The sequence below is a fragment of the Thalassococcus profundi genome, from assembly GCF_003344785.1.
GTDB classification, from domain to species: Bacteria; Pseudomonadota; Alphaproteobacteria; order Rhodobacterales; family Rhodobacteraceae; genus Puniceibacterium; species Puniceibacterium profundi.
Map to the genome: position 1 here is coordinate 1 of NZ_QPMK01000006.1, position 109,101 is coordinate 109,101.

Sequence of the window (109,101 nt, forward strand, 5' to 3'; positions counted from 1 at the left end):
GAGGCCTACATCCTCACCAAGGAAGAGGGTGGCCGTCACACGCCGTTCTTCGCCAACTACCGCCCGCAGTTCTACTTCCGCACGACGGACGTGACCGGCACGGTGAACCTGCCCGAGGGCACGGAGATGGTGATGCCGGGCGACAACCTGAAGTTCGAGGTCGAGCTGATCGCCCCGATCGCGATGGAAGAGAAGCTCCGCTTCGCCATCCGCGAAGGCGGCCGCACCGTCGGCTCCGGCGTCGTCGCCAAGATCATCGAGTAAGGCGCCCCAAGGGCACTTGCTCACCGGGTGCGCAGCGATGCGCGCCCTAAGAATACGGGTTCGACGAGGAGGCAGGGCAGTCCTGCCTCTTCCTCTCAACTCTCACGCCGCGAAAGGCCAAGACTATGCAAAGCCAGAACATTCGCATTCGGCTCAAGGCTTTCGATTACCGCGTCCTGGATGCCAGCACGCAGGAAATCGTCAACACCGCCAAGCGGACCGGTGCCGCCGTGCGCGGGCCGATCCCGCTGCCGAACAAGATCGAGAAATTCACTGTTCTGCGTGGTCCCCACGTGAACAAGAAATCCCGCGACCAGTTCGAAATCCGGACGCACAAGCGTCTTTTGGACATCGTCGATCCGACCCCCCAGACCGTGGACGCGCTGATGAAGCTCGACCTCGCCGCTGGTGTGGATGTCGAGATCAAGATTTAAGGGGGGCTTGGGAACATGCGCTCTGGAATCATCGCAAAGAAAGTCGGCATGACCCGGCTGTTCATGGAAGACGGCAAGCAGGTGCCTGTGACCGTTCTGCACGTGGACAACCTGCAGGTCGTCGCACAACGCACCTCGGAGCAGCACGGCTATTCGGCCGTTCAGCTGGGCACCGGGTCGGTCAAGGCCAAGAACGTCTCGAAGGCGATGCGCGGCCACTTCGCCGTCGCCAAGGTGGAACCCAAGCGCAAGGTCGCCGAGTTCCGCGTTGCCGAGGAAAACCTGATCGCCGTCGGTGAGGAAATCACCGCCGACCATTACTTCGAAGGCCAGTACGTCGATGTGTCCGGCACCTCGATCGGTAAGGGTTTCGCCGGTGCCATGAAGCGGCACAACTTCGGCGGCCTGCGCGCCTCGCACGGCGTGTCGATCAGCCACCGCTCGCACGGCTCCACTGGCCAGTGCCAGGATCCGGGCAAGGTCTTCAAAGGCAAGAAGATGGCCGGCCACATGGGTGCCGCCAAGGTCACGACGCAGAACCTGCAAGTGGTCAAGACCGATGCCGAGCGTGGCATCATCATGATCAAGGGTGCCGTGCCGGGCTCCAAGGGCGGCTGGGTGACGATCAAGGATGCGGTCAAGAAACCGACGCCCGAGAACATCATCCTGCCGGCCGCCCTGCGCTCTGCCGCTGCCGAAGCCAAGCGCCTGGCCGAAGAGGCCGCCGCCGAAGCAGCCGCTGCCGAGGAAGCCGAAGCCAAGCGTCTGGCCGAAGAGCAGGCCGCCGCAGAGGCCGAAGCACTGAAAGAGGCCGAGGCCGACATTCAGTCCGAGAAGAAGGAAGGCGACGAATGAAAATCGACGTGATCAAACTGGACGGCGGCAAGGCCGGGTCGGTCGATCTCGGCGACGAGGTCTTCGGCCTCGAGCCGCGCGCCGATATCCTGCACCGCGTGGTCCGCTGGCAGCGCAACAAGGCGCAGGCCGGCACCCATTCGACGCTGGGCCGGTCCGAGGTGAGCTACTCGACCAAGAAGATCTATCGCCAGAAGGGCACCGGCGGCGCACGTCACGGCTCCCGCAAGGCGCCGATCTTCCGCTCGGGTGGCATCTACAAGGGCCCCGTGCCCCGCAGCCACGCCCATGACCTGCCCAAGAAGGTCCGCGCGCTGGGTCTCAAGCACGCGCTGTCTGCGAAAGCCAAGGCTGGCGAGCTGGTGATCATCGAGACCGCGGAGTCCGATGGCAAGACCGGCGCACTGGCCAAGCAGATCAAGGATCTGGGCTGGAAGCGCACGCTGATCATCGACGGTGCATCCGTGAACGAGGGCTTTGCCCGCGCCGCGGCCAACATCGCCGGTCTCGACGTGCTGCCGACCATGGGCGCAAACGTCTATGACATCCTCCGCCGTGACACCCTGGTGCTCACCAAGGCGGCTGTCGAAGCACTGGAGGCTCGTCTGAAATGAGCGCGAAAGCAGAACATTACGATGTGATCCGCAAGCCGGTGATCACCGAGAAGACCACAATGGCGTCCGAGAACGGCGCGGTGGTCTTCGAGGTCGACATCGCCGCCAACAAGCCGCAGATCAAGGAGGCCGTCGAGACGCTCTTTGGTGTGAAGGTGAAGGCGGTGAACACCACGATCACCAAGGGCAAGGTCAAGCGCTTCCGCGGCCAGCTCGGCCGTCGTCGCGACGTGAAGAAGGCCTATGTCACGCTGGTCGAAGGCAACACGATCGACGTGACCACCGGTCTTTGAGGTGTCGTGGGTTGAAAACCCACCCGACGCGAAATTCGACCCCGGCTGCGAAAGCGGCCGGGGTTTTTCTTCATAGAAGGCGATGTCCTTTCTGAGCCCTTCGCGGAACTTGCCAGCGCGGAATCAAGGCCGAAAGCCGCCGCGCATCGCCGGGCCGCCCCCGGCGCGGCGATATGTCTGCCACAAGCGCAACGATCTGAACTCTTTCGGATTTGCGGGCATAAAGCTCTGCCTCTCACACGTTGCATCGCCGCACCGCGGCCCGTCGATGCGCGGCTTGTGCAAGGTTCGCTCCGTTCGCAACTTTGCCACACCGACGACACCCACTTGACCCTCCCCCCATCCTCCCCTAAACGACCCCATCGGCTGAGCCCCGGATTCGTCCGGGGCTTGCCTTTTGGCCGCATGGCCACTGCGAACCGGGGACCTTCGGGGCCCTATACCAACGGCGGGATCTCACAGCCCCGCCAGACATAGGCCGAGGTCGCCCGACAGGGCGGAGGAGGCCGTAAGCAAACGGAAGACAGAAAGCATGGCACTCAAGTCGTACAAGCCGACGACGCCGGGCCAGCGCGGGCTGGTGCTGATCGACCGTTCGGAACTGTGGAAAGGACGCCCCGTCAAATCCCTCACCGAGGGTCTGACGAAGTCGGGCGGCCGGAACAACACCGGACGTATCACATCACGCCGCCGCGGTGGTGGGGCGAAACGCCTCTACCGGATCGTCGATTTCAAACGCTCCAAGTTCGATGTCAGCGCGACCGTCGCGCGGATCGAATATGACCCCAACCGCACCGCCTTCATCGCGCTGATCCAGTACGACGACGGCGAGCAGTCCTACATCCTGGCCCCGCAGCGTCTCGCCATCGGCGACCGCGTCGTCGCGTCGGCCAAGGCCGATATCAAGCCGGGCAACGCGATGCCGTTCTCGGGCATGCCGATCGGTACCATCGTCCACAACATCGAGCTGAAGCCCGGCAAGGGCGGCCAGATCGCGCGCGCCGCGGGCACCTATGCCCAGTTCGTCGGCCGGGACGGCGGCTACGCCCAGATCCGCCTCAGCTCGGGCGAACTGCGCCTCGTGCGGCAGGAATGCATGGCCACCGTTGGTGCCGTGTCGAACCCCGACAACTCCAACCAGAACTTCGGCAAGGCCGGCCGGATGCGCCACTACGGCAAGCGTCCCTCGGTCCGCGGTGTCGTGATGAACCCGATCGACCACCCGCACGGCGGTGGTGAAGGCCGGACCTCTGGTGGTCGTCACCCGGTGACCCCGTGGGGCAAGCCGACCAAGGGTGCCAAGACCCGGAACAAGAACAAAGCGTCCCAAAAGCTGATCATCCGCTCGCGGCACGCCAAGAAGAAAGGGCGGTAATCCATGACGCGCTCTGTTTGGAAAGGTCCCTTCGTTGACGCCTATGTGCTCAAGAAGGCCGAAGCGGCCCGCGAAAGCGGTCGCAACGAAGTCATCAAGATCTGGTCGCGCCGCTCGACGATCCTGCCCCAGTTCGTGGGCCTGACGTTCGGCGTCTACAACGGCCACAAGCACGTTCCCGTCAACGTCTCCGAAGACATGATCGGCCAGAAGTTCGGTGAATATTCGCCGACTCGGACCTATTACGGTCACGCGGCCGACAAGAAAGCCAAGAGGAAGTAAGCCATGGGCAAGGATAAGAATCCCCGCCGCGTGGCGGACAACGAAGCGATGGCCAAACTGCGCATGCTGCGCACCTCGCCGCAGAAGCTGAACCTCGTGGCGCAGCTCATCCGCGGCAAGAAGGTGGAAAAGGCTCTGTCCGATCTCACCTTCTCGAAGAAGCGGATCGCCGAAGACGTGAAGAAGTGCCTTCAGTCCGCCATCGCGAATGCCGAGAACAACCACAACCTCGACGTCGACGAGCTCGTCGTCGCAGAGGCCTATGTGGGCAAGAACCTGGTGATGAAGCGCGGCCGTCCGCGTGCCCGTGGCCGGTTCGGCGCTCTGCGCAAGCCGTTCTCGGAGATCACCATCAAGGTGCGTCAGATCGAGGAGCAAGCCTAATGGGTAACAAGACAAATCCGATCGGCATGCGTCTTCAGGTCAACCGCACCTGGGACAGCCGCTGGTACGCAGACACCAAGGACTACGGCAACCTGCTGCTGGAAGACCTGGCCATCCGAGCCTTCATCCATGAAGAGTGCAAGCAGGCCGGCGTCGCGCGCGTCATCATCGAGCGCCCGCACAAGAAGTGCCGCGTCACGGTCCACACCGCCCGTCCGGGCGTCATCATCGGCAAGAAAGGCGCGGACATCGAAACGCTCCGCAAGAAGCTTGCCCGGATGACCAAGTCGGAACTGCACCTCAACATCGTCGAGGTCCGCAAGCCCGAACTGGACGCGCAGCTCGTGGGCGAGTCGATCGCACAGCAGCTGGAGCGTCGTGTCTCCTTCCGCCGCGCGATGAAGCGTGCCGTGCAGAACGCCATGCGCATGGGCGCCCTGGGCATCCGCGTCAACGTCGCGGGCCGCCTCGGCGGTGCCGAGATCGCCCGGACCGAATGGTACCGCGAGGGCCGCGTGCCCCTGCACACCCTGCGGGCCGACATCGATCACGCCTCGGTCGAGGCGGAAACGGCGTACGGCATCATCGGGATCAAGGTCTGGATCTTCAAAGGCGAGATCATGGAGCACGACCCGCAAGCGCGTGACCGCAAGGCACAGGAACTCCAGGACGGCCCGGCACCTCGCGGTGCAGGCGGGCGTCGCTAAGGGGGAATGACAGATGCTTCAACCGAAACGCACGAAATTTCGCAAGCAGTTCAAGGGCCGCATCAGCGGTGAAGCCAAGGGCGGCAGCGATCTCAACTTCGGCACCTACGGCCTCAAGGCCATCCAGCCCGAGCGTGTGACCGCGCGTCAGATCGAGGCGGCCCGCCGCGCGATGACCCGCCACATGAAACGTCAGGGCCGGGTCTGGATCCGGATCTTCCCGGACACGCCGGTGACCTCCAAGCCCACCGAAGTCCGGATGGGCAAGGGCAAGGGCTCCGTCGACTTCTGGGCCTGCAAGGTCAAGCCCGGTCGCGTGATGTTCGAGATCGACGGCGTCGGCGAAGACATTGCCCGCGAGGCCCTGCGCCTGGCGGCGATGAAACTGCCGATCAAGACCCGCGTGGTTGTCCGCGAAGACTGGTAACCGGCGCGCTACGCGCGCAGGGTGCGGTATAGCGGGATTTCCACCGGAAAACCTGCGGGCTGCACACCGTGAGAATAAAGAGCCCCCGCGTGAGGTACGCGGGGGCTTTTTGATTTTCTGCGCGTTCCTGCCACCGGATTTCTGAGTGCGCGTCTGTAGGGCGGGAGGCGAGCGGCAATAATTCGGTGCCCAGGCTGGCAACCCTGTGCGGCCCGAGGTTTTCGGTGAAAACCCGCTATACCGCACTCGTCTGATAGCGCGTTCCGCGCTATCAGACGGGCATGGCCCGGATCGATTCTCTCTTTGTGACCCGTCTCTACCGCGCGCATCTGTCCGAGCAGGGCCGTGCGCCCGATGCCGATGAGCTTGCGGCGTCCTGCTATTCCATCGCCGAGGATGACGAGGCGGGTCAGGCCTGGTGCGAGGAGAACGGCTATCCCGGCTATACGTCCTATGCCTCGCTGACCGACCTCGGCTGGCGCTTTCCGATCTTTGCCGATCTCATCAAGTTGCTGGACAAGCACGTCGTGGCCTTTGCCGAGGACCTGCAATTCGATCTCGACGGCAAAAAGCTGACCCTCGAGGATATCTGGATCAACATCCTGCCCGAGGGCGGCACCCACGGGTCGCACATCCACCCGCATTCGGTGATTTCCGGCACGACCTATGTCGCGATGCCCGATGGCGCCTCGGCGCTGAAACTCGAAGACCCGCGACTGCCGATGATGATGGCCGCACCAGTGCGCCGCAAGGACGCGCGGCCCGAGATGCGCCAGTTCGCCTATGTGACACCCGAGGTGGGCGAGGTGCTGCTGTGGGAATCCTGGCTGCGCCACGAGGTGCCGATGAACATGTCCGAGGACGAGCGGATTTCGGTGAGCTTCAACTACGTCTGGGGCTGAACCGGGCGTCAGGCGCTCTCGGCCAGGATGACGATATCGTCCAGGGTCACGGGCAAGGACCCCAGCCTGATGCTGGTCTGCGTTTCCGCCAGCGTGTCGGTGGCGGCGAAGGTCAGCACCAGCAGGTTGTTCCCGCGCGAATCCTGTTCCAACTCGGTCGACAGCAGATCGCGTCCGGCGCTTTCCGCATCCTGCTCGATGCGCACGGTCAGCAGATCTTCGTCCGGATTGAAATCGCCGATAACCACGCCGCTTTGGGATATGATCGGATCCTGCTCCGGCGCGTAAAGCTCGTCGTCCGTTGTCATGTTCAACGTCACGTCGAACGTGTCCTGACCCGCGCCGCCGTTCAGGTTTACGGATGACCAATCTGGCGGGTTATCGCCAATCTCGGTCACGATCGAGATCGAGTCGGTCCCTTCACCGCCCTGAACATCGGTGACTGCGTCGAACACCGGACCGGTCAGGTCGTAGGAAATCTGGTCGTCCCCGCTGCCGGCATCGACGAAAGCTGCAGAGGCCGCGATCACGTCGTCCCCCGAACCGCCGATCAACGTGGAATCCTGACCGGTTGAGGCAATCGTGTCGTCGCCCTCACCGCCGTCGATCAGGATGCCGACATCGTCGACCTCAGCCAGATCGTCGCCGCCGAGCAACCGGACTTCCGATGTCTGTTCCGGTTCGTCCGTGTCCTGATCGTAGGCCAGGGTGTCGTCGCCTTCGGTGCCCTCGATCAGAGGGCTTTCGTTCAGCATCAGGGCGATGCCCAGCACGTCCTCGGGCGCATCATCGCCTTCTCCGCCTGTCGCCTCGTCGCCTTCGCCGTCCGGCGGCGGGGTGCCGGGGTCTTCGGTTTCTGCTTCGCTCTGGGAATCGGAACCATCATCGTCGGAAAAAATCTCGACCGCAGCGGCGACAAAGCCGATCCCCATCAATGCAAGAAAGATTGCCGCCATGACCCGGAACACCTTATAAAATTATACTGTCGGTCCAGAGTGAAAGGGCGCAGGATGCGAGTCAACCCTTGCGGGTGATCCAGCCCGGCGCGCCTGGTGGCGAACCTCTCGGAAACGCACTTGCCAACTGGGGCGATCCCCCCTATACGGCGCGTTCATCCACCTCCACCGGGAATCAGGGTGACCCACATCAACGATGGGGCCCTCCGGTGATTGTTGACATAAGGAAGGGCGACATGAACGCCAATGAACTGCACGACAAGACGCCGGACCAGCTCCGCGACCAGCTTGTCCAGCTGAAGAAAGAGGCCTTCAACCTCCGCTTTCAGCAGGCCACCGGCCAGATGGAAAACACCGCACGCATGAAGACCGTGCGCCGCGACGTGGCGCGCGTGAAGACCGTGCTCAACCAGAAAGCCGCGCAAGCGGCCGCAGAATAAGGAGCGCACGAGATGCCCAAACGTATCCTGCAAGGCACCGTGACCTCCACGGCCAACGCCCAGACCGTCACCGTGTCGGTCGAGCGCCGCTTCAAGCACCCGGTTCTGCAAAAGACGATCCGTAAGTCCAAGAAGTACCGGGCTCACGACGAAGCTGAGAAGTTCAGCGTCGGCGACACCGTGCGCATCATCGAATGCGCGCCCAAGTCGAAAACCAAACGCTGGGAGGTGGTGGCCGAATAAGCCCCCGCCATCCGGTTTGAACGAAACCATGGGGACAAGGCAATAACGCCCCCCAAAGGTCAGGAGAAACCACATGATCCAGATGCAGACCAATCTGGATGTTGCTGACAACTCCGGCGCGCGCCGGGTTCAGTGCATCAAGGTCCTGGGTGGTTCCAAGCGTCGTTACGCCTCCGTCGGCGACATCATTGTCGTCTCGGTGAAGGAAGCCATCCCGCGCGGTCGCGTGAAGAAGGGCGATGTCCGCAAGGCCGTCGTCGTGCGTACCGCCAAGGAAGTCCGTCGCGACGACGGCACCGCCATCCGCTTCGACCGCAACGCCGCCGTCATCCTGAACAACGCGGGCGAGCCGGTCGGCACCCGTATCTTCGGGCCGGTGGTGCGCGAGTTGCGCGCGAAGAACTTCATGAAGATCATCTCGCTCGCCCCGGAGGTGCTGTAATGGCTGCCAAACTCCGCAAAGGTGACAAGGTCATCGTTCTCGCCGGCAAGGACAAGGGCAAGCAGGGGACCATCACCTCTGTCGATCCCAAGTCGGGCAAGGCCGTCGTCGACGGCGTGAACATGGCGATCCGTCACACCCGCCAGAGCCAGACCTCCCAGGGCGGCCGCATCCCCAAGGCGATGCCGATCGACCTGAGCAACCTGGCCATCGTAGATGCAAACGGCAAACCCACCCGCGTCGGCTTCAAGATCGAAGGCGACAAGAAGGTGCGTGTGGCCAAGACCACGGGGGATGTGATCGATGCTTGATACCGCGACCTACACCCCGCGCCTGCGCCAGCAGTTCCGCGACACGATCAAGGCCAAGCTCAAGGAAGAGTTCGGCTATACCAACGACATGCAGATCCCGCGTCTGGACAAGATCGTCCTGAACATCGGCTGCGGTGCCGAGGCCGTGCGCGACTCCAAGAAGGCGAAGTCGGCCCAGGACGACCTGACCCGCATCGCCGGCCAGAAGGCCGTCGTGACCAAGGCGAAGAAGTCGATCGCCGGGTTCCGCGTCCGCGAAGAAATGCCGCTGGGCGCCAAGGTGACCCTGCGCGGCGACCGGATGTACGAATTCCTCGACCGTCTGATCACCGTCGCGATGCCCCGCATCCGTGACTTCCGCGGTGTGAAGCCGTCCTTCGACGGCCGTGGCAACTTTGCCATGGGCCTGAAGGAACACATCGTCTTCCCCGAGATCGAATTCGACAAGGTCGACGAGGTCTGGGGCATGGACATCAACATCACCACCACCGCTGCGACCGACGCGGAAGCCAAAGCGCTGTTGAAGCATTTCAACATGCCGTTCACCAGCTGAGGGGATCCGACACATGGCTAAGAAATCCATGATCGAACGCGAGAAGAAGCGCCAGCGCCTGGTGGCCAAGTATGCCGCCAAGCGCGCGGAGCTGAAATCCCTCGCGAACGACGAAACCAAGCCGTTCGAGGAGCGTTTCAAGGCGCGCCTCAAGCTGGCCGAACTGCCGCGCAACAGCTCGGCAACCCGTCTTCACAACCGCTGCCAGCTTACGGGGCGTCCGCACGCCTACTACCGCAAGCTGAAAATCAGCCGGATCATGCTGCGCGACCTCGGCTCCAAGGGCCAGTTGCCCGGCGTCGTCAAGTCGAGCTGGTAAGGAGGGCATGATATGAACGATCCTATCGGCGATATGCTCACCCGGATCCGCAACGCTCAGATGCGCGGCAAATCCACGGTGATCACACCCGCGTCCAAGCTGCGTGCCTGGGTGCTCGACGTTCTCGCGGACGAAGGCTATATCCGCGGCTACGAAAAAACCACCGGCATCGACGGCCACCCGGCCCTCGAAATCAGCCTCAAGTACTTCGATGGCACTCCCGTCATTCGCGAGCTCAAGCGGGTTTCGACCCCCGGCCGCCGCGTCTACATGGGTGTCAAGGACATCCCCGTGGTCCGTCAGGGCCTGGGCGTGTCGATTGTCAGCACCGCCAAGGGCGTGATGTCGGATGCAAGCGCGCGCAGCCAGAATGTCGGCGGCGAAGTGCTCTGCACCGTATTCTAAGGGGGAACGGCAATGTCTCGTATTGGGAAAAAACCGATCTCGCTGCCGTCGGGCGTGAGCGTCACGCAGTCCGGTCAGACGGTCGAAGTGAAGGGGCCCAAGGGCACCCAGAGCTTCACCGCCACCGACGACGTGACCATCACGGTCGAGGACAACGAAGTGAAGGTGACGCCCCGTGGCAAATCCAAGCGCGCGCGCCAGCAGTGGGGCATGTCCCGCACGGTGATCGCGAACATGGTGCACGGCGTGTCGAACACCTTCAAGAAAGAGCTTGAGATCCGCGGCGTGGGTTACCGGGCGCAGGTGCAGGGCAATGTCCTGAAACTGAACCTCGGCTACAGCCACGACGTGAACTTTGACATCCCCGCTGGAGTGACGGTGACCGCCGCCAAGCCGACCGAGATCACCGTCGAAGGCGGTGATCTGCAGCAGGTCGGACAGGTCGCCGCCAATATTCGTGACTGGCGCCGGCCCGAGCCCTACAAGGGCAAGGGCATCCGCTACAAGGACGAGTATATCTTCCAGAAGGAAGGCAAGAAGAAGTAAGGACGCACAGCCATGGCTAACAGTAAACGAGATCTGTTCCAGAAGCGCCGTCTGCGCGTCCGGAACAAGCTGCGCAAGGTCAATGCAGGGCGCGTGCGCCTGAGCGTGCACCGCAGCAACAAGAACATCAGCGTGCAGCTGATCGACGATGTGAACGGCGTGACCCTCGCTGCGGCCTCCTCGATGGAGAAGGACCTCGGCGTGACCGGCAAGAATAACGTGGAGGCCGCCGCCAAGGTGGGCACCGCGATTGCCGAGCGTGCCAAGAAGGCCGGTGTGGAAGAAGCGTATTTCGACCGCGGCGGATTCCTGTTTCACGGCAAGGTGAAGGCTCTGGCCGACGCCGCGCGCGAAGCGGGCCTGAAGATCTGATCGGTTTGGGCGGGGTCTGACCCCGCCCCGCCGTCATCCGTAGGGTGGGTTTGCAACCCACCCGCCAAGACACCAAGCGCAGGCGGCCCGCCGCCTCGATGATCCGGGCACCGGCCCATCGCCGGGCACTTGGATTGAGCTATGACAGGCGCCGCGAGCGCCGCACCGAAAGGACGCCAGATGGCAAGAGACGACAACCGTGGGGGCCGCCGCAACCAGCGCGACGAGACCCCGGAATTTGCAGATCGCCTGGTCGCGATCAACCGTGTTTCCAAGACCGTCAAGGGCGGCAAGCGCTTCGGCTTCGCGGCACTCGTGGTCGTGGGCGACCAGAAGGGCCGCGTCGGCTTTGGCAAGGGCAAGGCCAAGGAGGTCCCCGAGGCCATCCGCAAGGCCACCGAGCAGGCCAAGCGCAACATGATGCGCGTGCCGCTGCGCGAAGGCCGCACGCTGCACCACGACATCGAAGGTCGTCACGGCGCCGGCAAGGTGGTCATGCGCACCGCCCCGCAGGGTACCGGGATCATCGCCGGCGGTCCGATGCGCGCCGTGTTCGAGATGCTGGGCATCCAGGACGTGGTCGCCAAGTCGACCGGGTCGCAGAACCCCTACAACATGATCCGCGCCACGCTGGACGGCCTGTCGAAAGAGCAGTCGCCGCGCAACGTCGCGCAGCGTCGTGGCAAGAAGGTCGCCGATATCCTTGGCAACAAGGACGAAACCCCGGCAGCCGAGCCGGCTGACGCGTAAGGAGACGTAAGACATGGCAAAAACCATCGTTGTCCAGCAGATCGGCTCGCCGATCCGCCGCCCCGCCATCCAGCGCCAGACCCTCATCGGTCTCGGGCTGAACAAGATGCACCGGACCCGGGAACTGGAAGACACGCCCGCCGTGCGCGGCATGATCGCCAAGATCCCGCACATGGTGAAGATCATCGAAGAGCGCGGCTGACACCGCGCGCCGGTTTCCTCGAGAAATCCGATTGCACCAGGACCAAACGCCTCCGCCCAAGGGTGGGGGCGTTTCGCGTTTCGGAGGTGTCGCCCGGCAGGTCGCAGTGACGCGCGCCGGCGGACATCCGAAAGTGTGTGTCGCTTTTTGCCGGCAATGGGCGTTCAATTCCCGAGCGCGGCCAGAGAGTCGCGCCAACGGAGGAGGAGAGACCATGACCACCTACAAGGGCGGCTGCGATCACGTGCATGTCCATGCCGAGGGCGAGCCCATCGACAACCACGAGTGCCACTGCAACGTCTGCAAGAACGTGACAGGCCAGCACACCACCCACGTGGCCTTCTACAAATATGGCGACGTGACCGTCGATCATCCCGAGCTGGTGGCGCGCCAGCCGTTCAACGCCGACAATCCCGGCGGCCCGCTGGAGCTGTGCACCTGCACGGAATGCGGCTCTCCGCTGATGCTCGACGACAAGGAAAAACGCATCCGCGTCGCCGTACCGAATGTCATGGGCTATGACGATGCGGCCTTTCCGAATGCCGATTACCATGCCTTCTACGACGACAGCAAAGGCTACGAGAAGCCCAGCGACGGACGCCCGGTCTACGAGGGCCTGCGTCCCGATTTCACCTGGCCGGCCCCGGCCTGAGATCGCGAAAGCTTTTGTGCGAGGGGCGCTGCCCCTCGCGCTCCCCGGAGTTTATCGGCAAGATGAAGCCGCGGACCGCCGCGACCTGCCCTCTTGATCCCGGGGCTGGGGCCGTCTATACGCCCGCAGTGGTCCCGAGGGATCCGATTCACATGAACGCACGCCGCGTGGACCCCATCCGTCGCTGGGGGGTCTTTCCGGCACAGGAGAAGCGACAATGAAACTGAATGAACTGCGCGACAACGACGGCGCAACCAAGCGCAAGAAGCGCATCGGCCGCGGCCCGGGTTCGGGCATGGGCAAGACCGGTGGCCGCGGGATCAAGGGTCAGAAGTCCCGGTCCGGCGTGGCGATCAACGGCTACGAAGGCGGCCAGATGCCGCTGTATCAGCGTCTGCCGAAGCGCGGCTTCACCAAGCCGAACCGCAAGAGCTATTCCGTCGTAAACCTCGGCCTGATCCAGAAATTCGTCGAAGCCGGTAAACTCGATGCTTCGTCGACGATCACCGAAGAGGCGCTGGTCGCCTCCGGTCTCGTGCGCCGCAAGCTCGATGGCGTGCGGGTTCTGGCCAAGGGCGACATCACCAGCAAGATCGACCTGCAGGTCAGCGGCGCGTCGAAATCCGCCGTGGCCGCGGTGGAAAAGGCGGGCGGCTCGCTGAGCCTCACGGCGGCTGACGCTTCCGAATAAGCGGTTGTGAGCGGCGTCCCCGCCGCTTACATAAGCTCCAGGTTTTATCCGACGCCGCCCGAGCCGTGAAACCGCTCCGGGCGGCGTTTGTCTGACATAGAGAGAGTCCGTATGGCATCCGCTGTAGAACAAATGGCCGCGAACACGAGCTGGTCAGCTCTGGGCAAGGCGACCGATCTGCGCAACCGCATCCTGTTCACGCTCGGCCTTCTGATCGTCTACCGCCTTGGCACCTTCATCCCGGTGCCCGGCATCGACGGTCTGGCGCTGCAGCAGTTCATGGAGCAGGCGGGACAGGGCATCGGCGGCATGGTCAGCATGTTCACCGGCGGCGCGCTGGGACGGATGGGCATCTTTGCACTGGGCATCATGCCCTACATCTCGGCCTCGATCATCGTGCAGCTGATGACCTCCATGGTGCCGGCGCTCGAACAGCTCAAGAAAGAGGGCGAGCAGGGGCGCAAGAAGATCAACCAATACACGCGCTACGGCACGGTGTTGCTGGCGCTGTTCCAGGCCTACGGCCTTGCGGTGAGCCTCGAGGCGGGCGACCTCGCCCATGATCCGGGGCTCTATTTCCGCGCGTCCTGCGTCATCACGCTGGTTGGCGGTACGATGTTCCTGATGTGGCTGGGCGAACAGATCACCGCCCGCGGCATCGGCAACGGCATCTCGCTCATCATCTTCGTCGGCATCATCGCCGAGGTGCCTGCGGCTCTGGCGCAGTTCTTCGCCTCGGGTCGTTCGGGCGCCATCAGCCCCGCCGTGATCATCGGCGTGATCGTCATGGTGATCGCGGTCATCATGTTCGTGGTGTTCATGGAGCGCGCCCTGCGCAAGATCACCATTCAGTATCCGCGCCGCCAGGTCGGGATGAAGATGACCGAGGCGCAAAACAGCCACCTGCCGGTCAAGGTCAACCCGGCGGGCGTCATCCCGGCGATCTTTGCCTCTTCGCTGCTGCTGCTGCCGACGACCATCGCGACCTTCAGCCAAGCCGGCCAGACCGGTCCGATCATGTCGACGATCATGGCCTATTTCGGACCCGGCCAGCCGCTCTACCTCGCGTTCTTCGCGCTGATGATCGTGTTCTTTGCCTATTTCTACACGTTCAACGTCAGCTTCAAACCCGATGACGTGGCCGACAATCTGAAGAACCAGAACGGCTTCGTCCCCGGCATCCGCCCGGGCAAGAAGACCGCCGAATATCTCGAATACGTGGTCAACCGCGTGCTGGTTCTGGGGTCCGGCTACCTTGCCGCGGTGTGCCTGCTGCCCGAGATCCTGCGCGGCCAGTTCGCCATTCCCTTCTATTTCGGCGGCACCTCGGTGCTCATCGTGGTGAGCGTGACCATGGACACGATCCAGCAGGTGCAAAGCCACCTTCTGGCGCATCAATACGAAGGTCTTATCCAGAAATCGCAACTGCGTGGTAAGGGTAAGGCACGCAAAAACAGGGGGCCTGCTCGCCGATGAACATCATTCTTCTTGGACCGCCCGGCGCGGGCAAAGGCACCCAGGCACGGTTTCTGGTGGACGAGCGCGACATGATCCAGCTGTCGACCGGTGACATGCTGCGCGAAGCCAAGGACAGCGGCACGGACATGGGCAAGGTCGTGGCCGAGGTGATGGCCAAGGGCGACCTGGTGACCGACGAGATCGTCATCGGCCTGATCCGCGAGAAACTGCAGGGCGACAAGAAGGGCGGCTTCATCTTCGACGGCTTCCCGCGCACCCTGGCGCAGGCCGATGCGCTGGCCGAGCTTCTGAGCGACTGTGGAGAGACGCTGGATGCGGTGATCGAGATGCAAGTGGACGACGCGGCGCTGGTGGATCGCATCACGGCGCGGTCGACCTGTTCCGAATGCGGCGAGGTCTACAACGACAACACCAAGCCGATCCCCGCGGACGGCGTCTGCACCAACTGCGGCAAGAAGGCCGAGTTCAAGCGACGCTCCGACGACAATGCCGACAGCCTGAAGCAGCGCCTGATGGAATACTACAAGAAGACATCGCCGCTTCTGGGGTATTACTATGCCAAGGGTCAGCTTCGCTCGGTCGACGGACTTGGTGAGATGGCCGAGGTCAAGGCGGCGATCGCGGGCGTTCTGGACGCCTGATTGCCGGCTGGTGCCGCGCTGCTGCGGGGGCTGCAAGCGGCGTTTGGCCATGCTGGCGATTTCGCGCTTGACGCTCTGGTCAAATGACCATACCCACCCCTATCTCTGCTAGAGAATCGCCTTTTGCGGGTGTTTTGCAAGACCCCCGCAAGATCACCTGATCAGCCAAGCCCGCAGGCCTCTGCCTCGGGCTTGATGTTGTGAAAAAAGGGTCTGGAGCTACGGACCCGCAACGATGAAGGAACATGACACGTGGCACGTATCGCCGGCGTTAACATCCCGACCCACAAGCGGGTCCCGATCGCCCTCACCTACATCACCGGAATCGGCCAGTCCTCGGCCAAGGCCATCTGCGAAGCGGTGAACATCGACCTGTCCCGCCGCGTCAACGAGCTTTCGGATGCGGAAGTTCTGGCCGTGCGCGAGCATATCGACGCCAACTACACCGTCGAAGGCGACCTGCGCCGCGAGACGCAGATGAACGTCAAGCGCCTGATGGACCTCGGCTGCTACCGTGGCCTGCGTCACCGCCGCAACCTGCCGGTGCGCGGTCAGCGGACCCACACCAACGCACGCACCCGCAAAGGCCCCGCAAAGGCCATTGCCGGCAAGAAGAAATAAGGGAGGGCTTACGACATGGCACGCGATACCCGCCGTACCACGAAAAAGAAGGTCTCCAAGAACATCGCCGCCGGCGTGGCGCATGTGAATTCTTCTTTCAACAACACCAAGATCCTGATCTCGGACGTGCAGGGCAATGCGATCTCCTGGTCGTCCGCCGGCACCATGGGCTTCAAGGGCTCGCGGAAATCCACGCCCTATGCCGCCCAGCTGGCCGCAGAGGATGCGGGCAAGAAGGCACAGGAACACGGCGTCAAGACGCTCGAAGTCGAAGTGCAGGGCCCCGGTTCGGGGCGCGAGTCGGCGCTGCGCGCGCTGGCGGCCGTCGGATTCAACATCACCTCGATCCGTGACGTGACCCCGATGGCCCACAACGGCTGCCGTCCGCCCAAGCGCCGCCGGGTCTGATCTTTGCGATTTTCCATCGGGGCCGCGCCGTCGCGCATGGCCTCGATTCGTCATTTTAACCTCGGGCGCGTCTGCCTTTCGGACATGGGGCAGGTGCAAGAATGGAGGGACGTATGATCCACAAAAATTGGGCAGAACTGATCAAGCCGACCCAGCTTGAAGTCAAGCCGGGCAATGATCCGACCCGCGTGGCCACGGTCATCGCGGAACCGCTCGAGCGCGGCTTCGGTCTGACCCTCGGCAACGCGCTGCGGCGCGTGCTTCTGTCGTCGCTTCAGGGCGCCGCCATCACCTCCGTGCAGATCGACAACGTGCTGCACGAGTTTTCGTCCGTCGCCGGTGTTCGGGAAGACGTGACAGACATCGTGCTGAACCTCAAGGGCGTTTCCCTGCGCATGGAAGTCGAAGGGCCCAAGCGCCTGTCGATCTCGGCCAAGGGGCCGGGCGTCGTCACCGCCGGCGACATCTCGGAATCCAACGGCATCGACGTGCTGAACAAGGATCACGTGATCTGCCACCTCGACGACGGCGCGGACCTGTTCATGGAACTGACCGTCAACACCGGCAAGGGCTATGTCTCGGCAGACAAGAACAAGCCCGAGGATGCGCCGATTGGCATGATCCCGATCGACGCGATCTATTCGCCGGTCAACAAGGTCAGCTACGACGTGCAGCCGACCCGTGAAGGCCAGGTGCTGGACTATGACAAGCTGACCCTGAAGGTCGAAACCGACGGCTCGATCTCGCCCGAGGACGCCGTGGCCTATGCCGCGCGCATCGTGCAGGATCAGCTGTCGATCTTCGTCAACTTCGACGAGCCGGAATCGGCCACCCGTCAGGACGACGACGACGGTCTGGAGTTCAACCCGCTGCTGCTCAAGAAGGTCGACGAGCTGGAGCTGTCGGTGCGGTCCGCGAACTGCCTGAAGAACGACAACATCGTCTACATCGGCGACCTGATCCAGAAGACCGAAGCCGAGATGCTGCGTACCCCGAACTTCGGCCGCAAGTCGCTGAACGAGATCAAGGAAGTGCTGTCGGGCATGGGCCTGCACCTTGGCATGGATGTCGAGGACTGGCCGCCGGACAACATCGAGGACCTGGCCAAGAAGCTCGAAGACTCGTTCTAAGCCATCGAGATCGGTGCGGCGGGCGATCGCCGCACCTCTTTCGTTTCCTCCGGGAAACACTCGGGCATCCCGCCCCAATGACGGGCAAGACACGCATCTTGCCCCGGACAAAGCATCAGGCCAACCAAGGCCACCAAAGGAGTACAGAAAATGCGTCACGCACGAGGCTACCGCCGCCTGAACCGCACCCACGAGCACCGCAAGGCACTCTGGGCGAACATGGCCGGCTCTCTCATCGAACACGAACAGATCAAGACCACGCTGCCCAAGGCCAAGGAGCTCAAGCGCGTGATCGAAAAGCTGGTCACCCTGGGCAAGCGCGGCGATCTTCATGCCCGCCGCCAGGCCGCGAGCCAGCTCAAGCAGGACATCCACGTCGCCAAGCTCTTCGAGGTGCTGGGCCCGCGCTATGCCGAGCGTCAGGGCGGTTACGTCCGTGTCCTCAAGGCCGGCTTCCGCTACGGTGACATGGCGCCGATGGCGATCATCGAATTCGTCGACCGCGACCGCGACGCGAAGGGCGCTGCCGACAAGGCGCGCATCGCCGCCGAAGAGGCCTCTGCCGACGCGGAATGATCTTCGCGATCAGCTGACATCAAGGGGTCCGGGCCAATGCGGCGCGGACCCTTTTTCTTTGACGGCCTCGATCCCTGGCCGGGCTTGCATCGGCAGGGTTGCGAGCGCATATCTGCGACGGCTGGAACGGAGGGGCAACGTGCGTGGTTTGGTGATCCTTCTTCTGCTCTGGGCGGTGCCGGGGCTGTCGCAGGAGCGTGTGCCGCAATCGCCCGCCGAGATTTCGCTGACCTTCGCGCCGCTGGTGCGAGAGGCCGCGCCAGCGGTGGTCAACATCTACGCCAGCCGGGTCGTGCAGACCCGCAGCCCGTTCCAGGACGATCCGATCTTCGGCAATTTCTTCCGCGATTTCGGCCAGTCGCGGCCCCGCGTGCAGAATTCGCTGGGCTCGGGCGTGATCCTTTCGGCCGATGGCATCGTGGTCTCGAATTACCATGTGGTCGGGCAGGCGACGGAAATCCGCGTCGTGCTCAACGACCGGCGCGAGTATCAGGCCGAGGTTCTGCTGGGCGACGAGGAATCCGACCTCGCGATCCTGCGGCTCGAGGATGCACGGGACATGCCGCATCTGGAGCTGCGCGACAGCGACACGGTCGAGGTCGGCGAGCTGGTGCTGGCCATCGGCAACCCCTTCGGCGTCGGCCAGACCGTGAGCAGCGGCATCGTCTCTGGCCTGGCCCGGTCGGGCACGGCCACGGGCAACGCGCGGGGTTACTTCATCCAGACAGATGCGCCGATCAACCCGGGCAACTCGGGCGGCGCGCTGATCGACGTCAACGGCCAGCTCATCGGCGTGAACACCTCGATCCTGACCCGCTCGGGCGGGTCGAACGGCATCGGTTTCGCCATCCCCTCGGCGCTGGTGGCGCAGTTCGTCGCGCAGGCGCGGGCGGGCAACACGGTGTTCGAACGCCCCTGGGCCGGGGTCAGCGGCCAGCCGGTTGACGCGGGCCTGTCGGAAAGTCTCGGGCTCAGCCTGCCGGGCGGCGTGGTCCTGTCGCAACTGCATCCGCTCAGCCCGCTTGCCGCCGCAGGGCTCGAGGTCGGCGACGTGATCACCGCCGTGGATGGCCAGCCGGTCAACACCCCGCCCGAGATGATCTACCGCATGTCCGTCCGCGGCATCGGCGCCGACGCGGAGCTGACCCGCCTGCGCCGCGGTGTTGAGGAAACCGTGACCGTCGCGATGATCGCACCGCCCGAAGACCCGCCGCGGGCCGAGGTGACGCTGGGCACGCGGTCGGTGCTTCCGGGCCTGACCGTGGCGACCGTCAACCCGGCGTTGCAAAGCGAGTTCGACCTGCCGATGAGCGCCGAAGGCGTCGTGGTTCTCGACCCCGGCCCCTACGGCGCGCGCGCCGGCCTGCGCCCGGGCGACATCCTGCGCGCCATCAACGGCGTCCCGGTCGAGGCGACCGGAGATATCGACCCCGTTCTGCGCCGCGCCGCACCGCGCATCCAGATCGAGGCGCAGCGCGGATCGCGCAATGTCTTCCTGCGATTCCGGGTCTGACCGCTTGGCCGATCTCTTCGAAACCGGTGCCGATACGGCAAAGGCGGCAACGGGGCCACGGCCGCTGGCGGACCGCCTGCGGCCCAAGACGCTGTCCGAGGTGATCGGGCAGGAGCAGGTTCTTGGCCCCGACGCGCCGCTGGGCACGATGCTGGCGGCGGGCACGCTGGGGTCGCTGATCTTCTGGGGGCCGCCGGGCGTCGGCAAGACCACCATCGCGCGGCTGTTGGCGGATGAGACCGACCTGCATTTCGTGCAGATCAGCGCGATCTTCACCGGCGTGCCGGACCTGCGCAAGGTCTTCGACGCGGCCAAGCACCGGCGCGCGAACGGCCAGGGCACGCTGCTTTTCGTCGACGAGATCCACCGCTTCAACAAGGCGCAGCAGGACGGGTTCCTGCCGCATATGGAGGACGGCACGATCCTTCTTGTGGGTGCGACGACCGAAAACCCCAGCTTCGAGCTCAACGCCGCCGTGCTCAGCCGGTCGCAGGTGCTGGTGCTGGAACGGCTGGACCTCGCCGATCTCGAACGGCTGGCGCAGCGGGCCGAGAAAGAGCTGGACCGCGCCCTGCCGCTCACCGGTCCGGCCCGCGAGGCGCTGCTCGAGATGGCCGATGGCGACGGGCGGGCGCTGCTCAACCTCGTGGAACAGGTCATGTCCTGGAGCGCGCCGGACAAGCTCGACATCGACGCGTTGCGCACCCGGCTGATGAAGCGGGCGGCGAATTACGACAAGTCCGGCGACGGGCATTACAACCTCATCTCGGCGCTGCACAAATCGGTGCGCGGGTCGGATCCGGACGCGGCGCTCTACTGGTTCGCGCGGATGCTGGAGGGCGGCGAGGACCCGCGGTTCCTCGGGCGCCGCCTCACGCGCATGGCGGTCGAGGACATCGGACTGGCCGATCCGCAGGCGCAGGCGGTCTGCCTTCAAAGCTGGGAAACCTACGAGCGGCTGGGCAGCCCCGAGGGCGAACTGGCGCTGGCGCAGGCGGTGATCTACCTCGCCCTCGCGCCCAAGTCGAACGCGGCCTACGTCGCCTACAAGGCCGCGCGCAAATCGGCCAAGGCCACCGGATCGGTGCCGCCGCCCAAGCATATCCTCAACGCGCCGACATCGATGATGAAGGAGCAGGGCTACGGCAAGGGCTATGCCTACGATCACGACGCGGAGGACGGGTTTTCGGGCCAGGACTACTTTCCCGAAACGCTGGAGCGCACGGCCTTCTATGCGCCGGTCGAGCGGGGCTTCGAGAGGGATCTGAAGAAGCGGGTGGAGTATTTCGCCAAGCTGCGGAGCAAGCGGTAAGGGCGGGGTAAGGCGCGGCGGCGGCCAAAGGCCGCCTAGATCCCGCGCCGGGCGCTGCTCTTACGTCACCCGCACGAACGTCCCCATCCCTGCCGCGTGATGCGACAGCATGTGGCAATGCAGCAGCCAGTCGCCGGGGTTGTGCGCGGTAAAGGCGATCTCGCGCGTTTCTCCGGGCGCCATCAGCAGCGTGTCGCGCAGGGGGCCAAGGCTGCCGTCGGCGCGGACTTCGCTGAAATGCATCCCGTGCAGGTGCATCGCGTGGGCAAAGGCCGTGTCGTTGGCCATGCCGATGCGCACCGTTTCTCCCAAGGCGGCCTCGATCAGCGGCGTCACGGTGCGGCCCACGACACCGTTCAGCGCCCAGAACATGCCCGCCTCGGCCAGGCTGCGGCCGTCGCGCCGCTCGCCGTTGAACATGGCACCCGACAGGCCGCGCATGGCCCCGCCCTCCATCAGGAGCGTGGCGGTGCGTGCGCCCGCGAGCGTGATCGGAAAATCCGGATTCGGGGGCAGGGCGCTGACCGGAGCACGTGCCGCGGCGGTGCCCGCAGAGACCGGAAAGGTCGCCTGCGCATAGCCGCCGTCGCGGTCATAATGGATCACGAAGGCATCTTCGCCGTTCCCGGCGATCACATCGGCGATGAGGTCGATGCGCTGCGCGGGTGCCAGCACCAGACGCTCCGCCGCGGGCTCGGGCGCCGCCAGAGGCATGCCATCGAGCGCCACGACCATGGCGTCGAGGCCCTGCAGACCCAGTTCGAAGATCCGGGCATTGGCAGCATTGATCAACCGCAGGCGCAGCCGGTCGCCCTGTCTCACCTCCCGCGAAAATGCGGTCTGGCCATTGGTCAGAACCACGTTGCCGATCCGCCCGGCGTGGGAGCGGTCGAAGCCGGAGTCGAACGGCTCCGCGACTTCACCGCCCTGATCGAGGCGGATGTCGTCGAGCAGCAGCACGATATCCGCATCCACCTCGGGTGCGTCGGGTTCCTCGACGATCAGCGGGCCGTACAGACCGCGCTCCACCTGTTCCACCGACTGTGCATGGCTGTGGTACCAGTAGGTGCCGGCGTCGGGCAGGGCGAAGTCGTAAGCAAAGGTTTCGCCCGGCGCGATCGGCGGCTGGGTCAGTCCGGGCACCCCGTCCATGGCGTTGTCGATGCGGATGCCGTGCCAATGCACCGAGGTCGGCTGGGGAATGTCGTTCACCACATCCAACCGAAGCCTGTCGCCCTGCATGAACCGCAGCTCAGGCCCGGGCAAGGATCCGTCGAAGGTCCAGAGCGCGGTTTCCGGATAGCCCGGCGGCGCGATCTGCGCCCGCGACGCGGCGGCCCGCAGGACACGCGGCGCGTCATCCTGCGCCAAGCCGGCGCGCGGTGCCAGAACCGCGGCGGAGGCGGCGGTGGCGCGGGTCAGGAAACGGCGTCTGGTCAGCATCGCGGCGCTCTCCTCGGGGCTGGCGCAATGATAGCCCGACGCAACGGCGCTGCAATGGAGGCGTGCAGGCTTGCTTGACATCGCACCGGAGCCGCGCGACAGACCGGGCATGATCGGCCATCTTCCATACGTCGCCCTGGGCGGCGCCATCGGCGCAAGCCTGCGGTTCCTCGTGGGCCATGCCGTGCTGAAACTCGCAGGCCCCGGCTTTCCGCTGGCGACGCTGGGGGTGAACATCCTCGGGTCGTTCCTGATGGGGGTCTTCGTCGCGGTCGCGGCGCAAAAGGGCGGGACGGCCCTGTCGCCTTTTCTGCTGACAGGGGTTCTGGGCGGTTTCACGACCTTTTCGGCGTTTTCGCTCGAGGCGGTGATGCTCTTCGAACGCGGCGCCAGCGGGCAGGCGGCCGCCTATGTGGCGGCCTCGGTACTGGGCGCCATCGCGGCGCTGGTGGCGGGGCTCTGGCTGGCGCGGGGGATCTTTGCATGAGTGGCGTTCAGACCCTGACGGTGGCCGAGGGTGATGGCGACCAGCGGCTGGACCGCTGGCTGAAACGGCAGTTTCCGCACTTGGCGCAGGGCCGGATCGAAAAGATGTGCCGCAAGGGCGAGCTGCGCGTCGACGGCGGACGGGTCAAGGCCAACACCCGGCTCGAGGTCGGGCAAAGCGTGCGCATCCCGCCGCTGCCCGCGCCCGGAGAGGTCACCTCCGGCCCCAAGACCGAGGTGACCGCCGCGGATGCCCGGATGATCCGCGACTGTGTGATTTACAAGGACGACCACATCATCGCGCTCAACAAGCCGCCGGGCCTGCCGACCCAGGGCGGCAGCAAGCAGACCCGGCACGTGGACGGGCTGGCCGAGGCGCTGAAATTCGACCTCGACGAAAAGCCGCGGCTGGTGCACCGGCTCGACAAGGACACCTCGGGCGTCCTGCTGCTGGCGCGCACGCGCCAGGCGGCGAGCGCGCTCACCGCGTCGATGCGTCACAAGGAGACGCGCAAGATCTACTGGGCGCTGGTGGCCGGCGTGCCAACGCCCTACCTGGGCGAAATCAAGTACGCGCTGGTCAAGGCGCCGGGTCACGGCAAGGGCGGCGAAGGCGAAAAGATGATCGCCCTGCACCCGCGCGAGGTCGACACGGTGCCCGGCGCCAAGCGCGCTCATACGCTTTACGCCACGCTCTACCGCATCGCCGGGCGCGCGTCCTGGGTGGCGATGGAGCCGCTGACCGGCCGCACCCACCAGCTGCGCGCGCATATGGCCGAGATCGGGCATCCGATCATCGGCGACGGAAAATACGGCGGGTCGGGGCAGGAGAACCTCGGCGACGGCTGGGGCGCGCAGCTGGGCGGCATCATCTCGAAAAAGCTGCACCTGCACGCGCGGATGCTGCGGTTCGAACATCCCGAGACAAAGCGCGACGTGACAATCACCGCCGAGATGCCCGAGCACATGAAACACAGTTGGGACACTTTCGGCTGGACCGAGGATCTGGCCGCCGAAGACCCGTTCGAGGCGCTGTGATGGCGGGTGACCTGCGGCTGGTGGTTTTCGACGTCGATGGCACGCTCGTGGACAGCCAGGGCGACATCCTCGCCGCAATGCAGGCCGCGTTCGACGGCGCGGGGCGTCCCGTGCCGCCCCGCGAAGAGGTTCTGGGGATCGTCGGACTGTCGCTGCCCGAAGCCATGAGCCAACTGGTGCCGGGGATCACGACCGACGCCCGCCGCGCCATGGTCGCCGCCTACAAGGCAGCTTACATGAAGCTTCGCGCGCAAGGCGGGGTCGAGCTGTCCTCGCCGCTCTACCCGCATGTGCGCGGGGTGCTCGAGGATTTGCACGCGGTGCCGGAAACGATCCTGGGCGTCGCCACCGGCAAGTCGCGCCGGGGGCTGGACAAGCTGCTGGACGGGCACGGGCTGCGCCGCCTGTTCGACACGCAGCACTGCGCCGACGACCATCCGTCGAAGCCGCATCCGGCGATGCTGCGCGCGGCGCTGGCGGACACCGGCGTGGCGCCGCACCGCGCCGTCATGGTGGGCGACACCAGCTACGACATGGAAATGGCGCAGGCGGCGGGGATGCTGGCGATCGGCGTCACCTGGGGCTATCACACCGCCGACCGGCTGGGGGCTGCGCATATCGTGATCGACGACATCCGTCTGCTGCCCGGCCTTCTGGACCAGATATGGGAGCAAAGCGCATGAGCGAATGGGCACCGAAACGGTTCTGGACCAAGGCCGAGGTCACCGAGGTTCCCGGCGGGCACAGCGTAGAACTGGATGGCCGCCCGGTGCGCACGCCGGCCAAGGCCGCGCTGGTCCTGCCGAGCCGCGACATGGCCGCGGCGGTGGCCGAGGAATGGCAGGCGCAGGGTGACAAGATCGACCCGATGACCATGCCGGTCACCCGTTCGGCCAATGCCGCCATCGACAAGGTGGCGCATCAGCATGCCGAGGTGGCGGACATGCTGGCGGATTACGGCGACAGCGACCTGCTGTGCTACCGCGCCGAAAGCCCGCAGGAGCTGGTCGAACGCGAGGCCGCGGCCTGGGATCCCTATCTCGACTGGGCGGCCGAGACCCTTGGTGCACGGCTGGAGCCGCGGCAGGGGCTGATGCACCAGCCGCAGGACGCCGAGGCGATGGCGCGGCTGCGCGCGCCGGTGCATGCGATGAGCGATTTCGAACTGGCAGCCTTTCACGATCTGGTATCTCTGACTGGATCCCTGGTGCTGGGCTTTGCCGCCACGCATCGCGCCCGTGATCCCGAAGAGATCTGGCAGGCTTCGCGGGTCGACGAGCTTTGGCAAGAGGAACTCTGGGGCGAGGACGAAGAGGCCACGGCTCTCGCCAAACGAAAGCGGGACGCCTTTCTACATGCTTGCCGGTTCCATTCTTTGGCGAGAAGCTGAGACATCCCACCGCGTCGGCGCTCAACTCTGCGCCAAGTGCGTTGAAACCGGGCAGATAACCGGCCAATCGGCTTGACCTTTGAAACTGAATCCGCCCAAACTTCGGGGCACAAAGGGGGTCCACTCCCTACTTTGGTATATACGGCCCAATGTGGCCATCTGAACCGTCTTCGTAAGGGGATGGGCAAACAGGAAGAGGTTAACATGAAAAAAACCGCAATCTTTGGCGCACTGACCGTGGCTGGACTTGCCGCCGGGGCTGCTGGCGCTGCAACGCTTGACGATGTCAAGGCGCGCGGCGTGCTCAACTGCGGCGTGACCACCGGTCTGGTCGGCTTTGCGGCTCCGGATGCGAACGGCGAATGGAACGGGTTCGACGTCGGCGTCTGCCGCGCCGTGGCCGCCGCCGTGCTCGGGGATCCGACCGCCGTGGAATTCGTTCCCACCACCGGCAAGACGCGCTTCACCGCGCTGTCGTCGGGCGAGATCGACCTGCTGGCACGCAACACCACCTGGACCTTCAGCCGTGACGTCGACCTCAAGTTCGAATTCGTCGGCGTGAACTACTACGATGGTCAGGGCTTCATGGTGCCCAAGGCGCTGGGCGTGAGCTCGGCCAAGGAACTGTCGGGCGCCACCGTCTGCATCCAGACCGGCACCACGACCGAGCTGAACCTGGCGGACTACTTCCGCAAGAACAACATGGATTATCAGCCGGTTCCGATCGAAACCAACGCCGAGGCGCAGCAGCAGTACCTGGCCGGTGCCTGCGACGTCTACACCACCGACGCGTCCGGCCTCGCCGCGACCCGCGCGGCATTCGAGAACCCGGGCGATCACGTCGTCCTGCCCGAGATCATCTCGAAAGAGCCGCTGGGCCCGCTCGTGCGCCACGGCGACAACGACTGGGGTGACATCGCGCGCTGGACGCTGAACGCGCTGATCGCGGCCGAAGAATACGGCATCACCTCGGCCAATGCCGAAGAGATGGCGCAAGGCACCGACAGCCCGGAAATCAACCGGATCCTCGGCACCGAGGGCAACCTGGGCGAGATGCTGGGCCTCGACGCAGACTGGGCCAAGCGCGCGATCCTCGCGGGCGGCAACTACGGCGAACTGTTCGAAAAGAACATCGGTGAGAACACGCCGATCGGCCTGTCGCGCGGCCTGAACGCGCAGTGGACCGATGGCGGCCTGCTCTACAGCCCGCCGTTCCGCTAAAAAAATCCGGGGGCGCAGGACCATCCTGCGCCCCTTTCCCCGACCGGGGACACCAAGACATCCGGGCCAGTCAGAACGGGAGCAACCCGTCGGCTCAATCGCCCGGAGTGCAACAGGGATAACACCATGACAACACTCAGCGACCCGCCGCGCGAGTCGTTTCGGCTGTCGATGCTGATCAACGACACCCGTTACCGCGCTTACACCTTCCAATTCATCGCTCTGATGCTGGTCCTGGCCCTGTTCGCCTATCTCGGCTCGAACCTCGTGGCCAACCTGCGGGCCGCCGGTCTGAACATCAGCTACGAATTCCTGGGAGAGTCGTCGAACTACGACATCAACCAGACCCTCATCGACTACACCAGCCAGTCCAGCCATCTGCGCGCCTCCATCGTGGGCGTGCTGAATACGCTTCTGGTGGCATTCCTGGCCTGCGTGACCGCAACGATCATCGGCGTCATCGCGGGTGTGGCGCGGCTGTCGCCGAACTGGCTCGTGCGCAAGCTCATGGCCGGTTACGTGGAGGCCTTTCGCAACGTGCCGGTGCTGATCTGGATCATCATCATCTTCACGATCATGACCGCCGTGCTGCCCGCGCCGAGCGCGTTCCGCGGCGAAGACCCGGACGCCAGCATGCTCTTCGGCGCCGTGGCCTTCACCAACCGCGGTCTTTATCTGCCCGCGCCGATCTGGGGACCGGGATCGTTGGTGGTGGTCCTGGTCTTCATCGCCTCGATCGTCGGCGTTTTCGCCTACCGCCGCTACGCGACCAAGCTGCTCTATGACACTGGCAAACTGCTGCCCATGGGCTGGCCGTCGCTGGCGATCTTTATCCTGCCGACGCTGCTGGTTTACTTCCTGCTGGGCCGTCCGATCACGCTGGAGTATCCCGAACTCGCCGGCTTCAACTTCCAGGGCGGCACGCAGATCCTGGGGTCGCTGATCGCGCTCTGGTGGGCGCTGGCGATCTACACCGGCGCCTTCATCGCCGAGAACGTCCGCGCCGGCATCCAGGCCGTGAGCAAGGGTCAGACCGAAGCCGCGGCATCGCTGGGCCTGCGGCCAAAACGGATCATGAACCTCGTGGTTCTGCCGCAGGCGCTGCGGGTGATCATCCCGCCGCTGATCTCGAACTACCTCAACATCACCAAGAACTCGTCGCTCGCCATTGCCGTGGGCTACATGGACGTGACCGGCACGCTGGGCGGTATCACGCTGAACCAGACCGGCCGGGCGATCGAGGCCATCCTGCTGCTGATGCTGTTCTACCTGCTCATCAGCCTTGCGATCTCCGCGCTGATGAACGTCTACAACAACGCCATGCGGCTGAAGGAGCGGTAAGATGTCGGACACGCATCAGCAATCCATCGGCTATGTCCGCGACAGCATGCTGCCGCAGGCAACCCCACCCGCATCCGAAACCGGGGCGGTCAAATGGGTGCGTCAGAACCTGTTCCTGAACATCCCCAACTCCATCCTGACGCTGGTCGCGATCTTCGTGCTCTACAAGCTTCTGGCGGGCTTTCTGCCGTGGTTCCTGAACGGCGTCTGGGATGCGCCGAGCATCCGTGCCTGCCGTGAAGTCCTCGATGGCGATGCCGGCGGCTGTTTCGCCGTGCTCACCGAACGCTGGAACCAGCTGCTCTTTGGCTTCAAGTATCCCTCCGAGCTTTACTGGCGTCCGACGCTGGCCTTCGTGCTGCTGTTCGTGGCCATCGCGCCGGTGCTGTTCCGCAAGGTGTTCCCGGCGCAGATGCTGATCTTTACCGCGCTCTACCCATTCATCGCGTATTTCCTGATCTGGGGCGGGTCGATCCTGATCCCGATCTTCGCGCTGTTGGGTTTCGTCGCCGGATACCTGGTTTATTCCCGCTTCGTTACGCAAAGCTTTGCCATGGGCTTTTTCGGCGGCATCGTCGCGGCCTTCGTCTTCTGGTGGATCACGGGCCTGCTCCCGATCGAAGGTATCCTGGCGCTTGAACCCGTGGCCAGCCGCGACATGGGCGGCTTCATGCTGAACCTGATCCTCGGCACGGTCTGCGTGTCGCTGTCGATCCCCTTCGGCATCGCGCTGGCGCTGGGGCGGCAGTCCGACATGCCGATCATCAAGTGGATCTGCGTGGTCTTCATCGAGTTCATCCGCGGCGTTCCGCTGATCACGCTGCTCTTTGTCGCCAACGTGGTGCTGGCCTACTTCCTGCCGCCGGGCACCAACTTCGACCTGATCCTGCGGGTGATCATCATGATCACCATGTTCGCCTCGGCCTATATCGCCGAGGTGATCCGGGGCGGTCTCGCCGCCCTTCCGCGGGGCCAGTACGAGGGCGCCGAAAGCCTTGGCCTCGACTACGCGCAGTCGATGCGGCTGATCATCCTGCCGCAGGCGCTCAAGATCTCGATCCCCGGCATCGTCAACGTGGCGGTTGGCCTTTTCAAGGACACGACGCTGGTGTCGGTTATCTCGATGTTCGACCTCGTCGGCATGATCCGCGGGCCGATCCTGGCCTCGACCGAATGGAACGGCGTCTACTGGGAGCTTCTGGGCTTTGCCGCATTGCTGTTCTTCGTCGTCTGCTACGGCATTTCGCAATATTCGCAGTGGCTGGAGCGTCAGCTTCAGACCGATCACAGGTAAGGAGCTGACAAGATGGCTGAAGCTGCACAAATGCAGGTCTCGGACGAGGTTGCCGTCCAGATCGAGAACATGAACAAGTGGTACGGCACCTTCCACGTGCTGCGCGACATCGACCTGACCGTGTACCGCGGCGAGAGGATCGTCATCGCGGGGCCGTCGGGATCGGGCAAATCCACGCTCATCCGCTGCATCAACGCGCTGGAAGAGCATCAGAAGGGGCGGATCACCGTCGACGGCACGCTGCTGTCCTCGGACCTCAAGAACATCGACAAGATCCGCTCTGAGGTTGGAATGGTGTTCCAGCACTTCAACCTGTTCCCGCATCTGACGATTCTCGAGAACTGCACGCTGGCGCCGATCTGGGTGCGCAAGACACCCAAGCGCGAGGCCGAGGAAACCGCGATGCATTTCCTCGAGAAGGTGAAGATCCCCGAACAGGCGGACAAGTACCCCGGCCAGCTTTCGGGCGGACAGCAGCAGCGCGTCGCCATCGCCCGGTCGCTCTGCATGCGGCCCCGGATCATGCTGTTCGACGAACCGACCTCGGCGCTCGATCCCGAAATGATCAAGGAAGTGCTCGACACCATGGTCGAGTTGGCCGAGGAGGGCATGACGATGCTCTGCGTCACGCATGAAATGGGCTTTGCCCAGGCGGTGGCGAACCGCGTGATCTTCATGGATGCGGGGCAGATCGTCGAACAGAACGAGCCCAAAGAATTCTTCAACAATCCAAAGCACGAGCGTACCAAGCTGTTCCTGAGCCAGATCCTGGGGCACTGACACCGCCATTCGCGGGCCAGTCTTGCACACAGACGAAACGCCCGTCCGGCATCCCGGTCGGGCGTTGTTTCTTGCAAACTCATGGGGTGGTGCCGATCAGGCCTCGAGCAATTCACGCGGAACGAGGAAGTCCTGCACCTCACCGGTGCCGAAATTCACCTCGTCCCAGCTGTCGGCTTCGAAATCCGCGATCAGGGTCGCGCAGGTAGGGTAGGCGTCGAACCGCGCGTGCCGCGGCGCCGTGCGCACCAGCCGACCGGCAAGGTCGGCGATGCCGGGGTTGTGCCCGATCAACAGCACGCAGGGTTCCGTGGCGCTGCGCAGCACCGACATCATCCGGTCGGACGAGGCATGGTAGAGTTCCCGGGCAAAGCGTGTCGGCACGTCGAAGCCAACCAGCATCGCGGTTTCGCGGGTGCGCGCGGAATTCGAGCTCAGCACCTCGTCTGGCACGTAGCCCTTGGACCGTAGCCAGTCTCCCAAGGCCTTGGCGCTGTCCCGACCGCGGCCATTGAGGACACGGTCGAAATCGTCGCCCAGGATGCTCCAGTCGGATTTTGCGTGGCGCATCAGGATCAGACGCATGTCGCCTCCTTTCGGATTGCCGTGTCAGTCTTTCACGAAGGCGGCCATGTGAAAAGCCGACTGTTCCCGCAAACGCCCGAATTTCTGCGATACCGGACAGGCGCGGCGTACGAGGCATCCGCCGTGCAGGCACTCCGCCCCTTCGGCGCTGCGGATATGGGTCTGGCAGGCGGCAACGTCGTAGTCGGCACCGGGCCGCAGGGCCGCCACCGGGCAGGCGGATTCGCAGGGTCGATCGGCGCAGGTTGGGCAGGGCGATGCGGACGAGGGCGGCAGGTCGAGTGCCTTCGGCAGGGCCAGAGCGCCGCGAAAGCTGATGAAAAGCCCGGCCTCTCCATGCACCAGCAGGCCAACCGGCGACGGATGGCTCCCCGCTGCCCGCGCCCAGGCGAGGAATGGCGCGTAGGGCGGGCCGTCGTAGGGAAAGACCGCCGTGGCGGCCCATTCGGTCGCCAGCGCGCCGATTACCCGCTTCGACCAGCGGTCGAGCGCATCAGGCGCGCCATCGCGGTATTCGGGCGAGGCGGTGAACAGCGGCCAGAACCGCGGCTCGTCCGGGCCCAGCAGAACCAGCGTGCCGCAATCCTCCGGGGCTCCGTCCTCCGGACCGGGATGAAAGCCGCCGCGCAGGGCCAGGCCGGCGTCGTGGGCCGCGTCGCCAAGCGCCTGCCAGCTCACTCCGTAACGCGCGGCGGCAGGTCGGCGGACTTGATCAGCGAGCCCGCGCCGTGCTCGGTGAAAATCTCGAGCAGGCAGGCATTTGGCACGCGCCCGTCGAGGATGACCACGCCGCGCACGCCCTCGTCCAGCGCCTTGAGCGCAGTTTCAGTCTTGGGGATCATGCCGCCCGCGATCGTGCCGTCGTGGGTCATGGCGCGGACCTCGTCGGGGGTGAGCTGGGTCACCACCTCGCCGGCCTTGTTCTTGACGCCAGCCACATCCGTCAGCAGCAGCAGCCGGTCGGCCTTGAGCGCGCCGGCGATGGCGCCCGCGGCGGTGTCACCGTTGACGTTGAAGGTCTCGACCGGGTCCATGCCGGTGGCGACCGGCGCCACGACCGGGATGATCCCCGCCGACATGAGGTCGCGCAGCACCTGCACGTTCATTTCGACCGGGCGGCCGACCCAGCCCAGTTCCGGGTCCTCCATTTCGCAGACCATCAGGTCGTCGTCCTTGCCCGAGAGGCCCACCGCACGGCCGCCTTCGTCCATGATCGCCTGCACGATGCGCTTGTTGACCAGCCCGGTCAGCACCATCTCGACCACCTCGACCGTGGCCTGGTCGGTGACGCGCTTGCCGCGCACGAATTCCGACTGGATGCCAAGCTTTTTCAGCAGGTCGTTGATCATCGGCCCGCCGCCATGCACCACCACCGGGTTGATGCCCACTTGCCGCATCAGCACGATGTCGCGGGCAAATTCGGCCATGGCATCCGCATCGCCCATGGCGTTGCCGCCGAATTTCACCACCACGATCGCGCCCGAATAGCGCTGCATGTAGGGCAGGGCTTCGGAGAGCGTGCGGGCGGTGGTGATAAAGTCGGGGTTCATGGCGCGTTTCTTCATCCTCGGATCCCTTGGGGCATGGTGCCCGATTTATCGGGCCTTGCCGGGCGCGGTGCAAGGGGGCTCAGACCAGCCCGGCGATGATCGACCGCAAGAGCGGAATGCCCCAGCCTTTCTCGGAACTGGTCAGCACCAGTTCGGGGTAGGCGGCGGGATGCGCGGAGAGCTTTTCGCGGACCTGCGCCAGGGTGCGGTCGCGTTCGCGGTCCTTGATCTTGTCGACCTTGGTCATCACCACCTGGAAGGTCACGGCGCTGCGGTCGAGCAGGCACATGATCTCTTCGTCCACCGGCTTGATCCCGTGGCGCATGTCCACCAGCACGAAGGCGCGGCGCAGGCTGGCGCGGCCCGACAGGTACTGTTTCAGCAGCCGTTGCCATTTCTCGACCACGGCGACGGGCGCGTTGGCATAGCCATAGCCCGGCAGGTCGACGAGGTAGTGATCGTCGGCGAGGGTGAAAAAGTTGATCTCCTGCGTGCGGCCCGGCGTGTTCGACGCCCGTGCCAGCCCCTTGCGCCCCGTGAGCGCGTTGATCAGGCTCGACTTGCCGACGTTGGAGCGGCCGGCGAAACAGACCTCGATCCGGTCGTCCGGGGGCAGGCCATCCATGGCGACGACGCCCTTGAGGAAGTCGGTCTCTCCGGCAAAGAGCTTGCGCGCCGCCTCGATCGTGGCCTCGTCCGCGTCTTCGGCAATTGGAAAGGGAAGCTGCATCTAGATCTGCCTCACCGTGTCGCCAAGCGCCACGTCGCCAGCGCGCACCACTTCGGCACGGACCGAAAAATCCCGGTGGCCCCAGCTGTCGAGCGTGCCCAGCGTGTCGGCGTCGCGTTGCCCGGTGCTGGGGTTCGCAGCGGTGGCGAGGCATCGGTCCGTGCGCTCGCGGACCTTGAAGACGGCGCCGCCGATCTGCACCTCGCGGCCGATCCAGTCGAATTCCTCCCACGGGGCGAGGCCGTCCATCCAGATGTTGCCGCGCCAGCGGTGGATCGACAGCGGCCGCCCCAGCTTCTGTTCGACGGCGCGGTGCGAGGACATGTTGCACAGCGTCACGCTGGCGAATTCGCTGTCGGTCATGCCGTGCTGGCGCGCCCGGACCAGACGCGCCGATTGCGCGCGGTTCTCGGGCATCAGCGGCTTCACCCAGTCGAGAAACGCGGCGCCGTCGCGGTCGGGCGCGATGCTGAGCGGGGCGAGGTCCGGATGGTGCAGCGTCAGCGTCTCGGTCTCTTCGTCAAGCTCGGCGGTGATCTGCATCAGCGCCGGTACCTTGGCGACGCGGGTGAAGTTCTGGCACGACACCCAGGTGCTGCCGTCGGCATCGGATTGGTCATGCGCAACCGCCCAGGCCCGGTCCCAGGGCAGGGTGTCGCCTGCGCTTAGCCGGACCCGTTCCAGCGCTTCCCGACCGTGGCTCTTGATCGGGTGGCGCCAGATTTCGGTGACGCGGGCGGTCATTTCTTGCCCGAGCCGCCCGAGGGTTTGTTGGCCTTGCCGGACTTGCCCTCGGGCTTGTCGGACGTGCCCTTGTCCTTCTTGAAGCCCGAGCGGATGTTCCCGAAGACGTCGGGCTTGTACCCTTGGCTTCGCATGATCGCGTATTGCTGGGTGAAGGTGATCGTGTTGTTGGCGATCCAGTAGACCACGAGGCCGCTGGCAAAACCGCCCAGCATGAACATGAAGACCCAGGGCATCCAGGCAAAGATCATCGCCTGGGTCGCATCGGTGGGTGCCGGGTTCAGTTTCTGCTGCATCCACATCGAGATCCCCAGCAGCAGCGGCAGGATGCCGATGAAGATCAGCGCCATGATCGACTGTGGATCGGGGGCGGCCCAGGGCAGCAGCCCGAAGAGGTTGAAGATCGAGGTCGGGTCCGGCGCGCTCAGGTCGCGGAAGGGTCCGAAGAACGGCGCATGGCGCAGTTCGAGCGTGACGAAGATCACCTTGTAGAGCGAGAAGAAGATCGGGATCTGCAGCAGGATCGGCAGGCAGCCCGACGCCGGGTTGACCTTGTTCTTCTTGTAAAGCTCCATCATGCCCTGCTGAAGCTGCTGGCGGTCGTCGCCGGCGCGTTCCTTCAGCTTCTCCATCTCGGGCTGCAGTTCCTTCATCTTGGCCATCGAGACGTAGGACTTGTAGGCCAGCGGGAAGAGGATCGCCTTGATCAGCAGCGTCAGCGCGATGATCGCGACGCCCATGTTGCCGATCAGCAGGTTGAAGTTGTGCAGCAGCCAGAAGATCGGCTTGGTCAGGAAGAAGAACCAGCCCCAGTCGATGCTGTCGATGAAGCGGTCGACGCCGCGCGACTGGTATTCGCGGATCGTGTCCCATTCCTTGGCCCCGGCGAAGAGCTGGGTCGACACCTGCTGTGTCTGCCCGGCGGCCAGGGTCAGGGTCGGCAGCACCGCTTCGGTCTGCAGGATGTCGCGGCTCTCGTCGTATTTCGCGACGGCTTTGAAGGGCGTGCCGGAGGCGGGGATCAGCGTGCTCATCCAGTAGTGATCGGTGAAGCCGATCCAGCCGTCCGTGCCGACCTGGAACACTTCGGCGCGGGCGCCTTCGGAGGGCAGCACCGGCATGTCGGGCAGATCGTTGTAACCTGTTTCGGTCAACTCGCCATCCGCCATGGCGATGACGCCTTCGTGCAGGATGAAGAAGTTCTTGGCATCCGCCGGCTCGCCGTGGCGCGCGATGATCCCGTAAGGTGCGAGCGACGCGGTGCCGTCGCCGGTGTTCTCGACCGACTGGGTGACCGTGAACATGTAATCGTCGTCGATGGCGATCTCGCGGCGGAAAATCAGGCCCGCGGGGCTTTCCCAGCGCAGGGTGACCGGGCTGTCGGGGCTCAGGGTCTCGCCGCTCTCGACGGTCCAGGGGGTGTTGGCGCCCGGCACGTCCTCGAGCGCCAGGCCGGCGCCCGGCGCCCAGCCGTACAGCGCGTAATAGGGCTGGTTCGACCCGACGGGCCGCAGCAGGTGGACGACGTCGGCGCCTTCCTCCAGCGACACGCGGTAGTCGCGCAACCGCAGGTCGTCGATGCGGCCGCCGGTGAGCGAGATCGAGCCTTCGACGCGGTCGGTGAGGATCGGCAGGCGCGGCGCGTCGGCTGCTTCCGCGGTGTCGGCCTCGCCGGTGGCGGCGGGGGTGCTGCCGGGCGCCGCCTGCGGGGCGGTGGCGGTGGCCGGCGCGTCGCTGGTGCTTTCGGTCAACGCGGGGGCGTTGGGGTCGGCGGGCGGCTCCTCGGGCGGCGGGAACAGAACGAACCAGACCAGGATCACAATGAAACTGAGTGCCGTTGCGAGGATGAGGTTTTTGTTCTGATCGTCCATGCGGGACCGCCACCTGTCCATTTCGAGTCCTGCTGGGTTCAACAGACAGCGGGGCCAAAGGTCAAGCGGATTCCCCGGTTTTCACGGGGATGCGTCCGCCTGCAGCAGCGGTCAGCTGGTGTGGCGGCCGAGCTTTGTGGCGGCGTCGATGCGCACCTGGTGCTCCGCGACCCAGCCGGGGATCTGGTCGGCCGGCATCGAGCGGGCAATGCCGAAGCCCTGGACATGATCGCAGCCCAGTTGCGCCAGCAGGGTGTGCTCGTGGCTGCTTTCGACGCCCTCGGCCAGCGTTTCGATGCCCAGCCGGTCGGCCATGCTCAGCACGACCCCGACCATGCGCCTTTGGTCTTCGTCCCGGTCGAGCCGGGTCACGAAGCTGCGGTCGATTTTGAGCCGCTGCACCGGGAACCGCCGCAAAGCCGAAATCGACGCGTGACCGACGCCGAAATCGTCGAGGTCGATGTGGCATCCCAGCGCGGCAAGCCCGCGGATGTTGTCGGCGATGACCCCGTCCGGCGCGTCGGCGATCACCGTTTCCAGAATTTCGACGCCAAGCCTGTCGGGACCGAGGTCGTAGCGGTCCAACTCCCAGGCGATCTTGTCCACCAGCTTGGGATTGCGCAGTTCCGAGGTGGAGAAATTCACGCTGACGCGCGGAATGTGGCAGCCGGCGCGATCCCAGTTCCGCAGACTCGTCAAGGCATTGGCGATGACGACCTCGCTCAGCCGCTCCATCCGCCGGTCCTCTTCCAGTGCGGAGAGGAACTGCGCCGGTGCCACCACGCCGCGGTCGGGATGCACCCAGCGCGCCAGCGCTTCGACGCCGCTGACACGGCCGGTCGAGGTGCAGACCTGCGGTTGATACCACGGCTGGATCTGCCCGTTTTCCAGGGCGCGGCTGGCGTCGGACCGCAGCGTCGCCCGGGCCGAGCGCGCGGCGCAGAGGCTTTCGGACCACGACCGGATCGCCGAGGGGCCGTTGGCCACCGCGTCGGCCAGTGCCGCCGCGGCGGCGTCGATCAGCCGTTCGCCACTGGCGGTCTCGGGCAGGCGGGCATTGCTGCAGAAACCGATGGAGGCCGAGAAATACCGCGTTGTCGCCGCGACGGACGCCGGGTCTTCGAGGCCGGATTGCAGCCGCTTGCTCAACTGCAGCAGGGATTCCAGGTCGAGGCGTGGGGCCGGGGCCAGCATGACCATGTAGCGCACATCGCCGATCCGTGCCGCCCGGTCGTCGTTGCGCATCAGGTTGCGCAGGCGGATCAGCATCAGGTCCTGGACCGCGTGCAGTGACCGTTCCCCGGAACTGCGGGTCACGTCGTCCAGACCGTCCAACTCGATCAGGAGGCAGGCGGTGGTCAGGTCGCGGTCGCGGGCCAGGTGCAGCATCTGGTCGGCCAGGGCCGCAGCCCGCATCGGGGTCATCAGGTCGGTGTCACTCGTCGCGTCCAGTCCCAGCGCCCCGCCGTCGAAGCCGCCGGCCAGCGCAAAGACGACCGGCACGCCAAGCGCCACGGCCAGAAGCAACGGTTCCCCGCCGAGCCAGAAGGCACCGAGCGCCAGCGCCGGCAGGAAGGCCAGCACATGGCTGCCGATAAGGGCGCGCCGGAGCGCACGTCGCCAGGGCGCGACGGTCTGGAGCAGGGAATGGGGCATCGCAGCCTTCCGGTTGACCTGATTCTCGGATCGTACCGGGCAGACTAGGCGGCGAAGAAGAACCGGCGGTTAACGCAGCACGGGAATATCCGTCTCCGCGCGCGCCTGCCGCTGCAACCCCTCGAAATCAAAGAGCTTCGGGTCGAGAAGATGCGACGGCCGCGCGTTCATCAGGGCGCGGAACATGACCTGCCGGCGGCCCGGGCTGTTGCGTTCCCAGCCGTCGAGGATCTGCTTGACCTGCTGGCGTTGCAGCCCGTCCTGCGTTCCGCAGAGGTCGCAGGGGATGATCGGGTAGTGCATCGCCTTGGCAAAACGGTCGCAATCTTCTTCGGCCACATGCGCAAGCGGACGGCAGACGAAGACGTCGCCCTCCTCGTTCAGGAGCTTCGGCGGCATGGTGGCCAGCCGGCCGCCGTGAAAGAGGTTCATGAAGAAGGTTTCGAGGATGTCGTCGCGGTGATGACCCAGCACCACCGCCGAACAGCCTTCTTCCCGCGCGATCCGGTAGAGGTGCCCGCGCCGCAGCCGCGAACAGAGCGCACAATAGGTGCGCCCCGCCGGCACCTTGTCGGTGACGATGGAATAGGTATCCTGATATTCGATCCGGTGCGGCACGCCCATCTTTTCAAGAAAGCCGGGCAGGACGGTCGCGGGGAAGCCCGGCTGCCCCTGGTCGAGGTTGCAGGCCAGAAGATCGACCGGCAACAGCCCGCGCCATTTCAGCTCGTGCAGCACCGCCAGCAGGGTATAGCTGTCCTTGCCGCCGGACAGGCACACCAGCCAGCGCGAATCGCGCTCGATCATGCCGTATTGCTCCACCGCCTCGCGCACGTTCTGCACGATGCGCTTGCGCAGCTTCTTGAACGCCGTGGTCTTCGGCGCGCCGTGAAACAGTGGATGGATGTCGTCGCAATCGTCAAGCATGGCGCGGGCTTAATGCAGATGCGCGCACCCGGCAAGAGCGCAGCAATGGCCGCGGGGAACCTGCTTCATCTTGCCGGTAAACTCCGGGGAGTTTGAGGGGCTGGCCCCTCAATCCTTCGGCGCGATGCCCGGGACCGGATCGTAGCCCGATCCGCCCCAGGGATGGCAGCGGCAGAGGCGATGGGCCGCATAATAGCCGCCGCGCAGCGCGCCGTGGCGTTCCAGAGCCTCGAGCGCGTAAACGGAGCAGGTGGGCTGGAAGCGGCAGCCATGGCCGACCCAGGCACTGAAGAACAGCCGGTAGGCGCGGACCGGCAAAGCGAGAATGCGGGCCAGCGGGCTCACGCGTGCAGCTTTTTCAGGGCGTGGCGCAGGTCGTCCTGCAGGGCCGGAAAGGCGCGCTCAGCCGTGGCTTCGGGCCGCCCGATCAGCACGTAATCCCAGCCGGGACGGCCAAGAGCGGGGAGCAGCAGGCGCGCGACTTCGCGCAGGCGGCGCTTTGCACGGTTGCGGGCGACGGCGTTTCCGACCTTCTTGGAACAGGTGAACCCCACGCGGATCGCTGGATCGCCGTCGCCGCGCGCGCGGGCCTGGACCATCATGCCATGGGTGCCCTGGCGGCGGGCGCGGGCGGCGGCAAGGAAATCGCCGCGCTTGCGCAGGATGCCGAGTTTCGGACACGACGACACCGCCGGGGGCGTTGTCCCCGCTGTGGTATCGGGGGCCTCCGGCGGTGTCATGTCGGTCTGCAGGCGGCTGGCGCTTACGCGCTCAGCGACTTGCGGCCACGCGCGCGGCGGGCGTTCAGGATCTTGCGGCCGGCCTTGGTGGCCATGCGCGCACGGAACCCGTGGCGGTGCTTGCGCACGAGGTTCGAGGGTTGAAAGGTGCGTTTCGACATCGCTCCGTCTCCGTCCATATGGCGCGCACGAGCGGATTCGCACGAGCCCAAATCATTCGAAGCCCGGTCTATAGGCGGCGATCGGGGCCAAGTCAAACGGGCAGGCGGCAAATATTGCAACATTTTGCCCGCCTGCGCCGCGGATATGTTTCAATCCCGCAACGAAGCGGCGGATTTCTCACGCCGGTCGTCACCGGGGATCAAGCAGGCGTGAGGGACCTGTTGTTTCCGACCCTTACTGCGCATGTTTTCCTCATCCGCAACCCGCCAGCCCCGAAGACCCCCGAGATGTCCGACATGACCCAGACAGACCCCAAATCCGGCTTCGCCCGCTACCTGCCGCTCATCGTGATCGCGGCGGTGGCGCTGGTCGGCGGCTATTTCCTGCGCGATTACCTGAGCTTCGACACGCTGCGCGACAACCGCGAGGCGCTTCTGGCCTTCCGCGATGCCAATTACCTGGCCACGGTGGCGGTCTTCATGCTGGCTTACGTGGTGATCGTCGGCTTTTCGCTGCCCGGCGCCACCATCGCGACGCTCACCGGCGGGTTCCTCTTCGCGACCTTTCCCGGAGCGCTTTTCAACGTCACCGCCGCCACGATCGGGGCTGCGATGATCTTTCTCGCCGCGCGCTGGGGACTGGGCGACCGGCTCGCGGCGCGGATGGAGACCGGCGAGGGCCTGGTCCGGCGCATCAAGGACGGCATCGACGAGAACCAGTGGTCGATGCTGTTCCTGATCCGGCTGGTGCCGGCGGTGCCCTTCTTCGTCGCCAACCTCGTCCCCGCGCTGGTGGGCGTGCCGCTCTTCCGCTTCGTGGTCTCGACCTTCCTCGGCATCATTCCCGGCGCGGTGGTCTACACCTCGGTCGGAGCCGGGCTGGGCCAGGTGTTCGAGCGCGGCGACACGCCTGACCTCGGCATCATCTTCGAGCCGCACATCCTGCTGCCGATCTTGGGCCTCTGCCTGCTCGCGGCGCTGCCGATTCTCCTCAAGGCCGTGCGCGGCAAGAAAGGTCTGTGATCCATGGAACGCATCAAGACGGATATCCTGGTGATCGGCGCCGGCTCCGGCGGTCTGTCGGTCGCAGCGGGCGCGGTGCAGATGGGCGCGTCGGTGGTGCTGCTCGAGGATCACAAGATGGGCGGCGACTGCCTCAACTACGGATGCGTGCCGTCGAAGGCGCTCATTGCCAGCGGCAAGGCGGCCTGGGGGCAGAGCCACTCAGAGGTGTACGGCGTGGCGAATGTGACCCCGAAGGTCGACTACGCTGCCGCCAAGGACCACGTGCAGGGCGTCATCGCGCAGATCGAACCGGTGGACAGCCAGGAGCGTTTTGAAGGTCTGGGCGTGCGGGTCATCCGCGAACGCGGGCGGTTCATCTCCAGGACCGAGGTGCAGGCGGGCGATCACGTGATCACCGCGCGGCGGGTGGTGATCGCGACCGGCTCCTCGCCCTTCGTGCCGCCGATTCCGGGGCTGGACGGCGTGCCGTACCTCACCAACGAAACGCTCTGGACCCTGCGCCATCAGCCCGAACACCTGCTGGTCATCGGTGGCGGTCCCATCGGCATGGAAATGGCGCAGGCGCACCGGCGGCTGGGCTCCGAGGTCACAGTGATCGAGGGCGCCAGTGCACTGGGCAAGGACGACCCGGAGATGTCCGCCGTGGTGCTGGAAAAGCTGCGCGGCGAGGGCATCGCCATCGAGGAGGAGGCCTTGGCCGCCGAGGTGCGCGGCAAGGAAGGCGCCATCGAGGTCGAGGTCAAGGACGGCCGCGTCTTCAAGGGTTCTCACCTGCTGGTGGCCGTCGGGCGCAGCCCGAACATCGACGACCTCGATCTGGACAAGGCCGGCATCAAAACCAACCGTGCCGGGATCGTCGTCGATTCGGGGCTGCGCACCAGCAATCGCGGCGTCTATGCCATCGGCGACGTGGCGGGCGGGCTGCAATTCACCCATGTGGCAGGCTATCACGCGGGTATCGTCATCCGCTCTGCCGTGCTGGGCCTGCCGGCCAAGGCCAAGACCGGCCATCTGCCCTGGGCCACCTATACCGACCCGGAACTGGCGCATGTCGGTCTGACCGAAGCCCAGGCGAAAAAGGAACATGGGCCGAAGCTCGAGGTGGTGCGCTTCCACTACGAACACAACGACCGCGCGCTGGCCGAGCGCAAGGCCGCCGGTCTGATCAAGGTCATGGTGGTCAGGGGCCGCGCCGTCGGCGTGTCGATCGCCGGGTATCAGGCGGGCGAGTTGATCAACCTCTGGTCGCTGGTTCTGGCCAACAACCTCAAGATGAGCCAGGTCGCCAACATGGTCTCGCCCTATCCCACGATTGGCGAGGTTAACAAACGCGCGGCGGGGGCCTATTTTTCCCCACGGCTGTTCGAAAGCGATATGGTCAAGCGCGTGGTCGGGCTGGTACAGCGCTGGCTGCCGTAACGCAGGTCGAGAGGAACGAGAATGCCGGGTATCGGTGCAGTCGGAGCAACCGGACGGGCGCTGCGCGGCGCGGCGCCGGAGCGGTGCCGGGACTGACATGCTCAATTCGCTGTCCGGCCGTTTCCTGATCCTGACCACCGTCTTCGTGATGATCGCGGAGATCCTGATCTTCGTGCCGTCGGTGGCGCGATTCCGCGAGGATTACCTGCTCGACCGGCTGGAACGGGCGCAGATCGCGTCGCTGGCGCTGCTGGCCGACGACATGATCGACCGCGACCTCGAAGAGGAATTGCTGCTGAACGCCGGCGTCTTCAACGTGGTGCTGCGCCGCGACGAGGCGCGGCAACTGGTGCTGTCCTCTCCGATGCCGGGCGTGGTCAGCGCCACCTACGACCTGCGCGAGACCACGGCGCCGGGGTTGATCCGCGACGCGATGATGGTGCTCTTCACGCGCGAACCGCAGTTGATCCGGGTGATCGGCAACCCGTTGCGCGACGCAGGCCTGCTGATCGAGATCACCATGGATACGGCGGAATTGCGCGGCGCGATGGTGGATTACGGCCTGCGCATCCTGATGCTGTCGCTGGTCATCTCGGTCATCACCGCAGTGTTCCTGTTCCTTGCCGTGCGCCGGTTGCTGGTCAAGCCGATCAAATCGGTGGTGCACCACATGCTGAGCTACGCGCAGGCGCCCGAGGACGCCCGCCGGATCATCAAGCCGACCTCGTCCGTGCGCGAGTTGCGCGAGGCCGAACAGGCGCTGCAATCGCTGGAAACGCAGCTGACCCAGGCGCTGCGGCAGAAAGAGCGCTTGGCGCAGCTTGGCGGCGCCGTGGCACGGGTGAGCCACGATCTGCGCAACATCCTGACCTCGGCGCAGCTGTTCACCGACCGGATCGAGGCGTCCGAGGATCCGCAGGTGAAACGCATGGCGCCGAAGCTGGTCAATTCGATCACCCGCGCCGTGTCGCTCTGCGAAACCACGCTGGCCTTCGGCAAGGCCGAGGAGCCCGCGCCGGTGATGACGCTCTTTAACATGGCGCAGCTGGTCGACGACGTATTGGACAGCGAACGGCTCGCCATCGGCGACTCCGACATCAGCCTGTCCGAAGATGTGCCGGGGTCGCTGATGGTGCGCGGCGATCCCGAACAGCTCTACCGCGTCTTGTCGAACCTGGTGCGCAACGCGCGTCAGGCCATACTTGGGACCGGGAAGGAGGGCGAGATCCGCGTCGCCGCCCGCGCCGAGGACACCGCCTGGGTGATCGAGGTGGCCGATACCGGCCCCGGCCTGCCGCCCAAGGCCCGCGAACACCTGTTCCAGCCCTTCCAGGGCGGCGTGCGCAAGGGCGGGTCGGGTCTGGGCCTTGCCATCGTGGCGGAACTGGTGCGGGGCCACGGCGGAACGCTCAAGCTCGCGCGCAGCGATGCGGATGGGTCGCTATTCGAAGTCCGGCTGCCGATGGGCGATCTCGAACACTGAACCGAAAACCCGCCGATTGGCCCTTGCAATGCCCCGACTCAAAGTCTAAACGCTGCCTCCACGGACCGATAGCTCAGCTGGATAGAGTACTTGACTACGAATCAAGGGGTCGGGGGTTCGAATCCTCCTCGGTCCGCCACCTTGCTTCCCTTACATTACAGCCTGTTTGTCGATCTCCTCGCTTTCGGGAACGCGCATCCGTCCAAGCGACGGCGACCGCATCCATTGCAACGATTTGGCAAGGTCCGACGTTTCGCGCGGCTAGGCACGATCCAAAAGCGTGGCCGCGACGAAACTTCTGGATGACCAAGCGCGGTTCATGAAGCCTCTCGGACAAACGTTTGTCATGCAGTCCGCATCATGCCGAACATCCACGCGCTGTCAGTCGTCGCGCGTATCCAGCATGAAAACATCGTGCCCGGTCGCTGCCACGGTCTTATAGCCGTTTTCGAGCGCAAAAAGCACCGCTTCGTCTTCGTGCAGCGCATCAATGCTCCGGATACATTCGAACAACAACAGCGACGGGCGGTATGTGTCGAGGTCCAGAGATTTCAGCACCTGCAACTCGAACCCTTCGGTGTCGATGGACAAAAGGTCGATCTTCTGAAACTTCGTCTCCTCGATCATTTGCGAAAGCGGTCGGATCGGGATGTGGTAAGAGCCCGTCAACTGATCCTTCTTTCGCACCGCGCGTTCCGGATCAAAGCTGTTCCACTGTGGGTTCGTATAGGTGAAGAATTCCATCCGACCTTCGGTTTCTCCGACGGCTTCTGCGCGGAACCTGTCGCGCGGGCGGAACTTCTTGAACGTCTTTTTCGTGGCCGGATTCGCATCGACGCAAAGTCCTTTCCAGCCGCGTTCGTAGAAATAGTAGGTATTCGACGCCCGGATCGGATAACAGGCGCCGACGTCGACGTAGCGACCCCTGTACTTCTTGTCGCGCGGAATCTTGTTGGACCGTCGCAAGATGAATTCTGCCAGCACATCCTGGCCGGTTTGAGCATGAGAAATCTTCGGGAGCGCCATCTGATCTGCCTGTTGATCGAAATAAATTTCAATCACGATAGCCAGTGTAAGTTAGACGGACAACCGCCTTTTCGCGCGGTGCAGCAACGGGGGCAAAGGGCCGATTTCGCGCGATGGCACTTGCACGGATCGACAAGATCGCCGGCAGAGGCCACGGCTGCGCCACATCGACAAAAAGAAATCGAGTGTCGCCGTGTCTGGGCGCTGCACGGCTGACTTTCGAATGGAAACGGCCGCCCTCCCGCAGGAGGACAGCCGTCGGCTGTCGACAGGCGAGGCCGCCGCTATTCCGCTGCCCAGCCCGCCACGGCCTTGACCTCGAGGAAGTCCTCGATGCCGTAGGGTCCGCCCTCGCGGCCATTGCCTGACTGTTTCATGCCGCCGAAGGGCGCGCCCTGGCTGCGGCTCTTGCCGTTCATCTCGACCATGCCGGACCGCAGCTGACGCGCCAGCCGGTTGCGGCGCACGCCATCGGCGGTCTGGACGTAGTTCGTAAGGCCGTAAGGCGTGTCATTGGCAATCGCCACGCCTTCCTCTTCGGTCTCGAACTTCATGATCGACAGGACCGGGCCGAAGATTTCCTCGCGCGCGATGGTCATCTCGGGGGTCACGTCGGCAAAGACCGTGGGCCGTACGTAGAAGCCGCGGTTGAGGTGCTCCGGACGTCCGGTGCCGCCCGCGACAAGCCGCGCGCCTTCGTCGATGCCCTGCTGGATCAGGTCCTGGATCTTGTCCCACTGCACCTTGTTCACCACCGGGCCGATGTGGCGGCCCTTCTCCGAGGCGGGGCCGACCTCGACCTTTTGCGCGATGGCGGCGGCCTCTTCGACCACGCGGTCGTAGATCGGCGCCTCGACCATCATGCGGCTGGGCGCGTTGCAGCTTTGGCCGGTGTTCTGCATCATGTGCAGCACGCCGCGCTTGACCGCCTTCTCGTCGGCATCGGCGAAGATCAGGTTCGCGCCCTTGCCGCCCAGCTCAAGGTGCACCTTCTTCAGCGTTTCGGCGGCGGCCTTGGAGATCAGCTTGCCCGCGCGGGTGGAGCCGGTGAAGCTCACCATGTCGACGTCCGGATGCGCCGACAACTGACTGCCCACGCCCGCGCCGTCGCCGTTCACGAGGTTGAACACGCCCGGCGGAAAGCCCGCCTCGTGCATGCATTCGGCGAAAATCAGCGCGTTGAGCGGCGATTCCTCTGAAGGTTTCAGCACCATGGTGCAGCCCGCGACGGCGGCTGCGCCGACCTTGAGCGTGACCTGGTTCATCGGCCAGTTCCACGGCGTGATCAGTGCCGCGACCCCCACCGCTTCGTGGATGATGCGGTCCTCGGGCGTGTGGTCGTTGAGCGGATGGTCGAACTGGAACGCCTTGGCCGCCTCGATGAAGCCTTCGAGGTGCCAGGACCCGGCACCCGCCTGCGAGGACAGTGCCATGTCGATGGGTGCACCCATCTCGAGGCTCATGGCCTGGGCGAGGTCCTCTGCGCGGGTCTTGTAGACCTCGAGCAGTTTTTCGACCAGCGCGATGCGTTCGGCGGGCGGCGTGGCCATCCAGCCGGGCAGGGCGGCCCTGGCGGCGGCGACGGCGGCATCGGTGTCGGCCTGGCCGCCCAGCGAGATCACCGCGCAGGCGTCTTCGGTCGAGGGATCGATCACCTGGTGGTCGGTGCCGTCGATGGGGTCCACCCATGCGCCGTTGATGTAGAATTGGCGTTTCTCGATCATCTGAAGCCTCCGATGTGTCTGGGTGCCTCCGGCGCTGCGCCGGAATTTGATCAAATATGGCACCGGCCCCGCGGCGCCGCAAGGGGATGCAAAGCGCATCGAGACCTCTTACCTATGTGCAAAGACACAAAGCAAAGGAGGACCCGACATGGCCCTGCGCATCAACGACACCATCCCCGACCTGACCGTCGAGACCGACCAGGGCAGCTTCAGCCTGCACGACTGGATCGGCGACAGCTGGGCGATCCTGTTCTCGCATCCCAAGGACTTCACCCCGGTCTGCACCACCGAATTCGGCGCCGTGGCGCAGTTGGCGGACGAATGGGAAAAGCGCGGCACCAAGGTGATCGGCGTCAGCGTCGACGGGGTCGAGGATCACAAGAAATGGAAGGCCGACATCGAGAAGGTCGGCGGCGCCAAGGCGGGGTTCCCGATCATCGCCGATGACGGACTGGCGGTGTCCAAAGCCTTCGACATGCTGCCCGCCGAGGCCTACCTGCCCGACGGCCGCACGCCCAACGACAGCGCCACGGTGCGGTCGGTCTTCATCATCGCGCCGGACAAGACGCTGAAGCTCAGCATGACCTACCCGATGAACGTCGGCCGCAACTTTGCCGAGGTGCTGCGCGCGCTGGACGGGTTGCAGACGGCGGCGAAGCACACGGTGGCCACGCCCGCCAACTGGCAGGTCGGCCAGGACGTGGTGATCCCGGCGACGGTGAGCGAAGAGGATGCCAAGACCAAGTTCGGCCAGTTCGACACCGTGCTGCCTTACCTGCGGATGGCGAAGCTGCCGCAGTGATCTGGGTCAGTGTGACCGTATCCGCGCCCCGGTGCCGAAAGGTGCCGGGGCGTTCGCGTCAGAAGTCGCAGTAGGGCGATCCGACGAAGCGGTAGGTGAAGGGCGCGCGGTTGATGACCTCGACATCGCGGCGTTCAGACACCGCGATGACGGCGTTGTTGGCGCCCATCATGCCGTGGCCTGCTTCGGTATAGAGCTTGAGGAGCTGCGCTTCGGTCAGGACGCAATCGTTCACTTCGAAGATGTACCGCACGAAGTCATCGGGATCGTTCGGCTTGGGCGGCGGTCGGTCCTGCGCCAGCGCGGGGGCGGCCAGCAGCAGGGACAGCAGGATCGGGGTGACGCGCATCTGGACCTCGCTTCGGGATGACAGCCGGTGCAGCTTGCGACACGGGCGCGGTTTTCTCAAGAAAACCGTTCCGGACTTATTGAAAAGTTAGGGCCGGCGCTTTCGGGAAACGACAATCGACGCCAACGTCGCCCGAAACGCGCCCGGTCATCCACGCATTACTGCCCGCGCTGCCCTGATCCTGTCCGGACCCTTCGGAAAATCCAGGACACGCCGCGGCTAGCCCGGGAAAATCCGCGCCATCTCGGCGTCGAAGCGCGTCCAGGTCATCGACGCGCGGTTGCCCGCGTAGCCGTGGTAATGCGACCGGCCCGAGGAATTCGGAAGGCCCGCCCAGATCTTCGCCAGATTGTTCATGAACGCCCGGCGCGGCATCTTTCCGGTCCGCGCGTCGTGATAGCCGGCCTCGATCAGCAGCACGTCGGCCAGACGGTCCTGAAGCCGCGGGGTGAACCGCGTGTCGTGGGTGATGTCCAGCGTCGCCACCAGCCGGCGCAACGTGGCGGGGATGAACTGGTAGCGCCCGATGGCATGCGGCTGGCCGGGTGTCGCGCGAATCCAGGCGTCGATTTCGCCGATGGTCATGTCGGTGGGACGTTTGGCAGGCCGGCGGGTGGCCCCGTGCTGCACGGCGTCGTAGCCGTCGCGCCGCGATTCGGCCTGTCCGATGATGTGGCGCAGACGGTCCACGGGCGTCCCGCCGTTCGTCAGGACAGACCCGTCGGGTGCGTCGAGCCTGACCCGAGACACCGGCGCGAAGAGACCGGCGGCATCGTTGCCGACAAACAGGCTGGCGGCGCGGCGCGGCGCTTTCGCATCAGGCGTCCGCGCCGGGGTGACAAGGGCCGTGCGGTCGCGAAACGGTGCCGCGCCGGAAAAGAGCGCCAGCGGCCCGGCCTGGACCGGAGTGCTGCACAGGACACACAGCGCAATAGACAGGATGAGTCGGGGCATGAGACCTCGGGTGCGAAGCGGGATGCGCAGAGGAATGACCTCAAGAAGTTGAGGTTTCGTTGCCAAGCCCGGGACATCCTCGCCGATCGCCCCGGTTGACGCTCTGATCCATGCTGCCGCAGGATACCGGCGCGCAACACGGAGGATCGCATGGTACTGGGATACAAGGACATGCTGGCAGAGGCGGAAAGCCAGGTCGCATCGGTAAACGTCACCGAGGCGGCGGAACTTCTGGGCAGCGAGGAGATCACCCTCGTGGACATCCGCGACATCCGAGAGCTGGAACGCGAGGGGCTGGTGCCCGGCTCGAAACACGCGCCGCGCGGCATGCTGGAATTCTGGATCGACCCGCAAAGCCCCTACCACAAGCCGTGGTTCGCCGAGGACCGCACCTTTGTTTTCTACTGCGCCTCGGGCTGGCGGTCGCTGCTGGCGGCCGAGACGGCGCAGCGCATGGGGCTCAAGACCGCAAGCCTGCGCGGCGGGTTCACCGCCTGGCGCGAGGCCGGACAGCCGGTCGAGACGCGCGCGCCGCGGTGATACCCGGCGCCGCCCGCCATGCGCCCGGCGCAACGCCGCTACCCGCAGGCGCGGAACAGGTGCAAAAGTGAACCGTTTGGTGTAGACGCGGCGGAGCGCAGGCCTATTTGCTGCGCTTGGACCGGCACCCGCGGGCGTCGGTCCCGGTTCCGTTCTCAATTCGAAAGACCCGTTTCATGGCCATGACATCCGCCGTCGATCCCGATCTGCGCACCGACCGCGCCGCGCACCTGCCGCATTGGGAGTTCGTGGCGATGATCGCGCTGCTCATGGCGCTCAACGCCGCCGCGATCGACGTTTACATCCCGGCGCTGTCGGATATCGGTCAGGCGCTGGGCGTGACGGACGAGAACAGCCGGCAGTGGATCATCAGCGCCTACGTGCTGGGCTTCGGCGGCGCGCAGGTCATCTACGGCCCGCTGTCGGACCGGTTCGGGCGCCGGCGCGTCCTGTTCACCGGCCTCGGCATCTACGTCGCCGCGGCGCTGGCGATGATCTTTGCACCGACCTTCGGTATCCTGATTGCGCTGCGCGTCGTGCAGGGCATCGGGGCCGCCGCGACGCGCGTGGTCGCCCTGTCGGTGGTGCGCGACCGGTTCCGCGGTGCGCAGATGGCCTCGACCATGTCGCTGGTGATGATGGTGTTCATGGTGATGCCGGTCTTTGCGCCCAACCTCGGGTCGGCGGTGCTGTTCTTCGGCGACTGGCGCGAGCTGGCGGGCGTGATGTGCCTGATCGGTGTGCTGGCCACGGTGTGGGCCTTCCTGCGCCTGCCGGAAACCCTGAATCCCGCCGACCGGCGCGAGCTGACCGGCCGCCGGGTCTGGGAGGCGCTCAAGGTGATTTTCACCAACCGCCTCGCCTTTGGCTACACTCTTGCGACCGGTGCCTTCTTCGGCGTGCTCTTTTCCTTCGTGGCACAGGCCGAGCAGGTCTACACGCAGGTCTACGAGATCGGTCCGGCCTTCACGCTCTATTTCTCGCTCGTGGCCTGTTTCATGGCCGTGTCCAGCTTTGCCAATTCGCGGCTGGTCGCCCGCTTCGGCACCCGGCGTCTGAGCCACGGGGCACTCACCGGCTTCGTGCTGCTGGGCGCGGTGCATCTTGCGCTGGCGGTGGCTTACGGCGGGGCGACGCCGTTCTGGCTCTTCATCGCCCTGCTGATCCCGCAGTTCTGCTTCTTCGGCTTCATCCCGACGAATTTCAACGCGCTGGCCATGGACCCGCTGGGCCATGTGGCGGGCACCGCCTCGGCGGTTCTGGGCACGGTGCAGACCTTGGGCGGCGGTCTCCTGGGGGCGTTGGCGGGCTGGTTCTTCAACGGCTCGATCGTGCCGATGTTCACCGGCTTCACGGTACTGGGAATGCTGTCGCTGGGCCTGGTCGCCGTCGCGGAACGCGGGCAGCTTTACGCGGCCCCGCGGGAATAGGCGCCCCCCCTTGCCAAGCCGGCAGCCTTCGGATTCACTCCGATCCGAGACCAGGACCGGAGACACCACGATGCAACAGCCCTTTGTCCTCGGCGGCAGGTCGATCCCGCCCGGATCCCGGCGCTGCATCGACCTGCCGGTGTCGGTCCTGTCGGACCACACGCCGGTGACGCTTTCCGCCGAGGTCGTGCACGGCAAGCGGCCCGGCCCGGTGATGTTCGTTTCGGCAATGATCCACGGCGACGAGGTGATCGGCGTCGAGATCGTGCGCCGCCTGCTGCGCGCCGCGCCGGTGCAGCGGCTGTCGGGCACGCTGATCGCGGTGCCGATCGTCAACGCCTTCGGTTTTCTCAACCAGTCCCGCTACCTGCCGGACCGGCGCGACCTGAACCGCTGCTTTCCCGGCCATTCGGAAGGATCGCTGGCGGGACGGCTGGCGCACCTCTTCCGCACCGAGATCGTCGAACGCTGCGACGTCGGGATCGACCTGCATTCGGCCGCGCAGGGCCGCACCAACCTGCCGCAGATCCGCCTGACCCCCGGCAATGAGCGGCTGCGCGCGCTGGGCGATGCCTTTGCCGCACCGGTGACGCTGATGTCCAAGGTCCGCGACGGATCGCTGCGCGAGGCGGCCAGTGCCGCCGGCGTCGACCTTCTGCTTTACGAGGCGGGCGAGGGGCTGCGCTTCGACGAGTTCGCCGCGCGGGCGGGGCTGGCGGGCATCCTGCGGGTGATGGCGCACCTGGGCATGATCGGCGCCAAGGGCGTGCCGCGGGCAAGGGGCGCTCCGGTCTTCTGCGAACGCTCGGGCTGGACCCGCGCGCCGTCGGGCGGGCTGCTGCGCACGCTCAAGGCCAGCGGCGATTTCGTCGAGAAGGGTGCCGTGCTGGGCGTGATCTCGGACCCGTTCGGCACTGTCGATGCCGAGGTCCAGGCGACCGAGACCGGGATCATCGTCGGGCGTACCAACCTGCCGGTGGTGAACGAGGGCGACGCGCTCTTTCACATCGCCGTGCCGCGCCGCATCGCCCATGCCGAGGCAGCGGCGCAGGGGATGGGAGAACATCTTGAAGCCGCACCGCTGTTCGACGAGGACGAAATCATCTAAACCCCGCTGCGGCAGGTATTGGTAGAAGGTCGTCCGATGGTTTGGATTGCGCGGGTCGTAGGGGCCCTATTCGTTTTGGCTCTCGTCTTGGTGGCCGGGTTCCGCATCGCCGCGCTGACGCGCGAGGACCAGGCGCTTCAGGCCGTGTTGCCGCCCGAGGGGCAACTGGTGGAGACGTCGACAGGGGGCATCTTCGTGCAGTCCGCCGGGCCCGAGGACGGGCAACCGGTTCTCTTTGCACATGGCACGGGCGCCTGGTCGGGGCTCTGGCGTCCGGTGCTCGACCGGATCGGCGCGGAGGGCTATCGCGCCATCGGGTTCGATCTGCCGCCCTTCGGGTTTTCCGCGCGCGATCCCTCAGGCGCCTATGACCGCATGCGGCAGGCAGAGCGGATCGTCGCGCTGGCGGAGGCGCTGGAGGTGTCACCGCTGGTGGTCGCCCATTCCTACGGCGCCGGTCCGGCGGTGGAAGCGGTGATGCGCGCGCCCGAACGCTTTGCCGGGATCGTGGTCGTGGACGGCGCGCTGGGGCTCGGCAGCCACGAAGACCCCGCCAGCCTGCCGGTCTGGCTGCGTCCGAGGATGCTGCGCGAGGCGCTGGTGGCGCTGACCGCGACCAACCCGCTGCTGACGCGCACCCTGCTGACGCCGCTCATTCACCGCGATGACGCCGCCACCGACGCGGTGATCGAGGTGCTGCAACGTCCGATGATGCGGCAGGGCAGCACCGAGGCGTTTGCCGAGTGGCTGCCTTTCCTGCTGGTGCCGCCCGTCGACGCGCTCAGCACCCGCGCGGAGTCCTACACGGCGCTCGAGGTGCCGGTGATCTACCTCTGGGGAGATCGGGACACGGTGACGCCGCTGGCGCAGGGCGAGGAACTGGCCGCCCTGCATCCCGAGGCGCGGCTCGTGGTGCTTGAGGATGTCGGCCATATCCCGCAGATAGAGGACGAGGCGGGCTTTGTCCGGGCGCTGAGCGAAGCGCTCGATGCGCTGGCGCCGCGCAACTGATCAACGGAAAGAGAGATCGCATGTCCTTTACCCTCGCCACATGGAACATCAACTCGGTGCGCCTGCGCGCGGGCCTTGTCGAACGGCTGATGACCGAGGAGGCGCCGGATATCCTCTGCCTGCAGGAGTGCAAGAGCCCGGTCGACAAGATGCCCTTGGCGCAGTTCGCAGAGCTTGGCTACACCCATTGCGTGGCGCGCGGGCAGAAGGGCTACAACGGCGTGGCCATCCTCTCGAAACTGCCGCTGGAGGACCTGGGCGAAATGGACTTCGCGGGCCTGGGGCATGCCCGCCATGTCGCGGCACGGCTGGAGAACGGCACGGTGATCCACAATTTCTATGTGCCGGCTGGCGGCGACAAGCCCGACCGGACGGTCAACGACAAGTTCGGCCAGAAGCTCGACTACCTGACCGAGATGCGCGACTGGTTCCGTGAAAGCCGCCCCGAAAACGCGATACTTGTCGGCGATCTCAACATCGCTCCGCGCGAGGATGACGTCTGGAACCACAAGCAGCTGCTCAAGATCGTCTCGCACACACCCATCGAGGTCGATCACCTGGGCGCTGCGCAAGAGGCGGGCGGCTGGATCGACGTGACAAGGCAGGACATTCCCGAGGGTAATCTTTATTCCTGGTGGTCGTACCGCAGCCCGGACTGGGACGCGGCGGACAAGGGCCGCAGGCTCGACCACATCTGGGCCACGCCGGACATTTCCAGCGCGGCCTCGGGCAGTCGGATCCTGCGCGCCGTGCGCGGCTGGGAGCAGCCCAGCGACCACGCGCCGGTCTTCGCGACCTTCGACCTCTGACCCGGCGGTGGGTTGAAAACCCACCCTGTGCAGGCCGCGGGCACAGGCGCCCCCCTTGCAACGCGGGGTGCCTTGCGCCATCTAACCGGGCAACAGCCACGGCGGCAGAAGGGGATAGACCATGATCGAACTGGGCGCAGGAACCAAGGCTCCGGCAGGGGGACACGTCAAGGACGTGCGCGAAATGGACTTCATGGCCGAGGTCGTGGAGGCCAGCCGTGAGGTCCCGGTCATCGTCGATTTCTGGGCGCCCTGGTGCGGGCCGTGCAAGACCTTGGGCCCGATGCTCGAGGACGCGGTCAACGCCGCCGGCGGCAAGGTCCGCATGGCCAAGGTTAACGTCGACGAAGCCCAGCAGATCGCGGCGCAGCTGCGGATCCAGTCGATCCCCACGGTCTATGCCTTCTGGCAAGGCCAGCCGGTGGACGGCTTCCAGGGCGCGGTGCCGCAATCCGAGATCAAGGCCTTCGTCGACCGGCTGATCGCCCAGGCGGGCGGCGGCGGCGCCGAAGAGGGCGGCGGTCTGGACGAGGCGCTGGCCGCGGCCGAGGAAATGCTCGAACAGGGCGCTGCCGCCGACGCCGTGCAGATTTTCGCCGCGATCCTGGGCGAGGACGACAAGAACGCCGCGGCTTATGGCGGCATGGTCCGCGCGCACCTGGCGATGGGCGAGATCGACCAGGCCGAGGCGATCCTCAACGGCGCCCCGGTCGAGATCTCGAAGGCGCCCGAGCTTGAGGCGGCGCACGCCCAGCTGCAGTTGGCGCGGCAGGCCGAGAATGCCGGTCCGGTGGCCGAGCTGACCGCCGCGGTCGAGGCCGATCCCGACAACCATCAGGCGCGGTTCGACCTGGCGCTGGCGCTCGCCGCCAAGGGCGACAACGGTGCCGCCGTCGATCACCTGCTGGAGCTTTTCCGCCGCGACCGCGAGTGGAACGACGGGGCCGCAAAATCCCAGCTTTTCACGATTTTCGACGCGCTCAAGCCCAATGATCCGATCGTTCTCAAGGGACGTCGCAAATTGAGTTCGATGCTGTTTGTCTGACCCGGAGACCGGGCTAGCTAAGCAGTCATGAAATACATGACAGACCTCCCGGACGTGATTCCGGTCTTTCCGCTGCCCGGCGCGCTTCTGTTGCCCCGGTCGCGGCTTCCGCTGCACCTGTTCGAGCCGCGCTACCTGCAGATGCTCGACGACGCGCTGAAGACCGACACCCGCCTGATCGGGATGGTTCAGCCCAACGCGGTGCCCGGCCGGGACAAGGCCGGGCTGCACCGCATCGGCTGTGCCGGGCGTGTGACCCAGGTGTCGGAGACCGAGGACGGACGCTACATGATCACCCTCACCGGCATGTCGCGATTCCGCGTCAGTCAGGAGGTCGAGGGGTTCACGCCCTATCGCCGCTGCGAGGTCAGCTGGTCCGGGTTCGAAGCGGATCGCAAGGCCGCCGCCGAAGAGGACCACGGCTTTCACCGCGAACGGTTCCTTGCCTTGCTCGACCGCTATTTCCACGCGCGCGAGCTGTCGGCGGACTGGGACACGCTGAAAGAGGCCGACGACGAGCTGCTCATCAACTCGCTGTCGATGCTGCTGGACTTCGATCCCGAGGACAAGCAGGCCCTGCTCGAAGCACCCTCGCTCAGCACCCGGCGCGAGACATTGGTCACGCTGATCGAATACGCGCTGCGCGGCGGGTCCGAAGAAGGTATGATGCAATGACCGACACCCCCACCTTCGACCGCCGCATGCTCGAGGCGCTGATCTGCCCGCAGACCCAGACGCGGCTCGATTACGATGCCGAACGGCAGGAACTGATCAGCCCGCGCGCGCAGCTGGCCTACCCGATCCGCGAGGGCATTCCGGTGATGCTGGTCGACGAGGCACGCCGCATCGAGGACTGAGACCGGTCCGGGCTGGCCTTTTCGCGGTCGTGCCCCATTTCCGTATTCCGTTAACTGCATTGCATGGATGCCGGGGGATTTCTTCCGGCATTTTTGCTGCCCGGCTGATCGGAAAGGATGCCCGTGAGCGCAAAACTCGATCTTAATCGCCTGCCGGTCTGGCGGGCGCTGGCCCGGACCAGCGCACCGATGACCATCGGCATCCTCGGCGTGCTGACGGTGGGCCTTGCCGATGCCTGGTTCCTCGCGCGGGCCGGGGAAACCGAGCTCACTGCCATCGGCTTCATCTACCCGGTGATCGTGGCGCTCACCTCGCTGTCGATCGGCCTTGGGGCCGGGACCAGCGCGGTGGTGAGCCAGGCGTTGGGCCGCACCGGTGGCGACGACAGCACCAGCGCGCGGCTGGCGCTGCATTCGCTGCTGATCGCAAGCGTTCTGGCGGTGACCACGGCGCTGCTGTTCTGGCTGACGGCGCCGGTGCTTTTCGGCCTGATGGGGGCCAGGGACGCGGTTCTCGACGCGGTTCTGGCCTACGTGCCCTATTGGTGCCTGAGTTTTCCGCCGATGGTGGCGGGCATGGCGCTGAACGCGGTCTACCGGGCAGGCGGCGAAAGCCAGATCGCGGCGACGGTGATGCTGCTGCAATCTGTGCTGAACATCGCGCTCGATCCGCTGTTCATCTTCGGCTGGGGCCGGTGCCGGAGATGGGCATCGACGGTGCCGGGCTGGCGACGATGCTGGCGCGGACCGTCGGGTTCGCGGGGCTGGCGATGTTTGCGTTCTGGTCGGGCCGGCTGTGCCTGAACCTCGGCGCGCTGAAAGGCTTTGGCGGATCGCTGCGGAAGATCGTCCATGTGGGCGGCCCGGCGGCGCTCTCCAACGCGATCAACCCGGCGGGCATGGCGCTGGTGACCTCGGCGGTGGCCGTGGTGGGCGACACCGCGGTCGCGGGCTTCGGCGCCGCGACGCGGGTGCAGTCGCTGGTTTTCGTACCTATGCTGGCGCTGTCGGCGGGGATCGGGCCGGTTGTGGGTCAGGCTTGGGGCGCGGAGACGCCCGAGCGTGCGCAGGCGACGGTGCGGCTGACCTTCTGGCTTTGCGCGGGGTACGGTGCAGCGCTGTGCGGGGTGCTCTGGGCCTTTGCCGATCCGCTGGCGCAACTGGTGGCGGACGGGCAGGCGGCGGCGGAGCTTGCGGCGCAGTACCTGCGCGTCGTCTCGGTCAGCTTCTTCGGTTACGGCATCCTGATCACCGCCAACGCGGCGATGAACGCGCGGGACCGCGCACTTTGGTCGATGGGGCTGAGCGCGGCGCGCATCGCGCTGGTCTACGTGCCGCTCGCCTGGGTCGGGGTGATGCTGATGGGCTACCCGGGCATCCTCGCGGCGGCGGCGGCGATTGCCAACCTCGCCGCGGTCTGGGGCGCGCTGGTGCTCTGCCAGGCGGTGGGCCTGTTGGACCTGAAGCTGCCGGGCGTAAGCGGCCCGGCGCGGCGCCTGCAGCCCGCCGATTGACAGCCCCGGCGCCGCGCGCTACCCCGCGTGCCTTACCGAGGCATCGAGAGGTCCGATCATGGCACGCAAGCGCAAGGGGCGCGATATTTCCGGCTGGCTGGTGGTGGACAAGCCGGCGGGCATTTCCTCGACCCAGGTGGTGGGCAAGGTGCGCTGGGCGCTCGATGCGCAGAAGGCAGGGCACGCGGGTACGCTGGACCCCGAGGCGACCGGCGTTCTGGCCATCGCGCTGGGCGAGGCCACCAAGACCGTGCCCTATGTCACCGACGCGATGAAGGCCTACCGTTTTACCGTGCGGCTGGGCGAGGCGACCAACACCGACGACACCGAGGGCGAGGTCATCGCCCGCTCCGATCTGCGCCCCGAGGATGACGAGATCAAGGAGGCGTTGCACCGGTTCGTCGGTGACATCCAGCAGGTGCCGCCGCAATTCTCGGCCGTGAAGATCGACGGCGAACGCGCCTACAAGCGCGCCCGCGACGGCGAGGCGATGGAAATTGCCGCGCGTCCGCTGTTCGTGGAGGAGCTGGTGCTGGTGGACCGCCCCGACGCCGATCATGTGACGCTCGAGATGATCTGCGGCAAGGGCGGCTATGTCCGCTCCATCGCCCGCGACCTCGGCAATGCGCTGGGGTGCTACGGCCACGTACGCGAGCTGCGGCGCATCTGGTCCGGCCCGTTCGAGGCCGACGATGGCGTAACGCTGGAGCAGCTGGACGAACTGGGCCAGACGCCTGAAATCGACGCCTTCCTGCGCCCGCTCGAAGAAGGGCTGGCCGATCTGCCGGAACTGACCTGCACGGCAGAGGCCGCGGCCCGGCTGCGCAATGGCAATCCCGGCATGGTCATCGCGTCGGACGTGGAATACGGCGACGAATGTTGGGCATCCTATCAGGGCCGCGCGGTTGCCGTGGGCCAGTACAAGGCGGGCGAGCTACACCCGAGCCGGGTGTTCAAGCAGGCATGATCGAACGGCGGCACGTCGACGGGGAGACCCGTTCGCGCGCGGTCTACAGCCCCTGCGAAAGGTACCGCTATGTGCTCGAGCGACAATGGAGCGCCGCGCCGCCGGTGCTCTTCGTCATGCTGAACCCGTCCACCGCGACCGAGACGGCGAACGATCCGACCATCGAACGCTGCGAACGGCGGGCCCGGGCCATGGGGCATGGCGGGCTTTTGATCGGCAACCTCTTTGCCTGGCGCGCCACCCGGCCCGCCGACCTGCGCGCGGCAAGCGACCCGGTCGGTCCCGAGAACGACGCGCTGCTGGCTGAGCTTCTGGCGCGCGCCGGGCGCACCATCGCCGCCTGGGGGGTGCACGGCGCCCTGGACGGGGCCGCGGAACGCTTTGCCGCCCGCGATGCTGAGCTCTGGCACCTGGGCCTCACCAAGGCGGGCCATCCGCGCCATCCGCTCTACGTCTCCTACGCGGTGTTGCCGCAGCGATGGACCGGGCGCTACGCGCCGGGGACGATGGCAAACCGTTAACCCTGAACAGCGAATGACGTTGATCGGGGCGACGGCTTGACCGACACTCGCCACGTTTTTGAGGGTTGAGTCCATGCTGTGGCTGGCGGGTTTGATGGGTATGATGGTGCTGGGATCGGTCGCGGTCGTCAGCACGCCCGACTTGATGGCCCGCGACGCCGAGGACGACGAACAGGCCGACGCCGCGCCGGATTCGTCCGTGGCCGAGGGCGCGACCCTGCCCGATCCGGGGCTCAGTCCCGAAGCCGTGGCGAACGTCGCCGCCGACTTCCCGGCAAGCGGCCTGATCGCAGAGACGGGTCCGGAGGGTGGCATGCTCTTCGGCACGGGTGCGACCGACCTCCTGGGCGGTGGCGCGGGCGACGATGAACTGTGGGGGGACGCAGGTGACGACGAACTGGTGGGCGACGCGGGCACGGACACGGTTCATGGCGGTGCGGACAACGACACCCTGCACGGCGAGGCCGGCGGCGACCTGATTTACGGGGATGCGGGCGACGACGAACTCTACGGGCACGACGGGGCCGACACGCTGGACGGCGGTGACGGGCGGGATGCGCTCTACGGTGGCCTCGGCGACGATGCGCTGTTAGGCGGGGCGGGCGATGACGGTCTGATGGGGCGCGAAGGCGCCGATACGCTCCGGGGCGGGGCCGGAACCGACACGCTGTTCGGCGGCTGGGACGACGACACGGTGATCGGTATCCTGCGCAATGCCGAGACCGTCCTGGATATGGACGAAAGCGATTACCTGAACGGCGGAGATGGCGACGACACGCTGGTGATCGGACAGGGCGACATCGCCACCGGCGGAAACGGTGCGGACAGCTTCGTGTTTGGCGACTGGTTCTCCCCCGAGGCCGAGGCGGCAGAGTTGATGGATTTCGACGCGGCCGAGGATCAGTTGCTCGTGGTTTTCGACGACAGCGACACCGACGAGGGTCCCGAGCTTGAACTGCGCAGCGACCCGGACGATCCGGAGGTGACGCAGATCCTTGTCGGTGGCACGGTGATGGCCGTCCTCCCGACGCTGGACATGCCGTCGCCGGACCAGATCGTTCTGATCGGCGCAAGCGCCATGGCCGGGCTGACCGCCGGCTGATCGCCCAACGGCCGGCCGCGCCCGAAGTTTTCGCTTTTCATCGCGCTGCAATCGCCTTATACGCCCGCATCCGCAGAAGGTTTGCTCCGATGCGGACACCTCCATGGGCCCTGCTGGACGACATCCCGGCTTGCGCCATCACCCTCAACACTTGAAGGAGACCCCGATGTCGATCACTGCCGAAGAAAAGAACCGCCTGATCAAGGAATTCGCCACCAAGGACGGCGATACCGGATCGCCCGAGGTGCAGGTCGCCATCCTGACCTCGCGGATCACGACCCTGACCGAGCATTTCAAGACCCACAAGAAGGACAACCACGGCCGCCGTGGCCTTCTCAAGATGGTCGCACAGCGCCGCAAGCTGCTGGACTACACCAAGGCAAAGGACGAGGCCCGTTACCAGGACCTCATCAAGCGCCTCGGCATCCGCCGTTAAGCCGCTGCCGTTGCCGCCGCGCCGAACCTTGGCGCGAACGGTTTTTTGCAATGCCCGTCCCCTGCGGCGGGCATTGTTGCGTTTTGCGGTACCGGTCGGTTGTGCTGGCCGCGCACCGGTCCCGACGTGGCGGGGTCAGAGGCGCAGATCTGGCGTCCTGATCCGCTCTGCGCAGAATGAGATCCAGAATGCCGCCCAAGCGGCAAAACCGGCGATTTTCAGCAGATCCTCTGTCGCGTATGACGAATCGCCCAACAGTTCGAGGTCGGCGACCACGGACAGGGCGACGAAGAAGATTGCCGGGATCAGGCCGGTGAGCGGCGCCAGCCCGTGTTCTTTCAAGGCCATGAACACCACGAGGCCGCCCCAGCAGGCATAGACCGCCAGAAACGCCTCTTCCGGCAGTCCAGTGGCGCGGGGCAAGCCCCTCTCGTGCCACAGGAACTGGTCGTCCAGCGCCAGGACAAAGGACAGCACGGCAAGCACGACCAGAACGCTGCGTCCGGACGGGACGAGCCGCGCCGTGAAGGCCGCGATGGCGGCGGTCATGGCCAGCAGCATCACGGACAATACCGTTGCCGACCCTGCCAGAACCGGCAGATCGAATGATGCCGCGATGTCGCGCAAGACCTGCCCCGAGGACAGACCCGAGAATTCGCCGAGCTCGATCAGAAAGCCGCCGACAAGCGCTGCCGCGAAACCGATGAGCGTGATCCGGAAGGTGCTGAGGCCGACGGCGCGCCGATCCGGACGGCGTGCCGAGGATACCGTATCTGCCGCTTTGCGCATCATGTGTACCCCTTACAAACGACGATTGTATGTGGCCCGGGTGCCGGCATTTTCCAGTGTAATGCTGCGGCGCCGCACTATGCGGCATTGCGGCGTGTCAGATTTGCTACGCAGGCAGGGGGTCAACGAAGGGGCGGGCGACCGCCTGGCGCCTTATTCCCGCGCATGCGCAAACGTCGCTTTGCAATTGACGCGCAAGACCTGTATGTCGCGCGTATCTGAGACGTGACGCCCTGACCCCGGCGCATGACAGGATAGAGGGGTCGGCGGCAATGGGGCCGCCATGCTAAACGCGAGACCCGGAGGGCCGGGAGTGCTCGCTTACAGGATACGCTAGATGTTCAACGTTACGACGAAATCCATGCAGTGGGGCGAGGAAACGCTCACACTGGAAACGGGCAAGGTTGCCCGCCAGGCCGACGGATCGGTCATCGCCACTCTGGGCGAGACATCCGTGATGGCCAACGTGACCTTTGCCAAGAAGGCGAAGGAAGGTCAGGACTTTTTCCCGCTGACCGTGCACTATCAGGAAAAATACTATGCCGCCGGCAAGGTGCCGGGCGGGTTCTTCAAGCGCGAGGCGCGTCCGACCGAGAAGGAAACGCTGACCGCGCGCCTGATCGACCGTCCGATCCGCCCGCTGTTCGTGCCGGGTTTCAAGAACGAAGTGCTGGTGATGTGCACCGTGCTGTCGCATGACCTCGTGAACGACCCGGACATGGTGGCGATGATCGCCGCCTCGGCCGCGCTGACCATTTCGGGCGCGCCCTTCATGGGCCCGATTGCCGGCTGCCGCGTCGGCTACGAGGATGGCGAATACATCCTCAACCCCGAAATCGACGACATGCACAAGCTCAAGGACAACCCCGAGCAGCGGCTCGACCTGGTTGTCGCGGGCACCAAGGACGCCGTGATGATGGTAGAGTCCGAGGCCTATGAGCTGACCGAAGAGGAAATGCTGGGCGCTGTGAAATTCGCGCACGAGCAAATCCAGCCGGTCGTGGACCTGATCGTGTCGCTGGCCGAGGAAGCGGCGAAAGAGCCCTTCGACTTCCAGCCTGCCGATTATTCCGCGCTCTATGATGCGGTGAAGGCAGCCGGCGAGGACAAGATCCGCGCCGCCTATGCGATCACCGACAAGCAGGAGCGCACGACTGCGGTCTCTGACGCCAAGCAGGCGATCAAGGGTTCTCTGAGCGAAGAGCAGCTTGCCGACGAAAACCTCGGCTCCGCGCTGAAAAAGCTCGAAGCCTCGGTGCTGCGCGGCGACGTCGTGAAGACCGGCAAGCGCATCGACGGGCGCGCGCTAGACGAAGTGCGCGACATCGTTTGCGAAACCGGAATCCTGCCGCGGACCCACGGATCGGCGCTGTTTACCCGCGGGGAAACCCAGGGCCTCGTGGTCACCACGTTGGGCACCGGCGACGACGAACAGATGATCGACGCGCTGCAGGGCACCTACAAATCGAACTTCCTGCTGCATTACAACTTCCCCCCGTATTCGGTCGGTGAAGCCGGGCGCGTCGGCCCTCCGGGACGGCGCGAGATTGGCCACGGCAAGCTCGCCTGGCGCGCGCTGCAGGCAGTTCTGCCCGCGGCGACCGATTTCCCCTACACCATCCGCGTCGTGTCCGAGATCACCGAATCCAACGGCTCGAGCTCGATGGCTTCGGTCTGCGGCGGGTCGCTGTCGATGATGGATGCGGGTGTGCCGCTGAAATCCGCGGTGGCTGGTGTGGCCATGGGCCTGATCCTCGAAGAGGACGGTTCCTACGCGGTGCTGACCGACATCCTGGGCGACGAGGATCATCTCGGCGACATGGACTTCAAGGTCGCTGGCACCGAGAACGGCATCACCTCGCTGCAGATGGACATCAAGGTCGCCGGGATCACGCAGGAGATCATGGAAAAGGCGCTGGCACAGGCCAAGGCCGGCCGCATGCATATCCTGGGCGAGATGAACAAGGCGATCACGGGTGCGGCCGAATTCTCGGTCCACGCGCCGCGCATCGAGACGATGCAGGTGCCCACCGACAAGATACGCGAAGTCATCGGGTCGGGCGGCAAGGTCATCCGCGAGATCGTCGAAGTGTCGGGCGCCAAGGTCGATATCAACGACGAGGGCATCATCAAGATCGCCTCGCCCAACGGCGATTCGATCAAGAAGGCCTATGACATGATCTGGTCCATCGTGGCCGAGCCGGAAGAGGGCATGATCTACGACGGCAAGGTCGTGAAGATCGTCGATTTCGGCGCCTTCGTGAACTTCTTCGGCAAGCGCGACGGCCTGGTGCACGTCAGCCAGATCGAGAACCGCCGCCTGAACCATCCTTCGGACGTGCTGAAGGAAGGCCAGGACGTGAAGGTCAAGCTTCTGGGCTTCGACGATCGCGGCAAGGTGCGCCTGTCGATGAAGGTCGTGAACCAGGAGACAGGCGAAGAGATGTCGCCCGAGCAGCAGAAAGAAGCTGCGGAAGGGTAAATCCCTCGCACAGTAGATCGAGAAGGGCCCGCATCATGCGGGCCCTTTTTCTATGAAGAATTGGCTGCTTCGCGGACCCTCTGGGCCACAGTTTCTGGACAGGACATCTCGCATCTCTACACATGTCTCATGAGCTTGATCGACGACCTGGAAAAGATAGAGCGAATGGTCCTGCCGACCGACCCGAGCTTTCGAGCCATCGAGCGCGATGTCCTGGATCGTCACATCGCCGAAGCCCGGCAGAATGCACTCGCGAACGCGACGGACGACTTCCTGCTTTCCCTGATGCGATTTCTGGCCCTTCCGGGGAACGGGCATACCCGCCTGATCCCGAATAATGCCATTTCGGTCCTGCCGCTCAGGTTCGTGACCATCGGGACCGCTGTATGCCTGCTGAGCGCTCCGCCTGCTTTCGACGCGGCGATTGGCAGCGAACTGATATCCATCAACGGCGTCCCGGTGAGCGAAATCGAAGTCGCCGCAGACACATTCCTTGCGGGAACTAGACAACGGAAGCGCGTTATTGCACCAATCCTTTTCGTCTGGCCAAGCGCATTGATCCGCCTCGGCGTGTTTTCCGGTAATGGCACAATCGAATACCAAATACGCGATGAGGCCGGGCGGATCAGTGAGATCGTTCCCGATACCGCAAACAGGGTTCGCGGCGCCGCTCTGTATCCGCGCAACGAGCATGGGAAAGCTGACGCATCCTGGTCTCCCTTGACCTTTCTGGAGATCAGGGAGTTTGGCAGCCGAGGCCTGCTCCTGGTGCTTCCGAGCTTTTTTGATCCCGGTGAAACCGACCTTTCGGCGGCGGTCTCCGAAGCGGCAAGCCGCGTAAGATCGCGCCCCTGCACGCCCCTTGTCATTGATGTTCGCGGCAACACGGGTGGCAATTTTCTCCGGACCATGCCGTTGATCGACGCGATCCTGGAGGGCGCGGAGGGCCGCCGCGTTGGCGTGTTGGTGGATAAATTTACCTTCTCGGCTGCGATCGTCTTCGTCGCCATCCTGAAGCACCGCCTCGGAGCGCGGCTCGAACTGATCGGGGAAGAGATGGGGGACGGTCTCACGTTTTTTGCGGAAGGGGGAACAATCGACCTGTCGACGGGCGGCGCGGCCGTGCGCTACTCATCGGCGTTTCATGATTGGGCAGGAGGCCGCATTGATGCGACGACCCCGACCGAGATCGCGGACAAGATCGTCCCGGTCGGATCGCTGGAACTGGACGGGACCTGGATCGCGCATTCGGATGACGCCGAATCGCGGGATCGGTTTTGCCAAGAGGTTCTCGATCGTCTGAAGACTTGAAAAATCGGTCCGTGCCTCCGCGTCCCGAGGCCGGCGCAAAAAAAGGCCCGGGCAATGCCCGGGCCAGTCCAACAGGGAGGTGCATGTGAGGGACCCGCACATGCAACGGGGTTCGGGATCAAACCCGTGGACCTCACTTAGGTTCCCGCCGGGTTCGAAAAAAGGTCTACCTTAGGACACAAGCCGATATCCGCCGGATTCCGTCACCAGAAGACGGGCATTCGCCGGGTCCGGTTCGATCTTCTGACGCAGGCGGTAGATGTGGGTTTCCAGCGTGTGAGTCGTGACACCCGCGTTGTAGCCCCAGACCTCGTGCAGCAGCGTGTCGCGGGCGACGACGCCATCGGCGCTGCGGTAGAGGAACTTGAGGATGTTCGTTTCCTTTTCGGTCAGCCGGATCTTCTTGTCATCCTCGGTGATGAGCATCTTCATCGACGGCTTGAACGTGTAGGGGCCAAGGTTGAACACCGCGTCCTCGGACTGTTCGTGCTGGCGCAGCTGGGCGCGGATGCGGGCCAGCAGGACGGGGAACTTGAACGGCTTGGTGACGTAGTCGTTGGCACCGGCATCGAGGCCCAGGATCGTGTCGGCGTCGCTGTCATGGCCGGTGAGCATCAGGATCGGCGCCTTGACGCCCTGCTTGCGCATCAGTCGGCACAGCTCGCGCCCGTCGGTGTCGGGCAGGCCCACGTCAAGGATCACCAGGTCGTACATCTGCTCCTTGGCGCGCGCCATGGCTCCGGCGCCGTTCTCGGCTTCGAAGACCTCGAAATCCTCGGTCATGATCAGCTGCTCGGCCAGCGCCTCGCGCAGGTCGTCGTCGTCATCGACCAGTAGAATGTTCTTGAGTTGCGCCATCTTGCGTCCTCCTTCCGTTTCAGGGCATGTGTGACCAGAGTGGCGCTCCGGCAAGATTTGCTGCAAACCTCTCACGTCCTCGTGTATCCAGAGGGCAAATGTTTCAAATCCCTGAGGATTTGTTGCACGCCATTCGAGTTGATCAGGCCCGTTCATGACCTTTGCGCCCGACCTGTCCGAAACGCTCGCCCGCGCCCGCGCCGATCTGCGCATGGGTGTGCCGGTGGTGCTGGACGGGGCGGCAGAGGCGGCGCTGGTGCTGGCAGCCGAGACGCTGAGCGCTGCGCGGCTGGCGGCGGTGCAGGCGGCGGGCGCCCCGGTGCTGGCGCTGACGGGCCGTCGCGCGGCGACGCTCAAGGCGCGCGCCTATGACGGCGACGTGGCGCGGGTGCGGCTGCCTGCCGATGCGCCGCTGTCGCTGGTGCAGAGCCTGGCCGATCCGGCAGACGACCTGAGCGCCCCGATGAAGGGGCCGCTGGCGACCGACCGCGACGGGTCGGCCGAGTTGCACCGTCTGGCGCTGGTGCTGGCGAAATCGGCGCGGCTCCTGCCCGCGGCCTTGGTGCTGCCGCTTGCCGATGGCGCGGGCTTTGCCGAGTTGCACCGTCTCACGCGGATCGACGCCGTCGCGGCGGCGCCGCACCTGATGACACTGGCCGAGCTCGATCATGTGATCGCCGCAAAGGTGCCGCTGCGCGCGGCGCAGAACGCGCGGCTGCACATTTTTCGGCCGGCCGATGGCGCCGAGGAGCATTATGCCATCGAGATCGGACGCCCGGACCGCGACGCGCCGGTGCTGGCGCGGCTGCATTCGGCGTGCTTCACCGGCGACCTCCTGGGGTCGCTGAAATGCGACTGCGGCCCGCAGCTGAACGCGGCGCTGGCGCAGATGGGGCAGGAAGGGGCGGGGGTGCTCCTCTATCTCAACCAGGAGGGGCGCGGCATTGGCCTCGCCAACAAGATGCGCGCCTATGCGCTGCAGGATCAGGGGTTCGACACGGTCGAGGCCAACCACCGGCTGGGGTTCGAGGATGACGAACGCGACTTCCGGCTCGGGGCGCAGATCCTCGAGAAGATGCGCATCGGGTCGGTGCGGCTCCTGACCAACAACCCGGCCAAGATCGACATGATGCAGCGCTGCGGCATCGGCGTGACCGAACGGGTGCCGCTGCGGGTCGGGGAAAACCCGTTCAACGCCGATTACCTCGCCACCAAGGCGGCGAAGTCGGGGCATTTGTTCTAGCTTTCGTAGCGCGTCTGGCCGCGCCGGTTGGCGTCCAGCGGCAGGTGCATGTGCAGCGGCTGATGCGCGCGCTGCGAACAGGAATGCCGCGGGCAGACGTGGCAGTTGAGCCCGATGGGGCTGTAAAGCTGCGGATCGGTCAGGTTGTAGGGTCGGGCATAGCCGATCTGGTCCGCGTGGTCGCGGGTGCAGCCGATGGTCACCACCAGCCGCCGGTCCTGGGTCTGACGGCTGAAGACCGGTCGGTCGGTGGTGCGGCTGATGGTGAAGAACTGCCCGCCGTCCGGCAGCTCGACGAATTGCGGCACGATCAGCCCTGGCACCCGGAACGCGCCGTGGAGATCCCAGACCGGGCAGGCGCCGCCCTCTTCGGCGAGGGTGAAGCCGGTGGCGTTGAAGCGCTTGGTGACGTTGCCGGCGCGGTCCACCCGTAGGAAAAAGAAGGGCACACCGCGCGCGCCGTCGCGTTGCAGCGTGGTCAGGCGGTGGCAGACCTGTTCGAAGCTCACGCCGAAGGCGGCGGCGATTCGGTCGATGTCATAGGCCGAAGCCTGCGCCATCTCGAGCAGCGGAGCATAGGGCATCAGCATGGCCGCGGCAAAATAGTTGGTCAGTTCAACCCGCAGCCTTGCACCGCCCTTGCCATCGTCCAGACCGCTGCGCGCGACGAGGTCTGCCACGATGTCGCCGGCTTCGAGCAGTCCGATCATGTGCGCCAGCTGGAACACGCGATTGGTGTGGTCCAGCGCCTCGGACAGGAAGATGCGTCGCGCCCCAGCGTCGTAATCGCGCAGCATGTCGGGCATTTCTGACAGGCTGCGGACGTTGGCCTGCACCCCGTGTTCGACCCGCAGATGACGCTTGAGCGAGGCATACATGTCGTCGGCGCTGCCGCCGATCCGGTCGCGCAGCGCCTCGGCGGCGCGTTCCAGTCCGTCGAAATGGTTGCCGTGGTTGCGGAAAAAATCGTGGATGGCCGTTTCCGGCGTGGTCAGCGTCAGGTTCCCTGCGGTGCCAGGCAGGCGTTTGAGCTGGTCCACCATCGCGCGGTGATTCTGGTAGAGTTGCAGGAAACGTTCCACCAGTCGCGGCGCGTGGTCGATGGCGGCGCGCAATTCGGTCAGATCGGGGCGGGCGCCGGCAAAGACCGGGTCGCGCATGATCGACCGCAGGTCCGCAAGCTGTGCCGCGTCGGTGTCCTGCACCAGCGCCCGCCAGTCGACGCCATAGGCTTCGGTCAGCTTCATCAGCACCGGCACCGAAAGGCTGCGCTGGTTGTTTTCCAACAGGTTTACATAGGCCGCGCTGATGCCCAGGCGCCGGGCCATCTCGGCCTGGGTATGGTTCATTTGCTGGCGGAGTTGGCGCAGTTGCGGGCCGACGAGAGTTTTGCTCATGTTTACAACATTACACAATCTTAATTTGTGATGGCAATAATTAACACGCTTACCTGATTTGAGATGAAATTTTATTGCGCAGAGGTATGTCTCAACCAGAGCCAGGAGAGGAAAGCGGAATAAGCCGCAACAGAGGTTCGCATTCACAACCAGGGAGGTCTTAACATGAAAAACACTTTGACACGGCGTGTTACGTTGGCGCTGGCGGCATCCGCCGCGCTGCTGGCCGGAACGACCGGCGCGGCCTTGGCCGAAGGCTGGAAGCCGATGAAGCCCGTGGAAATGGTCATCATGGCCGGCCAAGGCGGCGGTGCGGATCGTTTGGCACGGCTGTTCCAGTCGATGATCCAGAAAGAGAACCTGTCAAACATGCCGATGCTGCCGGTGAACAAGGGCGGCGGGTCCGGCGCCGAGGCGCTGCGTTACCTCAAGGACAAGTCCGGCGATCCGCATGTGATCATGGCGACGCTCAACAGCTATTACACCACGCCGCTGCGCACCGACATCGGCGTCGATATCGAAGAATTCACGCCGATCGCGCGCATGGCCATCGACACATTTGTGCTCTGGGTCAGCGCCGACAGCGGCATCACCAACCTTGAGGAATACGTGGCGGCGGTCAAAGAGGCCGGCAAGGACTGGAAGATGGGCGGCACCGGCACCGGCGCCGAGGACAGCCTTGTCACCGCGATGCTGGAAAAGGAATTCGGCCTCTCGATGACCTACGTGCCCTTCGAAGGCGGCGGCGACGTGGCCAAGAACCTGGTCGGAGGCCATGTCAATTCGACCGTGAACAACCCGTCCGAGCAGATGGGTTTCTACAACGCTGGCAAATCCGTTCCCATTGCGGCCTTCACGCCCGAGCGGATCGAGGCCTTCCCGGACGTGCCGACCATGACCGAGCTAGGCCATGACCTGGTCTACGCGATGCAGCGGTCCTTTGTGGCGCCGCCGGACATGCCCGAAGAGGCCGTGGCCTATTACACCGAGATGTTTTCCAAGCTGAACGAGCTGCCGGAATGGCAGAAATACACTGCGGACGAGGCGCTGGACCGGGATTTCCTGACCGGCGACGAGCTGCAGCAGTACTTCCTGACCGAACGCGAAAAGCATGCCGAACTGCTGAGTGCGATGGGCGAATCCTCCTGATCGCCCTGTCCTGATCCGTCCGGGGCGGCGCGACCGCCCCGGGCACACAGACCGTCAAACGAAAGGCATTTCTTCTCATGCTCGTCGCAGATCGCGTGATCGCCGGTGCCCTGATGGCGCTATCGCTCTACTTCATGTGGCATGCCACCGTACTGCCGATCGGCTGGAACGGCACCACCGGCGGCCCGGGCGGCGGCGGGTTCCCGTTCTGGCTGTCGGCGATCATGCTGCTGGCTTCGTCGGGTATTTTCTTGCGCAGTTTCAAGACCAATGCGCGGGCGGGCACCTTTTTCGACATGTCGATGCTGCGACCCGTGCTCGAGGTGATCGCGGCGCTTGTCGTCACCATCGCGCTGATGCCGATCCTCGGTTCCTATATCGCGATCCCGCTGTTCCTGTTCTGGTATCTCAAGATCTTCGGACGCCATGGCTGGGTCCTGACCCTGAGCCTGGTGATCGCCACGCCGATCTTCCTGTTCTTCTTTTTCGAGGTGACGATCAAGATCCTGCTGCCCAAGGGCATCACCGAGCCGCTGTTCTTCCCGCTTTACGCAATGTTCTTCTGAGGAGCCGGCGCCATGGAGCTTCTGTCCCATCTTGCCGATGGCTTTGCCACATCGCTGTCGCCGCTCAACCTGATGATCGTGCTGATCGGCGTGACCGCCGGTCTGTTCATCGGTGCCATGCCGGGGCTCGGGTCGGTCAACGGCGTCGCCATCGTGCTGCCGCTGACGTTCATCGTGCCGCCCAACTCGGCGATCATTCTGCTGGCGGCGATCTATTACGGGGCGATGTACGGCGGGGCGGTGTCGTCGATCCTGTTGGGCATCCCCGGCGCCTCGACCGCCGTGGCGACCACATTCGACGGCAGGCCCATGGCGCAGCAGGGCAAGGCCGGGCTGGCGCTGATCGCGGCGGCCGTGGCGTCCTTCGTCGGCGGCACGATTTCGGTCATCCTGTTCACCCTTTTCGCCGTGCCGCTGGCGGATATCGCGCTGGCCTTCGGTCCGGCCGAGGAATTCGCGCTGGTGCTCATGGCCTTCACCACCTTCGTGGGGCTGGGCGGCGATGACGTGCTCAAGACCATCGTGATGATCTGCCTCGGGCTCGTGCTGTCGACCGTGGGGCTCGACCTGATCTCGGGGCAGCCGCGGCTGATTTTCTTCGACCAGCCGGGGTTCTACTCGGGAATTTCCTTCCTCGTGCTGGCCATCGGTGTCTACGGCATCGGCGAGGTGCTCTACACAATCGAGACGTCGAAGACCGCACCGACAGTCACCGCGGCCAAGATCACGATGCGCGAACTGGGCCATGGCCTGCGCGAGATGAACCGGCTGTGGAAGACCATGTCGCTGGGATCGTTCCTGGGCTTCTTCGTGGGCATGCTTCCGGCGGCGGGGGCAACGCCCGCGGCGCTCATGTCCTACGGTGTGGCCAAGAGCATCTCGAAGAAGGGCAAGAATTTCGGCAAGGGCGAGATCGAAGGCGTCGCCGCGCCCGAGACGGCCAACAACGCCGCTTCCACCGGGTCTTTGCTGCCGATGCTGACGCTGGGCATTCCAGGCTCGCCGACCACCGCGCTGCTGTTGGGCGGCATGGTGATGTGGGGGCTGGTGCCGGGTCCGATGCTGTTCATCGAGCAGCCGGATTTCGTCTGGGGCCTGATCTCGTCGCTCTACACGGCGAACCTGGCCGCGGTACTTGTGAACATCGCGCTGATCCCGCTGTTCGTCTGGGCGCTGCGGATGCCGTTCACCGTGCTCTGCTCTCTGGTCATGGTGCTGTGCATCGTCGGCGGTTACGCCCCCAGCCAGAAAATGCACGACGTCTGGCTCATTGCCGGGTTCGGGGTCGCGGGCTACCTGTTGCGCAAGGCGGACTACCCGCTGGCGCCGCTGGTGCTGGCGCTGGTGCTGGGTCCCCTCATGGAAAAAAGCTTCCGCCAGACCCTCATTGCGGAACAGGGCAACGTGCTTGCCTTCGTCGAACGGCCCATCTCGGGGACGTTCATGGCCATCGCAGCGCTTTTCTTTGTGCTGCCACTGATTAAATATATCAGGCGGTCCGGGAAAAAGACCGTCGCTCCAGCGGAGTAGGACAATGCAGATGAATCAAGAAGGACAGACCCATGGCGCAGCACACTCTCAAAGAGCTTCTGGCAGCACATCCCAAGGACGCCCCGGCGATCGGCGCTCCTGGCAAGAGCTGGCTGAGCTATGGCGGGCTGCGTGCGCTGTCGGAAGAGATCAGGACTGACCTGCGCCGTTTCGGCGTCGGCCGCAGCGACCGGGTGGCCATCGTGCTGCCCAACGGCCCGGAGATGGCCACGGCCTTTGCCTGCGTTGCGCAGGCCGCCACCACGGCGCCGCTGAACCCGGCCTACCGCGAGGATGAATTCGCCTTCTACCTCGAGGACCTGAAGGCCAAGGCGATCCTGCTGGCCGAGGACGAGGACGGCCCGGCGCTGGCCGCCGCCAAGGCGCAGGGCCTTTTGGTGCTGCGCGTGGTGGCGCAGTCCGATGCACCGGCGGGGTCGTTTTCGCTGCGCGCCGACGGCGACACCGGTACCGAAGCCGCGGCGGAGGAGCCGCAGGCAGATGACGTCGCGCTCATCCTGCATACCTCGGGCACCACGTCGCGGCCCAAGATCGTGCCGCTGCTGCAATCCAACGTCGCCGCCTCGGCGCAGAACATCGGCGCATCTCTGGGTCTGAAATCCGACGACCGCTGCCTCAACGTGATGCCGCTCTTTCACATCCACGGCCTTGTAGCCGCCGTGTCGGCGTCGCTGGCGGCTGGCGCGTCGATCTGGTGCAGCCCCGGCTTCAACGCGCTGTCGTTCTTTTCCTGGATGAAGGAGGCGCGGCCGACCTGGTACACCGCCGTGCCGACCATGCACCAGGCGATCCTGAGCCGCGCCGGCCGCAACGCAGAGACCATCAAGGAGGTGCCCTTGCGCTTCCTGCGCTCGTCTTCGGCGAGCCTGCCCGCCCAGGTCATGGCGCAATTGCACGAGACCTTCGGCGCGCCGGTGATCGAAGCCTATGGCATGACCGAGGCCGCACACCAGATGTGCTGCAACCCGTTCGAGACGCAGAAACCCGGATCGGTGGGCCTGCCCGCCGGACCCGAGGTGCGCATCGCCGACGAATCCGAGAACGTGCTCAAGGACGGCACCGGCGAGGTGGTGATCTCGGGCGCCAACGTCACGCCCGGCTACGAGGGTAACCCCGAGGCCAACGAGAAGAACTTCTTCGAGGCCGAGGGCAAGCGCTGGTTCCGCACCGGCGACCAGGGCGCGCTGGACGAAGACGGGTTCCTGCACCTGACCGGGCGGCTCAAGGAGATCATCAACCGCGGCGGCGAAAAGGTCAGCCCGCTCGAGGTTGATGGCGTGCTGCTGGACCATCCGGCCATCGACACGGTGGTGACCTTCGCCATGCCGCATCCGAAGCTGGGCGAGGAAGTCGCCGCGGCGGTGGTGCTGAAAGAGGGCGCCGAGGCGACCGAGAAGGACATCCGCGCCTTCGCGGCAGAGCGCATGGCGGACTTCAAGGTGCCGCGCAAGGTCATCATCCTGGACGAGATCCCCAAGGGCGCCACGGGCAAAATGCAGCGCATCGGTCTGGCGGAAAAGCTGGGTCTCACGGAACCCGCCTGAGGGACAGGCCGCCCGGCGTTGCGCTTGTCGCCAATGTCGGGCAGCCTCCGGCGGGAGTTTAATGGCAAGATGAAGGAGCGGGTGCCGGTCTGCAAAAGGCCGCGCCCGAGGGGACGGCATCATGAAAATCTGCGTATTCGGAGCGGGCGCCATCGGCGGCTACATGGGCGTGAAACTGGCGCAGGCGGGGGCCGACGTGAGCCTTGTCGCGCGCGGACCGCACCTGGCGGCGATGCAGGCCAACGGTCTGAAGCTGATCGAGGAAGAGGGCGAAAGCACCGTTGAGGTGACCGCGTCCGAGGATCCGGCAGAGCTGGGCGTGCAGGATTACGTCATCGTCACGCTCAAGGCTCATTCGGTGCCCGGCGTCGTGGACAAGATGCAGCCGCTGATCGGTCCGGAAACGACCATCGTTTCGGGCGTGAACGGCGTGCCGTGGTGGTATTTCCACAAGATCGGCGGCGATCTGGAAGGCACGCGGCTCCAGTCGGTCGATCCAGGCAACAAGCAGTGGGACGGCTTTGGCCCCGACCGGGTGCTGGGCTGCGTGGTCTACCCGGCGGCGGAGGTGATCGAGCCGGGCGTCATCAAGCATATCGAGGGCAACCGCTTTTCGCTGGGCGAACCCGACGGGTCGAAGTCCGAGCGTGCGCAGGCGCTTTCCAAGGCGCTGGGGGCGGCGGGGCTCAAGGCGCCGGTGCGGCCGCGGTTGCGCGACGAGATCTGGGTGAAGCTCTGGGGCAACCTGTCGTTCAACCCGATCTCGGCCCTGACCCACGCGACGCTCGACGTGCTCTGCACCGATCCCGGCACCCGCGCGGTGGCGCGCGGCATGATGCTCGAAGCGCAGGAGATCGCCGAAAAGCTGGGGGTGAAATTCCCCATCGACGTCGAAAAGCGCATCGACGGCGGGGCGGCGGTGGGCGCACACCGGACCTCGATGTGGCAGGACCTGGACCAGGGCCGGCCGATGGAGATCGATGCACTGGTGGGATCGGTGCAGGAGCTGGGGCGTCTGACCGACACGCCGACGCCGACCATCGACACTGTGCTGGCGCTGGTGCAGCTGCGCGGACGCATGGCCGGCTGCTACGGCGGCTGAACGGTCATTCGTTCAGAAGACCGAGGCGCGCGGCCTGGATCGCCGCCTCGGCCCGGCTCGAGATGCCGAGCTTGCGGTAGATCGTCTTGATATGCGTGGCCACGGTCGTCTCGGCGATGCCGATGGCGGCGGCCGCTTCGGAGACGCGCATGCCGCGCGCGATGAGCCGAAGCACGTCGGTTTCGCGGGCGGTGAGATCCTGCGCCGGCTCGAAGCTGGGGCCGGTGTTGCGGAAATGGTCCATGATCCGCCGGGCGATGGCCGGCGAAAGGGCGGGAATACCGCTCGACAGCTGATGCAGGTGACGCTCCATCAGCTCGGAATCCTCGGATTTCAGCACGTATCCGTCGGCGCCCGCCGACAGTGCAGCGACGATGGCGCTGTCCGACGCCATGATGGTCGACACGATGGCCATCGTGCGCGGCGCCCGGCGTTGCAGGTGACGCAAGACGGTGAGCCCGTCGCCGTCGGGCAGGTTGAGGTCGACGAGCGCAAGGTCGAAGACTTCGCGGTCGATCAGCGCTTTCGCTGCGGCCACCGTTCCGGCTTCGGACACCCGGGCCCCCGGGAAGGCGCGGGCGACGACGGCGCTGAGCCAGCGCCGGGTCTCCGAGAGGTCTTCGAGGATCAAGACCGACTTCATGGGGCGACCGCGGTTCCTTCGCTGATCGGCATCCGCAGAGCAATGCGCGTCCCGGCGCGCTTTCGGGTCTGCGTGGCGGTGGCGACGCCGTTGCCGGATATTTCAATCGGCTGCGCCGGCCCGATCTGGATCGATCCGCCCAGCGAGGAAAGCCGCGTGCGCATGTTGGAAAGCCCGTTGCCGGCCCCGCTTTGCGCCGGATCGAAGCCGCGACCGTCATCGCTGATTTCGAGCCTCAGGCCGGTGTCGTCGAGGTCCACCACCACCGTCACGTGAGAGCAATCGGCGTGGCGGATCGCGTTGCTCATGCCTTCGCGAACGACCGAGCGCAGGGCGTTCGCTTCGGCCAACGACATTTTGCGGTCCGGCGGGTCGCCGTGGTCCCAATCGAGCGTAATGCCGTGCGACAGCAGGCGGTCGGCGCTTTCGCTGCGCAGGTCGGCCAGCACCTCGGGCAGGGTGAACGTGCCCTGGAAACCCTGGTTGATGATGCTGCGCAGATCGGCCAGCGTGTCGCGCAGAAGCTCGTTCTTGCGATCGGTTTCGGCGGTGTGCAGGGCGCTGAGGATCTGCGCGCCGATGTTGTCGTGCACGTCGCGGCTTATGCGGTCGCGTTCGGTCGTCACGCCCTGTTCAAAGGCGGCGCGGCTTTCGCGGATGATGTCGGCCAGGCCGCAGAGCGTATCCGCGAGCTTGCGGTCCTGCGGATTGAACAGCCGCCGCCCCGCCGCGGCATAGCGCATCTCTTGCGCGCCGACGTCCAGCGACGGCGGCAAGGCCAGCGCGAGACCCTGTTCGCGCAGCGTCGCAGAGGCCGGCGCCGGGTCGGCGCGGTCGATGACGAGCGGCGACCAGATCGCGTTCAGAAGGTCGGTCCAGGCCTGTTCCCGGTCGGCCTGGGCCGGGGCCAGCGCGGTGCGCAGGATCTCGGGGATATTGTCGGTGAGGGTCACAGACCGGGTTGCCATGATCCGGTTCAGGAGCAGCTGGCGCGCCGGGAAGTAGATGAAGCTGACCAGAAGCAGGGCGAGGCTCAGCGACACCCAGGGCTGGCCGCTCAGCAGCCACAGGAACACCGCGTCGAAGAGGATGATGAGCGCCGCCGAACCGACCCAGAACCAGACTACGTAGGCGTAGCGGTCGAGGTCGAAGAGCCGGTAGCGCAGGAGTCCCAGAGCGATGCCCAGGTGCATAATGAGGAAGAAGCCGAAGGCATAGCCCTGCGGCAGCAGCGGCGAATCGCGCAGGCCCAGCGCTTCGGGCACGACGCTCAGGCCGACGAAGGCGCTCACGCCGATCAGCACCGACAGCACCAGCCAGCGCAGTCCCGCCCGGTCGACCGGTTGGCGCCGGGACAGGACCCACTGCAGGATGGCCAGCCCGAGCGCGATCAGCGTCTGCGACATGACCACGAAATCCAGCACCTTGATCGGCGCCGCATGGGCGAGGTCAACGGCGATCAGGATGCCGTAGCCGACGGCTGGGACCAGCAGCCAGACCGGACGGAAGAGCTGGCGCGGATACATGGCGAACAGAGCGACGAGGCCGATCCCGAAGGTGCCGGCGCCGAAATGGTTGACGCCGGAGAGCAGGCGGAAGGTGTCGCCGGGCAGCGCGATTTGCCGGGTGGAATAGACCGAGGCGGCGATGGCGAAGATCGGCACGCAGACGCCGGTCAGGGCAAACATCCGGGCGCCCCAGTCCCGGGGCCGCAACGCGAAGATCCAGGCGCCGATCAGCAGCGCCAGCCCGCCGACGCCGAGCTGGAACCAGAACGGCGCTGGCAGATCGCCGAAGCTGCGCGGGCGCACCGGCACGGACGCCGTGTCAGACGTGCCGGGCAGCGCGTAGCCGACCTCTGCGCCGGGTTTGTCGAGTTCCGCGGCCAGGACGCTCTGGCGGGCGAAAAAGGCACGCTGCGCCGCGTAGTCGGGCAGCTTGTCCGGTTCCTCGATGAGGTCGGCGCCGGTGATGTCCACGCCGTTGACCGACACCGGAACGGCGCCCGGAGGAAGCGGCGCATAGGGGCGTCCGAGCAGAGACAGGATCGCGGCGGCGCAGAACGCCAGACAGAGCAGCAAGGCTGCGACGATCACCCGACCTGGCGTCATTTTGAAAATTCCTTTTCAGTCGTGCGTTCAAATCTTGCAAATATTAGAGGGAAAAAATCTCCCCTGAACAGGGGATTGGCGGGTTCAAGGCAAGAATCTACGTTTGCAGTGTCCTCCAGCGCGTGTGCGGCCCGTGGCGGCCCGCTTAGCGTGTGTGACGTGCCACGTCGCCGGACGGTCCGGCCCAAGACTCGACCGTCCGGAACAAGAATGCCTCGAAATTTTAGCGAGGTCTGCGCCCTCTGCTTTGGTCCCTGTGCCGTGAGTGGGCAGGGGGCGCAATTTTCACCCCGGATGCCGGTGACGCGTCCGGGCGCGGTTCAGTCCTTGCGCTTCTGGAACATCAGCGAAAGCAGCCCCAGCACCGCCGAGGCCACGATGAGCAGCAGCGACACGGCGTTGAGCACCGGGGTCGATCCCTGCTTGAGCTTGTCGAACATGGTGATGGTCAGCGGCGAGTCCGATCCGACCAGCATGAGCGTCGTGTTGAAATTCTCGAAACTCATCAGCACCGCCACCACCGCCGAGGCGACGATCGCTGGCATCAGGAACGGCAGGGTAATCTGCCGGACCGCCCCCAGACGCGTTGCGCCGAGATTGAGCGCGGCCTCTTCCAGGCTGGGATCGAATTTCTGCAGCCGCGCGGCGATCACCAGCGTCGCGAAGGTGGTGATGAAGGAATACTGCCCGAGGATCACGAGGATCAGACCGGGCCGAAGACCGTCGAACCACAGGCCCGTGGCGTCTTCGAGCGTGTTGGCGATACTGCTGGAGAAGACCAGGATCGAGATGCCGAGGATCACACCGGGGATGATCAGCGGCAGCAGCATGAGGATATAGAGCAGCGCCTTGCCGCGAAAGCTGTGTCGCACGAAGAGGAAGGCGTTGCAGGTGCCGGTGAACACCGCAAGCCCCGCCACCCAGGCCGCGATGAAGGCCGAGGTGCCGATCGACCGCAGGATCGCGCGTTCGTGGAAAACGCCGACGAACGGATCCTCGGTGCCGAAGAACCACGCCCAGGTAAAGCCCTCCCACGGCAGTGAGGGAAAGACGCTGTCGTTGAAGGCAAAGACGCAGACCACGGTCAGCGGCAGGGCGAGGTAGACGAAGAACACCAGCACGTAGGCGCGGTAGCACCACTTGGCGAATGCGGGCTGCGGCACCGTCGGGATCATCAGGCGCGCCCCATGGTTTCGGCAAGGGACTGCCGCGACAGCTTGAGCCCGAGGAAGACCACCGCCGAGGACAGCAGCAGCAGCAGGAAGCCCAGGGCCGAGCCGAGCTCCCAGTTGAAGCGGGTGATGAACTGCGTGTAGATCATGCCGGTGAACCACAGGCTGTCCTTGCCGCCCAGCAGGATCGGCGTGAGGTAGTTGCCCAAGGACAGCATGAAGACGACGATGCAGCCCGAGACGATGCCGGGCATGGCATGGGGGATGACGATTTCCCGCAGGATCGCCGCCCCGGTGCCGCCCAGGTCATAGCCCGCCTCGATCAGACTGTCGTCGAGGCTGTCGAGCGTGGTGACCAGCGGCACGACCATGAACAGGATCGAGGTATAGACCAGCCCGACCATGATCGCCGCGTCGTTGTAGAGCATCTCGACCGGGCCATCGACCAGCCCGAGATATTGCAGCGCGTTCGAGATCACGCCGGTTTCGCGCAAAAGAATCATCCAGCCGAAGGTGCGCACCAGTTCCGACACCCAGAACGGGATCATGCACATCAGAAAGAGCGTGGTCTTGGTCCGTCCGCGCGTCAGCTTGGCGATGTAATAGGCGATGGGAAAGCCCAGGATCAGCGTCAGCGCCGTGGCCGCGATGGACATGATCGCGGTGCGCGCGAAGGTGCGCCAGTACAGCGGCTCCTCGAAGAAGGTGACGTAGTTGCCGATCCCGTATTCGTATTCGCGCGGGCCCACCCGTTCGCTGATCGACACGACGAAAAGCCCGATATGCGGCAGGATGATGAGCACCGCCAGCCACAGCAGGATCGGCGCCAGCAGCAGGTAGAAGCCAAGTTTTGAGCCGTCGGACACCATGGCTCAGCCCTCCGCCGCGTAGAGTCGCGCCTTGTCGGGGTGCCAGCGGGTGTAGACCGTGCTGCCGCGGCGCAGGTCGGCAAAGCCGCCGGTCTGCGGCAAGGCGACGCTCAGGGCATGGCCCGAGGCGTCCTCGACCGTGACCGAACTGTTGGCGCCATTGAATAGAACCGCGGTGACGGTGCCTTGGCTTACGTTGTCTTCGCCCGCGTCGCCCGGCGTCATCGAAAGCCCGATGGCTTCGGGTCGCAGGAAGACTTGGGCGCGCTGCCCGGATTGCAGACCGGAGGCGGGCGCTGTTGCTTTCAGCTCCGTCCCGGCCTCGGTGCGCAGGGTGAGGTTCGGGCCGTTGACGGCGGCAACCGTCGCGGCGATCTTGTTCGCCTCGCCCACGAAGCCCGCGACGAAGGCGGTCTGGGGGTCGTGGTAGACCTCTTGCGGCGGGCCGACCTGTTCGAAACGGCCGTGGTTCATCACCGCGATGTTGTCGCTCATCACCAGCGCCTCGGACTGGTCGTGGGTGATGTAGACGAAGGTGGTGTTGAACTCGGCCTGCAACGCCTTCAACTCGATCTTCATGTGTTCGCGCAGCTTGAGGTCGAGCGCGCCCAGCGGTTCGTCCAGCAGCAACACGTCCGGTTCGAGCACCATGCAGCGGGCGATGGCGACGCGCTGTTTCTGCCCGCCCGACAGCTGGTCGACGCGCCGCTGCGCGACGCCGGGCAAGCCGACGCGGGCGAGGATGTCCTCGACGCGGCGGGTAATCTCGGGTTTGGCGACGCCGCGCTGGCGCAGGCCGAAACCGACGTTGTCGCCGATGTTCATGGTGGGAAAGAGCGCAAGGTGCTGGAAGACCATCGACACCGGCCGCTTGTTGGGCGGCACGCCGATCATCGACCTGCCCTTGATCCGCAGATCGCCCGAAGTCGGCGACTGGAACCCCGCGATCATGCGCAAGAGCGTGGTCTTGCCACAGCCCGAGGGGCCGAGGATGGAAAAGAACGATCCCTGCGGCACCTCGAAGCTGACGTGATCCACGGCGCGGAAGCTGTCGAAATCCTTGACGAGGTCGACGCAGGACAGATCGGGGGTGTGGGTGGTCACGGGATGCCTCGCGGGATGGGAAAGGGCACCGGACGGTGCCCTTTCCATGCGTGTCAAAGCGGATCAGTTCGCGGCGTTCACGCGGTCGAGCGTGGCGCCCTCGAGCGCCTCGAGACCGGCGGGCACCGGCGGATACCACTTGATGTTGTCGATCGCCGCCTGGTCGAAGCTCGCCTGGTAGCGGGCCTTGAGATCGGCGCTCACGCCCTCGTCGCCGCCGACGGAGGCGGTGAAGTTGCCGGCGCTGTTGGTGATCATCGCGGCGATGTCGGGGCGCATGACGAAGTTGATCCAGTCATAGGCCGCCGCGTCCGCGCGGCCACGGGCGGGCAGCACGAAGGTGTCGATCCACCCCAGCGCGCCGGAGTCGGGCGCGACGAAGGTGATGTCGGGGTTGTCGGCATTGAGCTGCCAGCCGCCGGTGTCCCAGGCCATCGAGGCCACGACCTCGCCCGAGCGCAGCAGGTTCTGGATCTCGTCGCCGCCGTCCCAGTAGGTTTTGACGTTGGGCTTGCACTCGGTCAGCTTCGCTTCGACCTGGTCGAGGATCTCCTGGTAGGCCGCTTCGTCGCCGTAAGCCGCGAAGGGGTCGAGTCCCATAGCATAGGCAAAGCCGATCAGGGTCGGACGCTTGAGCCGGTAGGACACCTTGCCCGCCACCTCTTCGTTGCAAAGGTCGGTGTAGTCGGTCACGCCCTCGGCTTCGGCGGTGTTGATCACGAGCCCGCTGGTGCCCCAGATATGCGGCAGGCCGTAGACCTCGCCCTCGTAAGTGGTGTTGCCCGCGGTGGCTTCGAGCATCGACGGGATGAAGAGGTCGGCGTTGACCATCGACATGTCGATGGGCTTGTAGATGCCGAATTCTTCCTGCGCGCTGGTGATCCGGTCCTGGCTCGGCTGCGCCAGATCGAAGCCGCCGCCGTTGGTGGCGCGCAGCTTGGCGATCATTTCCTCGTTGTTCGACGTCGTGACCTCGACCGTGTGGCCGGTTTCTTCCTCGAACATCGCGATGACCTCTTCGGGCGCGTAGCCGCCCCAGGTCAGCAGGTGCAGCGTTTCGGCCTGTGCGCTTTGCGCGCCAAGTGCGGCGATCATCACGACCGACGACAAGAGTTTGGTTTTCATGTGATTTCTCCCTCTTTGGTTTGATTGGCGGGCGCATCCTCGCCCGCGGTCCATGACAGTATTACGTCAAACACACTGATATTTTTCAATAATTCTCACAGGTTTACAGGGCCATCACACGATCCGCATAAGCAGATCGCGCGTGTTCTCTTCGGTCATCTCGACCGGGTTGCCGCCGGTGCTGGGATCGGACAGCGCCCCTTTCACGACGCGGTCGATGTCGATGTTCTTGACCCCCATCGCCGTGAGCGTCTTCGGAATGCCCAGGCTGGCGTTGAAGTCGTCCACGAAGGCGCAGAAGCCGTCGAACCCGCCGGAGATGCCCAAGTAGGCCGCCGCCATGTCGAAGCGTTCGGCGATGGCTGGTCGGTTGAACTGCAAGACCGCGGGCATGCAGACCGCGTTCGTGGTGCCGTGGTGGGTGTGGTATATGGCACCGATGGGATGCGACAGCGCATGGATCGCGCCCAGCCCCTTCTGGAACGCCGTGGCTCCCATCGCCGCCGCCGCCATCATCTGCGCGCGCGCCTCGATGTCCGATCCGTCGGCGTAGGCGCGGGGCAGGTAGTCCTTGACCAGCCGCATGCCTTCCAGCGCCATGCCCTGCGACATGGGGTGGTAATGCGGTGAGGAGTAGGCCTCCACGCAATGAGCAAAGGCATCCAGTCCGGTGCCCGCGGTGATGAAGCCGGGCATGCCCACAGTCATTTCGGGGTCGCAGATCACCACCGAGGGCAGGAATTTCGGGTGGAAGATGATCTTCTTCTCTTCGGTCTCGGAATTCGTGATGACGCTGGCGCGGCCCACTTCGGAGCCGGTGCCGGCGGTCGTCGGTACCGCCACGATGGGGGCAATGGCATCGGCATCGGCGCGGGTCCACCAGTCGCCGATATCCTCGAAATCCCACAAGGGGCGCGTCTGGCCGGCGAGAAAGGCCACCAGCTTGCCCAGGTCGAGGCCCGAGCCGCCGCCGAAGGCCACGACGCCGTCATGCCCGCCGTCCTTGAAGGCGCGCACGCCCGCTTCGGCGTTCTTCTCGTTGGGATTGGGATCGACGTCCGAGAACATCGCGCGGCCAAGGCCCGCGGCCTCCAGCAGGTCGAGCGTGCGGGTGGTGATCTCCATGTTCGCAAGGCCGCGGTCGGTGACGAGCAGGGGCTTGGTGATCCCGGCGGCGGCGCAGGCATCGGCAATTTCGGAGATGCGTCCCGCGCCAAAGCGGACGGCGGTGGGATAGGACCAGTTCGCGGTCAGGGACATGGGGTCAGGCCTTTTTCAGATGGTAGGATTTCGGGCGTGTGAGGTTGTGATAGCCGATGATCGACAGCCCGCCGCCGCGCCCGGTGTCCTTGCAGCCGGTCCAGCACAGGCCGGGGTCGAGGTAATCGGCGCGGTTCATGAACACGGTGCCGGTCTCGATCCGGTCGGCGATGGCCTCGGCGCGCGCGGCATCGCGGGTCCAGACCGCGGCGGTCAGGCCGAAATCGCTGTCGTTCATCAGCGCGATGGCCTCGTCGTCGTCCTTCACCGGCATGATGCCGACCACCGGGCCAAAGCTTTCCTCGCGCATCACCCGCATGTCGTGGGTGACGTTCGTCAGGATCTGCGGCGAAAGGTAGGCGCCGCCGTCGTCAGCGTCGAAGGTCGGGATATGCGCGGTGGCACCCTGTTCGATGGCCTCGGCGATCTGTTCTCGCACCGTGGCGGCAAAGCGGGCGTGCGCCATCGGCCCGATGGTGGTGTCGGGGTCGAGCGGGTTGCCGAGCTTGTAGCCGCTGACGATCCCGATCGCCTTTTCCAGGAAGGCGTCGAAATGCTTTTCGGCCACGTAGATGCGTTCGATCCCGCAGCAGCACTGGCCCGAGTTGAACATCGCCCCGTCGATCAGCGTGTCGGCGGCGGCATCGAGGTCCGCGTCGTCGCAGACATAGCCCGGATCCTTGCCGCCCAACTCCAGCCCGACGCCGGTAAAGGTGCCGGCCGCCGCGCGCTCCATCGCCTCGCCGCCGGGGACGGAGCCGGTGAAGTTCACGAAACCGAAGGACCGCGCGGCGATCAGGTCCGAGGTGGTGTCATGGTCGAGGAACACGTTCCGGAATACGTCCTCGGGCACACCCGCCGCGTGAAAGGCGGCGGCCATGCGTTCGCCCACCAGCGGCGTCTGGCTTGCATGTTTGAGCATCACCGCGTTGCCCGCGATGAGCGCGGGCGCGACGGTGTTGATCGCGGTCATGTAGGGGTAGTTCCAGGGCGCCACCACCAGCACGACCCCGTGCGGCACGCGCTTGATGACCCGGCGGAACCTGTCGCTGTCCTCGATCACGATCTCGGCCAGCGCCTCGGCCGCGATGTCGGCCATGTAGCTGGCGCGTTCGTTGAAACCGCCGAATTCGCCGCCGTAACGGACCGGACGTCCCATCTGGTGCGCAAGCTCGGGAACGATCTCGTCGTTCATCTCGCCAACCTTGGCGACGCCGGCGCGGACCAGCGCCACGCGTTCGTCCAGCGGGCGCGCGGCCCAGTCGGCCTGCGCGGCGCGGGCACGCGCGACGGCATCCTGCGCCTCGGTCATGGAGAGGGTGGGACGTTCGGCAAAGACCGACCCGTCGATGGGGGAGATACAGCGGATCATGGTTCAGGCCCTTTCAAATCCGCGCGCGATTTCCCAGTCGGTCACCGCGCGGTCAAACTCTTCCTGCTCCCACTCGGCGGCGCGGGTGTAGTGGTCGACCACCAAGTCGCCGAGCGCCTCGCGCAGGAACGTCGAATTGCGCAGGGTCTCGGTGGCGGCGCGCAGGGTGCGCGGCACTTCGTTCGCCTCTGCAGCGTCATAGATATCGCCGCTGGTGGCGGACGCCAGCGCCATCTTGTCCTCGATCCCCTTGATCCCGGCGGCCAGCATCACCGCCTGCGCGAGGTAGGGGTTGAGGTCCGATCCGCCGATCCGGCATTCGACGCGCACGCCCTTGGTGCCTTCGCCGCACAGCCGGAACCCCGCGGTGCGGTTGTCCACGGACCAGACGGTTTTCGTCGGCGCGAAGGTGCCCTTGGCAAAGCGCTTGTAGCTGTTGACGTAGGGCGCCAGGAAATAGGTGTAATCGGGGGCATAGGCGATCAGCCCGGCCATGTAGTGCTTCATCAGCTCGGACATGCCGAGATCGGCGTCGGCCTCGTAGAACGCGGGCTTGCCGTCCTTCCAGAGCGACTGGTGCACGTGGCTGGAACTGCCGATCCGGTCGGCGCTCCACTTCGGCAGAAAGCTCGCGGCGTGGCCGTTCTGCCAGGCGATTTCCTTGACGGCGTTCTTGGCGATGGTGTGGTGATCGGCGCAGTCCAGCGCGCTGGCATAGCGGATGTTGAGCTCTTCCTGCCCGGCCTCGGCCTCACCCTTGGAGTTTTCGATGGGGATACCGGCGGCGAAAAGGTGGTTGCGGATCGGGCGCATCACCGCCTCTTCCTTGGTGGTCTGGAGGATGTGGTAATCCTCGTTGTAGCCGCTGATCGGGGTCAGGTCGCGGAATCCGCCGCGGCGGATCTCGTCAAAGCTTTTCTCGAAGAGGAAAAACTCCAGCTCCGTCGCCATCATCGCGTCGTATCCCAGCGCCTCCAGCCGGGCGATCTGGGCCTTGAGGATCGCGCGCGGCGAATGCGGCACCGGTTCGTGCGTGTGGTGGTCCAGCATGTCGCAAAGCACCATCGCCGTGCCCTCGAGCCAGGGCACGCGGCGCAGGGTCGAGAGGTCGGGCGCCATGACATAGTCGCCATAGCCGCGTTCCCAGCTGGTCGCCTTGTAGCCCGGCGGCGTCGCCATCTCGAGGTCGGTGGCCAGAAGGTAGTTGCAGCAATGGGTTTCCTCGAAGGAAGACTCCACGAAATTCACCGCATGAAAGCGTTTGCCCATCAGGCGGCCCTGCATGTCGACCATGCAGACAAGGACCGTGTCGATTTCGCCTGCGGCCACGGCCTTCTTGAGCGCGTCGAAACTGAGGTTGGCGGGCATGGGGCAAGTCCTTTCTGGTGGGGAAGCGCCCCCGCCGGAACGGGGGCGCCCTGGTCAAGGTCCGGGAAACGGGCCTTATTCGAAGTTGTAGGGTGCGCCGGCTTGGTTGATGACGGCGTTGTACTCCTTGAAGATGTTGACGATCCGCTGCTGGATCTCGCCTTCTTGCGCGACCTCTTCCCAGAACTCCTTGGCGGCGTTCTCGACCTCGGCCCATTCGGCGGCCGGGACCGACCGCAGCGCCAGCTTGTCGCCGTTGGCGCGCAGCGCGGCCTCGCCGCCCCAGTACCACTGGTTGCGGTAGGTGTGGCCGGCTTCGGTCGCCGCCATGACCACCGACTTGAGGTGATCGGGCAGCTCTTCCCAGCGTTCCTGGTTCACGAACCACGACCCGATCCAGGCGCCCGAGATGTTGTTGGTCAGGAAATAGTCGGTCACGTCGGCCCAGCCGACGGTGTAATCCTCGGTGATGCCCGACCAGGCCATGCCGTCAAGCTCGCCGGTCTGCACCGCGACCTCGGCATCCTCGTAGGGGATGTTCACCGGGACCACGCCGAACTTGGACAGGAAGCGGCCCGCGGTCGGGAAGGTGTAGAGCTTCAGCCCGTCGAGGTCCGCGACCGAGGTGATTTCCTTCTTGGTGTTGAAGTTGCACGGGTCCTGGCCCGCCGCCGACAGCCATTTGACGCCGACCTTGGCGTATTCCTCTGCCCAGATCTCGGCGAGACCGTACTGGTTGAAGAGCACCGGCACGTCGAGGATGTGCTTGGTGGCGAAGGGGAAATACCCGCCGAACTGGCGCAGCGGGGTGGGCGAGGCCATGGAATCGTCGTCCGAATGCACGCCGTCGATGGTGCCGCGCTGAAGCGCCTGGAACAGCTCTCCGGTGGGCACGATCTGGTCGGCATAGAACAGTTCGACCTGCAGCTCGCCGTTGGCATTGGCGTTGATGTAGTCGATGACCGGCTTGGTCACATGCTCACCGAGCGCGCCGCCCGCGTAGGTCTGGAACCGCCAGGTGATCGCGTCCTGCGCCTTGACGATGGCGGGGCTTGCCAGCGTGGCCGCGGCGCCAAGGCCAGCGGATGAAAGAAACGTGCGTCTTGTCGTCATTGGTTTTTCCTCTCTGTGGATGCGTTTGAAAATGCCCCGTGTGCGGGATCTTCTTCTTGGTTAATTTCCATAGACATACCCCGGCAGCCAAAGCGCGATTTCGGGGAAGGCCATGATGATGGCCAGCGCCACGACCATCACGCCGACGAAGGGCAGGATGGACGAATAAATGTCCCGCAAAGTGATCTCGGGCGGGGCCATGGCGCGCATCAGGAACAGGTTGTAGCCGAACGGCGGGGTCATGTAGGCGATCTGCGTGGTGATCGTGTAAAGCACGCCGTACCATATCAGGTCGAACCCCAGCGCGCCCACCAGCGGCACGTAGAGCGGGGCCACGATGACCAGCATCGCCGTGTCATCAAGGAACGTGCCCATCAGGATGAAGCTCAGCTGCATCAGGATCAGGATCATCCAGGGGCTGAGGCCCAGCTTTTCGGTGAACAGGCTCTCGATCGCCTTGACCGCGCCCAGCCCGTCGAAGACCGCGCCGAAGGCGAGCGCGGCAAGGATGATCCACATGAACATGCAGGTGATGCCCAGCGTCTTGCGCACCGAGGTCTCGAACACCTCGCGGGTCATGCGGCCCTTGACCACGGCGGCCAGGAAGGCGGCGATGGCGCCGATGGCCGAGCTTTCCACGAGGCTGGTCCAGCCGTTCACGAAGGGGACCATCATGGTGAAGAAGATGAAGAGCGGCAGCAGCCCCGCGCCCAGCAGCCGAATCTTCTCGCCCATCGGCATAGCGCGTTCTTCGGCCGGCAGGACCGGGCCCAGCGACGGGGTGATGCGGCAGCGGATGACGATGTAGATCACGAACATCGCCGCCATCATCAGCCCCGGCAGCACACCCGCCAGCCACAGCTGCCCCACCGGCTGCCGCGCGATCATCGCGTAAAGCACCAGCACCACCGAGGGCGGCACGAGGATGCCCAGGGACGATCCCGCCTGGATCACGCCGGTGACCATGCGCTTGTCGTAGCCGCGTTTCAGCAGTTCCGGCAGCGCGATGGTGGCGCCGATGGCCATGCCCGCGACCGACAGGCCGTTCATGGCCGAGATCAGGACCATCAGCCCGATGGTGCCGATAGCGAGGCCGCCGGGCAGGCCGCCCATCCAGACGTGGAACATCTTGTAAAGATCGTCGGCGATGCGCGATTCCGACAGGACGTAGCCCATGAAGATGAACATCGGCAGCGTGAGCAGCGGATACCATTTCATCAGCTTGATCGCCGCGGCAAAGCCAAGGTCGAACCCACCGCGGTCGCCCCAAAGGAAGAAGGCCGCGATCACCGCGACAAAGCCGATGGCGCCGAAGACGCGTTGGCCGGTCAGCAGCATCAGCATCATCGACGAGAACATGAGGATGGCAATGACCTCGTAGGACATCAGGTCTTTGCTCCCATGTCGTGGCCGCGGATGCGCAGGACGTCCTTGAAGAACTCGGAAATCGCCTGCAGCAGCATCAGGAAGATGCCCACCAGCATGATCGCCTTGATCGGCCAGAGGTACGGGCGCCAGACCGAATTGCTGCGCTCGCCGCCGTAGCTGATGGAATACATGAAGCTTTCCCAGCCACCCCAGAGCAGGAAGACCAGGTAGACGATGAGGAAGATCACCGTCATCGCGTCGACCTGCGCCTTGCGGTGGTCCGACCACTCTCCGTAAAGCAGGTCCATCCGCACGTTCGACCCCATCTGGATCGAATAGGGCCCGCCAAGAACGTAATAGGCGACCATGGCGAACTGCGCCATCTCCAGCGTCCAGAGCGCCGGGTTGAAGAAGGTCTTGGAGATCGACGACCAGAGCAGGATCGCCATCATCACGAAGATCCCGTACATGACGACCCGCCCGATGCGGTAATTCATGCCGTCGACAAAGGCGATGTAGCGTTTCACGAGGCTCAGCATGCGGCGGCCCCCGTGGTGGAGAGCGCGCTTTCCAGCCAGTCGCCCAGGCGCTTGGCCATGTCGTCCTGCGCGGCGGCGTCTGCAATGAGGTCGTTGCGTACTTCGAGCATGACGTTCAGGTGCTTGCCGGGCAGGGCGTGCTTCTTCAGCGTGTGGGTCACGCCGTCTTCGGGGCCGTAGGGGTCGTTGCGGCGGACGTTTTGCGCGCCGGCGCGGTCCGCGGCGTCCAGCATCGCATCGGCCAGGCGCGCATCGCGGTCGTGCAGCACGCCGATTTCCACCGTCCGAGCCGCGCCATGATAGACCGGCGTGAAGCTGTGCACAGTGACGAGGATCGGATCGCTGCGGTCCGAGATGGCCTTGGCCACCGCCGCGTGGAACGGCGTGTAATAGCTTTGCGACCGGATCTCTCTCTCGGCCTTGTCCAGCTTTGCGTTGCCGGGAATGTCGAAGATCTCGCTCCGCGCCGGCATGGCATCCGGCGCCTCGGGCGGGCGGTTGCAGTCGATCACCAATCGCGACACCGAGGCCGCCACCAGCACCGCGCCGAACCGGTCGGCCAGCCGCTCGGCCAGCGCCAGGGCGCCGGGGTCCCAGGCGGCGTGGCTCTTGCGTGCCTCGACCGACAGGCCCAGCGTTCCGAATCGCTCCGGAATATGGGCGCTGGCATGTTCGCAGACGAAGACCAGCGGCGACACGGCATCGGCGTTGCGCAGGGCAACGGCAGTCTCTTCGTCTGTCTCAAGGTGATTCATCATGACCCCCATGCACAAAGCGTCTTGCCAGCGCGGCCTTCTGTCAACACAATTGTGAAAAGAATATCACAGGGCGTCCGGTTCTGTTATAAATTGCTCAAAAGGTGGGGCCGCCGATGGGAACCAGCAGCCAGACGATCGCCGAGCGCATCCAGAAACGGATGGACGATCTCACCCGTGCCGAGCGGCAGCTGGCGCTGTCGGTGCTGGAAAACTACCCGGCCTCCGGGCTTGGACCGCTGGCGTCGCTGGCCAAGAGCGCCAATGTCTCGGTGCCTACGGTCGCGCGCATGGTGCAGAAGCTGGGCTACAAGGGTTACCCGGATTTCCAGGCCGACCTGCGCGAAGAGCTGAGCGCCATCGCCAAGGGCCCCATCGCCAAGCACGAGACCTGGGCCGGGGCGGCGCCGTCCGAACATATCCTGAATCGCTTTACCGAAGCGGTGATCGACAACATCCGCACCACCATGGCGCATATCGACCCGGTGGCCTTCGACGACGCCTGCGCGCTGGTCGCGGACCGGTCTCGGCACCTTTATATCGTGGGCGGACGGGTCACGCATACGCTGGCCGAATACCTGTTCCTGCACATGCAGGTGATCCGGCCGAACCTGACCCATGTGCAGTCGACCTCGAACACCTGGCCGCATTACCTGCTGAACGCAGGCGAAGGCGACGTATTCGTGGTCTTCGACGTGCGGCGCTACGAGAACAATACGCTGAAACTGGCCGAGCTTGCCCGCGAACGGGGCGCGAAGATCGTGCTGTTCACGGATCAGTGGCGCTCTCCGGTGCACCGCATGGCGGACATCTGCCTGACCAGCCAGATCATCGTGCCTTCAGCCTGGGATTCTGCGACGACGACGATGCTGCTGGTGGAAAGCATGATCTCGGCGATCCAGACCCTGACATGGGACAGCACCCGCGACCGGATGGAAGAGCTCGAGGAGCTCTTCGACAAGACCAAGCTGTTTCGCAAGTTCACCTGACCGGGCGCGTGGTCAGGGCAGGACGACCCGCGCCAGCCACACTAGCGCACCTGCCGCGCAGAGCGCCACGCCGAACGGTATCGGCCGGTCCGCGGTCCAGCCGCCGCGTGTAAGGGCCGCGGCGACCAACGCCGACAGCGCCGCCACCAGCACCAGCAGCGGCAGATCGGTGGGCGGCACCAGCGCGCCGAGCCCCGCCATGAGCTTCACATCCCCCAGCCCCAGCCCTTCGCGATGGCGCAGCGCGGAATAGACCAGCCGCAAGAGAAGAAAGCTGCCCGCGCCGATGGCCGCTCCGGAGAGCGCCAGTGCGGGATCGCCGTAAAGCCAGGCGTAGGCGAGGGCTGCCAGGAACAGCGGCGCGGTCAGGGGATCGGGCAGGCGGAAGTGAAACAGGTCTATGAGGGCAAGCGTCCAGAGCAGCCAGAGAACGAGCGCGATCAGGGCCATTTGCAGGGGCGTATCGCCAACGATCACCGCCAGTACCGCCGACGCGGTGGCGGCGATCTCGGTGTAAAGAAGAGCTGGCGGGATCGCCGCGCCGCAAGTGCGGCAGCGGCCCCGGCGCCTGAGGTAGGACAGCACCGGGACGAGATCGCGCGCGCCCAGAATGGTGCCGCAGGACCGGCAGGCGGAGCGTGGGGCGACGACGCTGATGCCGCGCGGCAGACGGTCGATCACGACACCGAGGAATGACCCGGCCACCGGTGCGACGAGGATAAGCAACAGCGAAAACAGCGCGGTGTCTGTCATCCCGCGACCTGTCGGGCGCCGGGGCGGCGGATGTCCAACTTTGCCAAGACGTTTCGACCTTCGGCGCGGCGCCGAGGACATGGCGGCGGGGGACCGAGCCGGTGCGGGTGGAATCGGGTCACCGAAAAACGATCCGTCCGGCTGCAGCCGCAAAGACGAATAGCCCGTCGCATCGCGCCGCCGGTCAATACAGCCCGTTGATTTCGAGCGGCAGCTTTTCGACCTTGCGTTCCTTGAGCAGGCTGCGCGGCGGTTCGGCGGCATCGGCGTGCCGCAGCTTCTGGTACTTGCGTTGCGCCACGGCCTGCGCCTTGTGGTCGCTGTCGATGATCGTCGGGCGCATGAAGACAAAGAGCGTCCGCCGCGTCAGGTCGCGGCTGCGCGACTTGAAGAGCTCGCCCAGCACCGGCACGTCGCCGAGGCCCGGCACCTTGGAATCCGATTCCAGCTGGTCGTCGGTGATCAGTCCGCCCAGCACCACGGTGCCGCCGTCCTGCGCCTGCACGGTGGTCTCGATGACCCGGCGGTTGGTGATAAGATCCGCCGCACCCGCCACGTTGGCATTGACCAGCGACGACACTTCCTGCGCGATCTCGAGCCGGACGATGCCGTTCGAGGTCACGCGCGGCAGCACCTGCATGGTGATTCCGACATCGCGCCGCTCGATCGTGGTGAAGGGCGTCAGCGTGTTGCCGTCGGTGGCAAAGCTGCCGGTGCGGAACGGCACGTTCTGGCCGACCACGATGGTCGCCGACTTGTTGTCCATGGTGGTGATCGACGGGGTCGACAGCAGGTTGGCCGAGGTCGATTGCGACAGTGCCTGGACGAGCATGCCGAAATTGTCCTGTGCGCCACCCACGGTCAGGCCGGTGGCGAGCCCGCTGGCCTGCGACACGCCGAGCGCTGCCAGCACGTTGCCCAGCGACGCGCCGCCGTTGCCGAAGGACGTGGCGGCGATGCCGCGGTTGGGCAGGTTGTCTCCCAGACCCAGCTGCACGCCCAGCCGCGCGGCCATTTCGCCCGACACCTCGACGATGGCCGCCTCGATCATCACCTGCGCGCGGCGCTGGTCCAGAGCGGCCACCAGCTGCGAGACTTCCTCGATCTGCCGGGACGTGCCGCGGATGACGATGGAATTGGTCGCGGTCGAGGCCTGCACGGAAACTTCGGGCGCCGGGCCGGTTGGCACTGGTGCGCCTTCCTCCACTGCTTCGGCCACCGGGTTTGTCAGGTCGACGCCGCCCTGCAGCGTGTTGCTGACGATCTCCGCCACGACTTCGGCATCGCCGTATTTCAGCCCGTAGATATAGGTCCGAAGCTCTTCGCGCGGGTTGTTGCGCGGCGGCACGTCCATATCGCGGGCCAGGTCGCGGATCTGGTTGATGTCGCGTTCGGTGCCGCGCACCAGAAGCGTGTTCGATCCGGGATCGACCGACAGTCGTGCGCCGGTGCCGGAATTGCCCAGCACCTCGCGGATGGCGGCAATGACTGCCGTCGCCTCGGCATAGGAAAAGCGCACCACTTCGGTGCGCAGGTCGGTGGGCCCGTCGAAGGTGCGCGCGATCTCGGCGATGCGGGCGACGTTGGCCGCGGTGTCGGTGATGATGATGGCGTTGGGATCGGGCAGCGCCTCGATATATCCGGCCTCGTCCACCAGCGGGCGCAGCACGCGCACCGCCTCTTCGGCGGGCAGGCGGTCGAGCGGCAGGAGCTGGGTCACCACGTCCTGACTGCCGGGGGTGCCGGCGCGCGGCGCGACGCCCTTGGACCGCGCTTGCGCTTCGGTCACCACTTCCCAGACGACGCCGCTTTCAACGGCGACGAAGCCGCGGACCCGCAGGATCGACTGAAAGAGCGACCAGACCCCGTCCTGCGTCAACGGCTGGGCCGAGACCACCGTAACCTCACCGGTCAGCGCCGGGTCCAGAACCAGCGTGCGGCCGGTGATTTCGGACACCTGTTCGGCCAGGACAGAGATCTCGGTGTTGCGCAGGTTGATGACGAAGGGCCCATCTCCCGGCGCCTGCGCCGACGCGGGCAGGGCCAGCCAGGTCAGGACCAGCAGGCAGATCGTCCGCAATGTCGCCGTGATGCCGCCGCGCATTCGGGCCCCTTTACCGCAACGGGAAGGACATCATCATCGTGCGCCCCTCCCGGACTATTTCGAGACGGGCGAAACCGGATGCGGCCACCTCGTCATACAGAATTCTGTCGCGCTGCGGATCGCCGACTTGCTGCCCATTGACCCGGGTGACCACATCGCCGCTTCGCAGACCGGCCAAGGTGACCCCGATGTTCGGATTTTCAGTGATCGTATAGCCGTTCTCCGAGGGCTCCAAACCAATCGTTTCCAGCACCGCATCGGGATTGCGGATGATGCGTTCCCGCCACAGGTCGATATAGCCGTCGATATCCTCGGGCGGCGGGGCCTCGCGCAAGTCGAGCGACCCGCGTCCCTTGACCAGCGAGTCGCGCAGACGTGCCATCGGGTCGAGGGTTTCCGCGTCCTGCGCGGCCACCTCTTCGGTCCCCGGCTCTGCCACCGCGTCGGTAAAGCTCAGGCGCAGTTGCGCGCCGCCGCGGGACAGGATGACGTATTGCCCGGCGATCTCGGTCAGCAGGACGCCCTCGGCCACATCGTCGCCCAGCAGGTAGGCCGAGGTGCGTCCGTTCCGCGCGATGAAGGCACGCGACCGCGATGCGTCGCTGTCAACGAGGACGCCGCGCAGGGTGAGGCCGAGCCCGGCGATGTCGCTGACGTCGCCGCTGTCCGGCGACGCCGGGGCCGGGGCGCTGCTGCCGAACGGTGCCAGCGCCTGGATCGCGTTCACGCTGCCGGTCGCGCCCGCACCTGCGTCGCCGCCGGCAGGGGCGCGCAGCGGCTCTGCCGTCGCGGTCACGCGGCCCGCGAGGTGCCAGCCCAGCTGCGTGGCCGGACCGGCCAGCGAAAAGGCCGCCAGGACCACAGCCACGAGCACCACAGCCCAGAGATAGAGCGCTTTCATCGGGTCCCCTCCAGGTAGCCGGTCAGCGTCACCAGCCCGCCCGCGTCCCCGGCACGTGCGACGGCGACCCGGACCTCGTCGAGCCCGGTGTCGGGCAGGGGGCGGCGCGCCACGTCGACGTCCCAGTCCGCGCCCAGCATCCGTTGCCAGGCCGGATCGAGCGGCAGGCCCAGCGAGAGCGCGCTTAGGGCGTTCTCGGCGACCCAGCGCGCGGCGATCCGGTCTTCGAGCGCGGTCGTCTGGGCGGCGTGCCGCTCGACCGCGGTCAGGAGCGTCACGCTACCCACCGCGAGGATCGCCATGGCGACCAGTGTTTCGATAAGGGTAAAGCCGGAGTCGGTGCGTGCGGTCATGGCAGCGTCTCCGCGCTGGCGGAGAATCCGTCGAAGCGAACCTCGAGAGTGCCTCCCTCGGTCGCGAGTTCGAAGACGGCCGCATCCTCGCCCCCACCGTCCAGCGCCGATGTGATGCGGAACGCACCCGCCCGCGCGCCGGGATCGCGCCGCAGGATGACGCCGTTGGCCAGGACGTGATGGTCGGCGAGGGCTTGTACCGCGTGCGGGCGCCAGTCGGACCCGTCCCATTGCGCAAAGGCATAGCCATCCTCGCGCCAGTCCATCCGGGCCGTGCGCCCGTCGATCACGGCGCGTTCCGCCGCGATGTCCAGCCGCGCGGCCAGAAGCGCTGCCTCCTGTGCGGCGTCGCGGCGTTGGCCCGGCTGACCGACCGTCAGGGCCGCGGCACCGGCCAGCACGCCGACCACCACCAACACCACCAGCAGTTCGATCAGCGTGACCCCGGCGTCGCCGGGTCGCGGCGGATGGGCCGCCCGCGCCATCAGTTCGACGCGGCGCGCTGGGCGTTCAGCGGAATATCGGCATTGACGCTGTCGCCGCCCGGTCGGCCATCGGCGCCGAGGCTCACCAGGTCGTAATCGCCGGTCTGACCCGGCGACCGGTAGACATACGCGTTGCCCCAGGGGTCTTCGGGCGTGACCTCGAGATAGCCGTCGGGCGACCAGTTCTCGGGCACCGGCGGGGTCGACGGCGGGCTGACCAGGGCCTGCAAGCCTTGCGAGGTCGTGGGGTACGTGCGATTGTCGAGCCGGTAGAGTTCCAGCGCGCTGGCGATGGACCGCAGGTCGGTCTCGGCGACGGTGACCCGCGCCTCGTCCGGTCGGCCGATCACGTTGGGAACGACCATGGCGGCGATGACGGCGATGATCACCAGCACGACCATCATCTCGATCAGCGTGACCCCGGCATCGCGGGGCGTGGCAGACTGTTTTTTCGGGGCCATGAAACTTAATCCTCGGGCTTGCGTGATTGCCAGCAAGACCTCCGCAGTTTCGACCAATGTCACACAGTCGACGATATCACAGAATTGCCCTTTGCAAAGGGAAAAATGATGGAAAAATCGGGGGTTATGAGGATGCCGCAGGCTGCTTTCGCGGCCTCTGATCCCGTTGTCGATGCCGCGCCCGCGCCGGTTCGACCCGTGCCGCAGGCGCTGGCGCGGGATCGGCTGGTGGCGTCGCTGGGGCCAGCCGCGGCGGACCGGATCCGCATCGTGCCCGCCGAAGCGGTCAGCCTCTTCCGCCTCGATCTGCCGATCCGCGGCAGCCGTCAGCGCCTTGCGGCGCTGCCCTTCGCGCTCGAGGACAGGCTGGCGGGGCCCATCGACGGCCTGCATTTCGCGCTCTGCGACGGGGCGGGCGGTCCGGGGGTTCTGGCTGCGGTCATCTCCCGCGATGCCCTGCTTGCAGAGCGGGACGCGGCGGATGGACAGCAGCTCGTGCCCGAATGTCTGACGCTGCCCGTGCCCGCCGCGGCCGAGACCGGCGCGATGCGCTGGGCGGTCTGCCGCGAAGGCGACCGCGCCCTGGTGCGGCTGTCGGACGGCACCGGTTTCGCCGCGCAGATCGGGGTTCTGAGCCACCTCTGGCGCCACGCGGGCGAACCCGAGGTGACCAGTTTCGGCGCCGCGCTGCCGTCGGACATGCGCTGGTCCGACGCCGAAGCGGGTGCCGAGATACCGGATGCGGCGACCCTCGCCACCGATCTGAGGCAAGGCGCCTTTGCGCCGGACCGCGGCCTTGCGCGGCCGCTCCGGGCGCTGGCGGCGGTCGTAGCGCTGGCGGCGCTGGCGCATCTCGGGCTGGCCTATGCCGACCTGCGGGCGCAGCGCGCGCTGGCGGAGGGTCTGCGCATCGAGGCGCAGCGCCTGCTGGCCGAGCGCATCCCCGAAGCCACAATCTACGACGATCCGCGACTCCTGATGGCCAGCCTCGCGCGGTCCGGCAGCAGCGGCACAGGCGGCGTGCTGCCGGTGTTCGAAACCGCAGCGGACGCGCTGCTGGCGGCGGGGCGTCCCGTCTCTGTGCGCAGCCTGTCCTGGTCCGACCGCAGCGGCGCGCTGACCCTTCAGGTCGAGGCCGCGCGGCTCGAGGACATCCAGCGCATGGAGGAAGCGCTGCGCGGCGCGGGCCTTTCGGTGACCGCCGGCACCGCCACCCAGGCCGAGGGCGCCGCACAGGCCGAACTGGTCCTGCGCGGGGGGGGAGACGGATGACCGGTTTTTCTTCCCTGTCCCGCCGCGAGCGGGTGATGGTGCTGGGCGGCGGCGCGCTGATGATCGCGCTGTCGCTGTGGCGCTTTGGCTGGCAGCCGGTGCAGGCCGAGCGCGCGCAGCTTGCCCAGGATATGGAGCGCTACCTCACCCTGATGTCCGTGGCCGACCAGGCGCAGCAGCCCCGCGCGGCAGATTCGGCGCCGCGCGACACCCGGCCCTTGCCGCTGCGCGTGACCCAAAGCGCCGATGCGGCGGGGCTGAACCTCACCCGCCTCGCGCCCGAAAACGGAGCGTTGCAGGTCACGCTGGCCGAGGCAGACTTCGCTGCCGTGATCGACTGGATCGCGGCGCTGGAGTCGCAGGCGGCCGTCCGTGTCACCGTCCTGTCGCTGGACCGGCTGCCCGCGCCCGGGCGCGTGTCCGCCCGGATGACGCTGGAGGAAGCGACATGACCGCATCCGCGCAACCCCGGCTCGACTACGGGTTCGCCAAGGCGCATGGCGTGCTGTTGCAGGCCCGCGGCGACGGCGCGCTGCGCTGCCTGCACCTGCCCGACGCGCCGCTCGCGGCCCTGACCGAGGCGCAGCGCGTCGCTGCCACCGGCATCGGCTTCGAACGCGTCGAACGCGCCGCCTTCGAAGAGGCGTTGTCGACGATCTACCGCGACAGCGCGTCCCAAGCGGCGCAGCTGGCGGGCGAGGACGATGCCGACCTCTCGGCACTGGCGGAAACCGCGGCGTCGGTGGACGATCTGCTCGACCAGAAGGACGACGCGCCGGTGGTGCGCCTGATCAATGCGCTGCTGCTCGAGGCGGTCAAGGACGGCGCGTCGGACGTGCATATCGAGGTCGAGGAAAAGCGCCTCGTCGTGCGGTTCCGTGTCGACGGCGTCCTGCGCGACGTTATCGAGCCGAAACGCGCGCTGGCGCCGCTGCTGGCCAGCCGGCTCAAGGTCATGGGCAAGCTCGACATCGCCGAAAAGCGCATTCCGCAGGACGGGCGGGTGTCGCTGCGGGTGGGCGGCTACGAACTGGACGTCCGCATCTCGACCTTGCCGTCGCAATTCGGCGAACGGGTGGTGCTGCGCCTGCTCGACCGCGGCCAGACCCAGCTTGGCATCGCGCATCTGGGCATGTCCGAACGCGACCTTTCGGCTTTCGAGCATGTCATTTCCTTCCCCGAGGGGCTGGTGCTGGTGACCGGGCCCACGGGGTCGGGCAAGACCACCTCGCTTTATGCCGCGCTGCATCACCTCAACGACCGCAAGCGCAACATCCTGACGGTCGAGGACCCGATCGAATATTCCATGGACGGCGTCGGCCAGATGCAGGTCAATGCCAAGACCGACCTGACCTTCGCGCGCGGGCTGCGGGCGATCCTGCGGCAGGATCCGGACGTCATCATGGTGGGCGAGATCCGCGACGGCGAAACCGCGCGGATCGCGGTGGAATCGGCGATGACCGGGCACCTCGTGCTGTCGACGCTGCACACCAACACCGCCATCGGCGCCGTGTCCCGGCTCATCGACATGGGGGTCGAACGGTTCCTGCTGGCGCCGATGATCCGCGGGCTGATCGCGCAGCGGCTGGTGCGGCGGCTCTGTCCCGACTGCCGGACCGAGCATGCGCTGACGGCCTCCGAATCGGCGCTGCTGTCGCGCGCCTTGCCCGATGGCGCCCCGGTCTTCCGCGCCGCCGGGTGCGACGCCTGCGGGCAGCAGGGCTACCGCGGGCGATTGCCGATCTACGAGATCATCAAAAGCGATGCGGAGCTCGAGGCGATGATCCACGACGGTGCGTCCGAAGCCGATTTGCTGGCGGCGGCGCGGCGGCGCGGGCCGGGCATCCTGCAGGACGGCATCGCCAAGATGCGCGCCGGGCTGACCACCGCCGAAGAGGTCGCGCGCGTGGTCCGTGAAGATGCGCTCGACAGTGGCGGAGCAGTCTGAGCATGGCGGCGTTTCTCTACCGGGCGGTCGACCCGGACGGCAAGCGCAGCAAGGGCCTGCTCGAGGCCAGCAGCGAGGCCGCCGCGCGGGCGAGCCTGCGCCAGCGCAACCTTCTGCCCATCGCGGTCGAGCCGACGCGCGCCAAGGGCGCGTCGCGCGACCTGTCGCTGAGCCGTCAGAAGCTGCCGCTGAAGCGGCTGGCGCTGGTGACCCGGCAGGTGGCGACCCTGATCGGCGCGCAGGTGCGGATCGAGGACGCCCTGCGCATCGTTGCCGATCAGACGCGGTCGTCAGGTGCCGCGACGCTGCTCTTGAACCTGCGCAGCGCCGTGCTGGACGGGCGTAGCTTTTCCGCCGCTCTGGACGACTATCCCGGCACCTTCGGCCAGTATTACCGCGCCTCGGTGCGCGCCGGCGAAAGCGCCGGGCGGCTGGCGCAGGTGATGGAGCACCTGGCCCTGCACATCGAGGAACAGGCGCGCAACCGGCAGAGCCTGAACCTGGCGCTGATCTACCCGGCGCTGCTCGCGGTGGTGTCGCTGGGGGTGATCGTGGCGCTGCTGACCTTCGTGGTCCCCGACATCGTGCGGGTCTTCACCAGCCGCGGTGCCGACCTGCCGGCGCTCACCAAGGGCCTGATCGCGGTGTCGGACGTTGTCGCGCGATACGGTCTTGCGGCACTGGCCGTTGCGGTCGGTCTGGGAGTGGCCGCCGTTCTGGTGCTGCGCCGTCCCGGCCCGCGCCGCGCCTTTCACCGGACCCTGCTGCGCGCGCCGGTGAGCCGCGGCATGGTCCTGCGGATCAATGCCGCGCAGTTTTCCGGCACGCTGGCGACGCTGGTGCAAAGCGGTGTGCCGCTGGCGGATGCCTTGCGTGCGGCGTCGGATACCGTGCCGAACCTCGAATTTCGTGCCGCCATGCGCGGTGTCACCGAGCGCGTCACCGATGGCGCGGCGCTGTCGGTCGCGGCGCAGGAGACCGGGCTGCTGCCGCCGATGCTGGTGGCGATGATCGCCAGCGGCGAAGCCGGCGGCACGCTGGGCCAATCGCTGGAGCGGGGTGCGGAGGATCTGGCACGCGATCTCAAGGCGATGGTGGCCACCATCGTGGCGCTGGTGGAGCCCGCCGTGCTGCTGGTGATGGGTGGGATCGTTATGCTGCTGGTGCTGGCGATCCTGCTCCCCATCGTCGGTCTGAACGCGCTTGCGGGATGACGCGGGTCCGGCACATGGCTATGACGGAGGGGAACCGGGCGGCAGAACCGGCAGCGCAAGCAAGGGTGAGGAGCAGACATGACCAAGACGCACCACAAACCAAAGCCTGACAGGCCGAACGCCGCGCGACGCAGACTTCTGGGCGGGCTCGCCGCGGGCGCCGCAGTGTCGGTGCTGCCGGGCTGCGGCGCCGTTGAGACGCTGCGAAACTCGGGCGGCGGGACGCCCGGCCCGGGGCAGGCGGCGCTGCTGCTGCCGCTGTCGGGCGCTTCGGCGAACCTCGGCGCGCTGCTGGACCAAGCGGCGCGGCTGGGCGGCGGGCCGGGCATCGGCATTGACATCTTCGATGCGGGCAGCACGCCTGAAACCGCGGTCACGGCGGCCCGGACCGCGGTCGACAGCGGCGCGCGGATGCTGGTCGGCCCGGTCTTCGGTGCGCAGGCCCAGGCGGTGTCGCGCGCGGTGGGGTCGCGAGTGCCGGTAGTGACGCTGTCGAACGACGCGTCGCTGGCCAGCCGCAGCCTCTTTGTCTTCGGCGTGACCCCGGCGCATTCGGCGCAGGCGGTGCTGGCGCTGGCGGCGCAGCGCAACCTGCGCGACATGGCCATCGTCGTGCCGCCAGGCGATTTCGGCGCGCAGTCCGTGGCCGCCGTGCAGGCCATCGCGCCGACGCTGGGCATCCGACTGCGCGCGCCGCTGGTGCGTAGCGCCGCCGGAGGTCTGACCGACGCGCTGGCGGCGGGCGGCGGGATGCCCGATGCGGTCTACCTGCCCGCCGCAGATGCCACCCTGCGCCCCTTTGCCGGGGCGTTGGCGGGGCAGGGCATCCAGCTCATCGGCTCGGCGCAATGGGCGGCGCTGGACCTAGAGGACGAGCGCGCCTTTCGCGATGCCTGGTTCGCCGCGCCGGACCCGCTGCGCTTCGCCCCCTTCCGCGACGCCTTTGCAGAGGCGGCTGGACAGGCGGGCGGCATCATCGCGGGGCTTGCCTACGACGGCACCGACCTGCTGCGCGTGCTGGCGCAGCGCGGCGCGCAGACCCGCGCGGGACTCTTGAGCGAGGAGGGGTTCTCCGGCGTCCTTGGCCCCTACCGGTTCCTGCCCTCGGGCCAGTGCCAGCGCGGCCTTGCGGTTCTCAAGGTCGGCGCGGGCGATTTCAGCCTGATCGGAGCCACGTCTGTATGACCCGCGCGGCACCGCTGCCGCGCGATGCCGGGCTCACGCTGATCGAGCTTCTGGTCGCCATGGCGATCTTTGCGGTGATCGGCGTGGCGGGGCTGGCGGTGCTGGACACGGTGCTGAACGTCAATGCCCGCACCGATGGGCGGCTGGAGCGGCTGGCGCAGGTCGATCGCGCGCTACTGGTTCTGCGGCGCGACCTCGCGCAGGCGCAGCCGACCGGCCTGACGCTCGACGACACGGCGCTGCGGTTTGTCCGGGCCGAGGGCGCGGACGCTGTGCAGGAGGTGACGGTTGCTCTGGACGACACCCGCCTGATCCGCAGCCTGCCGCGCGGCGGCGAGCCGCCGCTCGACCAGGTGCTGCTGACCGGGGTGGAGACGCTGAACTGGCGGGTGCTGGACGCGGGCCGAACCTGGCACGAGACGTGGGAGGGCAGCAGTGACGCGGCGCTTGCGGCCGAACTGACGCTGACGTTTTCGCAAGACGGCGGCGCGGCGCAGGTCACGCGGCTGATGGCTCTGCCCTCGGCGGTGCGCCGATGACGCCGCCGGTCCGTTCCAACGAGGCGGGCATCGTGCTGGTCAACGTGCTGGTGATCCTCGCCATCGCATCGAGCGTCGTATTCCTGATGCTGTCGAGCCGCGACGTGGCGCTCGACCGCGTGGCCCTTCAGGCCGACGCGGCGCGGGCAGAGTGGCTGGCGCTCGGGGCCGAAGCCTCGGTGGTTGACGCCCTGCGCCGCGACCTGGACACGGGGCCGGAAGCCGATCACTTCAACGAGCCTTGGGCCTTGGTCATCCAGGAAGAGGCGGTGCTGCCCACGGGGCGCTTTTCCGTCGCGGTCAAGGATGCGCAGGCCCGGTTCGACATCAACCTGCTGGCCGCGGGCACGCTGTCGCCGGCGATCTTTCTCGAACGGCTGTTGGCAGAGGTCGGCCAGACGCCCGAATCGGCGCGGGATATCTCCCGCGTGCTGTCGGTCACGGGACCGGTGGCGCGGCTTGAGGACCTCGAGGCCTACGGTATTCCGCCGCAGGTTCTGGGCGCGCTTGAGCCCTACGCCGACGCGCTGCCGGTGCCGGGCACGATCAACCTCAACACCGCCGATCCGCTGCTGCTGCGCGCCATGTTCAACAACCGCGCAGCGGCGGCGCGGGTGCAGCGCCTGCGCGACAGCCGTGGGGAGGTCACGCGCGATGGGCTGGCTGAGGCGGATGTGCTGCGCCCCGAGAACAGCGGCTTTACCTCGCGGATATTCGACGTCGAGGTGCTGGCCGAATCCGGGGCGGCGCGCGTGGCGCTGCGCAGCCGCATCCTGCGCACCGACGACCTGTCGGGCAAGGGGGTCGTCGTGATCCGCCGCAGCCTTGTCCCGCCCGATTCGCCGCCACCGACTGCGGACGCCGCAAACGAGAGCGGCCCCCGGATCGCTCCGGGGGCCGCGGTCACTCGTTAAACACAGCACGGGTTAAGGGTTGAACGGCTCTGCCATGGGCGTGAGCACGAGGTCCACGCTCTGCGCGTCCACCGGTTCGTCGGTGGCGGCAAGATTGAACGCGTTGACGAAATCCTGCCCAAGCGATGCGATGCCCTGGGGATCGCCGTCCCCATCGCCGCCGCCGCCACCGCCGCCGTCGCCGTCGCAGGCGGCCAGCAGCAGGCCAGAGGCGAGCAGCGCAACAAGGCGCCCGCTCTGGACCGTCGATTTTCTGATTGCGGTCATGATCCTCCCCCTCAGTTACCGGTGCCTGCGCCGGCGAGCGGCGTGTTCAGGTACGGAAAGGCGTTGCCCAGTTCCGCAGCCGAGATCGGTGCGCCATCGGTGAAGGGCGCATCGCCCACGGGCGCATCCTCTTCCTCGCAGAGGCCGAGGTTGATGAAGTCCGCCTGGGTGTCCTCGATCGACGGATCGCCGGACAATTCGGCGCCCAGCGGCACCGGGTGGCAGAGTGCGCCCATCACCACGCGCAGCGCGATGTCGACGGTGTCATCCCCCGGACGGCGGCCATTCGGGAACCCGGCAAGGTCCTCGGCCACGACGCCGAAGGGGCTTTGCTGATCGCGCGGGGTCGGCGGTACGGCAGTGTTGAGCCGCATCATCTCGGACGGGGTGACCGTCGCCATCTGGTTCAGACCCGGAAAGCCGGTCAGGAAGGCGGTGACAAGGTCCTGCCGCGGCAGGTTCGACGGCGCGATGTTGCCGTCGGCGCCCAGCGGGCCGCGGAACAGCGCATCGAGCAGGAACGGCAGCGTCGGATTGGTCACGTAGGTGGCCAGGGCGCTGTCCTGCGTCGGCTCCGCTGCGTTGAAGAGGTCCTTGTCGGGCAGGCCGATGACCACTTCGTTGACCAGCGGATTGGACAGGCGCGACTGCTGCACCCAGGCGCCGCCATAGACCGATGTCGCCTCGTAGGTGGGCGACGGGTCTTCGATTTCGGCCTGCGGCAGGCTGGCGGTGGTCCAGGCGCCGATGACGCCGTTGCCGTCTCCGGTAACGCACTCGATCGGCACTTCGATGGCCAGCGAGGTCACGTTGAACTTGCCCACGAGGTCGTCGTTGTCGCGCGACTGGGAAATCGAGCCTTCGAGCGGCACGAGGTTCACCAGGTCGAAGATCTCGCCGAGGTTGACGGCAAAGGCTTCGGCACGCTGACCGACAAAGACACGGCCCGGATTGGAGCAGTTGGGCACGCCGATCTCGTACATGAAGCGTTCGGCGTAATCGTCGTAATCGGGGATGGTCTTGGTGCCGATATTATCCACAGGCTTGCCGAAGTTGGGACCGGCGCCCATGCGGTTGATCGCCTGGATGTCGCCGGTGCGGCGGTCGCCGGTGATCATGTTGAGCGTATAGGTCTCGATCTCGTTCAGCGCACCCGTGTCACCGCGCGAAATCGGCCCTGCGGCCTTTAGCGGGATGGCCACGTTCTGATCGCCGACCGGTACCGCGATTCCGCCGCCGTCCATCGCCAGGCGGTTCTCGAAATCGAATTGGAAGGTGATGTCCTCGACCGCGTCGCCGTTGTTGTCGATGTGGATTTCATAGATCGCGTCGGCATCCATGGTGAAATAGTTCGGACCGCCGTAGGGCGCCTGCAGGGGCTGGTAGTTGGCGATGAACGTCACGTAGCCGTCGCGGCCGGGCTCGTAACTGCGGAACATGTAGAAATCGGTGGCGTCGACCTTGGGCGACTTGGTGATGCCCGGCGCTTCGCGATGCGACGACGCCAGCGCGCCGGTCACGGCCACGGCGAGCAGGCTGATCGTGAGCCCCCTGGTGACCTGTCGTGTTACGGAATTCATTATCCACTCCCTGAAATCATTGACTTTTCGACGTCGTATCACCGAAAGCGCCCCAAAGATCGGCGGCCCCCACGGCTTTCTCCGCCACGGTTTTCCTGACGCGAGATGGTGCAGTCACGGCGCGCGTTCGATAAAGTTTCAGAAAATGCATGATTTTCCGGCGGGTCTGCCGAGCGCAGCCGGCGTACCGGTGGCCGCAGCTCGGAACATCGGCCTGCACAGCCCCGATACCGGGCCAGTGCACGGGCCGTGGCCCATCGTGACATACCCGCGTCGACCCTTTGTCGATGATGCTAGGTTCGGACCGGTTGCCGGCGATGGCTTTGATCGGCGCATCGGCATCCTCGGGCGGATCTATACGTCAGAGCTTTAAGCCGGAGACGAGATGTGGAAAACAAATACCGAGGCTCACGTCATTCGCACTTCCGGTGGCACCGGAAATATGGACCGTGACGCCAAACCCGGCAGGAGAGTTTCATGGCATCGTCCGACACAGCCCTCGTCATCTCGGCCCATGCGGCCGACTTCGTCTGGCGCTGCGGCGGCGCCATCGCGCTGCATCAGAAACAGGGTGTCGCGGTGACCGTGGCTTGTCTGTCCTACGGCGAAAGAGGGGAAAGCGCGCGGCTTTGGAAAGAGGGCAAGACGCTGGCCGAGGTCAAATCCGTGCGCCGCAAGGAAGCCGAGGCGGCGGCGCAGGCCCTGGACGTGCACGACATCCGCTTTTTCGACCTTGGCGACTATCCTCTGGACCTGGGCACGGGCGCGCAGGAGCGCATGGTGGACCTGATTCGCGCGGTCCAGCCGCGCTTCATGCTGACCCATTCGCAATACGACCCTTACAACACCGATCACATGCGAACGACCGAGTTCGTCCTGACCTGCCGCATGATCGCACAGGCCTGGGGCCACGACCCCGGCGCACAGGTTGTGGGCGCGCCGCAGCTCTACCTGTTCGAGCCGCACCAGACAGAACAGATGGGCTGGAAACCCGACACGTTTCTCGACATCACCGAGGTCTGGGACAAGAAACGCGCCGCCATCGAGTGTATGCAGGGCCAGCATCACCTCTGGGACTACTACACCAATGTGGCGCAGAACCGCGCCAACCACTTCCGCCGCAACTCCGGCGGGCAGGCGGGGGGACGGGCCGCGCAATATGCCGAGGCGTTTCAATCGGTCTTCCCGCGCACGGTGGATGCTCTGTGATGGCGCATGTGGTGATCCAGACGGTCGACCGGGCCGCGCCCGACGTCATCGAAGGGCTGGCCGCCTGCGGCGTGTCCACGGTGCACGAAGCACAGGGCCGCACCGGGCTCCTGGGCGCTCATCTGCGCCCGATATTCGGCGGTGCCCGTATCGCCGGGTCGGCCATCACCATCTCGGCGCCGCCCTGCGACAACTGGATGCTGCATGTGGCCATCGAACAGATCCGCCCGGGCGATATCCTGGTTCTGTCGCCGACGTCCCCGTCGAACGCGGGATATTTCGGCGACCTTCTGGCCACCTCGGCGCTTTCGAGGGGCTGCCGGGGGCTGGTGATCGACGCGGGAGTGCGGGACGTGCGCGACCTCACGGCCATGGGGTTTCCGGTCTGGTCCGCGGCGGTCTTCGCGCAGGGCACGGTCAAGGAGACGCTGGGGTCGGTCAACGTGCCCATCGTTTGTGCCGGGACCCTGGTCGATCCGGGCGACGTGATCGTCGCGGATGACGACGGCGTCTGCGTCGTGCGCCGGGCCGAGTCCGAAACGGTGCTGGAAAATGCCCGGGCGCGCGAGGCGGCCGAAGAGGACAAGCGCAAGCGCCTTGCGGCCGGCGAACTTGGGCTCGACATCTACGACATGCGCGCGCGGCTCAGGGACAAGGGGCTGACCTACCTGTGAGCGGGAATGCGAACCACTCGGAACCGGGGTACGGCACGTGAACGGCGGCATCCGGTGCATGTGGATGCGGGGTGGCACCTCGAAGGGCGGATACTTCCTCGCGTCGGATCTGCCGGAGGCTCCGGCGGCGCGGGATGCGCTGCTCCTGCGAATCATGGGCACGCCCGATCCGCGGCAGATCGACGGGATGGGCGGTGCCGATCCGCTGACCTCCAAGGTCGCGGTGGTCCGGCGCTCGGACCGGCCGGGCGTCGACGTCGACTATCTGTTCCTGCAGGTGTTCGTCGACCGCGCGCGGGTCAGCGACGCCCAGAACTGCGGCAACATCCTCGCCGGAGTCGCGCCCTTTGCCATCGAGCGCGGGCTGGTCGCGGCGCAGGACGGAGAAACCGCGGTGACGATCTACATGCAGAACTCCGGCCAGATTGCGCGTGCGACGGTCGAGACGCCGGAGGGCCGCGTCCGCTATGACGGCGTCGCGCGCATCGACGGCGTTCCGGGTGGCGCGGCGCCGGTCCCGATCTCGTTTCGCGATACCGAGGGGTCGTCCTGCGGCGCGCTGCTGCCGACGGGGCATGCGGCCGATGTTGTCGACGGCCTGAAAGTCACGATGATCGACAACGGCATGCCCTGCGTGGTGCTCGCCGCGAGCGACCTTGGTCTGACGGGCGACGAGACGCCCGAGACGTTGGACGCCGATACAGCCCTCAAGGACAGGCTGGAACGGCTGCGCCTGACCTGTGGTCCGCGCATGAACCTTGGCGATGTGAGCCAGAAATCGGTGCCCAAGATGACGCTGGTGAGCCCGCCGCGCCGGGGCGGCACCATCGCCACGCGAACCTTCATTCCGCACCGCTGTCACAGCAGCATCGGCGTTCTGGGCGCGGTCAGCGTCGCGACCGCCTGCCTGCTGGACGGCACGCCCGCACAGGCGCTGGCCGCACCAGGGACAGGCGCGCAACGCCGGATGGACATCGAACATCCGACAGGCAGGCTTGCCGTACTGGCGCATCTGGACATGCGCGGCGCGGTCACGGATACGGCGATCCTGCGCACCGCCCGCAAGCTCATGGACGGAGAGGTGTTCGCGGGGCCGGCGCGGGACGGCTGACCGCGCGAGCGGCCGCCCGGCGGACCCATGCCGGAGAGCGCGGCAATCGCGGCTTTCTCCTTTCCTGAACGCCAAATCGGTCCATGTTGTGTCCCACTCAACAGAGCGAGGTTTGATCATGTTCAACGACAAGGACCCATTTGATCGCGCCGTCTTTGGTGCCATCGCCGTTTTCGGCGCGGTTCTGATCCTCACGGCCGGTTGGAACGCCGTGATGGTCCCGGACCCGCAGCGGGCCGAGGCGACCCAGGAAAGCGACGCGCAACAGATGGCCGAAGCATCCGCAGAGACGGAGCAGGCCGAGGAAGACGCGTCCGCGCCCGAAGAAACGGAAACGGCGCAGGCCGAGAGTTCCGACGCAAGCAATACCGAAAGCGAGACGGCGAACGCCGCGCCGGAGTCGACGGACGAGCCGCCGGAAGAGGGGGCGGATACGGACACCGCGCAGGCCTCCGAGGGCGAAGAAGGCGCGGGAGAAACCGAAACCGCGCAGTCCTCGGAGCCGGAAGAGAGTTCGGGCGACGCCGAGACCGCGGAGTCCTCCGACAGCGAAGGCGATGCGGCAGAGACTGAAACGGCGCAGGCCGCGGAAAGCGAAGGCGAGCCGACAAGCGCTGAACCGGCGGCCGAGACCGAGACGGCCGAAAGCGGGTCCGACGGGTCCGGCGACGCCGAAAAGGCAGCCGACGCCGGGAGCGACGGTTCGGGCGAAGCGGCGGCGGAAACCGACGAGGCCAGCGCCGATGCCGGAAGCGACGGGTCTGGAGAGGCTGCCGCAGAGACGGAAGAGGCCAGCGCCGATGCCGGAGGCGACGGCTCAAGCGAGGCTGCCGCAGAAACCGAAGAGGCCAGCGCCGAGTCCGGTGGTGGCAGCTCGGGCGGCATGCCCGAGGCGCAGATGGCGTTCCTCGAAGGCGATGCCGATGCCGGGGCGCGGGTCTTCAACCAGTGCAAGGCCTGCCACGTCATCGAACAGGAGCAGAACCGCGTCGGTCCGCACCTTGTCAACATCGTCGGGCGTCCTGCCGCGTCGGTCGAGGGATTCCGCTACAGCGACGCGCTGATGGAGTTGCAGGGGCAGGAGTGGACGCCCGAGGAACTCGACGCCTGGCTCACCAACCCGCGCGAGTACGCGCCGGGCAACAAGATGTCGTACCGCGGCGTCCAGGACGAAGGAGACCGCGGCGACCTTCTGGCCTATCTCTGGTCGCTGCAGAACTGAGCGACAGGGCCGAATGATTGCGTAGCACGCGCTCCGGCTCAGCGCCGGGGAGCGTGCCTTGCGCAATATTCTCCCGCATCGCGCCGCGGACGAGGCGGGCAGGACGGCAAGGCGATCCTGTGACCCGCAGGGCCGCGCCGCTCCTGCCTGTGTTCCAAGCCGATGCCGTTGCCTCTTGTGGGGCCGGCCTGCCGTCCGATACCACCAGGGCACGGAAAGTCAGAGGAACCGCAGGATGAAAAACCCCGTCAACCGCTTCAAGGCCGCCCTCGGGACGGGCCGCCACCAGGTCGGCATCTGGAATACCATCGGCGGTCCCAACGTCCCGGAGCTTCTGGGCGGCGCCGGGTTCGACTGGGTGCTGGTCGATTGCGAGCATGCGTCGATCGAGACCATCGACGTCCTGCCCGCGCTGCAGGCGCTGGCCGCCAATCCCGAGGTCTCTGCCATCGTGCGCCCGGCCAGCAACGACGCGACCCTGTTCAAGCGGCTGCTGGACATGGGCGCCCAGACCCTGATGGTGCCCTATGTCGAGACGCCCGAAGACGCGGCGCAGGCCGTCCGGGCCATGCGCTACGGTCCCAAAGGGATTCGCGGCATGGCGGGCATGACCCGTGCCACCCGCTATGGCAAGGTCGCGGATTACGCCGCCACGGCAGAGGATGAGCTGTGCCTGATCGTGCAGATTGAAACGGTCAAGGGCATGGAGAATCTCGAGGCCATCGCGCAGACACCGGGAGTCGATGCGGTGTTCATCGGGCCGTCCGACCTCAGCGCCAGCATGGGTCTGCCGGGCCAGCTGAGACATCCCGATGTGATCGCCGCGATCCACGACATCATCGACCGGATGCGCGCCATCGGTGTGCCGGTGGGTCTCATGGAACTGGATTCCGACACGGCCAGGGGCTATGTCGCGCGCGGTTCGACCTTCACCGCCGTGGGCATCGACCTGATATTGCTGGCCTCGGCGGTGGACAATCTGCGCAACCGGTTCCGCGACACGTGACGCCGGTCCCGCGCCGAGGGTGATCGGTGAGAGTGCTCCGCAGTTCCGGGAACGGGCGCAAGGCTTTCTGGTGTCGCCGGGCGGTCTCTTGTTGAATTGACGCGGGGGGACACCGCTGCATTGCGGCGTCCGCGGCCAGGCCTACATCCATCCTCGCGGCATGCCTGCGCCGCCGAGGACCGGTAAATCGGGCCGCTCGCGCGCCCAACATCAAGAACCGGCAGGAGGCCAATGCCGAAACCGACCACATGCTTCGACTGTCTCAGCTGGAACATCCATCGCGGACGCGGTGAAGACGGCGTCGTCGATCCGGCGCGCACCGTGGATGTCCTCTGCCGGGAGGTGGCGCGTCCGGACACCGATCTGCTGGTCCTGCAAGAGGCGGACGAGGAGTGCCCGCCGCATCGCGGCATCCTCGATATCGCCGGGATCGAGGGTCGCACCGGCTTGCGGCATGCACAGGAGATCTCTGGCCGCTGGGGCGCGGACAGTCACGGGTTTCTCGGCGTCGTCTGCTTCGTCCATCCGGCGATCCGGGTCGAACGGGTGACGGTGCTGGACCTGCCGGGACAATGCCACCGCGGCGCAGTCGTGCTCGACCTCGCGGGGAAGGGGCGGGCGTTTCGCCTGATCGCCACGCACCTGTCGCTGTCGCAAGCGCTGCGGATCGTGCAGATGCGCACCATCGGGCAGCACGTTTTTCGGCGGGACGACCGGCCGACGGTGATCTGCGGCGATCTCAACGAGTGGCGGCCCTGGGGCGGGCTGGCGCTGTCCCGGGCGGTTCTCGGCGCCGCCTTTGACGGCCCGGCCCGGGCGACCTTTCCGGTGCGGCGGCCGATCCTGCCTCTGGACAGATTCCTGGCCGGGCAGGGCGCGCGGATCGACAGGACCGAGGTGCTGGACGGCCCCGGCATCCGCATTGCCTCGGACCACCGGCCGCT

At 65.9% G+C, this 109,101-nt stretch carries 121 protein-coding genes and 1 tRNA gene (1 of these 122 only partly in view); 81 read left to right on the forward strand and 41 right to left on the reverse strand.

The window, feature by feature from the left end:
- From DU478_RS09660 to DU478_RS09710, 11 genes are all read left to right on the forward strand, one after another.
- Window positions 1-264, forward strand: a 264-nt coding sequence (locus tag DU478_RS09660) for an elongation factor Tu (protein WP_456119792.1), incomplete at its 5' end; no start/stop codon positions are given.
- Window positions 265-389: 125 nt separating this feature from the next.
- Window positions 390-698: a 30S ribosomal protein S10 gene (gene rpsJ / locus DU478_RS09665; protein ID WP_114510761.1), complete on the forward strand. Its 309-nt coding sequence runs from the start codon at window positions 390-392 to the stop codon at window positions 696-698.
- Window positions 699-713: 15 nt separating this feature from the next.
- Window positions 714-1,553 carry a 50S ribosomal protein L3 gene (gene rplC / locus DU478_RS09670; protein ID WP_114510762.1) on the forward strand — a complete coding sequence of 280 codons (840 nt, stop codon included), beginning with the start codon at window positions 714-716 and terminating at the stop codon, window positions 1,551-1,553.
- The gene (gene rplD / locus DU478_RS09675) at window positions 1,550-2,167 is read left to right on the forward strand and encodes a 50S ribosomal protein L4 (RefSeq protein ID WP_114510763.1); all 618 of its coding nucleotides are present in this window, start codon (window positions 1,550-1,552) and stop codon (window positions 2,165-2,167) included. Before rplC ends, rplD begins: the two co-directional genes overlap by 4 nt.
- A complete protein-coding gene (locus tag DU478_RS09680) occupies window positions 2,164-2,460 on the forward strand; it encodes a 50S ribosomal protein L23 (RefSeq protein ID WP_114510764.1) in 297 nt (98 codons plus the stop codon). The genes rplD and DU478_RS09680 overlap by 4 nt, the downstream gene beginning before the upstream one ends.
- 532 nt (window positions 2,461-2,992) lie before the next feature.
- Window positions 2,993-3,835, forward strand: coding sequence for a 50S ribosomal protein L2 (gene rplB, locus DU478_RS09685; RefSeq protein WP_114510765.1), 843 nt, complete (start codon window positions 2,993-2,995; stop codon window positions 3,833-3,835).
- Between the two features lie 3 nt (window positions 3,836-3,838).
- Complete coding sequence (gene rpsS / locus DU478_RS09690; protein ID WP_043773797.1) at window positions 3,839-4,117, forward strand: 30S ribosomal protein S19; 279 nt, start codon at window positions 3,839-3,841, stop codon at window positions 4,115-4,117.
- A gap of 3 nt (window positions 4,118-4,120) precedes the next feature.
- Window positions 4,121-4,501, forward strand: coding sequence for a 50S ribosomal protein L22 (gene rplV, locus DU478_RS09695; RefSeq protein ID WP_114510766.1), 381 nt, complete (start codon window positions 4,121-4,123; stop codon window positions 4,499-4,501).
- Complete coding sequence (gene rpsC, locus DU478_RS09700) at window positions 4,501-5,208, forward strand: 30S ribosomal protein S3 (protein WP_114510767.1); 708 nt, start codon at window positions 4,501-4,503, stop codon at window positions 5,206-5,208. The genes rplV and rpsC overlap by 1 nt, the downstream gene beginning before the upstream one ends.
- 13 nt (window positions 5,209-5,221) lie before the next feature.
- A complete protein-coding gene (rplP, locus tag DU478_RS09705; protein ID WP_114510768.1) occupies window positions 5,222-5,635 on the forward strand; it encodes a 50S ribosomal protein L16 in 414 nt (137 codons plus the stop codon).
- A 281-nt stretch (window positions 5,636-5,916) separates the two neighbouring features.
- A complete protein-coding gene (locus DU478_RS09710) occupies window positions 5,917-6,537 on the forward strand; it encodes a TIGR02466 family protein (RefSeq protein WP_114510769.1) in 621 nt (206 codons plus the stop codon).
- An 8-nt stretch (window positions 6,538-6,545) separates the two neighbouring features.
- Here the strand turns inward: DU478_RS09710 and DU478_RS09715 are convergent, their stop codons facing one another.
- Window positions 6,546-7,493, reverse strand: coding sequence for a hypothetical protein (locus tag DU478_RS09715; RefSeq protein WP_114510770.1), 948 nt, complete (start codon window positions 7,491-7,493; stop codon window positions 6,546-6,548).
- Between the two features lie 236 nt (window positions 7,494-7,729).
- Here DU478_RS09715 and rpmC point away from each other — a divergent pair, with 236 nt between their 5' ends.
- The 21 genes from rpmC to DU478_RS09820 all read left to right on the forward strand — a co-directional run bounded on the left by rpmC (window position 7,730) and on the right by DU478_RS09820 (window position 21,099).
- Window positions 7,730-7,933, forward strand: coding sequence for a 50S ribosomal protein L29 (gene rpmC / locus DU478_RS09720; protein ID WP_114510771.1), 204 nt, complete (start codon window positions 7,730-7,732; stop codon window positions 7,931-7,933).
- A gap of 12 nt (window positions 7,934-7,945) precedes the next feature.
- Window positions 7,946-8,176 (forward strand): 30S ribosomal protein S17, encoded by a 231-nt coding sequence (rpsQ, locus tag DU478_RS09725; RefSeq protein ID WP_114510772.1) that lies wholly within the window; start codon window positions 7,946-7,948, stop codon window positions 8,174-8,176.
- 73 nt (window positions 8,177-8,249) lie between these two features.
- Complete coding sequence (rplN, locus tag DU478_RS09730; RefSeq protein ID WP_114510773.1) at window positions 8,250-8,618, forward strand: 50S ribosomal protein L14; 369 nt, start codon at window positions 8,250-8,252, stop codon at window positions 8,616-8,618.
- Entirely contained in the window at window positions 8,618-8,929 is a 312-nt protein-coding gene (gene rplX / locus DU478_RS09735; protein ID WP_114510774.1) for a 50S ribosomal protein L24, read from the forward strand. The genes rplN and rplX overlap by 1 nt, the downstream gene beginning before the upstream one ends.
- Entirely contained in the window at window positions 8,922-9,482 is a 561-nt protein-coding gene (gene rplE / locus DU478_RS09740; RefSeq protein WP_114510775.1) for a 50S ribosomal protein L5, read from the forward strand. Before rplX ends, rplE begins: the two co-directional genes overlap by 8 nt.
- 13 nt (window positions 9,483-9,495) lie before the next feature.
- Window positions 9,496-9,801, forward strand: a complete 306-nt coding sequence (gene rpsN, locus DU478_RS09745) for a 30S ribosomal protein S14 (protein ID WP_114510776.1) — start codon at window positions 9,496-9,498, stop codon at window positions 9,799-9,801.
- Window positions 9,802-9,813: 12 nt separating this feature from the next.
- Window positions 9,814-10,206: a 30S ribosomal protein S8 gene (gene rpsH, locus DU478_RS09750; RefSeq protein WP_114510777.1), complete on the forward strand. Its 393-nt coding sequence runs from the start codon at window positions 9,814-9,816 to the stop codon at window positions 10,204-10,206.
- Between the two features lie 12 nt (window positions 10,207-10,218).
- Complete coding sequence (gene rplF / locus DU478_RS09755; protein WP_114510778.1) at window positions 10,219-10,752, forward strand: 50S ribosomal protein L6; 534 nt, start codon at window positions 10,219-10,221, stop codon at window positions 10,750-10,752.
- A 12-nt stretch (window positions 10,753-10,764) separates the two neighbouring features.
- Window positions 10,765-11,124, forward strand: coding sequence for a 50S ribosomal protein L18 (gene rplR, locus DU478_RS09760; protein WP_114510779.1), 360 nt, complete (start codon window positions 10,765-10,767; stop codon window positions 11,122-11,124).
- 180 nt (window positions 11,125-11,304) lie between these two features.
- Entirely contained in the window at window positions 11,305-11,874 is a 570-nt protein-coding gene (rpsE, locus tag DU478_RS09765) for a 30S ribosomal protein S5 (protein WP_114510780.1), read from the forward strand.
- 13 nt (window positions 11,875-11,887) lie between these two features.
- The gene (gene rpmD, locus DU478_RS09770) at window positions 11,888-12,076 is read left to right on the forward strand and encodes a 50S ribosomal protein L30 (protein ID WP_114510781.1); all 189 of its coding nucleotides are present in this window, start codon (window positions 11,888-11,890) and stop codon (window positions 12,074-12,076) included.
- A gap of 214 nt (window positions 12,077-12,290) precedes the next feature.
- Window positions 12,291-12,728, forward strand: a complete 438-nt coding sequence (locus DU478_RS09775) for a GFA family protein (protein ID WP_114510782.1) — start codon at window positions 12,291-12,293, stop codon at window positions 12,726-12,728.
- A 217-nt stretch (window positions 12,729-12,945) separates the two neighbouring features.
- Window positions 12,946-13,419 carry a 50S ribosomal protein L15 gene (gene rplO, locus DU478_RS09780; RefSeq protein ID WP_114510783.1) on the forward strand — a complete coding sequence of 158 codons (474 nt, stop codon included), beginning with the start codon at window positions 12,946-12,948 and terminating at the stop codon, window positions 13,417-13,419.
- 111 nt (window positions 13,420-13,530) lie between these two features.
- A complete protein-coding gene (secY, locus tag DU478_RS09785; protein ID WP_114510784.1) occupies window positions 13,531-14,895 on the forward strand; it encodes a preprotein translocase subunit SecY in 1,365 nt (454 codons plus the stop codon).
- A complete protein-coding gene (locus DU478_RS09790; protein ID WP_114510785.1) occupies window positions 14,892-15,539 on the forward strand; it encodes an adenylate kinase in 648 nt (215 codons plus the stop codon). The genes secY and DU478_RS09790 overlap by 4 nt, the downstream gene beginning before the upstream one ends.
- A 252-nt stretch (window positions 15,540-15,791) precedes the next feature.
- A complete protein-coding gene (gene rpsM, locus DU478_RS09795) occupies window positions 15,792-16,160 on the forward strand; it encodes a 30S ribosomal protein S13 (protein ID WP_114510786.1) in 369 nt (122 codons plus the stop codon).
- 15 nt (window positions 16,161-16,175) lie between these two features.
- Window positions 16,176-16,568, forward strand: coding sequence for a 30S ribosomal protein S11 (rpsK, locus tag DU478_RS09800; RefSeq protein WP_114510787.1), 393 nt, complete (start codon window positions 16,176-16,178; stop codon window positions 16,566-16,568).
- A 113-nt stretch (window positions 16,569-16,681) separates the two neighbouring features.
- Window positions 16,682-17,698: a DNA-directed RNA polymerase subunit alpha gene (locus DU478_RS09805; RefSeq protein WP_114510788.1), complete on the forward strand. Its 1,017-nt coding sequence runs from the start codon at window positions 16,682-16,684 to the stop codon at window positions 17,696-17,698.
- A gap of 150 nt (window positions 17,699-17,848) precedes the next feature.
- Window positions 17,849-18,274 (forward strand): 50S ribosomal protein L17, encoded by a 426-nt coding sequence (gene rplQ, locus DU478_RS09810; protein ID WP_114510789.1) that lies wholly within the window; start codon window positions 17,849-17,851, stop codon window positions 18,272-18,274.
- 139 nt (window positions 18,275-18,413) lie between these two features.
- On the forward strand, window positions 18,414-19,787 hold the full coding sequence (locus DU478_RS09815) for a trypsin-like peptidase domain-containing protein (RefSeq protein ID WP_199488317.1): 1,374 nt from the start codon (window positions 18,414-18,416) through the stop codon (window positions 19,785-19,787).
- Between the two features lie 4 nt (window positions 19,788-19,791).
- Window positions 19,792-21,099, forward strand: coding sequence for a replication-associated recombination protein A (locus DU478_RS09820; protein WP_114511010.1), 1,308 nt, complete (start codon window positions 19,792-19,794; stop codon window positions 21,097-21,099).
- Between the two features lie 60 nt (window positions 21,100-21,159).
- Here DU478_RS09820 and DU478_RS09825 read toward each other — a convergent pair whose 3' ends face one another.
- Window positions 21,160-22,542, reverse strand: a complete 1,383-nt coding sequence (locus DU478_RS09825; RefSeq protein ID WP_114511011.1) for a multicopper oxidase family protein — start codon at window positions 22,540-22,542, stop codon at window positions 21,160-21,162.
- A gap of 109 nt (window positions 22,543-22,651) precedes the next feature.
- On the opposite strand from DU478_RS09825, the gene crcB reads away from it, so the two are divergent.
- From crcB to DU478_RS09865, 8 genes are all read left to right on the forward strand, one after another.
- Window positions 22,652-23,029, forward strand: coding sequence for a fluoride efflux transporter CrcB (gene crcB / locus DU478_RS09830; RefSeq protein WP_114510790.1), 378 nt, complete (start codon window positions 22,652-22,654; stop codon window positions 23,027-23,029).
- Window positions 23,026-24,066 (forward strand): RluA family pseudouridine synthase, encoded by a 1,041-nt coding sequence (locus DU478_RS09835; RefSeq protein ID WP_114510791.1) that lies wholly within the window; start codon window positions 23,026-23,028, stop codon window positions 24,064-24,066. The genes crcB and DU478_RS09835 overlap by 4 nt, the downstream gene beginning before the upstream one ends.
- The gene (locus DU478_RS09840) at window positions 24,066-24,749 is read left to right on the forward strand and encodes an HAD-IA family hydrolase (protein WP_114510792.1); all 684 of its coding nucleotides are present in this window, start codon (window positions 24,066-24,068) and stop codon (window positions 24,747-24,749) included. The genes DU478_RS09835 and DU478_RS09840 overlap by 1 nt, the downstream gene beginning before the upstream one ends.
- Complete coding sequence (locus DU478_RS09845) at window positions 24,746-25,456, forward strand: ATP12 family chaperone protein (protein WP_114510793.1); 711 nt, start codon at window positions 24,746-24,748, stop codon at window positions 25,454-25,456. Before DU478_RS09840 ends, DU478_RS09845 begins: the two co-directional genes overlap by 4 nt.
- Before the next feature lie 204 nt (window positions 25,457-25,660).
- Window positions 25,661-26,677: an amino acid ABC transporter substrate-binding protein gene (locus tag DU478_RS09850; RefSeq protein WP_114510794.1), complete on the forward strand. Its 1,017-nt coding sequence runs from the start codon at window positions 25,661-25,663 to the stop codon at window positions 26,675-26,677.
- Window positions 26,678-26,803: 126 nt separating this feature from the next.
- Window positions 26,804-28,018 carry an amino acid ABC transporter permease gene (locus DU478_RS09855; protein ID WP_114510795.1) on the forward strand — a complete coding sequence of 405 codons (1,215 nt, stop codon included), beginning with the start codon at window positions 26,804-26,806 and terminating at the stop codon, window positions 28,016-28,018.
- A 1-nt stretch (window position 28,019) separates the two neighbouring features.
- Entirely contained in the window at window positions 28,020-29,312 is a 1,293-nt protein-coding gene (locus tag DU478_RS09860) for an amino acid ABC transporter permease (RefSeq protein WP_114510796.1), read from the forward strand.
- A gap of 12 nt (window positions 29,313-29,324) precedes the next feature.
- Window positions 29,325-30,092, forward strand: a complete 768-nt coding sequence (locus tag DU478_RS09865; protein WP_114510797.1) for an amino acid ABC transporter ATP-binding protein — start codon at window positions 29,325-29,327, stop codon at window positions 30,090-30,092.
- A 96-nt stretch (window positions 30,093-30,188) separates the two neighbouring features.
- On the opposite strand, the gene DU478_RS09870 is transcribed toward DU478_RS09865, so the two are convergent.
- From DU478_RS09870 to rpmH, 11 genes are all read right to left on the reverse strand, one after another.
- The gene (locus DU478_RS09870) at window positions 30,189-30,677 is read right to left on the reverse strand and encodes a SixA phosphatase family protein (protein WP_114510798.1); all 489 of its coding nucleotides are present in this window, start codon (window positions 30,675-30,677) and stop codon (window positions 30,189-30,191) included.
- Window positions 30,678-30,701: 24 nt separating this feature from the next.
- The gene (locus DU478_RS09875; protein WP_114510799.1) at window positions 30,702-31,355 is read right to left on the reverse strand and encodes a ferredoxin; all 654 of its coding nucleotides are present in this window, start codon (window positions 31,353-31,355) and stop codon (window positions 30,702-30,704) included.
- Window positions 31,352-32,242 carry an acetylglutamate kinase gene (gene argB, locus DU478_RS09880; protein WP_114510800.1) on the reverse strand — a complete coding sequence of 297 codons (891 nt, stop codon included), beginning with the start codon at window positions 32,240-32,242 and terminating at the stop codon, window positions 31,352-31,354. The genes DU478_RS09875 and argB overlap by 4 nt, the downstream gene beginning before the upstream one ends.
- Window positions 32,243-32,306: 64 nt before the next feature.
- Window positions 32,307-32,957: a ribosome biogenesis GTP-binding protein YihA/YsxC gene (gene yihA, locus DU478_RS09885; RefSeq protein ID WP_114510801.1), complete on the reverse strand. Its 651-nt coding sequence runs from the start codon at window positions 32,955-32,957 to the stop codon at window positions 32,307-32,309.
- Complete coding sequence (locus tag DU478_RS09890) at window positions 32,958-33,701, reverse strand: MOSC domain-containing protein (protein WP_114510802.1); 744 nt, start codon at window positions 33,699-33,701, stop codon at window positions 32,958-32,960.
- Window positions 33,698-35,572, reverse strand: coding sequence for a membrane protein insertase YidC (yidC, locus tag DU478_RS09895; RefSeq protein ID WP_114510803.1), 1,875 nt, complete (start codon window positions 35,570-35,572; stop codon window positions 33,698-33,700). Before yidC ends, DU478_RS09890 begins: the two co-directional genes overlap by 4 nt.
- Window positions 35,573-35,683: 111 nt before the next feature.
- The gene (locus DU478_RS09900) at window positions 35,684-37,228 is read right to left on the reverse strand and encodes a GGDEF domain-containing phosphodiesterase (RefSeq protein WP_114510804.1); all 1,545 of its coding nucleotides are present in this window, start codon (window positions 37,226-37,228) and stop codon (window positions 35,684-35,686) included.
- Between the two features lie 69 nt (window positions 37,229-37,297).
- The gene (gene ttcA / locus DU478_RS09905; RefSeq protein ID WP_114510805.1) at window positions 37,298-38,155 is read right to left on the reverse strand and encodes a tRNA 2-thiocytidine(32) synthetase TtcA; all 858 of its coding nucleotides are present in this window, start codon (window positions 38,153-38,155) and stop codon (window positions 37,298-37,300) included.
- Between the two features lie 108 nt (window positions 38,156-38,263).
- Entirely contained in the window at window positions 38,264-38,500 is a 237-nt protein-coding gene (gene yidD / locus DU478_RS09910) for a membrane protein insertion efficiency factor YidD (protein WP_114510806.1), read from the reverse strand.
- Complete coding sequence (gene rnpA, locus DU478_RS09915) at window positions 38,497-38,895, reverse strand: ribonuclease P protein component (protein ID WP_114510807.1); 399 nt, start codon at window positions 38,893-38,895, stop codon at window positions 38,497-38,499. The genes yidD and rnpA overlap by 4 nt, the downstream gene beginning before the upstream one ends.
- Window positions 38,896-38,918: 23 nt before the next feature.
- Window positions 38,919-39,056, reverse strand: a complete 138-nt coding sequence (gene rpmH / locus DU478_RS09920; RefSeq protein ID WP_011453767.1) for a 50S ribosomal protein L34 — start codon at window positions 39,054-39,056, stop codon at window positions 38,919-38,921.
- Window positions 39,057-39,344: 288 nt separating this feature from the next.
- Here rpmH and DU478_RS09925 point away from each other — a divergent pair, with 288 nt between their 5' ends.
- The 4 genes from DU478_RS09925 to DU478_RS09940 all read left to right on the forward strand — a co-directional run bounded on the left by DU478_RS09925 (window position 39,345) and on the right by DU478_RS09940 (window position 43,123).
- On the forward strand, window positions 39,345-40,079 hold the full coding sequence (locus DU478_RS09925; protein WP_114510808.1) for a TVP38/TMEM64 family protein: 735 nt from the start codon (window positions 39,345-39,347) through the stop codon (window positions 40,077-40,079).
- 3 nt (window positions 40,080-40,082) lie between these two features.
- Window positions 40,083-41,501: a dihydrolipoyl dehydrogenase family protein gene (locus DU478_RS09930; protein ID WP_114510809.1), complete on the forward strand. Its 1,419-nt coding sequence runs from the start codon at window positions 40,083-40,085 to the stop codon at window positions 41,499-41,501.
- 97 nt (window positions 41,502-41,598) lie between these two features.
- Window positions 41,599-42,984, forward strand: coding sequence for a sensor histidine kinase (locus DU478_RS09935; protein WP_114510810.1), 1,386 nt, complete (start codon window positions 41,599-41,601; stop codon window positions 42,982-42,984).
- Window positions 42,985-43,046: 62 nt separating this feature from the next.
- Window positions 43,047-43,123: transfer RNA gene (locus DU478_RS09940), tRNA-Arg, on the forward strand.
- A 242-nt stretch (window positions 43,124-43,365) separates the two neighbouring features.
- Here the strand turns inward: DU478_RS09940 and DU478_RS09945 are convergent.
- Both DU478_RS09945 and DU478_RS09950 read right to left on the reverse strand, forming a co-directional pair.
- Entirely contained in the window at window positions 43,366-44,046 is a 681-nt protein-coding gene (locus tag DU478_RS09945; RefSeq protein ID WP_114510811.1) for an FkbM family methyltransferase, read from the reverse strand.
- 248 nt (window positions 44,047-44,294) lie between these two features.
- A complete protein-coding gene (locus DU478_RS09950; RefSeq protein ID WP_114510812.1) occupies window positions 44,295-45,734 on the reverse strand; it encodes an aldehyde dehydrogenase family protein in 1,440 nt (479 codons plus the stop codon).
- A gap of 148 nt (window positions 45,735-45,882) precedes the next feature.
- Between DU478_RS09950 and DU478_RS09955 the strand changes: the two genes are divergently transcribed.
- Entirely contained in the window at window positions 45,883-46,536 is a 654-nt protein-coding gene (locus DU478_RS09955; protein ID WP_114510813.1) for a peroxiredoxin, read from the forward strand.
- A gap of 58 nt (window positions 46,537-46,594) precedes the next feature.
- Here the strand turns inward: DU478_RS09955 and DU478_RS09960 are convergent, their stop codons facing one another.
- Both DU478_RS09960 and DU478_RS09965 read right to left on the reverse strand, forming a co-directional pair.
- Window positions 46,595-46,885 (reverse strand): hypothetical protein, encoded by a 291-nt coding sequence (locus DU478_RS09960; protein ID WP_114510814.1) that lies wholly within the window; start codon window positions 46,883-46,885, stop codon window positions 46,595-46,597.
- A gap of 219 nt (window positions 46,886-47,104) precedes the next feature.
- Window positions 47,105-47,839 (reverse strand): lysozyme family protein, encoded by a 735-nt coding sequence (locus DU478_RS09965; RefSeq protein ID WP_114510815.1) that lies wholly within the window; start codon window positions 47,837-47,839, stop codon window positions 47,105-47,107.
- A 150-nt stretch (window positions 47,840-47,989) separates the two neighbouring features.
- On the opposite strand from DU478_RS09965, the gene DU478_RS09970 reads away from it, so the two are divergent.
- The 14 genes from DU478_RS09970 to rpsO all read left to right on the forward strand — a co-directional run bounded on the left by DU478_RS09970 (window position 47,990) and on the right by rpsO (window position 59,179).
- Window positions 47,990-48,379, forward strand: coding sequence for a rhodanese-like domain-containing protein (locus tag DU478_RS09970; protein ID WP_114510816.1), 390 nt, complete (start codon window positions 47,990-47,992; stop codon window positions 48,377-48,379).
- Between the two features lie 176 nt (window positions 48,380-48,555).
- A complete protein-coding gene (locus DU478_RS09975; protein WP_199488318.1) occupies window positions 48,556-49,809 on the forward strand; it encodes a multidrug effflux MFS transporter in 1,254 nt (417 codons plus the stop codon).
- A gap of 70 nt (window positions 49,810-49,879) precedes the next feature.
- Window positions 49,880-50,917: a succinylglutamate desuccinylase/aspartoacylase family protein gene (locus tag DU478_RS09980; protein WP_114510817.1), complete on the forward strand. Its 1,038-nt coding sequence runs from the start codon at window positions 49,880-49,882 to the stop codon at window positions 50,915-50,917.
- 75 nt (window positions 50,918-50,992) lie between these two features.
- The gene (locus DU478_RS09985) at window positions 50,993-51,928 is read left to right on the forward strand and encodes an alpha/beta fold hydrolase (RefSeq protein WP_158545766.1); all 936 of its coding nucleotides are present in this window, start codon (window positions 50,993-50,995) and stop codon (window positions 51,926-51,928) included.
- A gap of 20 nt (window positions 51,929-51,948) precedes the next feature.
- Entirely contained in the window at window positions 51,949-52,737 is a 789-nt protein-coding gene (locus tag DU478_RS09990; RefSeq protein WP_114510819.1) for an exodeoxyribonuclease III, read from the forward strand.
- 121 nt (window positions 52,738-52,858) lie between these two features.
- Window positions 52,859-53,782 carry a thioredoxin gene (gene trxA / locus DU478_RS09995; RefSeq protein ID WP_114510820.1) on the forward strand — a complete coding sequence of 308 codons (924 nt, stop codon included), beginning with the start codon at window positions 52,859-52,861 and terminating at the stop codon, window positions 53,780-53,782.
- A gap of 27 nt (window positions 53,783-53,809) precedes the next feature.
- Entirely contained in the window at window positions 53,810-54,457 is a 648-nt protein-coding gene (locus DU478_RS10000) for an LON peptidase substrate-binding domain-containing protein (RefSeq protein WP_114510821.1), read from the forward strand.
- Window positions 54,454-54,639, forward strand: a complete 186-nt coding sequence (locus DU478_RS10005) for a Trm112 family protein (RefSeq protein ID WP_114510822.1) — start codon at window positions 54,454-54,456, stop codon at window positions 54,637-54,639. The genes DU478_RS10000 and DU478_RS10005 overlap by 4 nt, the downstream gene beginning before the upstream one ends.
- 123 nt (window positions 54,640-54,762) lie before the next feature.
- Window positions 54,763-55,443 carry an MATE family efflux transporter gene (locus DU478_RS23315; RefSeq protein ID WP_233501186.1) on the forward strand — a complete coding sequence of 227 codons (681 nt, stop codon included), beginning with the start codon at window positions 54,763-54,765 and terminating at the stop codon, window positions 55,441-55,443.
- Window positions 55,344-56,153, forward strand: a complete 810-nt coding sequence (locus DU478_RS23320) for an MATE family efflux transporter (protein WP_233501187.1) — start codon at window positions 55,344-55,346, stop codon at window positions 56,151-56,153. Before DU478_RS23315 ends, DU478_RS23320 begins: the two co-directional genes overlap by 100 nt.
- A gap of 58 nt (window positions 56,154-56,211) precedes the next feature.
- Window positions 56,212-57,120 carry a tRNA pseudouridine(55) synthase TruB gene (gene truB / locus DU478_RS10015; protein WP_114510823.1) on the forward strand — a complete coding sequence of 303 codons (909 nt, stop codon included), beginning with the start codon at window positions 56,212-56,214 and terminating at the stop codon, window positions 57,118-57,120.
- Window positions 57,117-57,641 (forward strand): DUF1643 domain-containing protein, encoded by a 525-nt coding sequence (locus DU478_RS10020; RefSeq protein ID WP_114510824.1) that lies wholly within the window; start codon window positions 57,117-57,119, stop codon window positions 57,639-57,641. The genes truB and DU478_RS10020 overlap by 4 nt, the downstream gene beginning before the upstream one ends.
- 73 nt (window positions 57,642-57,714) lie before the next feature.
- Complete coding sequence (locus tag DU478_RS10025) at window positions 57,715-58,743, forward strand: calcium-binding protein (protein WP_114510825.1); 1,029 nt, start codon at window positions 57,715-57,717, stop codon at window positions 58,741-58,743.
- Window positions 58,744-58,909: 166 nt separating this feature from the next.
- Window positions 58,910-59,179, forward strand: a complete 270-nt coding sequence (rpsO, locus tag DU478_RS10030) for a 30S ribosomal protein S15 (RefSeq protein WP_114510826.1) — start codon at window positions 58,910-58,912, stop codon at window positions 59,177-59,179.
- A 135-nt stretch (window positions 59,180-59,314) separates the two neighbouring features.
- Here the strand turns inward: rpsO and DU478_RS10035 are convergent, their stop codons facing one another.
- Window positions 59,315-59,971 (reverse strand): hypothetical protein, encoded by a 657-nt coding sequence (locus DU478_RS10035; RefSeq protein ID WP_114510827.1) that lies wholly within the window; start codon window positions 59,969-59,971, stop codon window positions 59,315-59,317.
- 334 nt (window positions 59,972-60,305) lie between these two features.
- Between DU478_RS10035 and pnp the strand changes: the two genes are divergently transcribed.
- Both pnp and DU478_RS10045 read left to right on the forward strand, forming a co-directional pair.
- Window positions 60,306-62,450, forward strand: coding sequence for a polyribonucleotide nucleotidyltransferase (pnp, locus tag DU478_RS10040; RefSeq protein WP_114510828.1), 2,145 nt, complete (start codon window positions 60,306-60,308; stop codon window positions 62,448-62,450).
- A gap of 129 nt (window positions 62,451-62,579) precedes the next feature.
- Window positions 62,580-63,761: a S41 family peptidase gene (locus DU478_RS10045; protein WP_114510829.1), complete on the forward strand. Its 1,182-nt coding sequence runs from the start codon at window positions 62,580-62,582 to the stop codon at window positions 63,759-63,761.
- Window positions 63,762-63,932: 171 nt separating this feature from the next.
- On the opposite strand, the gene DU478_RS10050 is transcribed toward DU478_RS10045, so the two are convergent.
- Window positions 63,933-64,619, reverse strand: coding sequence for a response regulator transcription factor (locus DU478_RS10050; RefSeq protein ID WP_114510830.1), 687 nt, complete (start codon window positions 64,617-64,619; stop codon window positions 63,933-63,935).
- Window positions 64,620-64,773: 154 nt separating this feature from the next.
- Here DU478_RS10050 and ribA point away from each other — a divergent pair, with 154 nt between their 5' ends.
- Window positions 64,774-65,862 carry a GTP cyclohydrolase II gene (gene ribA, locus DU478_RS10055; protein ID WP_114510831.1) on the forward strand — a complete coding sequence of 363 codons (1,089 nt, stop codon included), beginning with the start codon at window positions 64,774-64,776 and terminating at the stop codon, window positions 65,860-65,862.
- Here ribA and DU478_RS10060 read toward each other — a convergent pair.
- The gene (locus tag DU478_RS10060) at window positions 65,859-67,259 is read right to left on the reverse strand and encodes a helix-turn-helix domain-containing protein (RefSeq protein WP_114510832.1); all 1,401 of its coding nucleotides are present in this window, start codon (window positions 67,257-67,259) and stop codon (window positions 65,859-65,861) included. The genes ribA and DU478_RS10060 overlap by 4 nt on opposite strands.
- Window positions 67,260-67,424: 165 nt before the next feature.
- Here DU478_RS10060 and DU478_RS10065 point away from each other — a divergent pair, with 165 nt between their 5' ends.
- From DU478_RS10065 to DU478_RS10085, 5 genes are all read left to right on the forward strand, one after another.
- Window positions 67,425-68,408, forward strand: a complete 984-nt coding sequence (locus DU478_RS10065; protein ID WP_114510833.1) for a Bug family tripartite tricarboxylate transporter substrate binding protein — start codon at window positions 67,425-67,427, stop codon at window positions 68,406-68,408.
- Window positions 68,409-68,485: 77 nt separating this feature from the next.
- The gene (locus tag DU478_RS10070) at window positions 68,486-68,974 is read left to right on the forward strand and encodes a tripartite tricarboxylate transporter TctB family protein (RefSeq protein WP_114510834.1); all 489 of its coding nucleotides are present in this window, start codon (window positions 68,486-68,488) and stop codon (window positions 68,972-68,974) included.
- A 12-nt stretch (window positions 68,975-68,986) separates the two neighbouring features.
- Window positions 68,987-70,504: a tripartite tricarboxylate transporter permease gene (locus DU478_RS10075; protein ID WP_114510835.1), complete on the forward strand. Its 1,518-nt coding sequence runs from the start codon at window positions 68,987-68,989 to the stop codon at window positions 70,502-70,504.
- A 32-nt stretch (window positions 70,505-70,536) separates the two neighbouring features.
- Window positions 70,537-72,069 carry an acyl--CoA ligase gene (locus DU478_RS10080; RefSeq protein ID WP_114510836.1) on the forward strand — a complete coding sequence of 511 codons (1,533 nt, stop codon included), beginning with the start codon at window positions 70,537-70,539 and terminating at the stop codon, window positions 72,067-72,069.
- A gap of 121 nt (window positions 72,070-72,190) precedes the next feature.
- Window positions 72,191-73,171, forward strand: coding sequence for a 2-dehydropantoate 2-reductase (locus DU478_RS10085; protein ID WP_114510837.1), 981 nt, complete (start codon window positions 72,191-72,193; stop codon window positions 73,169-73,171).
- 4 nt (window positions 73,172-73,175) lie between these two features.
- Here the strand turns inward: DU478_RS10085 and DU478_RS10090 are convergent, their stop codons facing one another.
- From DU478_RS10090 to DU478_RS10150, 13 genes are all read right to left on the reverse strand, one after another.
- Window positions 73,176-73,814, reverse strand: coding sequence for a response regulator (locus DU478_RS10090; protein WP_114510838.1), 639 nt, complete (start codon window positions 73,812-73,814; stop codon window positions 73,176-73,178).
- The gene (locus tag DU478_RS10095; protein ID WP_114510839.1) at window positions 73,811-75,925 is read right to left on the reverse strand and encodes a sensor histidine kinase; all 2,115 of its coding nucleotides are present in this window, start codon (window positions 75,923-75,925) and stop codon (window positions 73,811-73,813) included. The genes DU478_RS10090 and DU478_RS10095 overlap by 4 nt, the downstream gene beginning before the upstream one ends.
- 320 nt (window positions 75,926-76,245) lie before the next feature.
- The gene (locus tag DU478_RS10100; RefSeq protein WP_114510840.1) at window positions 76,246-77,100 is read right to left on the reverse strand and encodes an ABC transporter permease; all 855 of its coding nucleotides are present in this window, start codon (window positions 77,098-77,100) and stop codon (window positions 76,246-76,248) included.
- Window positions 77,100-77,966: an ABC transporter permease gene (locus tag DU478_RS10105; RefSeq protein ID WP_114510841.1), complete on the reverse strand. Its 867-nt coding sequence runs from the start codon at window positions 77,964-77,966 to the stop codon at window positions 77,100-77,102. The genes DU478_RS10100 and DU478_RS10105 overlap by 1 nt, the downstream gene beginning before the upstream one ends.
- A gap of 3 nt (window positions 77,967-77,969) precedes the next feature.
- A complete protein-coding gene (locus tag DU478_RS10110; protein ID WP_114510842.1) occupies window positions 77,970-79,070 on the reverse strand; it encodes an ABC transporter ATP-binding protein in 1,101 nt (366 codons plus the stop codon).
- Between the two features lie 63 nt (window positions 79,071-79,133).
- Entirely contained in the window at window positions 79,134-80,195 is a 1,062-nt protein-coding gene (locus DU478_RS10115) for an extracellular solute-binding protein (RefSeq protein ID WP_114510843.1), read from the reverse strand.
- Between the two features lie 114 nt (window positions 80,196-80,309).
- On the reverse strand, window positions 80,310-81,455 hold the full coding sequence (locus tag DU478_RS10120; RefSeq protein ID WP_114510844.1) for an iron-containing alcohol dehydrogenase: 1,146 nt from the start codon (window positions 81,453-81,455) through the stop codon (window positions 80,310-80,312).
- 4 nt (window positions 81,456-81,459) lie between these two features.
- Complete coding sequence (locus DU478_RS10125; protein WP_114510845.1) at window positions 81,460-82,827, reverse strand: aldehyde dehydrogenase family protein; 1,368 nt, start codon at window positions 82,825-82,827, stop codon at window positions 81,460-81,462.
- Between the two features lie 3 nt (window positions 82,828-82,830).
- Window positions 82,831-84,195 (reverse strand): glutamine synthetase family protein, encoded by a 1,365-nt coding sequence (locus tag DU478_RS10130; RefSeq protein ID WP_114510846.1) that lies wholly within the window; start codon window positions 84,193-84,195, stop codon window positions 82,831-82,833.
- Between the two features lie 75 nt (window positions 84,196-84,270).
- Window positions 84,271-85,308 carry a TRAP transporter substrate-binding protein gene (locus DU478_RS10135; RefSeq protein ID WP_114510847.1) on the reverse strand — a complete coding sequence of 346 codons (1,038 nt, stop codon included), beginning with the start codon at window positions 85,306-85,308 and terminating at the stop codon, window positions 84,271-84,273.
- A 60-nt stretch (window positions 85,309-85,368) separates the two neighbouring features.
- A complete protein-coding gene (locus tag DU478_RS10140; RefSeq protein ID WP_114510848.1) occupies window positions 85,369-86,694 on the reverse strand; it encodes a TRAP transporter large permease in 1,326 nt (441 codons plus the stop codon).
- Window positions 86,694-87,215: a TRAP transporter small permease subunit gene (locus DU478_RS10145; protein ID WP_199488320.1), complete on the reverse strand. Its 522-nt coding sequence runs from the start codon at window positions 87,213-87,215 to the stop codon at window positions 86,694-86,696. Before DU478_RS10145 ends, DU478_RS10140 begins: the two co-directional genes overlap by 1 nt.
- Window positions 87,209-87,970 carry an N-formylglutamate amidohydrolase gene (locus DU478_RS10150; RefSeq protein ID WP_114511014.1) on the reverse strand — a complete coding sequence of 254 codons (762 nt, stop codon included), beginning with the start codon at window positions 87,968-87,970 and terminating at the stop codon, window positions 87,209-87,211. The genes DU478_RS10145 and DU478_RS10150 overlap by 7 nt, the downstream gene beginning before the upstream one ends.
- 116 nt (window positions 87,971-88,086) lie before the next feature.
- On the opposite strand from DU478_RS10150, the gene DU478_RS10155 reads away from it, so the two are divergent.
- Entirely contained in the window at window positions 88,087-88,959 is an 873-nt protein-coding gene (locus tag DU478_RS10155; protein WP_114510849.1) for a MurR/RpiR family transcriptional regulator, read from the forward strand.
- Between the two features lie 12 nt (window positions 88,960-88,971).
- Here DU478_RS10155 and DU478_RS10160 read toward each other — a convergent pair whose 3' ends face one another.
- The 6 genes from DU478_RS10160 to gspG form a co-directional block, all read right to left on the reverse strand.
- Window positions 88,972-89,712, reverse strand: a complete 741-nt coding sequence (locus DU478_RS10160) for a prepilin peptidase (RefSeq protein WP_158545767.1) — start codon at window positions 89,710-89,712, stop codon at window positions 88,972-88,974.
- Between the two features lie 184 nt (window positions 89,713-89,896).
- A complete protein-coding gene (gene gspD / locus DU478_RS10165; protein WP_114510851.1) occupies window positions 89,897-91,816 on the reverse strand; it encodes a type II secretion system secretin GspD in 1,920 nt (639 codons plus the stop codon).
- Window positions 91,817-91,826: 10 nt separating this feature from the next.
- Window positions 91,827-92,717, reverse strand: a complete 891-nt coding sequence (locus DU478_RS10170; protein WP_114510852.1) for a type II secretion system protein N — start codon at window positions 92,715-92,717, stop codon at window positions 91,827-91,829.
- Window positions 92,714-93,070, reverse strand: a complete 357-nt coding sequence (gene gspI / locus DU478_RS22885; protein ID WP_158545768.1) for a type II secretion system minor pseudopilin GspI — start codon at window positions 93,068-93,070, stop codon at window positions 92,714-92,716. Before gspI ends, DU478_RS10170 begins: the two co-directional genes overlap by 4 nt.
- Window positions 93,067-93,555 carry a prepilin-type N-terminal cleavage/methylation domain-containing protein gene (locus DU478_RS10180; protein ID WP_114510854.1) on the reverse strand — a complete coding sequence of 163 codons (489 nt, stop codon included), beginning with the start codon at window positions 93,553-93,555 and terminating at the stop codon, window positions 93,067-93,069. The genes gspI and DU478_RS10180 overlap by 4 nt, the downstream gene beginning before the upstream one ends.
- Window positions 93,555-94,016 (reverse strand): type II secretion system major pseudopilin GspG, encoded by a 462-nt coding sequence (gene gspG / locus DU478_RS10185; protein ID WP_114510855.1) that lies wholly within the window; start codon window positions 94,014-94,016, stop codon window positions 93,555-93,557. The genes DU478_RS10180 and gspG overlap by 1 nt, the downstream gene beginning before the upstream one ends.
- A gap of 132 nt (window positions 94,017-94,148) precedes the next feature.
- On the opposite strand from gspG, the gene gspL reads away from it, so the two are divergent.
- The 7 genes from gspL (at window position 94,149) to DU478_RS10220 (ending at window position 101,088) form a co-directional block, all read left to right on the forward strand.
- Window positions 94,149-95,288, forward strand: a complete 1,140-nt coding sequence (gene gspL, locus DU478_RS10190) for a type II secretion system protein GspL (protein WP_158545769.1) — start codon at window positions 94,149-94,151, stop codon at window positions 95,286-95,288.
- The gene (gspM, locus tag DU478_RS10195) at window positions 95,285-95,740 is read left to right on the forward strand and encodes a type II secretion system protein GspM (RefSeq protein ID WP_114510857.1); all 456 of its coding nucleotides are present in this window, start codon (window positions 95,285-95,287) and stop codon (window positions 95,738-95,740) included. Before gspL ends, gspM begins: the two co-directional genes overlap by 4 nt.
- Window positions 95,737-97,236, forward strand: coding sequence for a GspE/PulE family protein (locus tag DU478_RS10200; RefSeq protein ID WP_114510858.1), 1,500 nt, complete (start codon window positions 95,737-95,739; stop codon window positions 97,234-97,236). The genes gspM and DU478_RS10200 overlap by 4 nt, the downstream gene beginning before the upstream one ends.
- A 2-nt stretch (window positions 97,237-97,238) precedes the next feature.
- Window positions 97,239-98,450: a type II secretion system F family protein gene (locus tag DU478_RS10205; protein ID WP_114510859.1), complete on the forward strand. Its 1,212-nt coding sequence runs from the start codon at window positions 97,239-97,241 to the stop codon at window positions 98,448-98,450.
- A 78-nt stretch (window positions 98,451-98,528) separates the two neighbouring features.
- On the forward strand, window positions 98,529-99,635 hold the full coding sequence (locus DU478_RS10210; protein WP_114510860.1) for a penicillin-binding protein activator: 1,107 nt from the start codon (window positions 98,529-98,531) through the stop codon (window positions 99,633-99,635).
- The gene (locus DU478_RS22890; RefSeq protein ID WP_114511015.1) at window positions 99,632-100,174 is read left to right on the forward strand and encodes a type II secretion system protein GspJ; all 543 of its coding nucleotides are present in this window, start codon (window positions 99,632-99,634) and stop codon (window positions 100,172-100,174) included. Before DU478_RS10210 ends, DU478_RS22890 begins: the two co-directional genes overlap by 4 nt.
- The gene (locus tag DU478_RS10220) at window positions 100,171-101,088 is read left to right on the forward strand and encodes a type II secretion system minor pseudopilin (RefSeq protein ID WP_114510861.1); all 918 of its coding nucleotides are present in this window, start codon (window positions 100,171-100,173) and stop codon (window positions 101,086-101,088) included. The genes DU478_RS22890 and DU478_RS10220 overlap by 4 nt, the downstream gene beginning before the upstream one ends.
- Before the next feature lie 12 nt (window positions 101,089-101,100).
- On the opposite strand, the gene DU478_RS10225 is transcribed toward DU478_RS10220, so the two are convergent.
- Both DU478_RS10225 and DU478_RS10230 read right to left on the reverse strand, forming a co-directional pair.
- Window positions 101,101-101,355 (reverse strand): hypothetical protein, encoded by a 255-nt coding sequence (locus tag DU478_RS10225; RefSeq protein ID WP_114510862.1) that lies wholly within the window; start codon window positions 101,353-101,355, stop codon window positions 101,101-101,103.
- A gap of 11 nt (window positions 101,356-101,366) precedes the next feature.
- Window positions 101,367-102,935 (reverse strand): DUF4331 domain-containing protein, encoded by a 1,569-nt coding sequence (locus tag DU478_RS10230; protein ID WP_114510863.1) that lies wholly within the window; start codon window positions 102,933-102,935, stop codon window positions 101,367-101,369.
- A 477-nt stretch (window positions 102,936-103,412) separates the two neighbouring features.
- On the opposite strand from DU478_RS10230, the gene DU478_RS10235 reads away from it, so the two are divergent.
- The 6 genes from DU478_RS10235 to DU478_RS10260 form a co-directional block, all read left to right on the forward strand.
- Window positions 103,413-104,144: a PIG-L deacetylase family protein gene (locus DU478_RS10235; RefSeq protein WP_114510864.1), complete on the forward strand. Its 732-nt coding sequence runs from the start codon at window positions 103,413-103,415 to the stop codon at window positions 104,142-104,144.
- Window positions 104,144-104,818 (forward strand): 4-carboxy-4-hydroxy-2-oxoadipate aldolase/oxaloacetate decarboxylase, encoded by a 675-nt coding sequence (locus DU478_RS10240; protein ID WP_114510865.1) that lies wholly within the window; start codon window positions 104,144-104,146, stop codon window positions 104,816-104,818. Before DU478_RS10235 ends, DU478_RS10240 begins: the two co-directional genes overlap by 1 nt.
- A 58-nt stretch (window positions 104,819-104,876) precedes the next feature.
- Window positions 104,877-105,929 carry a 4-oxalomesaconate tautomerase gene (locus DU478_RS10245; protein ID WP_114510866.1) on the forward strand — a complete coding sequence of 351 codons (1,053 nt, stop codon included), beginning with the start codon at window positions 104,877-104,879 and terminating at the stop codon, window positions 105,927-105,929.
- Window positions 105,930-106,047: 118 nt separating this feature from the next.
- Window positions 106,048-107,151: a c-type cytochrome gene (locus tag DU478_RS10250; protein ID WP_147276335.1), complete on the forward strand. Its 1,104-nt coding sequence runs from the start codon at window positions 106,048-106,050 to the stop codon at window positions 107,149-107,151.
- A 235-nt stretch (window positions 107,152-107,386) separates the two neighbouring features.
- Complete coding sequence (locus DU478_RS10255) at window positions 107,387-108,157, forward strand: HpcH/HpaI aldolase family protein (protein ID WP_114510868.1); 771 nt, start codon at window positions 107,387-107,389, stop codon at window positions 108,155-108,157.
- 231 nt (window positions 108,158-108,388) lie between these two features.
- On the forward strand, window positions 108,389-109,101 hold the 5' portion of the coding sequence (locus tag DU478_RS10260; protein WP_114510869.1) for an endonuclease/exonuclease/phosphatase family protein. The gene runs 34 nt beyond the window's last position; the window shows 713 of its 747 coding nt (coding positions 1-713); it begins with the start codon at window positions 108,389-108,391; its stop codon lies off the right edge, out of view.

Excerpts from the sequence above, each read along its gene's own strand:
- rpsJ (WP_114510761.1), top strand. The coding sequence starts at position 390 with ATGCAAAGCCAGAACATTCGCATTCGGCTCAAGGCTTTCGATTACCGC.
- rplC (WP_114510762.1), top strand. The coding sequence starts at position 714 with ATGCGCTCTGGAATCATCGCAAAGAAAGTCGGCATGACCCGGCTGTTC.
- rplD (WP_114510763.1), top strand. The coding sequence starts at position 1,550 with ATGAAAATCGACGTGATCAAACTGGACGGCGGCAAGGCCGGGTCGGTC.
- DU478_RS09680 (WP_114510764.1), top strand. The coding sequence starts at position 2,164 with ATGAGCGCGAAAGCAGAACATTACGATGTGATCCGCAAGCCGGTGATC.
- rplB (WP_114510765.1), top strand. The coding sequence starts at position 2,993 with ATGGCACTCAAGTCGTACAAGCCGACGACGCCGGGCCAGCGCGGGCTG.
- rpsS (WP_043773797.1), top strand. The coding sequence starts at position 3,839 with ATGACGCGCTCTGTTTGGAAAGGTCCCTTCGTTGACGCCTATGTGCTC.
- rplV (WP_114510766.1), top strand. The coding sequence starts at position 4,121 with ATGGGCAAGGATAAGAATCCCCGCCGCGTGGCGGACAACGAAGCGATG.
- rpsC (WP_114510767.1), top strand. The coding sequence starts at position 4,501 with ATGGGTAACAAGACAAATCCGATCGGCATGCGTCTTCAGGTCAACCGC.
- rplP (WP_114510768.1), top strand. The coding sequence starts at position 5,222 with ATGCTTCAACCGAAACGCACGAAATTTCGCAAGCAGTTCAAGGGCCGC.
- DU478_RS09710 (WP_114510769.1), top strand. The coding sequence starts at position 5,917 with ATGGCCCGGATCGATTCTCTCTTTGTGACCCGTCTCTACCGCGCGCAT.
- DU478_RS09715 (WP_114510770.1), bottom strand. The coding sequence starts at position 7,493 with ATGGCGGCAATCTTTCTTGCATTGATGGGGATCGGCTTTGTCGCCGCT.
- rpmC (WP_114510771.1), top strand. The coding sequence starts at position 7,730 with ATGAACGCCAATGAACTGCACGACAAGACGCCGGACCAGCTCCGCGAC.
- rpsQ (WP_114510772.1), top strand. The coding sequence starts at position 7,946 with ATGCCCAAACGTATCCTGCAAGGCACCGTGACCTCCACGGCCAACGCC.
- rplN (WP_114510773.1), top strand. The coding sequence starts at position 8,250 with ATGATCCAGATGCAGACCAATCTGGATGTTGCTGACAACTCCGGCGCG.
- rplX (WP_114510774.1), top strand. The coding sequence starts at position 8,618 with ATGGCTGCCAAACTCCGCAAAGGTGACAAGGTCATCGTTCTCGCCGGC.
- rplE (WP_114510775.1), top strand. The coding sequence starts at position 8,922 with ATGCTTGATACCGCGACCTACACCCCGCGCCTGCGCCAGCAGTTCCGC.
- rpsN (WP_114510776.1), top strand. The coding sequence starts at position 9,496 with ATGGCTAAGAAATCCATGATCGAACGCGAGAAGAAGCGCCAGCGCCTG.
- rpsH (WP_114510777.1), top strand. The coding sequence starts at position 9,814 with ATGAACGATCCTATCGGCGATATGCTCACCCGGATCCGCAACGCTCAG.
- rplF (WP_114510778.1), top strand. The coding sequence starts at position 10,219 with ATGTCTCGTATTGGGAAAAAACCGATCTCGCTGCCGTCGGGCGTGAGC.
- rplR (WP_114510779.1), top strand. The coding sequence starts at position 10,765 with ATGGCTAACAGTAAACGAGATCTGTTCCAGAAGCGCCGTCTGCGCGTC.
- rpsE (WP_114510780.1), top strand. The coding sequence starts at position 11,305 with ATGGCAAGAGACGACAACCGTGGGGGCCGCCGCAACCAGCGCGACGAG.
- rpmD (WP_114510781.1), top strand. The coding sequence starts at position 11,888 with ATGGCAAAAACCATCGTTGTCCAGCAGATCGGCTCGCCGATCCGCCGC.
- DU478_RS09775 (WP_114510782.1), top strand. The coding sequence starts at position 12,291 with ATGACCACCTACAAGGGCGGCTGCGATCACGTGCATGTCCATGCCGAG.
- rplO (WP_114510783.1), top strand. The coding sequence starts at position 12,946 with ATGAAACTGAATGAACTGCGCGACAACGACGGCGCAACCAAGCGCAAG.
- secY (WP_114510784.1), top strand. The coding sequence starts at position 13,531 with ATGGCATCCGCTGTAGAACAAATGGCCGCGAACACGAGCTGGTCAGCT.
- DU478_RS09790 (WP_114510785.1), top strand. The coding sequence starts at position 14,892 with ATGAACATCATTCTTCTTGGACCGCCCGGCGCGGGCAAAGGCACCCAG.
- rpsK (WP_114510787.1), top strand. The coding sequence starts at position 16,176 with ATGGCACGCGATACCCGCCGTACCACGAAAAAGAAGGTCTCCAAGAAC.
- DU478_RS09805 (WP_114510788.1), top strand. The coding sequence starts at position 16,682 with ATGATCCACAAAAATTGGGCAGAACTGATCAAGCCGACCCAGCTTGAA.
- rplQ (WP_114510789.1), top strand. The coding sequence starts at position 17,849 with ATGCGTCACGCACGAGGCTACCGCCGCCTGAACCGCACCCACGAGCAC.
- DU478_RS09825 (WP_114511011.1), bottom strand. The coding sequence starts at position 22,542 with ATGCTGACCAGACGCCGTTTCCTGACCCGCGCCACCGCCGCCTCCGCC.
- crcB (WP_114510790.1), top strand. The coding sequence starts at position 22,652 with ATGATCGGCCATCTTCCATACGTCGCCCTGGGCGGCGCCATCGGCGCA.
- DU478_RS09835 (WP_114510791.1), top strand. The coding sequence starts at position 23,026 with ATGAGTGGCGTTCAGACCCTGACGGTGGCCGAGGGTGATGGCGACCAG.
- DU478_RS09840 (WP_114510792.1), top strand. The coding sequence starts at position 24,066 with ATGGCGGGTGACCTGCGGCTGGTGGTTTTCGACGTCGATGGCACGCTC.
- DU478_RS09845 (WP_114510793.1), top strand. The coding sequence starts at position 24,746 with ATGAGCGAATGGGCACCGAAACGGTTCTGGACCAAGGCCGAGGTCACC.
- DU478_RS09850 (WP_114510794.1), top strand. The coding sequence starts at position 25,661 with ATGAAAAAAACCGCAATCTTTGGCGCACTGACCGTGGCTGGACTTGCC.
- DU478_RS09855 (WP_114510795.1), top strand. The coding sequence starts at position 26,804 with ATGACAACACTCAGCGACCCGCCGCGCGAGTCGTTTCGGCTGTCGATG.
- DU478_RS09860 (WP_114510796.1), top strand. The coding sequence starts at position 28,020 with ATGTCGGACACGCATCAGCAATCCATCGGCTATGTCCGCGACAGCATG.
- DU478_RS09865 (WP_114510797.1), top strand. The coding sequence starts at position 29,325 with ATGGCTGAAGCTGCACAAATGCAGGTCTCGGACGAGGTTGCCGTCCAG.
- DU478_RS09870 (WP_114510798.1), bottom strand. The coding sequence starts at position 30,677 with ATGCGTCTGATCCTGATGCGCCACGCAAAATCCGACTGGAGCATCCTG.
- argB (WP_114510800.1), bottom strand. The coding sequence starts at position 32,242 with ATGAAGAAACGCGCCATGAACCCCGACTTTATCACCACCGCCCGCACG.
- yihA (WP_114510801.1), bottom strand. The coding sequence starts at position 32,957 with ATGCAGCTTCCCTTTCCAATTGCCGAAGACGCGGACGAGGCCACGATC.
- DU478_RS09890 (WP_114510802.1), bottom strand. The coding sequence starts at position 33,701 with ATGACCGCCCGCGTCACCGAAATCTGGCGCCACCCGATCAAGAGCCAC.
- yidC (WP_114510803.1), bottom strand. The coding sequence starts at position 35,572 with ATGGACGATCAGAACAAAAACCTCATCCTCGCAACGGCACTCAGTTTC.
- DU478_RS09900 (WP_114510804.1), bottom strand. The coding sequence starts at position 37,228 with ATGCCCCATTCCCTGCTCCAGACCGTCGCGCCCTGGCGACGTGCGCTC.
- ttcA (WP_114510805.1), bottom strand. The coding sequence starts at position 38,155 with ATGCTTGACGATTGCGACGACATCCATCCACTGTTTCACGGCGCGCCG.
- rnpA (WP_114510807.1), bottom strand. The coding sequence starts at position 38,895 with ATGACACCGCCGGAGGCCCCCGATACCACAGCGGGGACAACGCCCCCG.
- rpmH (WP_011453767.1), bottom strand. The coding sequence starts at position 39,056 with ATGTCGAAACGCACCTTTCAACCCTCGAACCTCGTGCGCAAGCACCGC.
- DU478_RS09925 (WP_114510808.1), top strand. The coding sequence starts at position 39,345 with ATGTCCGACATGACCCAGACAGACCCCAAATCCGGCTTCGCCCGCTAC.
- DU478_RS09930 (WP_114510809.1), top strand. The coding sequence starts at position 40,083 with ATGGAACGCATCAAGACGGATATCCTGGTGATCGGCGCCGGCTCCGGC.
- DU478_RS09935 (WP_114510810.1), top strand. The coding sequence starts at position 41,599 with ATGCTCAATTCGCTGTCCGGCCGTTTCCTGATCCTGACCACCGTCTTC.
- DU478_RS09950 (WP_114510812.1), bottom strand. The coding sequence starts at position 45,734 with ATGATCGAGAAACGCCAATTCTACATCAACGGCGCATGGGTGGACCCC.
- DU478_RS09955 (WP_114510813.1), top strand. The coding sequence starts at position 45,883 with ATGGCCCTGCGCATCAACGACACCATCCCCGACCTGACCGTCGAGACC.
- DU478_RS09960 (WP_114510814.1), bottom strand. The coding sequence starts at position 46,885 with ATGCGCGTCACCCCGATCCTGCTGTCCCTGCTGCTGGCCGCCCCCGCG.
- DU478_RS09965 (WP_114510815.1), bottom strand. The coding sequence starts at position 47,839 with ATGCCCCGACTCATCCTGTCTATTGCGCTGTGTGTCCTGTGCAGCACT.
- DU478_RS09970 (WP_114510816.1), top strand. The coding sequence starts at position 47,990 with ATGGTACTGGGATACAAGGACATGCTGGCAGAGGCGGAAAGCCAGGTC.
- DU478_RS09975 (WP_199488318.1), top strand. The coding sequence starts at position 48,556 with ATGGCCATGACATCCGCCGTCGATCCCGATCTGCGCACCGACCGCGCC.
- DU478_RS09980 (WP_114510817.1), top strand. The coding sequence starts at position 49,880 with ATGCAACAGCCCTTTGTCCTCGGCGGCAGGTCGATCCCGCCCGGATCC.
- DU478_RS09990 (WP_114510819.1), top strand. The coding sequence starts at position 51,949 with ATGTCCTTTACCCTCGCCACATGGAACATCAACTCGGTGCGCCTGCGC.
- trxA (WP_114510820.1), top strand. The coding sequence starts at position 52,859 with ATGATCGAACTGGGCGCAGGAACCAAGGCTCCGGCAGGGGGACACGTC.
- DU478_RS10000 (WP_114510821.1), top strand. The coding sequence starts at position 53,810 with ATGAAATACATGACAGACCTCCCGGACGTGATTCCGGTCTTTCCGCTG.
- DU478_RS10005 (WP_114510822.1), top strand. The coding sequence starts at position 54,454 with ATGACCGACACCCCCACCTTCGACCGCCGCATGCTCGAGGCGCTGATC.
- DU478_RS23320 (WP_233501187.1), top strand. The coding sequence starts at position 55,344 with ATGGGCATCGACGGTGCCGGGCTGGCGACGATGCTGGCGCGGACCGTC.
- truB (WP_114510823.1), top strand. The coding sequence starts at position 56,212 with ATGGCACGCAAGCGCAAGGGGCGCGATATTTCCGGCTGGCTGGTGGTG.
- DU478_RS10020 (WP_114510824.1), top strand. The coding sequence starts at position 57,117 with ATGATCGAACGGCGGCACGTCGACGGGGAGACCCGTTCGCGCGCGGTC.
- DU478_RS10025 (WP_114510825.1), top strand. The coding sequence starts at position 57,715 with ATGCTGTGGCTGGCGGGTTTGATGGGTATGATGGTGCTGGGATCGGTC.
- rpsO (WP_114510826.1), top strand. The coding sequence starts at position 58,910 with ATGTCGATCACTGCCGAAGAAAAGAACCGCCTGATCAAGGAATTCGCC.
- DU478_RS10035 (WP_114510827.1), bottom strand. The coding sequence starts at position 59,971 with ATGATGCGCAAAGCGGCAGATACGGTATCCTCGGCACGCCGTCCGGAT.
- pnp (WP_114510828.1), top strand. The coding sequence starts at position 60,306 with ATGTTCAACGTTACGACGAAATCCATGCAGTGGGGCGAGGAAACGCTC.
- DU478_RS10045 (WP_114510829.1), top strand. The coding sequence starts at position 62,580 with ATGAGCTTGATCGACGACCTGGAAAAGATAGAGCGAATGGTCCTGCCG.
- DU478_RS10050 (WP_114510830.1), bottom strand. The coding sequence starts at position 64,619 with ATGGCGCAACTCAAGAACATTCTACTGGTCGATGACGACGACGACCTG.
- ribA (WP_114510831.1), top strand. The coding sequence starts at position 64,774 with ATGACCTTTGCGCCCGACCTGTCCGAAACGCTCGCCCGCGCCCGCGCC.
- DU478_RS10060 (WP_114510832.1), bottom strand. The coding sequence starts at position 67,259 with ATGAGCAAAACTCTCGTCGGCCCGCAACTGCGCCAACTCCGCCAGCAA.
- DU478_RS10065 (WP_114510833.1), top strand. The coding sequence starts at position 67,425 with ATGAAAAACACTTTGACACGGCGTGTTACGTTGGCGCTGGCGGCATCC.
- DU478_RS10070 (WP_114510834.1), top strand. The coding sequence starts at position 68,486 with ATGCTCGTCGCAGATCGCGTGATCGCCGGTGCCCTGATGGCGCTATCG.
- DU478_RS10075 (WP_114510835.1), top strand. The coding sequence starts at position 68,987 with ATGGAGCTTCTGTCCCATCTTGCCGATGGCTTTGCCACATCGCTGTCG.
- DU478_RS10080 (WP_114510836.1), top strand. The coding sequence starts at position 70,537 with ATGGCGCAGCACACTCTCAAAGAGCTTCTGGCAGCACATCCCAAGGAC.
- DU478_RS10085 (WP_114510837.1), top strand. The coding sequence starts at position 72,191 with ATGAAAATCTGCGTATTCGGAGCGGGCGCCATCGGCGGCTACATGGGC.
- DU478_RS10090 (WP_114510838.1), bottom strand. The coding sequence starts at position 73,814 with ATGAAGTCGGTCTTGATCCTCGAAGACCTCTCGGAGACCCGGCGCTGG.
- DU478_RS10095 (WP_114510839.1), bottom strand. The coding sequence starts at position 75,925 with ATGACGCCAGGTCGGGTGATCGTCGCAGCCTTGCTGCTCTGTCTGGCG.
- DU478_RS10100 (WP_114510840.1), bottom strand. The coding sequence starts at position 77,100 with ATGATCCCGACGGTGCCGCAGCCCGCATTCGCCAAGTGGTGCTACCGC.
- DU478_RS10105 (WP_114510841.1), bottom strand. The coding sequence starts at position 77,966 with ATGGTGTCCGACGGCTCAAAACTTGGCTTCTACCTGCTGCTGGCGCCG.
- DU478_RS10115 (WP_114510843.1), bottom strand. The coding sequence starts at position 80,195 with ATGAAAACCAAACTCTTGTCGTCGGTCGTGATGATCGCCGCACTTGGC.
- DU478_RS10120 (WP_114510844.1), bottom strand. The coding sequence starts at position 81,455 with ATGTCCCTGACCGCGAACTGGTCCTATCCCACCGCCGTCCGCTTTGGC.
- DU478_RS10125 (WP_114510845.1), bottom strand. The coding sequence starts at position 82,827 with ATGATCCGCTGTATCTCCCCCATCGACGGGTCGGTCTTTGCCGAACGT.
- DU478_RS10130 (WP_114510846.1), bottom strand. The coding sequence starts at position 84,195 with ATGCCCGCCAACCTCAGTTTCGACGCGCTCAAGAAGGCCGTGGCCGCA.
- DU478_RS10135 (WP_114510847.1), bottom strand. The coding sequence starts at position 85,308 with ATGACGACAAGACGCACGTTTCTTTCATCCGCTGGCCTTGGCGCCGCG.
- DU478_RS10140 (WP_114510848.1), bottom strand. The coding sequence starts at position 86,694 with ATGTCCTACGAGGTCATTGCCATCCTCATGTTCTCGTCGATGATGCTG.
- DU478_RS10145 (WP_199488320.1), bottom strand. The coding sequence starts at position 87,215 with ATGCTGAGCCTCGTGAAACGCTACATCGCCTTTGTCGACGGCATGAAT.
- DU478_RS10150 (WP_114511014.1), bottom strand. The coding sequence starts at position 87,970 with ATGAATCACCTTGAGACAGACGAAGAGACTGCCGTTGCCCTGCGCAAC.
- DU478_RS10155 (WP_114510849.1), top strand. The coding sequence starts at position 88,087 with ATGGGAACCAGCAGCCAGACGATCGCCGAGCGCATCCAGAAACGGATG.
- DU478_RS10160 (WP_158545767.1), bottom strand. The coding sequence starts at position 89,712 with ATGACAGACACCGCGCTGTTTTCGCTGTTGCTTATCCTCGTCGCACCG.
- gspD (WP_114510851.1), bottom strand. The coding sequence starts at position 91,816 with ATGCGCGGCGGCATCACGGCGACATTGCGGACGATCTGCCTGCTGGTC.
- DU478_RS10170 (WP_114510852.1), bottom strand. The coding sequence starts at position 92,717 with ATGAAAGCGCTCTATCTCTGGGCTGTGGTGCTCGTGGCTGTGGTCCTG.
- gspI (WP_158545768.1), bottom strand. The coding sequence starts at position 93,070 with ATGACCGCACGCACCGACTCCGGCTTTACCCTTATCGAAACACTGGTC.
- DU478_RS10180 (WP_114510854.1), bottom strand. The coding sequence starts at position 93,555 with ATGGCGCGGGCGGCCCATCCGCCGCGACCCGGCGACGCCGGGGTCACG.
- gspG (WP_114510855.1), bottom strand. The coding sequence starts at position 94,016 with ATGGCCCCGAAAAAACAGTCTGCCACGCCCCGCGATGCCGGGGTCACG.
- gspL (WP_158545769.1), top strand. The coding sequence starts at position 94,149 with ATGCCGCAGGCTGCTTTCGCGGCCTCTGATCCCGTTGTCGATGCCGCG.
- gspM (WP_114510857.1), top strand. The coding sequence starts at position 95,285 with ATGACCGGTTTTTCTTCCCTGTCCCGCCGCGAGCGGGTGATGGTGCTG.
- DU478_RS10200 (WP_114510858.1), top strand. The coding sequence starts at position 95,737 with ATGACCGCATCCGCGCAACCCCGGCTCGACTACGGGTTCGCCAAGGCG.
- DU478_RS10205 (WP_114510859.1), top strand. The coding sequence starts at position 97,239 with ATGGCGGCGTTTCTCTACCGGGCGGTCGACCCGGACGGCAAGCGCAGC.
- DU478_RS10210 (WP_114510860.1), top strand. The coding sequence starts at position 98,529 with ATGACCAAGACGCACCACAAACCAAAGCCTGACAGGCCGAACGCCGCG.
- DU478_RS22890 (WP_114511015.1), top strand. The coding sequence starts at position 99,632 with ATGACCCGCGCGGCACCGCTGCCGCGCGATGCCGGGCTCACGCTGATC.
- DU478_RS10220 (WP_114510861.1), top strand. The coding sequence starts at position 100,171 with ATGACGCCGCCGGTCCGTTCCAACGAGGCGGGCATCGTGCTGGTCAAC.
- DU478_RS10225 (WP_114510862.1), bottom strand. The coding sequence starts at position 101,355 with ATGACCGCAATCAGAAAATCGACGGTCCAGAGCGGGCGCCTTGTTGCG.
- DU478_RS10230 (WP_114510863.1), bottom strand. The coding sequence starts at position 102,935 with ATGAATTCCGTAACACGACAGGTCACCAGGGGGCTCACGATCAGCCTG.
- DU478_RS10235 (WP_114510864.1), top strand. The coding sequence starts at position 103,413 with ATGGCATCGTCCGACACAGCCCTCGTCATCTCGGCCCATGCGGCCGAC.
- DU478_RS10240 (WP_114510865.1), top strand. The coding sequence starts at position 104,144 with ATGGCGCATGTGGTGATCCAGACGGTCGACCGGGCCGCGCCCGACGTC.
- DU478_RS10245 (WP_114510866.1), top strand. The coding sequence starts at position 104,877 with ATGTGGATGCGGGGTGGCACCTCGAAGGGCGGATACTTCCTCGCGTCG.
- DU478_RS10250 (WP_147276335.1), top strand. The coding sequence starts at position 106,048 with ATGTTCAACGACAAGGACCCATTTGATCGCGCCGTCTTTGGTGCCATC.
- DU478_RS10255 (WP_114510868.1), top strand. The coding sequence starts at position 107,387 with ATGAAAAACCCCGTCAACCGCTTCAAGGCCGCCCTCGGGACGGGCCGC.